This is a genomic window from Pseudomonas sp. Irchel 3H9 (genome assembly GCF_900187495.1).
In the GTDB taxonomy this organism is placed as follows: Bacteria; Pseudomonadota; Gammaproteobacteria; order Pseudomonadales; family Pseudomonadaceae; genus Aquipseudomonas; species Aquipseudomonas sivasensis.
The window spans coordinates 342,542-457,884 of the sequence record NZ_FYDK01000001.1; the positions used below are offsets into that span (position 1 = coordinate 342,542).

The window sequence follows — 115,343 nt, forward strand, 5'->3', positions numbered from 1 at the left end:
CTGAGCTGCTGGCGCTGACCCTGGCGCTTACCGTGTACACGGCAGCGTTTATCGCCGAGATCGTGCGTTCGGGCATCAAGTCCGTCAGCCACGGCCAGACCGAAGCTGCGCGCTCCCTGGGCCTGCGCCCTGGGCCGACGCTGCGCAAGGTCATCATCCCGCAAGCCCTGCGGGTGATCATTCCGCCGCTGACCAGCCAATACCTGAACCTGGCGAAAAACTCGTCGTTGGCCGCCGGTATCGGTTACCCGGAAATGGTTTCGCTGTTTGCCGGCACGGTGCTCAACCAGACCGGCCAGGCCATCGAAGTCATTGCCATCACCATGAGCGTGTACCTGGCGATCAGCATCAGCATTTCCCTGCTGATGAACTGGTACAACAAGCGCATTGCGCTGATCGAGCGGTGAGGAAACGCCCATGAGTACGCATACTTTCAAACCTGATATGCCACCGCCGAGCAAAGTCTTCGGCCCGGTGGCATGGATGCGCGCCAACTTGTTTTCCAGTTGGCTCAACACCCTGCTGACGCTGTTGGCGTTCTACCTGATCTACCTGGTGGTGCCGCCGATCCTGCACTGGGCCATCCTCGACGCCAACTGGGTTGGGACGACCCGCGCCGATTGCACGAAAGAAGGCGCCTGCTGGGTGTTCATCCAACAGCGCTTTGGGCAGTTCATGTACGGCTACTACCCCGGCGACCTGCGCTGGCGTGTAGACCTGACCGTGTGGCTGGCCATCGTTGGCGTGGCACCGTTGTTCATCTCGCGTTTCCAACGCAAGGCGATCTACGGCCTGAGCTTCCTGGTGCTGTACCCGATCATTGCGTTCTTCCTGTTGCACGGCGGGATCTTCGGCCTGACCAACGTGGCGACCAGCCAATGGGGCGGCCTGATGCTGACCCTGGTGATCGCCACCGTCGGTATCGCCGGCGCCTTGCCTCTGGGCATCGTGCTGGCGCTGGGACGGCGTTCGAACATGCCGGCAATTCGTGTGATCTGCGTGACGTTCATCGAGTTCTGGCGCGGCGTGCCGTTGATCACCGTGCTGTTCATGTCCTCGGTGATGCTGCCGCTGTTCCTGCCTGAAGGCATGGGCATCGACAAGCTGCTGCGGGCGTTGATCGGCGTGATCCTGTTCCAGTCGGCCTATGTGGCCGAAGTGGTGCGTGGTGGTTTGCAGGCGATCCCTAAAGGTCAGTACGAAGCGGCTGCCGCGATGGGCCTGGGTTACTGGCGCAGCATGGGCCTGGTGATTCTGCCGCAAGCCTTGAAGCTGGTGATCCCCGGTATCGTCAACACGTTTATCGCGTTGTTCAAGGACACCAGCCTTGTGATCATCATCGGCCTGTTCGACCTGCTCAACAGCGTCAAGCAAGCCGCCGCCGACCCGAAATGGTTAGGCATGGCCACTGAAGGCTACGTGTTCGCCGCCCTGGTGTTCTGGATTTTCTGTTTTGGTATGTCGCGCTATTCCATTCATTTGGAACACAAGCTCGACACAGGCCACAAGCGTTAGGAGTTGTTGTTATGAGCGAAGCAATCAAACAGCCTGTGAGCCCTGAAGGCATTATCCAGATGCAGGGCGTCAACAAGTGGTACGGCCAGTTCCACGTGTTGAAAGACATCAACCTCAACGTCAAGCAAGGCGAGCGTATCGTGCTGTGCGGCCCGTCGGGTTCGGGCAAGTCCACCACCATCCGCTGCCTCAACCGTCTGGAAGAGCACCAGCAAGGCCGCATCGTGGTCGATGGCGTGGAACTGACCAACGACCTCAAGCAGATCGAAGCGATCCGCCGTGAAGTCGGCATGGTGTTCCAGCACTTCAACCTGTTCCCGCACCTGACCATCCTGCAGAACTGCACGCTGGCGCCGATGTGGGTGCGCAAGATGCCTAAGCGCAAGGCCGAAGAAATCGCCATGCACTACTTGGAGCGCGTGCGCATTCCGGAGCAGGCCCACAAGTTTCCGGGGCAACTGTCCGGCGGCCAGCAACAGCGTGTGGCGATTGCCCGTGCGCTGTGCATGAAGCCGAAAATCATGCTGTTCGACGAACCGACCTCGGCCCTCGACCCTGAAATGGTGAAGGAAGTACTCGACACCATGATCGGCCTGGCTGAAGACGGCATGACCATGTTGTGCGTAACCCACGAGATGGGCTTTGCCCGCACCGTGGCCAATCGCGTGATCTTCATGGACAAAGGCGAAATCGTTGAGCAAGCGGCGCCGAATGACTTCTTCGACAACCCGCAGAACGATCGGACCAAGTTGTTCTTGAGCCAGATTCTGCATTGATCGACAGGTGACGCTTAACCATAAACCCGGCCTGGCGCCGGGTTTATTTTTGCCTGTTCAAAAAAACCGTTGCCTTGCCCTCGTAGGAAACTCCGAATAGCCTGTGGGCAAATTCATCCAATGATTGGACGAAGCGCGCAACCCCGCCTTGAGCGAGTTGTACCACTCCTTCTACGCCATCCTCGGCGCCCAGTTGATCCATGAACCTTGAAGCCAAACGCACGACTGAACTTGAAGAACTGTTGATCGACGCCGAAGCAGACGACGACATCGTGCAGCAGGCGCCCGCGCCGCTGAACCGCCCTTGGTTGTTGCTGCTAGGCCTGGTCCTGGTGGCGTTGAACCTGCGTCCGGCGCTGTCGAGCATGGCGCCGGTGCTCGGTGAAGTGTCCAGCAGCCTGGGCTTGTCGGCCGCCAGGGCCGGTCTGCTGACCACCTTGCCAGTGTTGTGCCTGGGGCTCTTCGCGCCCCTGGCGCCGATCCTGGCGCGGCGTTTTGGCGCCGAGCGCGTGGTGCTGGGAATTCTGTTGACCCTGGCGGCGGGCATCCTGCTACGCAGTTCGTTCGGTGAAGTGGGCCTGTTCGCCGGCAGTCTGATTGCCGGCGCAAGCATTGGGATTATCGGCGTGTTGTTGCCAGGCATCGTCAAGCGTGATTTCGCTCGACAGGCCGGCGCCATGACCGGCGTGTACACCATGGCGCTGTGCCTGGGCGCGGCGCTGGCGGCAGGCGCAACGGTGCCGTTGAGTCATTACTTCGGCGACAGTTGGCCGATAGGCCTGGGCTTCTGGATCTTGCCGGCGCTGATGGCGGCCGTGTTCTGGTTGCCCCAGGTCGGGCATAAACAGGGCGCGCATCAGGTGGCTTACCGGGTCAAGGGCTTGCTGCGTGACCCACTGGCCTGGCAGGTGACCTTGTACATGGGCCTGCAATCGTCCCTGGCGTACATCGTGTTTGGCTGGCTGCCGTCGATCCTGATCGGTCGTGGCCTGAGCGCCACCGAGGCCGGGTTGGCGCTGTCCGGCTCGATCATTGTGCAATTGGTCAGTTCGCTGGCCGCGCCGTGGCTGGCCACCCGGGGCAAGGACCAGCGCCTGGCGATTGTGGTGGTGATGCTGCTGACCCTCGGCGGGCTGTTCGGTTGCCTCTATGCACCGCTCGATGGCTTGTGGGGCTGGGCGATTTTGCTTGGGCTGGGGCAGGGCGGCACGTTCAGCCTGGCGTTGACCCTGATCGTGCTGCGTTCCCCTGATGCCCACGTGGCGGCCAACCTGTCGAGCATGGCCCAGGGCTTCGGTTACACCCTGGCCTCGCTCGGCCCATTGGCCGTGGGCCTGGTGCATGACTGGACCGGCGGCTGGTCGGCCATTGGCTGGATCTTCGCGGTGCTCGGGGTCGGTGCGATCGCCGCGGGCCTTGGCGCCGGGCGGGCGCGGTATGTGCAGGTGATCAGCGAGAAAATCTAGAGGTACACCATCTCCAGCGTGGCGAGGCCGTCGAGCGCGATGTCGCGGCTCAGGTCGAGGTTTTGCGTGGCGTTGATCACGGTCTCGACCTGCACCGTGCTGGTCAATTCTTGAATCGCCGAAGGGCCGGCCGTGCTGCCGGCGATGTCCGTGAACCCAAGGTAACTCTTGGCGCCGATGTTGATCGGGTTGAGGTTGGCAGTGCGCCAGGCCAGGCCACCGGTGGTGGACTCGGTGCCATACACCAGCGTGCTGCCGTCGACGATGGTCTGGCGCGGGTCGAAGGCCATCGAGTACAGACCGATGCGGTTACCGCTATGGTCCAAGCCCAGGCCGTAATAAATCTCGCTGTTGACCATCGCCGAACCGTCACGATTGTCCCGCATGCGCAAGGCGAAGCGGTTCGCGCCGTTGCAGGCAATCCTGACTTGCAACGGCTTGATGGGCAGACGCGTGCCCTTGTCCACGTTGAGGTCCTGACGGGAGATCTTGCCGTAGTCGATGACTGCACCGTTGGACAGCAGCGGCGTACAGGCGGTGGGCGTGAGACGGCCTGTGACCGCCAGATCCACCTGCGAGGCCGCCTGAACGGCGGTGCCTGCGGCCAGCAGCAGGGAAAGAAGGGCGATGTTGTGCGTTTTCATGAGGCTGATCCCTTGGGTTACAGGTAAATGATTTCGAGGGTGCCGGCGCCGTTGATGTGCACCATGTTGCGCAAGTCCAGCGACTCCATCGGCGCCAGGTAGGCCTTGATGCGCAGCGTGCCGGAGAGGTTCTGGATCGGCACCGGCCCCAACGTGCTGGCGGTGCGGTCGGTAAAGCCCATTAGGCTGTTGGCGGCGATGGGGATTTGGCGCGGGCTGGAGCTGCTCCACGCCGCCCCGCCACTGGTGGAGTCGGTGCGATACAGCGGGCCGAGGGCATCAGCGCTGAACTCGGCCGGGTCGATGTTCACGTAGTAGCGCCCGATCTTGTTGTGGCTGTAGTCCACGTCCAGGCCGTAGGCAGTTTCATCGGTGCCGCCGGTGGCGGAACCGTTGCGGTTGTCATGCATCTTCAGGGCGAAGGGCGTGGCGGCGTCGCAGCTCACGGAAAACTGCAAGGTACGCGTGGGCAGCGGCGTTTCACTGGTGGCGCTCAAGTCCTTGGCCAGCAGCCTGCCATAATTCACCAGCCCGCCATTGGACAATAGCGGCACGCACGCCACAGGGGCGAAGTGCGCTTGCAGGGTCAGCTCTCGCTCGCTTTGCGGGTGGGAGACGCGGCCGGTCACTTCCCAAGTGGTCGCGTCCCGCACGCGTGTGGCGGCAGCATCGGCCCAGGCGCTCACGCTCAGTTGCAGCGTGAAATGCTTGCCGGTCAGCGGTGTGCCGTTGAGCATCGGGGCGATCCCGTGCCCCGGCCGCCAGCCGAGTGCGGCGCCGGTGGCCACGGGCGGCTGACCGTTGGCGGGCAGCAACCCTAGGTTGACCGCCTGGCCATCCAGCATTCCGTCGCTGACCTGTATGGCGTAGCTGCCGTGCTCGGTGAATTGCAGGCGCTCGGCACTTGCGGCGACAGCGCGATAGAACAGGCTCATGTCGCCAGGTTGCGCGCAGTTGAGTGTCAGGCTCAGACGGCGCTCGCCGAGTAGACGCTGGGGGGCGCTGTCGTGCTGCGCGGCGCGGTTCATTGAGCCGAAATCCAGGCGCGCCTCGCTGAGGTTTAACTGGCATTCATCCGCGGCCAAGGCGCAGTTGGACACTATCAGCAGCAGGCAGGCAACTCTCAGGATGGGCATCGGTCATTCTCCAGGGGGATGGCAGCGGGCGTCGGCGGTTTCGAAATACACCGTGGGGTCGGGCTTGGTCGGCAGGTCGAAGCGCAGTTCACAGCGCCCGATGTCGGCGTTGCTGACCCACAGCGTGGTGTGCTCCAGCACGTTGGGCAGGAACACCTGGCTTCCATCCTGGACCAGGGTGATGAACTCGCCCTCGGCCGTGCTTACCACCGCGCCGCGCGGCAGCGGTTGGCCCTGATCAGTGCGTGCGGTAAGCAGCAAACGACGGGTGAGCGCCACGCCGAACTCGACGCGATCCACCGCACCGCGCCCGGCCGAAATCATCGCCAGGCCGTTGTTGATGTCCGCATTGCGCGGTAGCGAACGGGTCTGCACTTCGACCGGACTGCGGCCATAGGCGTTGACCTGGGACACCACCGCTTGCCCCTGCCAGTCGGTCCAGACCGGGCCGCTGGGGGTGCTGAGTTTGATGCCGCTCATGTCGCCCACTGACACCAGTGCGAACGTGTCGCGCACGGGATACGGCGAGAAGGTCAGACCGCTGCCGTGGGCCACCACGGCGCCGCGCGCGCCGCCCTGGTAGCTCGAACGTTCACTGTCGCTGCGGCTGTAGCTCAGGTCCAACTGGCTGTAGCGGGGCAGGGTGGACACGCCGACGGTGGTCTCGACCTGGCGGTCGCGGGTGTCGTATTCGGCGCTGACGCGGTAGCTGAGTTGATCGTCGATCTGCTCGTTGAGCCCGACTCCCGAGCGATGCTCGCCTCCCGAATTGCGCACCCACGCGCGGCCCCGGCGACGCTCGCCGAGGGGCAGGCTGAGGTTCAGGTACACCGCGTTGTCCTGCTGTTGGCGACCGCCCATCTGCCATTCGGCGCTGGCGGACAGCGATACGCCGCCGACACTGGTGCCCCACGAGGCCAGGGCACGGCTGCTGGTCTCATCGTCAAAATTGCTGGAACGCGACACCCCGGCGCTGAACGCCCCTAGCGATGGGTGCGACCAGCCGAGAGTGACGCTTTGCTGGTCGCGGTAACGTGAGCGGCGATGGTGGTCGGGTTGGGTGTCGTAAGTGGTTTCTTCCAGATCGCGATAGCCCGGCGTGCGCCAGGAATTGGCCGCGCTGAATGACCATTGCTCACCCAGGCGCTGGGACCATGCGAGGTCGGTCTGCATGCCTTGGGCCTTGTCGTGGGACTGCGCATCGGAGAACTGGCTGGCCAGTTGCACTTGGCTGTCGAGCCCTGGCAGCCAGGCCAGGCTTGCGCCCACGCCGCGATATTCGCTGGCCGCGAGCAGGCCGCCGCCCACCGAGACTTGCGGGTGCACGGCGCCGTTCCAGCCGGCGCTGACGACCCAGGGGTCATCGCCTTTGGCGTCACCTATATTGCGTACGCGACCTGCGCCCACCGAATAACCGGCTGCCGGCAGACCCAGGCCAAGCATCGCTGCCGGCACGGTAAAACGGCGCTCCTCGCCGGTGCTTTCCCGAACAGTCACTTCGACGTCCGAGCGGGTGTTCAAGCGCCGCACATCGCGCAAGGCGAACGGGCCGGCGGGGACTACCGTTGAGTGGATTAACGCGCCGTTCTGCCGCACTTCGACCTGCGCCGGGCTGTTGGCGATGCCCTCGATGGTTGCACCTTGCTCCTGGTCCAGCAGTGCCTGCTCGGTGAACACCTGCACGCCATTGATCTGCGCCCCGGACAGCACCGGGTTGTAGAGGCTGATCTGCCCGGCTTGCAGCACCGCCTGATGCTGGGCGAAGGTGCGCTGGGCGTAGGCTTCCAGGTGGGTACTGCGCGACAGGCCGTCCTGCCAGGTCTGCACCTGGCGGCTGCGCACGATCCAGTCGCCGGCGTTGAAGCCAACTTCGGTATTGGCCGAGCCGAAGCGGTTGGTGTCATCGCCCAACTGATTGTAGAAACCGCTCAAGTCATAGTTGAGCAAGGCCGCGACGCCGCCGGCTTGATACCCTGAGACATCCTGTTTCAGCGGTCGCAGGGCCTCGGTCGGCACCACCAGCGACACCGTCAGGGTGGCCGGGTCGGGTTCGATCAGGCTCTGGGGAAATTGGGCGAGAAAGTCGTGGCATTTGCCGCTGTCGTCCGGGATCACCAGGTTGGCGGCGTCCAGTAACGTGCGGTCGAAACACAGGGCACCCTGTTGATCGAAACGGGCTTGCAGACGACCACGGTTTTGGCCGTTGACCCGCAGCGTCACCGCGTGTTTGCCAGCGGTAAAGCGCGGAGCTTCCAGCAGCAGGCTGGCCAGTTGCGGATCAATGCCGCGCTGGCTCAGGGTCTTGGAATCGAAACCGGAATCGGCATCGGCCCAGGTCACTTCAGGGAGCAGGGCGCAGGTTAACAGCCACGCCGGCAGGGCAAGGTGGGTGGGTGCGGCGGGCACGGCTTTGCCGTCACGATAATTCACGACTGTTTTCACCAAAGGCATTAAGTGTTGGACGTCTGTGCGTCGCGGTGACGGTCATTGCGCCGTCACTTCGTATTTACAGGCGCGAGCGTCTGTTTTTTTCGTTAGAGCACGGTGATAGGGGCTTCGTAGGCGGCCACCGCGAAGCCATAGAGGGTGGCCGGTTGCAGCCGGACAGTTTGGGCGCCGGTGCCGGTTACCGGTACACGCAATCGCTCGCCCGGCAACACGTAGGTGCGCGGCAGCATCGCCTTGCCGTTACCCGGAAGCAGGCTCAGTTCCTGGGCCAGTCGCACCACATACGGCGTGTCATTACTGACCTGCAATTGGTTGTTCTCAAGGGCCCAGGTCAAACCGGTCCAGGGCGTGCGATTGGGCGCCAGCCCTTCGGGATGAATGATCACCGGCAGGTTCTGACGCACGGTCACGCCGACGCGGGCATGCCCTGCTTTGGTGGCGGCTCGGCCGGTGGGCATGCCTTCGAAAATCACCCGTTTGAGCCGCTGCGTCATCAGCGGCTGCTGCGCCTGCAAAATGAAACGCACCAGTTGTGATTTGCCGGGGTCGACGCGCGCCAGCGGGGGAGTGACCACCAACAACGGCTCTGTGTCTTCCGGAATGTTTTCGAGGGTGACGTGCAGCAGGGCCAGTTGGCTGTCGGTGTTAGTCACCGAAACGCTGGCCTCGCCCTCGCTTTCATGCACGATCACCACGGAGGTGTCGGGGACCATTCCGTCGGCCCGGGCATTCAGGCTGAACAGGAGTGTCAGGGCCGCGATGTTCAAAAGTAACGTCGTCATGACGGGGTTCCATTGGGCAAAAGAAGAATCAGAAGTAGCGCAGATCCAGGACGATCGACCCGTCCAAGGGCACCTCTTGATCCAGGGTCAGGTAGTTTGAAAAGTTGATGGACGTTTCTACGTGCAATTGGGCGTCCAGTTGGCGGATGAAGTCCGGCTGACGGTCACCCGGTAGCGCAAAACCGGCATAGGCCTTTGGCTCGGCGTCGGGCCGCGCGGCCCAGGTTTCACCGCCATCGGTGGACACCAGCACCTGCATGGGCTGCCCATCGCCCACCGGGTTGCGATAGAAAAGCGCCACACTGCCCATGCGCTCATCGGGGGCATGAATATTTCGACCCAGGCCGAAAACATCCGGCGTCAGTGCTGATTCCGCGCGATTGTCGATGCCCGCCAGCGCAAACAGCATGGGCCGCGCGCATTGCACGGAGAGTTCCAGTAGCTGGCTTGGCAGCACGGTGAATTCATCGCTGTTGAGGGTATGCGTGGGAATCTTGCCGTGGTCGACAATGCCTTCTTCCGACAGCTCGACGTGGCAGGCGTCCGGGGTGAGCCTGCCGGTCACCGTGACGTCGACTATCGATGCTGCGTTTGTCGGTGCGGCGAAGGTCAGTGTGAGCAGGACGGCAAAAAGATTGGGCTGCAGGTTCATGGGGATCACTGGCTGGAGGACGGTGGCCGTACGTAAAGGCGACCATGCCTGAGCATGGTCGCCCTGGCGTTACAGGTACTTCACTTCCAGGGTGGCCGAACCATCCAGAGTGACCTCGTTGGTCAGGTCCAGGCCGTCGGTGCGGGCGATCGAGGTGTTCACCTGCAGGTCAGCCACCAATTCCGTGGCGGGTACTGGCGTCGAGGTGTCACTTGTGGCTGCTACCGACATGTAGAGGCCAGGGTCCCAGAACCTTTCTTCGTACCACGTCTTGCCGCCATCCTCGGAGGCGATGGTTTTCACTGGGGCGCCGTCGGCGATGGCGTTCTCCAAAGTCAGCTTGAACCATCCCAGTTTTTGCGTGCCGTTGATCAGGCCCAGGCCGAACATGGTGTTCATCATTGCCGATTCTGCCCGGTTATCGATTGAGTTCAGGGCAAACGTGGTCGGACCATCACAATTCACTTCAATAATCAGGGTGTGCGTGCCGATGAGCGTGGGGTTATTCGGGCGCAGGTCCTTGGCGGAGATTTTGCCGTGATCGATGATGCCGCCGCCGGATAGGCTGGGCGTGCAGGCACTGGGAACGATCAGGCCCTTGACCGCCAGGTCGACGGTGGAGGCTGCGAAGGCGGTCGCGCCGGTCACCAGCATCACGCTGGCTGCGACGGTACTGAGCAGGGTTTTCATGGCGAACTGATTCCTTTCGATAATGGGTAATTACAGGTACTTGAGTTGGATGGTGGCGTGACCGTCGATGGGGACTTCGTCCAACAGGGTCAAGCGTTCCGAAGGGGCAACGTGGGTATACAGACGGATCTCGGCGTCAAACTCCTGGGCGGCTATGGGCGTCTCTTCACCGCTTTTCGCAATCGTGGTCAGCCACAGGTGATTCAACTCATTGGCGGGTCTCCAGGTGACGCCGCCATCCTCTGAATTAATCATGCGTACCGCGACGCCATCCGCAACGGGGGTGTAAAGGTGAAAGCTTGCCCCACCGATTTTTTCGTCATTGGGCGTCATCCCCAAGCCATGCCACCGATCATGGTTGGCCGACGTGCCGGCGCGGTTATCGATGGTGTTGAGGGTGAAAAAAGTGGGGCCTTCACAGCGCACACTTACATGCATGCTTTGGTTGGGCAGGGAGGTGTGCTGGTCTGCATTGAGCGACTTTGCCGACATTTTTCCGAAGTCGACCATGCCGCCATCGGAAATCAGCGGCGCGCAGGCGCTGGGCGTAATCGTGCCGCTCACGCTGAGGTCGGTATTGCTGGAGGCAAACACGACGGGAGTGAACAGCAATAGCAGCGCAGTGCGAGTGGCACATAGGTTCATAGGGCAATCACCATTGAGCGGGGTGGAAGGACGTTGGGTGGGCGTTACAGGTACTTCACTTCAAAGGTCGCCGAACCATCCAACTGCACCTCGTTGGTGAGTGTTAGAGATTTGGCCGGCGCGATGGCGGTGTTGAGCACCACTTCCACACTCATGTCTTGCAATGGGTGCGGCAGCCAGCCGTTGGTAGCGTCGAAGCTACCCAGTGCGATCAAGGCGTTAGGCACGACCGCATCGTCGTCATACAGCTCTCCCCAGCGACCTTCGCCGCGCGTACTCAGCAAGGTTGAGGCGACGTCGGCCACAGGGTTGCGCATGGTCAGGAAATACCTGCCCAGTTTCTCGGTGTCGTTGATCAGGCCCAGGCCAAAAGCACTGTTTTGGGTAGAGGAACCGGTGCGGTTGTCGAAGGGCGTGATGGCAAACAGTGTCGAACCCTCGCAACTGACCGACAGTTTTATGGTTTGGTCAGGAAGCCGGGTTTGGACGTCGGCATTCAGGTCTTTGGCTGAGATCTTTCCGAAATCGACAGCTCCCGGCAGGCTGGGCGTACAGGCGCTGGGCGTGATTACGCCCGTTACTGTCATGTCCACGCTGCTGGCGGCAAACGTCGGCAGCGCATTGGCGAGCAGCAGGACAGAGCTCAACAGGGTCAGGGATTTGTTCATTTCAATACATTCCACTACAGGGCTGGCTGATAAAGGCGCGCACACGGCATCGTCCGATCTTTCAAGGAGGACGATGATCAGGGCGGCTGGTTGTGTTTGATTGGGCTCGCCGGTGGCAGCAAGTCCATTCCCTCTTTGCGGGGTGACGGCAATTTAGCTGCCGGGCGGGGGCGGGGAAATACAACTTTTACGACAATCCTGGCCGGCGTTATTCCTACCTAAGTGCGTGGGAATTAATGATCAAATTTGTAGGAAAGTTGGTGTTTTTCGTAGTTGTTGTATCGCCAGGTTCATAGGTAAACCGTTATTTGTCGCTGCTTATTAATGGTCATGTGAGTGTCACGCAAGTGTCGCACGTTGTTCTCGGTTGGCTGTTAAAGCCTTTCACCCACTCACGATGTGTGCCGAGAACCCATGGGCTTGAAAATTAATGTAAGCGCATTGAGGTGAGTCTGGTGACAAGGGTATTTTTTAATCCAGTACCTGTCCTGAAGTTGACACCTTTACTCTCGCCACCGTTGATGGAGGGCCCCGCTGATGGTGCGCGCCATACCGCCTGGCCGACACGCAGCAGCCTGATCGAGATTTTCGGCAGTGATGAGGTGGTGAACCGCGTGCTGGTCAGCCTGATCAATGAAGCACGGGAAGATGACGCTTTGCTTGATCAGGCCCGGGCCAGCGCCGATGCGCCATTGGTGGTAGAGCGCCTGCACCGTTTGGTGGGGAGTCTGGCGTTCGTGGGGGGCGCTGACCTGGAATTGAGTGGCGAGCAACTGATCGCGCATGTCAAAGCCCGAGGCGTCTTGGCCAGTACCCCGCATTTGCAAGCGTTTCAGCGCAACTTGCATGTCTACATCCGTTATCTGAGTCGGTTATGAATAGTGCTGCCTGGAAGTTCGCAAGATGCTGTTCGGATGTGTACTAGGTTTTGGATGTAGGTAATTTCTTTTTATCTTGTAGGCATGAAGTTATTGGCTATCAATTGCTGGGCGCGGTCCGAAACGTGTCGCGTTAGGTAGTTGTTGAGCCGCTTGGACAGGGGTATTTTTGCGCGAATTCATTTTGCCATCATTCGTGGGTATTTATGCTTCGTGTAATTGTTGCCGACGATCATCCCATTGTGCGTATCGGCCAACGGGTGGTGATTGAGGCGGGCGGTAAATGCAAAGTGGTTGGCGAGGCCGATGGGCCCGATGAATTGCTCCGGTTATTGGAGACCGTCGCCTGTGATGTGCTGGTGACCGACTTCGCCATGCCGGGCGGTCAGCAGGCGGACGGTTACGGACTGCTGGGCCTGTTGCGCCGCCAGTATCCGGATTTGCCGGTGATCCTGGTCACGATGTTTGCCAATGTCGCGACGCTGCGTGCGTCGTTCGCCCATGGCGCGCGGGCGATCGTCGCCAAGAGCGCGTCGGCCCGGGAGCTGCCGATTGCGATCGGCACCGTGATCAAGGGCCAGACCTTCGCCAGTGAATGCCTGCGCGCGCAGATGGAGGAGGCAGGCACGGGGGATCAGTCGCAACAGCCGCAATTGTCGAGCAAGGAACGCGAAGTGGTGCGCATGCTCGCCAGCGGCATGACCGTCAGCCAGATCGCCGCGCGGGTCAATCGCAGTATTTCCACGATCAGCAAACAGAAAAGCACGGCCATGAGCCGGCTGTGCATTTCCACCGACGTCGATCTGTTCGCCTACGCCCGCAGCTGCGGCATGGTGCCCTAGGGTTTGGGCCGTCATCACCTGTGCAAATGCCGATAGAGTTTTGCCGGTGCGCAGACTATCTTGAGCGGCCTACAACCCCAGGTTTGGAAGCTGCCCATGAGTGATGCCCACAACGCCTTGATTACTGAGTTTTACAGCGCCTTCCAGCGCCTGGACGCCGAGGCCATGGCCGCCTGCTACACCGACGACGTTGTGTTCAGCGACCCGGCCTTCGGCGAATTGCGCGGCCGTGATGCGGGCGACATGTGGCGCATGCTGACCACGCGGGCCAAGGATTTCTCCCTGACGTTCGACCATGTACGCAGCGATGACACCACCGGCAGTGCGCATTGGGTGGCGACTTACCTATTCAGTGCCACCGGCAACACGGTGGTCAACGATATCGGCGCGCGGTTCGTGTTCCGCGACGGCAAGATCTGTGAGCACCACGACCACTTCGACCTGTGGCGCTGGTCGCGCCAGGCGTTGGGCATCAAGGGCCTGTTGCTGGGCTGGTCGCCGGCCTTGAAAAATGCCGTCCGCGCCCAAGCACGCAAAGGCCTCAAGGCATTTCAGGCCGGGCGTTGATAAGATTGGCGCTCCTCTGGCTTGCCGACATGAACTGTGACTGATCTTCCTCCACCCAAGCCCTGGTTCGTCTACCTGGTGCGCGCTGCCAATGGCTCGCTGTATTGCGGCATCAGCAATGATCCGCTGCGCCGCTTCGCCACGCACCAGAGCGGCAAGGGCGCGCGGTTCTTCCTGTCCAGCCCGGCCGTGGCGCTGGTATACACCGAGCAATGCGCAAGCAAGGGCGAGGCGCTGCGCCAGGAACGGTTGATCAAGAAGCTGAAGAAGAGTGCCAAGGAGTGTTTGGCGGCGCAGGGCTCATTGATCTGACTGATGGGTTCCCATCACGCCGCCATAGCCCGTTGCGCGCTAAGCTGCGGGTTCATTTTTCCAAGTGGACCCCGGCATGTCTGAACTCATCCTGCACCACTACCCAACCTCCCCATTCGCGGAAAAAGCTCGGCTGCTGCTGGGTTTCAAAGGTTTGTCCTGGCATTCGGTGCATATCTCGCCGGTGATGCCCAAGCCGGACCTGACGGCCCTCACCGGTGGCTATCGCAAAACCCCAGTGCTGCAAGTGGGCGCCGATATCTATTGCGACACCGCCTTGATTGCCCGTCGCCTTGAGCAGGAAAAAGCTGCGCCGGCGCTGTTCCCGCTGGGCCAGGAAATGATCACCCAAACCTTCGCCACCTGGGCCGACAGCGTGGTGTTTGCCCACGCGGTGAGCCTGGTGTTCCAGCCAGAATCGGTGGCGGTGCGTTTTGGCAAGCTGCCACCGGAAGCGATCAAGGCGTTTCTTGCCGACCGCGCCGCGCTGTTCAGTGGCGGCACCGCGAGCAAGCTGCCGACTGAGCTGGCCAAGCACCAATGGCCGGCGATCATGGCGCGGCTGGAGCAGCAACTGCAGCGTGAGTCGGGGGACTTCCTGTTTGGCGAGCCGTCGATTGCCGACTTTGCTATGGCCCATCCGTTGTGGTTCCTCAAGGCCACGCCGGTAACCGCGCCGTTGGTAGACGCGTATCCGGCCGTATCTGCGTGGCTGGGGCGTGTGCTTGGTTTTGGGCACGGCACGTCCAGCCAGATGACTGCCGAGCAGGCGTTGGAGATTGCGCGCGACGCCACACCGGCGCCGCTGCCGGACGAGGTGTTCGAGGACTTGAATGGCTTCAAGGCCGGCCAGCAGGTGACCATCGGCGCCATCGACTACGGCGTCGACCCGGTCGCCGGCGAATTGCTCTTTGCCGGGCGCGAAGAGCTGATCCTGCGCCGCACCGACCCGCGTGGCGGCACCGTGCACGTGCACTTCCCGCGCTTTGGTTTTCGCATTCACGCGCAATAAGAAAAATATTTGCAAATAAACGTGAGGTAAACCGGTGGCCCATCCGTGTAGTGCTTGAAACTGCGATCTATTCGCATTAACAGCGTTTTCTACACGGGTTCTCACAGCATGAAGTCGACGGCGGGCGGTTTGGTTAAACAGTGGCTGGGAGCCTCGGTATTGGCGGTGTCGGGGTTGGCCTTGCTGCCCCTGTGCGTGGCTCAGGCGCAGGAGCAGCAAAGCGCTCAGTTCACGTTTGCCCTGGCTGCCAAACCGCTGCCCCAGGCTCTGAGTGATTTCAGCCGGGTCACCGGAATCAGCGTGATCTACACCGATGAAGCGCCCTACGGCCTCAGCGCCCCGGCCGTGAGCGGGCAGATGAGCGCGACCCAGGCCCTGCAACGCTTGTTGGGCAACTCCGGCTTCACCTTCCGCCAGATCGACGCCCGCACGTTGGCGCTTGAGCCGGTGCCGACCGATGGCGCAGTCAACCTTGGCGCTACCACCATCAGTGGCGTCGGCCAAACCCAGGACAGCACCAGCTACCAGCCGCCACCCACCAGTTCGGTGATGCGCTCCCGTGCCCTGCTGCTGGAAACCCCGCAAACCGTCAACGTGGTGCCGGCCCAAGTGCTGCGCGACCAGACCCCACGCAACCTGGATGACGCCCTGGGCAATATCAGCGGCATCACCCAGGCCAACACCTTGGCCAGCACCCAGGACGCCGTGATGCTGCGCGGCTTTGGCGACAACCGTAACGGCTCGATCATGCGTGACGGCATGCCGGTGGTGCAGGGCCGCGCCTTGAATGCCACGGCGGAGCGTGTCGAAGTGCTCAAGGGCCCGTCGTCGCTGCTGTATGGCATCCAGGATCCGGGGGGCGTGGTGAACATCGTCAGCAAAAAGCCCGAACTGACCCAATCCACTGCCCTGACCGTGCGCGGCTCGACCTTTGGCAACGGCAAAAACGGCAGCGGTGGCGGCCTCGACACCACCGGTCCCATCGGTGACTCGGGCCTGGCCTATCGGCTGATCGTCGATCATGAAGACGAGGACTACTGGCGCAATTTCGGCACCCACCGCGAGACCTTGGTCGCGCCGTCCCTGGCCTGGTACGGCGACAGCACCCAGCTCTTGTTCGCCTACGAACACCGCGAGTTTCTCTCGCCGTTCGACCGTGGCACCGCCATCGACAAGTCCAATCATCCGCTGGACATTCCATCCACCCGACGCCTGGATGAACCGTTCAACAACATGGAAGGCCGTTCCGACCTTTACCGCTTCGAAGCCGACCACGACCTGAACGACGACTGGAAAGCCCACTTCGGCTACAGCTGGAATCGCGAAACCTACGATGCCAGCCAAGTGCGCGTCAGCGCGGTAAACACGGATGGAACCCTGACCCGCAAGATGGACGGCACTCAGGGCGCGATCACCACCGACCGCTTCACCACCGTCAGCCTGGAAGGCAAGGTCAATGTGTTCGGCCTGCAGAATGATCTGGTATTCGGCATGGACGATGAGTACCGCAAGATCTACCGCGCCGACCTGATTCGCCAGGCCTCGCGCACGACGTTCAACTACAACAACCCGGTGTACGGCAACGAAGTCGCGGGCACCACGGTCAGCGCCGCCGACAGCGCCCAGACCGACCTGTTGCGCAGCGACTCGCTGTTCTTCCAGGACGCGATTCATCTCACCGACCAGTGGATTTTTGTCGCGGGCGCGCGCTACCAGATGTACGACCAATACGCCGGCAAAGGCGTGCCGTTCAAGGCCAACACCAATGGCAACGGCCAGGCCTGGGTGCCGCGTGCGGGGCTGGTGTATCGCTACACCGATGAGTTGTCGTTCTACGGCAGCTACACCGAGTCGTTCAAACCCAACTCCACCATCGCCGCCCTGGCCGATGGCAGCACGCTGACCGGTGACCTTACGCCAGAAGAATCCAAGTTGTGGGAGTTGGGCGCCAAGCTCGATATTCCAGGACGAATCACAGCCAGCGCGGCACTGTTCAATATCGACAAGCGCAACGTACTGGTGTCGGTGGGATCCCTCGCGAACACCATCTACAGCATCGCCGGCCAGGTGCGGTCCCGTGGTCTGGAACTGGATGCCAGCGGCCAGTTGACCGACAAGTGGAGCGTGATCGGCAGCTACGCCTACACCGACGCCGAAGACATCAAGGACAAAGACCCGACCCTGCAAGGCAACCGCCTGCAAAACGTGGCCAAGCACACCGGCTCGCTGTCGGTGGCCTATGACTTCGGCAGCATTTTTGGTGGCGATCAATTGCGCGTGGGCACGGGTGCACGCTACGTCGGCGAACGCGCCGGCGACGCCGCCAACGATTTCGATCTGCCGGGTTACACCGTGGCCGACGCGTTTGCCACCTACGACACCAAGATCGAAGGGCAGAAGGTCAAGTTCCAGCTCAACGTGAAGAACATGTTCGACCGCACCTACTACACCTCCGCGGCCAGCCGGTTGTTTGTGTCCATTGGTGATGCGCGGCAGGTGTCGGTGTCCAGTACCCTGGAGTTCTAAAACCTGACGGGCTCCCTATGGCAAGTGTGCTCCTTGTGGTGGGCAGGCTTCCTGTGGTGAGCGGACTTGCCCCGCGTTGGGCTGCGAAGCAGTCCCAAAACAGACTCTGCGGTGTTCCTGAAAGAACGCGGCGGCATCAGTAAGGGCGGCTTTGCCACCCAGCGCGGGGCAAGCCCGCTCGCCACAAAGGTACGGAGCTGTTAGCGTTGCGGCCATTAATGGCTTTGCGGAACACAGTACTGATGCACTTTGGAAGATGGCTACACCTGCTGTGTCTGAGCGTTTTACTGGGCGGCTGTGCGAGTGTTTCGCCGCCGTCCACGCCTTCAACACTGGATCACCTGCTGGCCGATCCTGTCCTCAACGGCGCCACGGTTTCCGTCATGGTGCGCGACGCCCGCAGTGGCAGCACCCTGTATCAGCACAACCCGCGCACACGCCTGGTTCCCGCGTCCAACCTCAAATTGCTGACCACGACGGCGGCAATGGATGTGCTGGGGCCCCAGTATCGGTTCTCCACGCAACTGTTGAGCGACGGCCCGCAACAAGGTGAGCGCCTGACCGGTAACCTGTACCTGCGTGGCCTTGGCGACCCGACCACACAGTTTTCCGACTACCAGGCATTGGCCGCCCAACTGGCGAGCCAGGGCGTGCGCCAGGTGCAGGGCGACCTGGTGTTCGACGACACCTGGTTCGACGCCGAGCGCCTGGGCGTTGACTGGGCCCAGGATGACGAAAGCACCTACTACGGTGCGCAGATTTCCGCGCTGACGGTATCGCCCAATACGGATTTTGACGCGGGCACCTTGATCGTCACGGCTAAGGCGTCGGTCATTTCCGGCCAGCCGGTGAATGTTTCTATAAGCCCGCCCACCGATTACGTACAACTCAGTAACCGCGCCGTCAGCGGCCCCGGCAACAGCTATGGCATCACTCGTCAGCACGGCACCAACGTGCTGCAACTCACTGGCGCGCTGGCGCCGGGCAAACAAAGCCGGCAGTGGGTCAGTGTGTGGGAGCCGACGCAACTGGTGGCCAATCTGTTCGAGCAGGCATTGGCGCAGCAGGGCATCCAGGTGATGGGGCGCAGGGTGATTGGCGGTGCAAGCCCGGCGACGGCCAGGGTGCTGGCGGAGCATCAGTCGGCACCGTTGCAGGCACTGATCACGCCACTACTCAAACTCTCGAACAACAACATGTCCGAGGCGTTGCTCAAAGCCATGGGGCGCAAGACCGCCAACGCGGGCACAGCGCAGGCGGGTGTGGCAGCGGTAGCGGCGTTTATGAAACGCCAGGGAATGCACCCGTCGACGCTGGTCCAGGTGGACGGCTCGGGCTTGTCGCGGCGTAACCTGGTGTCGTCGCAGAACCTCACGGACCTGCTGATCGGGACCGCGAAACAACCGTGGTTCGATGCCTGGTACAGCGCCTTGCCGATTGCCGGCAACGCCGACCGTATGACCGGCGGCAGCCTGCGCTATCGCTTGCGCGGCACCGCAGCCGAAAACAACCTGCACGCCAAGACCGGCTCCATGGCCGGCGTGTCATCGTTGAGCGGCTATATCACCGATGCCGAGGGGCGGCGCCTGGTGTTCTCGATGATCAGCAATAACTACGTGAGTGACGCCGCGCCCATCCGCGCGTTGGAGAACCGTGTCGTGCAGGCCCTGACCCAATGGCACGACTAGCTCAGGGTTGATAGCCCATCCGCCAACTCACGGCCTGGGTCGCCGCCAGCAGACGCTGCGCCGCCGGGCCATCTTCGTCGGCGTGGAACAGCGAGGTGGGGCCGACCACGGTCATCACCGCCGCCACGTTCCCGACCGCGTTGAACACCGGCGCTGACAGCGCGTCCACCCCCGGCATCAGCAGGCCATGCACAAAGTGCAGGCCACGGCTGCGGATCTGCTCGCAGGTGGTTGCGTAGGTTTGGTCGTCCGCCAGGGCATGGGCGATACCGGCCTGGATCTCACGCTCGCGCAATTCCACGGTTTCCCGCGTTGGCAGGAACGCGCTGAACACCAGCCCGGTGGACGAACTGAGCAGCGGCAATACCGAGCCCAACTGCGTCACCACCGTAACCGCACGCACCGCCGGTTCGATGTGCACCACGGTCGCGCCCTGGTTGCCCCACACCGCTAAAAAGCAGGTTTCATTCAAGTCATCGCGCAACTCGGCCAGGGGCATCGCGCCGACTTTCAGCACGTCCATGCTGCCCAGCGCCGCCAAGCCCACCCTCAGCGCTTCGCGGCCCAGGCCATAGTGGTTAGTGGCGGTGTTCTGTTCGGCAAAACCCGACGCGATCAACGCCTGCAGGTAGCGGTGAACTTTGCTTGCCGGCATTTGCACATGTTCGGCCAGACGCGATAGCGACGTGGCGGGCGACAACTCGGCCAGGGCCTTGAGGATATCGGTGCCCACTTCGGCCGAGCGGACTTTTTGTTTACCGGTGTCGCGAGGCTTTTCCATGGAAGGGCGAGGATCCGAGAGATGAATGGGCGTCTTTATAGCTTGACGGTCGATAGTGATCAAATTACGTTATGCGTAACTCGATTACGATAAAAACAACTTCCGTACAGAGGATGCTCCATGAACCTCGAATACCTTTCGGGCTTCGGCAATGAATTCGCCAGCGAAGCACTTCCCGGCGCATTGCCGGTCGGCCAGAACGCCCCGCAAAAAGCGCCCTACGGGCTGTATACCGAACTGTTCTCCGGCACTGCCTTCACCATGGTGCGCAGCGAAGCCCGCCGCACTTGGCTGTACCGCATCCAGCCGTCGGCCAATCACCCGGCGTTCGTCAAATTGGAACGGCAACTGGCCGGTGGCTCGTTGGGCGCGGTGACGCCCAATCGTCTGCGCTGGAACCCGCTGGATATTCCGAGTGAGTCGACGGACTTCATCGACGGCCTTGTTGGGATGGTGGCTAACTCCGGGTCAGAAAAGCCTTCAGGCATCAGCATCTACACCTACCGTGCCAATCGCTCGATGGAACGCGTGTTCTTCAATGCTGATGGCGAACTGTTGATCGTCCCCGAGCAGGGCCGCTTGCGTGTCGCCACCGAACTCGGTGTGCTGGATGTTGAGCCGCTGGAAATCGTGGTGTTGCCGCGCGGTCTTAAATTCCGCGTTGAACTGCTGGATGCGCACGCACGCGGTTATGTGGCGGAAAACCACGGCGCGCCGCTGCGTCTGCCGGACCTTGGCCCAATTGGCAGCAACGGTCTGGCCAACCCACGCGACTTCCTCACTCCGGTTGCCCACTACGAAGACCTGAAGCAGCCTACAACCCTGGTTCAGAAATTCCTCGGTGAACTGTGGGCCTGTGAACTCGACCATTCACCGCTGAACGTGGTCGCCTGGCACGGTAACAACGTGCCGTACAAATACGACCTGCGCCGCTTTAATACCATCGGCACCGTGAGTTTCGATCACCCGGACCCGTCGATCTTTACCGTGTTGACCTCGCCTACCAGCGTGCACGGCCTGGCCAACCTCGACTTCGTGATCTTCCCGCCACGCTGGATGGTGGCCGAAAACACCTTCCGCCCGCCGTGGTTCCACCGCAACCTGATGAACGAATACATGGGCCTGATCCAGGGCGCCTACGACGCCAAGGCCGAAGGCTTCCTGCCGGGCGGCGCGTCACTGCACAGTTGCATGAGCGCTCACGGTCCGGACGGCGAGACCTGCACCAAGGCCATCAACGTCGAGTTGGCGCCGCACAAGATCGATAACACCATGGCCTTCATGTTCGAGACCAGCCAAGTGCTGCGTCCCACTCAGTTCGCCCTGGACTGCCCGCAACTACAACCTGCTTACGACGCGTGCTGGGCCTCGCTGCCCAACACCTTCAACCCGAACCGGAGATAACCCATGACTCAGCCCACTTCTACCCGCAGCTGGGTGGCCTGCGCCAACGGTCACCGCGACTTTCCACTGCAGAACCTGCCACTGGGCGTGTTCAGCATCAACGGTTCGGCCCCCCGCAGTGGCGTGGCGATTGGCGACTATATCTTCGACCTGCAGGCCGCTTTGGATGCATTTGAAGGTGAAGCACGCCGAGCGGTTGAAGCGACAGCGGGCGGGCAGTTGAACGCGTTTTTCGAACTGGGCCGTGGCCCGCGTGTTGCCCTGCGGGAACGCCTGTTGGAGTTGCTCGGTGAAGGCAGCCCGCTGCAAGCGCGTGAGGCGCAAGTGCTGCACCGTGCCGCCGATTGCCAGATGCATGTGCCGGCCCGGATCAACGACTACACCGACTTTTATGTAGGCATAGAGCACGCGCAGAACGTCGGCAAGCTGTTCCGCCCCGACAACCCTTTGCTGCCCAACTACAAGTACGTGCCGATCGGTTATCACGGCCGCGCTTCGACCATTCGTGCTTCCGGCGCCGATGTGCGCCGTCCCAAGGGCCAGACCCTGCCCGCTGGCCAGACCGAGCCGACCTTCGGCCCCTGTGCACGGTTGGACTACGAGCTGGAGCTGGGCATCTGGATCGGCCAGGGCAACGCCATGGGCGACTCGATTGCCATCGGCGATGCCGCCGAGCACATCGCCGGCTTCTGCCTGCTCAACGACTGGTCCGCGCGAGACATTCAGGCCTGGGAATACCAGCCGCTGGGGCCGTTCCTGTCGAAAAGCTTCATCACCACGATTTCGCCCTGGGTCGTCACGGCCGAAGCGCTGGAGCCGTTCCGCAAGGCGCAACCCGCTCGTCCCGAGGGCGACCCGCAACCACTGCCGTACTTGCTGGATAAACGTGATCAGGCAGCCGGTGCGCTGGATATCGAACTGGAAGTGCTGCTGACCACCGCTGCCATGCGCGAACAGAAATTGCCGGCCCATCGCCTGGCCCTGAGCAACAGCCTGCATATGTACTGGACCGTCGCGCAGTTGGTGGCACACCACAGCGTCAACGGCTGTCAGTTGCAGGCGGGTGATCTGTTCGGTTCCGGCACTTTGTCCGGCCCTGAGGCCGGGCAGTTCGGCAGCCTCCTGGAGATGACCGAAGGCGGCAAGAAGGTCATCGAATTGCCGTCGGGCGAAGTGCGCAGGTTCCTGGAGGATGGTGATGAAGTCATCCTGCGTGCCCGTTGCACCCGCGAAGGGTTCGCCTCCATCGGCTTCGGCGAATGCCGTGGCACTGTGGTCGCCGCACGTTAAGAGGGCAGGGTGATGGAACTCTATACCTACTATCGTTCCACTTCGTCGTACCGGGTGCGTATCGCTTTGGCCCTCAAGGGCCTGGATTTCACGGCGATACCGGTGAACCTGTTGGCCCCGGCAGGCGGTGCCAATCGTCAGCCGGAGTACCTGGCTATCAACCCGCAAGGCCGTGTGCCGGCCTTGCGCACCGATGACGGCGAGCTGTTGATTCAGTCGCCGGCGATCATCGAGTACCTGGACGAACGTTATCCACAGGCGCCGCTGCTCTCCAAAGACCTGGCCACCCGCGCCCACGAGCGCGCGGTGGCGTCGATCATCGGCTGTGATATCCACCCGCTGCACAACTCCAGCACCCAGAACCTGCTGCGCCAATGGGGGCACGATGAGGCCAAGGTGTTGGAGTGGATCGGCCACTGGATCAGCCAGGGGCTGGGCGCGGTGGAACAGTTGATTGGCGATACCGGGTTTTGCTTTGGCGAACAGCCTGGGATGGCGGATGCGTTTCTGATTCCCCAGCTCTATGCGGCGGAGCGCTTCAAGGTGCCGTTGGCGGCTTATCCGCGCATTGGGCGGGTGGCCGGCTTGGCGGCGCAGCATCCGGCGTTTATTCAGGCCCATCCCGCGAATCAACCTGATACCCCGTGATGTTCAGGTTTGCACAGAACCCAATGTGAGAGGGAGCAAGCCCCCTTCCACATTGGATTTGTGTCACTTCAAATAAAAATAAACAGGTACCTTGCGATGCACAATCAGATTGCCAGCTTTCGCGCGGCACTCGACGCCCGTCCGGTGTCGCGCTATCAGTGGTTGATCCTCCTGTTGCTGGCGCTGCTACTGGTCACCGATGGCTACGATGCCCAGGTGCTAGGTTACGTGGTGCCGGCCCTGGCGTCGGATTGGGGATTGGAAAAAGCCGCGTTCGGCCCGGTGTTCAGCGCCAACCTGTTGGGGCTCACATTGGGCTCGCTGCTGGTAACGCCTCTGGCTGACCGATTTGGCGTGCGGCGCATCCTGCTGGGCTGCGTGTTGATCTATGCCTGCCTGACCCTGCTGATGGTGTTCGCCAACTCACTGACCTCCCTCATGGCTGCGCGGTTTATCTGCGGTATCGGCATGGGCGGTGCGATGCCCAGCGCCATGGCGTTGATGTCGGAGTATTCCCCGCCGCGCCTGCGCACCTTGATGGTGACCTTGGCGGCGTGTGGTTTCTCGTTCGGCGGTGCGGCCGGTGGGTTCGTGGCGGCGGGGTTTATCGACAACTTCGGCTGGCAGGCGGTGTTCCTGGCCGGTGGCGTCACACCGTTGCTGCTGTTTCCGTTTCTGGTGTGGCTGTTGCCTGAGTCCTTGCCGCGCTTGCTGCGGGATGCTCCACCGTACGTGCGATTGCGCAAAGTGACCGGGCGTATGCTGCCCGACTGGCAGCCGCCGCTGGCGAGCGCGGCAGAAAACCTGCAAGAACAGGGAAGCAAACTGACGGTGGTGGAGCTGTTTCGCAACGGCTATGCGCGTCCGACCGTGCTGATTTGGTCGACCTTTTTTGTCAGCCTGATCCTGCTGTATTTCATGATCAGTTGGTTACCGTCGCTGCTGTTGGAGAGCGGCCTGGCGTTGAAGGAAGCCAATCTGGTGACGTCGATGTTTCTGTTCGCCGGCACCTTGGGCGCTATCGGCATGGCCTGGTTTGCCGACCGGCTCAAAAGCAAGGTGCGCCTGCTGTCTGGCGTATTGGCGGCAGCGGCGGTGTGCACCATTCTGCTGGGGCTGAACCACGACAACCCGCGCTACCTGGTGGCCTGCGTGTTTGCGGCCGGGTTCTGCATCATCGGTGGGCAACTGACCCTCAATGCCTTCGCCAGCAATTTCTACCCCGCACACGTGCGCGCCACCGGTACGGGCTGGGCGTTGGGCGTGGGGCGTTTCGGCTCGATCCTGGGGCCGCTGTTTGGCAGCATGTTGCTGGCGATGCATATTCCGGTGCAGCAGATTTTCTTCTTTTGCGCGATTCCGGCTGTGATGGCGGCATTGTTGATTATTCAGGTGCGTTCGCCAGGGCGCGATGCGCCTGTAAGCCCCCTGCCTGGCGATATTCTGAAAGCGCCGGCGAATCACTGAGGATTCTCCCGATGGTCACGCTATTCAATGCACCACTGAGTTGGGCGGCAGGTGCCCCAGGCGCTCGGTCAGGCGCAGGCGTTGGATCGGGTCTTCGCTGAGCATCAGGGCGTGTTCCAAGTCAAAGCGCTCGGCGTTGGGGCAGTCCAGGCGTTGATACAGACTGGCCCGCGCGAGATAGTCGGCGGCGTTGGCGCTGCCCAGTTCCAGCACGCGCTCGGCGTCTACCAGGGCGGCCAGCGGGTTGTCGTTGGAGAGATGCAATTGGCGCAGGTTGCGCGAAAGCCTTTGCAGGATCGAACGCGGATCGGCGGTGTGCAGGTGGTCCGCCTGCAACGTGAGGTTGGGGCCATATTGGCGTTGCAGCAGCTCTCGGCAATCGTTGGGGTACAGGCGTCGGCCGCCGCACGGGTCCAGCAGGTGATCGGCACCGGGCACTCGCAGCAGGAAGTGCCCAGGGAAATTGACGCCAACCATCGGAATATCCAGGCGTCGTGCCAACTCCATGGCAATCAACCCCATGGCCAAGGGCTGCCCGCGTTTGCGCTGTAGCACCTTGTCCAGCAGGGCGGCGGCGGGGCGCAGCGGTGTGAAGTCATCCTGGGCGAACCCCAGGTCATTCATGCACCGCAGCAGCGGTTGACCCAGTTCATCCGCTGGCAACATGGGCATGCTCAGGCTGATCTGTTGTTGCAGTGAGGTCAGGTTCTGCAGAATTTCCAGCGGCTTCACCAAAGGATCGTGCTCGGCGGCGATCCATAACGCCGCTTCGAACAGCGCCGGCGGCGAACGTTGCAGGCAGGCGAAAAAGGCTTGGCGGGGCTTCATTGCTTTCTCCGGCGGATGCCCTCGTTTTAGCCTTGCTGGGAATATTCGTCCAGTGCCTTAAGAAATTTCCCGCGCGCTTATGTCGCAAGCCCTGCAAAACCGGGCGGCTTATTCCAGTGCACTTCGGCAGTTTTCTACCGCAAGCCTATACTTGGCGACACCAGAAGTGATTCGGGAGCTTGACGATGTTTGCTCTCATGCACAGCACCCGCCTTGAATCGCTGCACCTGAGCGTCGACCCGGTCACGGGGCTCAAGGCGGTCATCGCCATTCACAACAGCCGCCTGGGGCCTGCCTTGGGCGGCTGTCGTTATATCGCCTACCCCGACGACGAAAGCGCCGTGGCCGATGCTGCGCGGCTGGCCCAGGGCATGAGCTACAAGGCCGCCCTGGCCGGGTTGCCGGTGGGTGGCGGCACCGCGGTCATCCTGCGCCCCGCCCATGTGGAAAACCGTGCGGCGCTGTTTGAAGCCTTTGGGCGTTGTGTGGAACAACTCGACGGCCGCTACATCACCGCTGTCGACAGTGGCACCTCGGTGGCCGACATGGATTGCATCGCCCAGCACACTCGCTTCGTTACCAGCACCACCGCCGCAGGCGATCCATCGCCCCATGCGGCCATGGGCGTGTTCGCCGGTATTCGCACCACTGCCATGGCCCGCCTGGGCAGCGACAACCTTGAAGGGCTGCGCGTGGCAATCCAGGGCCTGGGCAACGTCGGTTATGCACTGGCTGAACAACTTCACGCCGCCGGCGCTGAATTGCTGGTCAGCGACATCGACCACGGCAAAGTGCAACTGGCCATGGAACAACTGGGCGCGCACCCCATCGCCAACGACGCCTTGCTCAGCACGCCCTGTGACATCCTCGCGCCCTGTGGCCTTGGGGCAGTGTTCAACCGCACCAGCGTCGGGCAACTGCGCTGCGCCGCCGTGGCCGGGTCCGCCAGCGCGCAACTGACCAATCTGCAAGTGGCCGACCAACTGGAAGGGCGCGGCATCCTCTACGCCCCGGACTATGTGATCAACTCCGGTGGCTTGATATATGTGGCCCTCAAGCACAGCGGCGCCGAACTGCCGACCATCACCGCGCACCTGTCCAATATCGGCAAACGCCTGACCGAAATCTACGCCCACGCCCAGGCGGAAAAACGCTCCCCAGCACGTGTGGCTGATGAACTCGCCGAGCGCCTGCTCTACGGATGATCAGGCATTAAAAAGGCCCTGAATCATTGATTCAGGGCCTGTTCAATTCGGACTTTATTCCGCCGCTGCGTTGAGCAACTCGGACAACGCGTCCGGCTGGCTCTTGAACGCCTTGGCAAATACATCGCGATTCTTCGCCATGTAGATCCCGGCTTCTTCCACCTGCTGCTCGCTCAGGGACGGCACGGCTTTTTGCAACACTTCTGCCAGCAACTCAGCGAGTTCAAGCATTTTGTCATGACGGTCAGCTTCGGCTTTATCCATGAACAAACGCTCCAGATCTCGGCTGCTGCGGTATACCACTTCGACGGCCATTCACCACCTCACATGCCTTCACGATAGTTGTCTTTTGCGAATACTGTATTTATATACAGCTAAAAGGTTAAGCCAAACCGTGGGGTTTGGGTAGCAGTTTTTTAATGTAGCCCGTAAATACAGGTTTGGCGTGTCTCATGTCACCCCGCCATCATCTTATCCCTGCCTCTGGCCTTTTTTCTGCATGCAGAACAACCGTCACGTCCAACCCGCATTATCCGGTCGAATCGACCTAAGGAAGTACCCTCGTGAAAATCAACTGGGCCGAAAAGCTGCGTCAGCAAGTCCATGGGCTGGCTGAATCGCTGGGCAATCTGTTTGTGGAGTCGTTCCACTACCTGGCGCTGTTCGCCATTGGTGCGGTGACCGCCTGGGCGGCGGTGATGGAATTTCTGGGGATGCTGGAGAACGGACACATCAAGATCGATGACATCTTGCTGCTGTTCATCTATCTGGAATTGGGCGCCATGGTCGGGATTTATTTCAAGACCAACCACATGCCAGTGCGCTTCCTGATCTACGTGGCAATCACTGCGCTGACGCGTCTGCTGATCTCCAACGTGTCCCACCACAATCCGCCAGACGTGGGCATCATCTACCTGTGCGGTGGGATTTTGCTGTTGGCATTCGCGATTCTGGTGGTGCGTTACGCCTCGTCGGCATTCCCGTCGGTGAAGGTCGAAGGCCCGCGACGCAAGGGCGAGGCGAGCCTGGAAACCGAGAAGGGCGAGCTTTAAAGCCCGACGCTGAAGGGCAGGGGGCGGGTGGGCGGTCGCTGCAATAATTTGTGATCGCCATCCGTCATCACCGCCAGGATCTCCATGGCACTGTGGCCTTGCTCGATGGCAATGCCGAACTGGATGCTCTGCACCAGGCGTTTGAGCCGTTGCGGGTCGTTGCGTTGTGCGGCGCTGATCATGCGCTTGGCCACCACGCCATCCTCATTCGAGAGGGTGAGCATGATGCTGCCGTCCAGCCGTTGAATACTCAGGTTGACGCGGTATTTTGGGGTGAAGGTGTCGGTGATGATCTGAAAAGGATTGTCCATGGTGCGTTACCGCCTGATAAGAACATGCAGTCATTGACGACCGGTGTCGTGATTAGTTCGCGTCTCCTGACCACCGGCCACTCCGTCGCTGAGGTTGTACAAATTCCGTTTACCTCATGAGCTGTACAGCAAGGGGCGTGCCGTACAGTGGCCTTCCAGGCGCCGTGATCCCAATGTGGGAGGGGGCTTGCTCCCGATAGCGGTCCTTCAGCCGAGCATTTATTGGCTGAAGGACCGCTATCGGGAGCAAGCCCCCTCTCACAATTGTTTTGGGTTGTTATTGAAATCGGTGACCTGTTTCAGGGCAGTACAGAGAAAACGATCGCAGACAGCGCAATCAAGCCGATCACCACCACAAATACATTCGACACCTGGCCCGAATACTGGCGCAAGGCTGGCACGCGCTGGATCGCGTACATCGGCATCAGGAACAACAGGCACGCGATAATCGGCCCGCCCAGGGTTTCGATCATGCCCAGGATGCTTGGGTTGAAGGTGGCCACGGCCCAGCAGGTCAGCACCATGAACAGGGCGGTGCTGCGTTCCAGCCACTTGGACGACAGGGAGCGGTTACGCCCGCGCAGAGATTTGACGATCAAGCCCTGGAAGCCTTCGCTGGCGCCGATGTAGTGGCCAAGGAAGGATTTGGTAATGGCCACCAGCGCGATCAACGGCGCGGCGTAAGCGATCACAGGGGTTTGGAAGTGGTTGGCCAGGTACGACAGGATCGAAATGTTCTGCGCCTTTGCTGCTGCCAGGTCCGCCGGTGACAGCGCCAGCACGCAACTGAAGCAGAAGAACATCACCGTCAGCACCATCATGCCGTGGGCTGTGGCGAGGATGCCGCTGCTTTTGCGCTCGGCCAGCGGGCCGTACACGCGTTTCTGGTCGACGGCGAACGCGGAGATGATCGGCGAATGGTTGAACGAGAACACCATCACGGGGATCGCCAGCCACAGGGTCTTGAAGAACACGGGCAGCGGCATGCCCTCACTGGCAGAAGCGAAAAACGCGCCGTTCCAGTTGGGAATCAGACTGAGCGCAAGCAATAGCAAGGCGGCGACGAACGGGTACACCAGCACGCTCATGGCCTTGACGATCACGCCCTGGCCGCAGCGCACAATCGCCATCAAACCCAGGATCAGCACCAGCGACAGGATCGCCCGGGGCGGCGGTGTCATGTGCAGTTGGTGTTCCATAAAGCTGCCCAGGGTGTTGGTCAACGCCACGCTGTACACCAGCAAAATCGGAAAGATCGCAAAGAAGTACAGCAAGGTGATCAGCTTGCCTGCGCCGACGCCGAAATGTTCTTCGACCACTTCGGTGATGTCGCCGGATGTGCCTGACAGTACAAAGCGCGTCAGCCCACGGTGGGCGAAGAAGGTCATCGGGAAGGCCAGCAACGCCAGCACGATCAGTGGCCAGAAGCCGCCGACGCCGGCGTTGATCGGCAGGAACAAAGTGCCTGCGCCAATGGCGGTGCCATAGAGGCCGAGCATCCAAGTGGTGTCGTGCTTGGTCCAGCCGGTTGTTACGGTGTTTTCTACTTCAACAGGATTTTCGGCAGCAGGTGTACGTACATCGGTCATCGTTATTGCCTCGTTATTATTTTTTGCGCGGGCTCACGTTGGGGCAGTCAGGGAATGCTCCTCAGCACTCCACCCAGCTCACGGCCAGGCCGCCCCGTGAAGTTTCTTTGTATTTGTCATGCATGTCGGCGCCGGTATCGCGCATGGTGCGGATCACCCGGTCCAGGGAGATGAAGTGTTTGCCGTCGCCGCGCAGGGCCATTTGCGTGGCGTTGATGGCCTTGACCGCCGCGATGGCGTTGCGCTCGATGCACGGCACTTGCACCAGGCCGCCGACCGGGTCGCAGGTCAGGCCGAGGTTATGTTCCAGGCCGATTTCGGCGGCGTTTTCCAGTTGTTCGGGGGTGGCGCCGAGGATGTCGGCAAGGCCGGCGGCGGCCATGGCGCAGGCCGAGCCGACTTCGCCCTGGCAGCCGACTTCGGCACCGGAGATCGACGCATTTTTCTTACACAGGATGCCGACGGCGGCGGCGGCCAGGAAGAAATTGACCACGTCGTCGTCGGACGCGTCGGCGTTGAACTTCATGTAGTAATGCAGCACCGCCGGGATGATCCCCGCCGCGCCGTTGGTGGGTGCGGTGACCATGCGTCCGCCGGCGGCGTTTTCTTCGTTGACGGCAAGGGCGAACAGGTTGACCCATTCCATGGCCGACAAGGTCGAGGTGATGACATTGGGTTTGCCGATTTCCAACAAACTGCGGTGCAATTTCGCCGCGCGCCGTGGCACATCTAGACCGCCGGGCAAGATGCCTTCATCGCGCAGGCCTTGCTCCACGCATTCGCGCATCACCGACCAGATATGCAGCAGGCCGCTGCGGATCTGTTCGTCACTGCGCCACGCGCGCTCGTTGGCCATCATTAACTCTGAAACGCGCAGCCCGTGCTTGTTGCACAAGGCCAGCAGTTCGACGGCGCTGGAAAAGTCGTAGGGCAATTCAACATCGCTGGTCGGCGCAATGCCTGACGCTGCTTCGGCAGCTTCGATGATGAAACCACCGCCCACCGAGTAATACGTCTGCTCGCTAAGCAGTCCGCTGTCGCCATACGCGTGTAGGGACATGGCGTTGGGGTGGTAGGGCAGGCTTTCTTCCAGCAGCAGGAGATCGGTGTGCCAGTTGAAGGCAATGTCCTGGGTGCCTGCCAGCAGTAAGCGGCCGGTCTCGCGCAGTTGCTGGATACGGCTGTTGATCGAGGTGGGGTCAATACGGTCCGGCCATTCACCCATCAGGCCCATTACGCAGGCGCGGTCGGTGGCATGGCCGACGCCGGTGGCGGACAGCGAGCCGTACAAACGCACTTCAACCCGTCGGGTTTCGGTAAGCAATCGCTGGTCGATCAGGGCTTGGGCGAAGGTCGCCGCTGCCCGCATGGGGCCGACGGTGTGGGAGCTGGACGGGCCGATGCCCACCTTGAATAGATCAAAAACACTGATAGCCATGCTAAACCCTTACAAGCAATGGAGTAGGAATCGCTGCCATGTTTTGTAGGACGAGCGCAATTGGCGCGATACTGAGCCTCTGGAACGGCACTGACCAACGAATTATCCTAAGACACCCTTTAGCAGGACTAAACCCTATGGCTCGCCCTCTCCATGGCCAGACTTATGTCTGGTTGCACGTGTTTTCCTGCGCTGCGCGGCATCTGTCGTTCACTCGCTGCGCCGAAGAACTGCACATCACACCGGGAGCGGTGAGCCAACAAATCCGCCAGTTGGAGGAGCGTCTTGGGTTTCGGCTGTTCCATCGACGGGCGCGGGGTGTGGAGTTGAGTGCGGAAGGGCAGCGGTTGGCCGCTACGGTGGGGGAGGCTTACGGCAGCATTGATGCCGAATTGCAGCGGCTCGATGCGGGGATGATCAGCGGCACCTTGCGCCTACGCTCGATCCCGTCGTTTCTCGGCAAGTGGCTCACCCCACGTTTGCCACGCTTGCAGCAACGCTTTCCGGACATCCAACTGCGCATGGTTGCCGAGGACAGCAGCATTGCCCTGCATGAGGGGGACTTCGACCTGGCTATCGACTTGAACGACGGCAGCTACCCTGGGCTGTTATCCACAGCCTTGCTGGATGAGCAGATATTTCCGGTGTGTGCGCCAAGCCTATTGCGCGGTCGTCCGCCCTTGCATGGCCCGGCCGACCTTGTGCATTTCCCGCTGCTGCACGACATCACCGCCTGGCGTGGGAGTTATGAGTATGCCGAGTGGGAGTTTTACCTGAATGCAATTGGCTACCACGACGCCGATGTTCGCCGCGGCCACACCTTCAACCGCAACCACTTGACCATAGAAGCCGCCATCGCCGGTATGGGCGTGGCGATTGCGCGGCGTACCTTGCTCAATGATGAGCTGGAGCGCGGCACCTTGATCGTGCCGTTCGGCCTCGCGGTGCCCAACCACAAGCGCTATGTGCTGCTGTATGCGCCGGGCGCACTGAGCCATCCGGGCGTGCGCGCGGTGCATGACTGGCTGGTAGAGGAAGCGGGGATTTTTCGCGGATTGCACCCGTTGGGAGAGGGGCAATTATGACGTTTACAGAGCGTAAGAAGATGTAACTAACTCCCCACCCTAACAGCGTTTTTGCCCGTAGTCAGGCTTAATTTGTAATGTAGGATTTATCTTTGCAAAGGGGTTGAATTGTTTGTCTGGCTGCTCAATTGTGTAATCAAGAGGTCATGGTTTCACCACCCCGGTGTTGCAGTTTGTGACCTCTCGCGAGCTAGCTGAAATAAGGGAAGAACTATGCAAATCCAAGTCAATAGCGATAACCATATTGAAAGCAGCATCCGACTGGAGGAGTGGGTACGTACTACCATTGAGAGCACGCTCGAACGTTATGAAGAAGACCTGACCCGAGTGGAGGTCTATCTGCGGGATGAGAACGGCGACAAGCCCGGTCCCCACGATTTAAGTTGCCGCCTGGAAGCGCGGCCAAAAGGCCATCAACCACTGTCGGTATCCGCCAAGGGCGATACCCTGGAACAAGCGATCGACAGTGCGGCCACCAAGCTGGACCACGCGTTGGAACATCTGTTTGGCAGACTGCAAGGCAAGCCCCGCGCTGCCGCGAAAAACCAGCCAATCAACAAAGTGAATGAAGACGCGCTGGAACAGGAATTCCTGGAAAACGAAAACGCTGTCATCAACGGCTAACTTTCTTTTGACCCCCTCAAACGGGCCTGCATCTGCAGGCCCGTTTTCGTTTAGCGCCTGCGTCGGAAAAAATACCGGCTCAGCATCGCCAGTCCGCCCGCACCCAACCCGGCAAACAGCATCGCCCAACCGGCGCCGTGGCGCAGTGCTGCCTGAGCGTCGTTGACTGTCAGCCCCATCGACTCGAGTTTTCCTGCGGCAATGTTTTGACTGATAACCGGCCAATCCATTGCCGTGGCAGGGGGCAGCACCTCGGCCAGGTGATGGCTGATCCCCAGCAACAGCACCAACCCCATGAGGGCAATGTTGAGCGCCAGGGTGATCAGCCGCGCACTGAGGTCGATGCCTGAGGCCATGCCTGCGCGATCCGCCGACACCGAGCCGGTGGTGGTGTTGGTGGTGGGCGAGTTGGTCAGCGCCAGGCCTACGCCGGCGATCACGCAACTGAACAGCACCAGCTCGATACCTGGGTGCTCGGCGCCGTTGACGGCGGCCATGGCCAGAAAGCCCGCGCCCATCAGGCCCAGGCCCAGGGGGATGATGCGTTCGGCGCCATAGCGCAGAGCCAGGCGCTCGGCCAGCGGCGGCACCAGCAAGGTCGGCAGGGTGTAGGCGAGCAACGCGGCGCCGGTGGTCAAGGTGTCGTAACCCAGGCCCGCCTGGAAGTACAACGGCAGGTAGATCATGAACGGCCAGAAGCTGAAGTTCATGCCGATAGAGCCCATCAACGCGCCGTTGAAACGCTGGATGCGGAACACCGAGAAGTCGAACATTGGGTGTGCACTGCGAAGCTCGACCGCGATGAACAGCAGCAAGCCGAGCACCGACAACGCCGCCCAACCGAGCATGGCCGGTGCGCCGAAGCCGTGCTCGCTGCCTTGGGTGATGAAGTACACCAGGGCAAACACCGACACGGTCAAGGTGAGCATACCGGCGATGTCCAGGCGACGGGCGGCCGGGTCGCGGGACTCCTGCACGCTGATGTGCAGCAGCACCAGGGTGAACAGGGTGAGGGGCACGTGCACGAGGAACACCCAACGCCAATCCGCCACCGCCAGGATCAATGCGCCGATCATCGGTCCGAAGCCCAGGCCCACGCCAGCAATCACGCCCCATATTGCAAAGGCCCGTGCCCGTGCTACCGGTTCGCTGAACAGGTGCGACAGGATGGCGAACTGGCAAATCATCATCGCTCCGGCACCGATGCCCTGAACAAACCGCGCCGTGATCAGCAGCGAAGCCTCCTCGGCCAGCCCACAGGCCAGCGAGGCCAGGCCAAACACCCACAGGCACAACACCAGCATGCGGCGACGGCCAAAGCGATCCGCCAATGTGCCCGCCGCCATCAGCACGCTGGTACAGGCCAAGGTGTAGGCGTTCATGATCCATTGGGCGTCCTGGAAGCCCGTGCCCAACTTTCGCTCGAGCGTCGGCAGGATCACCGGGACGCTGGAAATCTCCAGGCCGAACATCAGCGCGACGAGGCACACGGCAGTGAGGGCCAGCCCATTCCTGGCGGTGCGCGGGCGGCTGGTGGCGGTTAACGTGGCGACGGGTGGCATGGGATTCTCCTGTGGATGGGTATCGGGATATTTTCAGGGGAATAGGGTTCGTTATTCGTGATAAGTTTTCTGCTAATAGGGGAATCAAGGGCGACAATAGAGCCATGGCCACACCGCGTTTTGATGGCGTTGAGCTGTTTCTGCAAATCGTCGAAAGCGGCAACCTGACCGAGGCCGCCGAACGCCTGAATCTCACACGCTCGGCGGTTGGCAAGGGCCTGGCGCGATTGGAGGCACGCTTGGGCACGCGCCTGCTGCAGCGCTCCACCCGCCGCCAGCGTTTGACCGAGGACGGCCAGGCGTACTACGAACATTGCCTGCGGGCATTGGCGGAGCTCGAGGCTGCCGAATCGGTGCTGGAAAGCGGCCGGCAACAGCCACGCGGCCGCTTGCGGGCCAGCTTGCCGCTGGCCTTCGGGCACCACTACGCGGCCCCGGCATTGTGGGGATTGATGGCGCGTTATCCGGAACTGGAAATCGAGATCAGCTTCGCCGATCGGCTGGTGGACCTGGCACAGGAAGGCTTCGACGTCGCCGTGCGGATCGGCCCGCTCCCCGACACCGACCGCCTCAGTGCGCGTCGGCTGGGCGAGCAGGCCGTGGGACTGGCGGCGTCACCGGCGTACTTGCAGCGCGTTGGGCCGATTGAATGCATCGAAGACCTTGCCGGCCATCGCGGCATCGCCTACCGCAGCAGCACCCCGCACCGCAATCGCGTGGCCTCGCCGTTAATGATGGACGACCTCCAGGCTGTGGCCGATGCCGCCATCGCGGGCGTCGGCCTGGCCTGGTTGCCGAGTTGGTTGATTGCGCACTATGTGCTGCGTGGGCAGTTGGTCGCAGTATTGCCCGACTATCGCGAGCAACCTGCGCCCATCCATGTGATCTGGCCCACGGCCACGCATATGCCGGCCAAGACACGGTGTGCAATCGATGCATTGGTCGAAGCCACCCCCAGTTGCCTGGCGGGCAGTTAGAACCGGCGGGTCAGGGCGAGCATGCTATTAAGGCAAACGGGTTTGTTGTGGCGAGTGGGCTTGCCCCGCGTTAGGTTGCGAAGCGACCCCAGCTCTTTGTTTGAAAAGGCCGGGCCTGCTACGCAGTCCAACGCGGGGCAAGCCCGCTCGCCACAGGTCGTGTGTTGCTTGGGCAGTTAGAACGCGATGGAGGTCTGCACGTACACCGTGCGTGGCTCACCGACGTATTTGCCCTTGTTGTTATCGTCAAACGAGCGCGTGAAGTATTGCTTGTTGAAGATGTTCTTCACGCCGACCGCCACGTTCAAATCCGACAGTTGCGGGCCGAAATCATAGGCCGCGCGGCTGCTGAACAGCATGTAGCCGGGGATGCGTCCGTTGGCACCGTCGGCGGTCTCGGCCTCGGTGTTGGCGTTATCGGCGAACTGGCTGCTCTGGTAGCTGCTGTCCACATTGAGTTTCCAGCGCCCTTCGGTGTAACCCACGCCGAGGGTGCCTTTGTGCTTGGACGAGAAGGGCACGCGGTTGCCTTTGTTCGGGCCGTCTTCGCGGATGGTGGCGTCGACGTAGGCGTAGGTGGCGTACACATCGAAACCGGCCAACGCCGGGCTCAAACCATCGAGGGCGTAGTTGACGCTGGTTTCGATACCCTGGTGGCGTGTCTCACCCCGGGCGATTACCGAGTCGTTGGTCTGGTTGCTTTCATACTGGTTATCGAAGTTGATCAGGAACGCACCGATCTCCGCGCGCAAGGTGCCGTTGTCATAGCGGGTACCCAGTTCCCAGGTGCGGGCTTTTTCCGGTTTGACTTCACCGCTGGTGACGCGGTTGGGCATCTGGCTGTACTGCACGCTGCCGAATGAACCTTCGGTGTTGGCATACAGGTTCCAGTCGTCGGTCAGGTGATAGAGCACGTTCAGCGCCGGCAGCGCGGTGTTGTAGTCGCCTTTGTATTTGACGTTGGTCAGGTTGTTGCTCTGCTGGGACTCGATCATCTCGTAGCGAATGCCCGGGGTGATGGTCCACTTGCCGATATCAATCCGGTCATCGACGAAGAACGCATTGGCTTCTGTGCCGCCACGGGTGTCGCGGTCGTTGCGGCTGTCAGTCGTGGGGATTTGCTGGTTGTTGGCCGAGATCGGCGTGCGGTAGCGCAACTCGTGACCCGCTTCGTTGATGTAGCGGTAGCCGACGCCCACTTCATGGCTGGTCGGGCCGAGGTCAAAGCCCTGGGCGAAGCGGGTTTCCACGCCGCGCACCCAATACTCACGCGGTGACAGCGACAGGAACGTGCCCTGGTCCAGATAACCGCTGCGTAGGGTCTTGGTGAAGAAACTGTTGACGGTGAATTCTCGACGATCCTGTTCGTAGCGGTAGCCGACGTTGAACATCGTGCGGCGGCCCCAGAATTTGTCGTAGGGGCGGGTGGACTGGTACGGATCGGCCTTGTAGTTCGCCACGTTCAAACCGCCGGGCATATCGGCCTGGCCTTCGTAGTACTGCGCCATGGCGTTGAAGCTATTGGCGTCGTCGAGCTGGTATTTGCCCTTGAGGATCAAATCGTCGATGCGCGTGTTGCTGTTTTCGCGCCAGTCGCCACCCCGGGTGCCGGAATACAGAATCGCGCCGCCAAGGCCATTGTCGGCCGTGCCGCCGGCCAGCAGGTTGCCGGTGGTCTTGAAGCCGTCGTGGCTGGATGACGGGCTGGTTTCAGTCTGCAAGCCGCCTTTGACCGTGGGCGCATCCGGGATCGCGCGGGTCACAAAGTTGACCACGCCGCCGACGTTCTGCGGACCGTAACGCACGGCGCCGCCGCCACGTACCACGTCCACCGCGTCCATGTTGCCCATGCTGATCGGTGCGAAGGACAGTTGCGGCTGGCCATACGGCGCGAAGGGCACCGGGATGCCGTCCATCAATACGGTGGAGCGCGACGCCAGGCGCGGGTTGAGTCCGCGAATGCCGAAGTTAAGCGCCATGTCGTGGCTGCCGGTGCCGTTGTTGTCCGGAGCGTTGACGCCGGGGATGCGGTTGAGCACGTCCTTGGCTTGGGTGGCGCCTTGGCGTTCGAACTCTTCGCGGCGGATCACATCGCGGGCGCCGGGGTGTTCGAACACATTGGTTTGTGCCGCATCGCCGAGCCAGTCGCCGACCACGCTGGAAGTCGCCAGCTCTACCGCAGCCGGTGCGTTTACCGGTTGCAGGCTGAAGGCGTTGTCACCTTCAGGGCGGGCCTCCAGGCCTGTGCCTTCCAGCAGTTTTTGCAGGCCTTCGGTGGTGCTGTAGCTGCCGGACAAACCACGGCTCTGCATGCCCGCCGTGATTTCGGAACCGAAGGAAATCAATACGCCGGCTTCGCGACCAAACTGATTGAGGGCCGCTTCCAGCGAGGTCGGGGCAATGTGATAAGGCTTGGCGTCCGCGGCCATCACGGGGGGCAATACTGCGAAACTGAGGCTGGCGCCCAGTAACAGTTGGCGCAAGGTGCGGGCGATTAGGGTCGGCTGCTGGGGCATGAAGAGCGGTCCTGAGAAGGAAGGATCAAGGTGGCTTTCCTTCTCTGTCACGCGAGGTGTGGAAAACGGCTCATAGGTACAGAAAATAATTTCAGGCGCGCGCCTGCACTGTCACCCAATAGCGGGTAAAGCGCCGCACTTTCACCGGCAGGCTGACTTCCAGCAGGTTGAGAATGCGTTCGCTGTCGTCCAGCGGGTAGCTGCCGGAGATCAATAAATTGGCAACCTGCGGATCGCAATTGACCTGGCCGCGACGATAGCGGCCCAGTTCACCGAGGAAATCTTCCAGGCGCATGTGTGCAGCCACCAGCATGCCGTCGGCCCAGGCGCCGCTGTTGGCGTCGGTGGGGCGCGAGGTGTCCCAGCCTTTGCGGGTGAAATTGACTTGGCGCGCCGCTTCGACTGTCAGCGGCAGGCCGCTGTAGGTGTTGGGCATCACCTCGACTTGGCCGTCGAGCACCGCCAGCTGGGTGTGGTCGTTGAACTGACGTACGTTCAGGCGCGCCGCTTGGCTGCTGAGCAGGCCCTGGCCGGTAAGGACGCTCAATGGCGTGTTGCCCGCGATGCCGTTCAGCATGATCTCGCCTTCGAGCAGTCGGATCAGCCGTTGCTGGCCATCAAAATGTACATCTACGGCACTGCCGGTATTGAGCTGCAACTGGCTGCCGTCGGCCAGTTGCACCTTGCGGCGTTGGCCCACCGGGCTGCGGTAGTCGGCGGTCAGGGGCGGCAGAATATGCTGCTGGCGCAGGCTCCAGGCGGCTGCCGAGCCAGCGCCGAGGATCAACAGCAACTTCAGCGCCTGCCGCCGGCTGGTAGACGTCGGCGCATTCAACGCGGCGTGAGCCAGGGGCGAGGGCATGCCGCGCAGGCGCTGGTTAACGCGCTGGATATGGTCCCAGGCGCGCTGGTGCTCGCTGTGGGCATTCAGCCAGTGTTGCCAGGCGGCCTGTTGGCGTGGGTTGAGCGCGCCTTGCTGCATTTCCATCAGCCAGCGCACGGCCTGTTCGGCGACTTGGGTCGAGACGTTCATAGGGCAAAGTAGCAGCGCATGGCGGCTTTATTCAGGTGGCGTTTGACGGTGGCAATGGAAATGCCCAGTTCAGCGCCGATCTGCGCGTAGGTCAGGCCATCGAGTTGGGCCAGCAGGAACGCGCGCTTGACCTGTGTGGGCAAGCCGGCGAGTAGTTGATCCAGCTCGACCAGGGTTTGCAGGATGATTGCGCGTTCTTCTTCCGACGGCGCCACGTGTTCGGGCATTTGTGCGAGGGCGTCAAGATAGGCGCGTTCGAGGTCCTGGCGGCGATAGAAGTTGAACAGCACGCGCTTGGCGACGGTGGTGAGAAACGCGCGCGGCTCGACCAGCGTGGGCGTTTCCCTTGCAGTGAGTACGCGGACGAAGGTGTCCTGCGCCAGGTCGGCAGCACTTTCCGGGCAGCCGAGCTTGCGTCGCAACCAGCCGGTGAGCCAGTGGTGATGGTCGTTGTACAGAACTTCGACGGGGTTGGACGGGCTCAACGCAAACACTCCGCAAATATCGGCATGCTTTAGAGAACAAGAATTGTTCGCATTGTATGGCCCGAGACACGGTTCGGCAATCCGGCAGAGCAGGTGTTTCATCCGTTCCCTTTTGCTTATGAGAATATTTATCATTAATATTGCGCGCTGATGAACCTGGCGCCTCTCGCATGAAAAGCAAAACTTCGCTTCCCGCGCTCTACCGCTTGGCTGTCACCTCCCGCGTGCTGGCGGCCGTGGTCGGTGGCTACCTCATGGCCTCCCTCGCCGCCATCTGCCTGGCATTGTGGATGCCAACATCTCGCGCCGACGCCGTGATCACCGGGATGATGAGTTCATTTGTGTTCTATTTGCTGGCCGTACTCTGGTGCTTCGCCTGCCGTACGGCTTGGCGCGCCTGGTTTGGCGTGATGCTGCCGAGCGCAGTCTTTGCCGCTTTGGCGGGTGTGGGCTTGTGGATGGTGCGCACATGAAGGAGGGATTTCGCCAGGCCATGGCCTGGCTGCATACCTGGGCGGGCTTGATCTTCGGCTGGCTGCTGTTTGCGATTTTCCTGACGGGCACGCTGTCTTACTTCAAGGATGAGATCAGCCACTGGATGCAGCCCGAGGTCCAGGCTCATCCTTTGGACAATGCGCGCAGCCTCAGCGTCGCGCAAACCTACCTGCAACAGGTGGCACCCACAGCGGCACGCTGGTTTATCGCCCTGCCGGATAGCCGCGACCCCGGCCTGTCGGTCATGTGGCAAGACAAGCTCGACCCCGGCCGCCGTGGCAATTTCATGCGCAAAACCCTCGACCCCGTCAGCGGCCAAGCCGTAGAGGCCCGCGAAAGCATGGGCGGGGATTTCTTCTACCGTTTCCACTTCCAATTGCAAATGCCGCACCCCTGGGGCCGCTGGCTGTCCACCCTCGCTGCGATGGTGATGTTCGTGGCGCTGATCACCGGCATCATCACCCACAAGAAAATATTCAAGGACTTCTTCACCTTCCGCCCCCGTAAAGGCCAGCGCTCCTGGCTCGACGGGCATAACGCGGTGGGTGTGCTCGTGCTGCCGTTTCACCTGATGATCACGTACAGCAGCCTGGTGATCTTTATGAGCATGGTGATGCCGGCGCCGATCATGGCCTCCTATGGCAACGACACCCGCGCATTTTTCAACGAGATATTCCCCGCGACCAACAACGCGCCGGCGTCGGGGCAACCGGGCAAATTGGCGCCGCTGCTGCCGATGTACGAGCAAGCGCGGGCGCAATGGGAGGGTGGCCACGTGGGGCGGATCGGGGTGAATAACCCCGGTGATGTCAACGCGTCGGTCAATGTGTTCCGCGCAAGTTCCGACAGCGTGGTGCATGAATTCGACAGCATTGTGTCGTTTAACGGGCACACCGGCGAACTGTTGCGGGCCAGCGACGGGCAATCGTTGACCGCCATGGTCGGCGGCAGTTTCTACGGCCTGCACATGGGCCATTTCGCTGGGCCGGTGCTGCGCTGGTTGTACTTCATCTGCGGCCTGGCAGGCACTGCGATGATCGGCACCGGGCTGGTGATCTGGCTTGGCAAGCGCCAACTCAAACATGCCAAAACCGGTGTGATGCCGTTTGAGTTGCGACTGGTGGAAGTGCTGAATATCGCCAGCATGTCCGGTTTGCTGATCGCCATTGCAGCGTTCTTCTGGGCCAACCGCTTGCTGCCCGTGAGCCTCGCCGAACGCTCCGATTGGGAAGTGCAGACCTTCTTTATCGCCTGGGGCCTGAGCCTGTTGCACGCCATTGTGCGTCGTGGGCGCCAGGGTTGGGTCGAGCAATTGAGCGTCGGTGCGTTGTTGTTTGCCACGGTGCCACTGCTCAACGCAATCACCACCGACCACGCTTTGGGCGTGTCCCTGGCCCGTGGTGACTGGGCGATGGCCGGCTTTGATCTGACCTGTCTGGGTAGCGGCGTGTTTCTCGCCTGGGCGGCGTGGAAGATGCAACACCGCACGGCACCGCAGCCCAAGGCTGAACGGGCGCGTCCGCTCAACCTCAAGCAAGAGGCCAATTGAATGTTCCTCGCGCTGCTGATGTGCTATGCCGGGTTTACCGCTCTGTGCTTGTCCACCGATCGCCATCACGGCGAACTGCTGCACAGTAAGCCATCGCCTCGTCGACGCCTGGGTTTGCGTGTGGCTGGCGGGTTGCTGCTTGCCGTCGCGATCTGGCCCGCCGTGAGCGTGGCTGGCTGGGGCCTGGGATTGGTGGAGTGGTGCGCTGTATTGATGCTCAGCGCGCTGCTGCTGGTGTTGCTGTTGCCGTATCGGCCAAGGCTGGCCTTGATCCTCGCGGGCGCCGGCCTGCTGGCGAGCCCCGTTGCGGCCTTCGCCACCCTCTGAGCCCAAGCCATGATGATCAGCACCCCACCCGAATCCCAGGACAGCTCGCAAGCTGATGCGGCGGGTGGGCGTGCGCATTTTCTGCAGGTGTTTCTGTCCCAGCGTTCGCAGATGGAAGCCTTGGTGAGTCGACGTGTAGGCTGCCGCGCCACGGCGGCTGATCTGGTGCAGGATCTGTTTCTACGCTTCTGGCGCCGGCCGCTGGTGCAGGTCGAAGAGCTCAGCACCTACCTGCTGCGCTGCGCCGGCAATATCGCCATCGACCACCTGCGCAGCGAAGGCGCGCGGGTGCGCAGCAGCGAAGGTTGGTTGCCCGAGCAGCAGGACAACCAGGGCTCTGAACCCCAGGCCGCACTGGAAGCGGGTAACGACCTGCGCCATGTCGAAGCCGCCTTGCGCAGCCTGCCCGAGCGCACTCGGCAGATTTTCCTGCTCAACCGCATCCATGGCCGCAAATATGCGGAAATCGCCAAGGCCATGGGTCTGTCCCAAAGTGCCGTGGAAAAACATATGATGCGTGCCCTCGAAGCTTGCAAGGCCAGCCTTCGCGACCCATCGCCTCCACGCACGCCAGGGAAAGCACCGTGAACGTCACCCCCACGCCCGAGCAGGAACACGCCGCACTGGCCTGGCTGAGTCTGTTGCACGACCAACCCAGCAGCGGCGACCAGGCGACGTTCAGCCACTGGCTGCGCGCCAACCCGGCACACGTCGAGGCCTACGCCCAGGCCCAGGTGCTCTGGGAGCTGAGCGAAGTACCTGCACGCGCCCTGGCGGAAGAAGAAGCCCTGGCATTGCAGGGCTACCTCAATACGATGAACACCGCGAAGCGTTCACGTGTCGTGCGCTGGTCCGGCGCCCTGGCCATGGCTGCGTGCCTGCTGTTGATGGTGTCCATGGGCGCAGGTTGGCAGCCGTCGCGTTGGGTCGATGATTTCGGCGCCGATTACGTGACGGCGCCAGGAGAAATAAAAACCGTCACCCTGGCGGATCAATCTCAAGTCACCCTGGATGCCGACAGCGCGATTGCCGTGGATTTCAGCCATGGCGAGCGGCATATCCAGCTGCGTCGCGGCGCCGGTTTTTTCAGCGTGACCCACACCGGCGAGTCCTTTGTGGTGGGGGCGGGCAGCGGTGAAGCGCGGGTGCTCGGCACACAATTCGAAGTGCGCCTGCAACCAGCGGGCGCTCAAGTGACGGTGTTGTCGGGGCGGGTCGGCGTGACGCCGTCGGAGCAGGGCCAGCAGCAGGTTTTGACGGCAGGTCAGCAAGTGGCTTACGCCGATGGCATTGCCGATCCCCTGCACGCGGTCGACAGCGAATCGCGCCTGGCCTGGCGCGACGGCTGGCTCAACTACTACAAGGCACCGCTCGCCGATGTGGTGAAGGATTTGGGGCGTTACTACCCTGGCCGCATCCTGCTGCTCAACGAAGATATGGGCGCCAAGCGGGTCAGTGGCAGCTTCCCGAGCAAAGACCCGCAGGCCGTGCTGAACGCGTTGCAGGCAGTGCTGGGGTTTGAACAGCACAGCCTGCTGGGACGGGTGATCGTGGTGCGCTGATTATTTCAACGCCGCCATGATCGCCTCAGGGTTGTAATCGCGAATCAGCGTCCCATTCACATCCACAAACGGAATCCCGCCACCGCCCAACGCCTCATACGCCTTGCGCGCAGGGGCGTCCTTCTCGATGTCGAAGGCCTGGTACGGAATACCTTTCTGATCCAGGAAGCGCCGGATCTGCTTGCAGTAGCCACACCACTCGGTGGCATAGAGCACCACCCGCGCCGAAGTGCGGACCTGCTCTGAAACCACCTGCGAGGGGTTGAATAGCCGTTCGATCTTGCCCCAGTTCTGGATAACCACCACCACCAGCAACACCAACAGGACTTTCTTGAGAACCCCGCCGAGCATCAGTTACGGCGCTTGAGCTGGTCAGTCAGTTGGGTCGGCAGGCCCTTGATGATCAGGGTGCCAGCGGCTTCGTCGTACTCAATCTTGTCGCCCAGCAGGTGCGCTTCAAAACTGATCGACAGCCCTTCGGCGCGCCCGGTGAAGCGGCGGAACTGGTTAAGGGTGCGCTTATCGGCGGGGATTTCCGGCGAGAGGCCGTAGTCCTTGTTGCGGATATGGTCGTAGAACGCCTTTGGTCGATCTTCATCGATCAAGCCCGACAGTTCTTCCAGGCCCATGGGCTCGCCGAGCTTGGCCTGGCTGCTGGCGTAGTCCACCAGGGTTTTGGTTTTCTCGCGGGCGGACTCATCCGGCAGGTCTTCGCTTTCCACGAAGTCGCTGAAGGCCTTGAGCAGGGTGCGGGTCTCGCCCGGACCGTCGACGCCTTCCTGGCAGCCGATAAAGTCGCGGAAGTACTCCGAGACTTTCTTGCCATTCTTGCCTTTGATAAACGAGATGTACTGCTTGGACTGCTTGTTGTTCTGCCACTCCGACACGTTGATCCGTGCGGCCAGGTGCAGTTGGCCCAAGTCCAGGTGGCGCGACGGAGTCACGTCCAGCTCGTCGGTTACCGCTACGCCTTCGCTGTGGTGCAGCAGGGCGATGGCCAGGTAATCGGTCATGCCTTGCTGGTAGTGTGCGAACAGTACGTGGCCGCCGGTGGAGAGGTTGGATTCCTCCATCAGCTTCTGCAGATGCTCAACGGCGGTGCGGCTGAAGGTGGTGAAATCCTGGCCACCCTCGAAATATTCCTTCAACCAGCCACTGAACGGGTGCGCGCCGGACTCGGCATGGAAGAAACCCCAGGCCTTGCCTTGTTTGGCGTTGTAGCTCTCGTTGAGGTCGGCAAGCATATTCTCGATGGCGGCGGATTCGGAGAGCTCCGAGTCGCGTGCGTGGAGAACTGCGGGCGTGCCGTCGGGTTTTTTGTCGATCAGGTGGACGATGCAATGACGGATCGGCATAGGCTTCTCGGCTGGTTGAAGGGGAGCGATTGGCCTCCCCGAAAAGTCGCCCAGTGTACCGCACCCATTGGTCAAGACGCGCTTCGAAGGGCGTTTTGGGTGGGGTCCGACCGGGTATATTCCTTTTTTTGACGGTTTAGAGCGATAAAGCTGACCAAATGGGTAGGTAGAGGCGGATATTTCCCCGTCTCTGTGCTAGTTTTGCCCCGTCTTACGCCAAGTCTCGGCGTTAAGCGTGCATTCAGCATCTGTCAGGTCGAACCAATCCCCGTTTCAAGCATCTATAACCCCGTTCTCCGAGGTTATAAGCCTGGGGTGCCAGGCCTAGACGGTCGGGCTCGACGGCTGACACTGCACTCTGCAATCCATATGAATTTGATAGGGAAGGAACACCACAATGGCTATTACTAAAGACCAACTGATCGCTGACCTGGCTGAAGCAGTAGACGCACCGAAAACTACCGTGCGCGCTCTGCTGGACCAACTGAGCCAAGTTGTTGCTGATCAGCTGGAAAACGGCGGCGAAATCACTCTGCCAGGCGTTGGCAAACTGAAAGTGACCGAGCGTCCAGCCCGTACTGGCCGTAACCCTTCGACTGGCGCTGCCATCGAAATCGCTGCCAAGAAAGTTATCAAGCTGGTTGTGGCCAAAGGCCTGACCGACGCTGTTAACAAGTAAGACGCAGCAAAAAAAAACCGTGCTCCGGAGCAATCCGGGCACGGTTTTTTGTTGCCTGCGATTTATTAATCGCGAACCCAGCGTTGGCGCCAGATCTGCTGCTCGTTCTTGGTCTGGAAAGTCCATGCCACGAAACGGCTTTGCTTCTGACCCTGAGACATCTCCACCACCTGGCTTTCCAGCACGCCGGCTTTTTTCAGAGCTGTCTCGATGGCGGGCAAGTTCGACGCTTTTGATACCAGGGTGCTGAACCACAGCACCTTATGGGCAAAATTCGCGCTTTCAGCGATCAACTGCGTCACGAACCGCGCTTCACCGCCTTCACACCACAACTCGGCCGACTGGCCACCGAAGTTCAGCACCGGCAATTTGCGCTTGGGATCAGCCTTGCCCAGCGCGCGCCACTTGCGTTCGCTGCCCTTGGTGGCTTCGTCCATGGACGCATGGAAGGGCGGGTTGCACATGGTCAGGTCAAAGCGCTCGCCAGGTTCCAGCAGGCCCAACAGGATGTGCTTGGGGTTATTTTGCTGGCGCAGTTGGATGACCTTACTCAGGTCGTTGGACTGCACGATGGCCTTGGCAGCGGCTACGGCGATAGGGTCGACTTCCGAGCCAAGGAAGTTCCAGCGGTACTCCATGTAGCCAATCAGCGGATAGACGCAGTTGGCGCCCATGCCGATGTCCAACACCTTGACGATGGAACCACGGGGAATCTTGCCGTCGTTGACGCTGGCCAGCAGGTCGGCGAGGAAGTGCACATAGTCCGCACGCCCCGGCACCGGCGGGCATAGGTAATCCTGCGGGATATCCCAATGCTGGATGCCATAGAACGACTTGAGCAACGCCCGGTTGAATACCCGCACGGCGTCAGGGCTGGCGAAGTCGATGCTTTCCTTACCGTACGGGTTGAGGATCACGAACTTCGCCAGCTCCGGCGTGGTCTTGATCAGCGCCGGGAAGTCGTAACGGCCTGTGTGGCGGTTGCGCGGGTGCAGGGTGGCCTCTTTGCGCGGCGCGACGGGTTTGGCCGTGGCAGCGGTTTTAGGCTTCTTGCGCGGAGGTTTGGGCGTAGTGGGGGCGGTCATGTTGATTCTGGTGTTGGCTCAAAGTGGTGGGCATTGTCACACATCTTGAGCCTGACCCGGGCAACTGTGGGAGGGGGCTTGCCCCCGATGGCGGTGTGACAGTCAAAGATATTCAGGCTGATGCACTGCTATCGGGGGCAAGCCCCCTCCCACATTGACCGGGTTCGCAAATAAAAAAAGAGACCCGAAGGTCTCTTTTTTCACGCTGATTCAACCTTAAAGGCTGGAGATCCGCGCATGTTGCTCCGCCAACTTGCCCAGGGCCTGTTCGGCCTCGGCGAGCTTGGCGCGCTCTTTCTCGATCACTTCAGCTGGCGCCTTGTCGACGAATGCCGCGTTGGACAGCTTGCCGCCCACCCGCTGCACTTCGCCTTGCAGGCGCGCAATTTCTTTGTCGAGACGGGCCAGCTCTGCGCCCTTGTCGATCAAACCGGCCATTGGCACCAGCACTTCCATGTCGCCAACCAGCGCGGTAGCGGACAACGGTGCTTCGGCGCCATCAGCCAATACGGTGATCGACTCCAGCTTCGCCAGTTTCTTGAGCAGTGCATCGTTTTCGGTAAGGCGACGCTGGTCCTCGGCACTGGCGTTCTTCACGAACACCGCCAACGGCTTGCCCGGCCCGATGTTCATTTCGGCGCGGATGTTGCGCGTGCCGAGCATCAGGGTCTTGAGCCATTCGATATCGCTTTCAGCGGCTTCATCGATGCGTGCTTCATTGGCCACCGGCCAAGGCTGCAGCATGATGGTCTTGCCTTCGATACCGGCCAGCGGCGCGAGGCGCTGCCAGATTTCTTCGGTGATGAACGGCATGAACGGATGCGCCAGGCGCAACGCCACTTCCAGCACGCGTACCAGGGTACGACGGGTGCCGCGCTGGCGTTCGACCGGTGCGTTTTCGTCCCACAGCACGGGCTTGGACAGCTCCAGGTACCAGTCGCAATACTGGTTCCAAATGAACTCGTACAAGGCTTGCGCGGCCAGGTCGAAACGGAACTGGTCGAGTTGGCGGGTCACTTCGGCTTCGGTGCGTTGCAGCTGCGAGATGATCCAGCGGTCGGCCAGGCTCAGCTCATAGGCTTCGCCGTTCTGGCCGCAGTCTTCACCTTTATCCAGCACGTAGCGCGCGGCGTTCCAGATCTTGTTGCAGAAGTTGCGATAGCCTTCGACGCGGCCCATGTCGAACTTGATGTCGCGACCGGTAGACGCCAACGAGCAGAAGGTGAAACGCAGGGCGTCGGTGCCGTAGCTGGCGATGCCGTCAGCGAACTCGTCGCGTGTCTGCTTTTCGATCTTCTTTGCCAGTTTCGGCTGCATCAAGCCCGAAGTGCGCTTCTGCACCAGGGTTTCCAGGTCGATGCCGTCGATGATGTCCAGCGGGTCCAGGACGTTGCCCTTGGACTTGGACATTTTCTGGCCCTGGCCATCACGCACGAGGCCGTGCACATACACGGTCTTGAACGGAACCTGCGGCGTGCCGTCCTCGTTCTTCACCAAGTGCATGGTCAGCATGATCATCCGGGCAACCCAGAAGAAAATGATGTCGAAGCCGGTCACCAGCACGTCGGTGGAGTGGAATTTCTTGAGGAATTCGGTCTGCTGCGGCCAGCCCAGGGTGGAGAACGTCCACAGGCCAGAGCTGAACCAGGTATCCAGTACGTCGTTGTCCTGTTGCAGCGCCACGTCCGGGCCGAGGTTGTGCTTGGCACGCACTTCGGCTTCATCGCGGCCGACATAGACCTTGCCCGACTCGTCGTACCAGGCCGGAATGCGGTGGCCCCACCACAGTTGACGGCTGATGCACCAATCCTGGATGTCGCGCATCCACGAGAAGTACATGTTTTCGTACTGTTTAGGCACGAACTGGATACGGCCATCTTCTACGGCAGCAATCGCAGGCTCAGCCAGCGGCTTGGTGGACACGTACCACTGGTCGGTCAGCCACGGCTCGATCACGGTGCCGGAGCGGTCGCCCTTCGGCACTTTCAGGCCGTGGTCGTCAACGCTGACCAGCAGGCCGGCGGCATCGAAAGCGGCCACGATCTGCTTGCGTGCTTCGAAACGGTCGAGGCCGGCGTATTCGGCCGGGATCTTGCCGTCGATGCTTTCGTTCAGAGTGCCGTCCAGGTTGAACACCTGGCAGGCCGGCAGTACGGCGGCATTTTTATCGAAGATGTTCAGCAGCGGCAGGTTGTGGCGCTTGCCGACTTCGTAGTCGTTGAAGTCGTGGGCCGGGGTGATCTTCACGCAGCCGGTGCCGAATTCGGGATCGCAGTAGTCGTCCGCGATGATCGGGATGCGACGGCCAACCAATGGCAGGTCGACGAACTTGCCGATCAGTGCCTGGTAGCGTTCGTCGTTCGGGTTAACCGCGACGGCGGCATCGCCGAGCATGGTTTCCGGACGGGTGGTGGCGACGATCAGGTAGTCGTTGCCTTCAGCGGTTTTGGCGCCGTCGGCCAGCGGGTACTTGAGGTTCCACAGGAAGCCTTTCTCGTCGTGGTTTTCCACTTCGAGGTCGGAAATCGCCGTGTGCAACTTGGTGTCCCAGTTGACCAGGCGCTTGCCGCGGTAGATCAGGCCGTCTTCATGCAGGCGCACGAAGGCTTCTTTCACGGATTCGGACAGGCCGTCGTCCATGGTGAAACGCTCGCGGCTCCAGTCGACGGACGAGCCCAGGCGACGGATCTGACGGCTGATGTTGCCGCCGGATTGGTCTTTCCATTCCCAGATCTTTTCCAGGAATTTCTCACGGCCCAGGTCGTGACGGCTTTGGCCGGTGGCTTCGAGTTGGCGCTCCACCAGCATCTGGGTGGCGATACCGGCGTGGTCGGTGCCCGGTTGCCACAGGGTGTTACGACCCTGCATGCGGCGGAAACGGATCAACGCATCCATGATCGCATTGTTGAAGCCATGGCCCATGTGCAGGCTGCCAGTGACGTTCGGTGGCGGAATCATGATGGTGTAGGACTCGCCCGCACCTTGCGGAGCGAAATAGTTCTCGGACTCCCAGGTGTTGTACCAGGAAGTTTCAATAGCGTGCGGCTGGTAGGTCTTATCCATGCGCGGCGGGACCCTAGTTGGCATATATTCAGGAAAGCCGGCAAGTATAACGGGGGATAGGGCGCAGGGCGAGGCGAAGACGGGCTAAAGGCGTGCGCCGGTCAATGTGGGAGGGGGCTTGCCCCCCGATGGCAATGTGTCAACCATACATGGGCTGACTGATACACCGCTATCGGGGGCGAGCCCCCTCCCACAGGGGATCTATGCACGGTTTAAGACTGGTACTGGCTGAGCAACCGTTCCATTCGCGCATCCATTCGGCGCTTGATCTCGGTTTCGATATGCGGGGCAAAGTCGTCGATCACGTCTTGCATGATCAATTGCGCGGCGGCGCGCAGTTCGTTGTCTAGATGCAGCAGCAGGGCGTCGGGGGTTTTCTCGGCGGCGGCGGCAACGGGGGCTGGTTCTACGACGGGCAGTTCGACCGGTGCCGGCGCAGGTTTGCCGCCCACCATGTCAAACAGCAACGGAATCTGTACCTCGCCGTCGACCGGTTCGGTCAGCAGCGGCGGTTGCAAGCCATCATCACCCAGCAACTGACGGATCGACTCCAGGTCGTCCAGCAGGTGGTCATCTTTTTTTACAGGGTTGGAAGTGTCCATCGTGTGCTCAAAGTCGTTGTAGCCGGTGATCTTGCAAAGGATAGCCCTGTTCGCGGTAGAAACGGAAACTCTCCCGCGCGGCCTGACGAATAGCCGGATCTTCCACCACCACTTCCGCCACACGGGCGAAGGCCTTGGCGAACGGCGGTACTTTCAGGTCCAGGTTGACCAGCAGGTCATGGTGATCGCCGCAGCTGTCACCCAGCCCCAGCACTATCAGACCTTCAGGTTCTGATTCGGCAGGGCCGTGTGGCACGAAGCTTTCACCCTTGAAGCGCCACAGGCGGGCGTCGAGCTCGTCGCGTTGAGCGGCATCGCTGCAGTGCAGGTAGATGCGATGGCCCATGCGCCAGGCTTTTTCGGTGAGTTTGCAGGCAAAGTCCAGGCGCGCGAGCGGGTCGGCGCTGGGCAATATATAGAAGTCGACTTGGGTCATTGCGGTTCCTGAGACCGGAGCGGCGTGATGGCCGCCCCGGCATCTTCAGTTTCAGGCCTTTGCGCGATCCAGCAGGTACTGGGTCAGCAGCGGAACCGGACGGCCAGTGGCGCCCTTGTCCTTGCCGCCGCTGGTCCAGGCCGTGCCGGCGATGTCCAGGTGCGCCCAGTTGAAGTTCTTGGCGAAGCGCGACAGGAAGCAGGCAGCGGTGATGGTGCCGGCTTTCGGGCCGCCGATGTTGGCGATGTCGGCGAACGGGCTGTCCAGCTGTTCTTGGTATTCATCGAACAGCGGCAGTTGCCAGGCGCGATCGTCGGCAGCCTTGCCCGCGCTGAGCAGTTGCTCGATCAGCTCGTCGTTGTTACCCAGCAGGCCCGACGTGTGGGAGCCCAGGGCAACGATGCACGCACCGGTCAGGGTGGCGATGTCGATTACGGCTTGCGGCTTGAAGCGCTCGGCGTAGGTCAGGGCATCGCACAGCACCAGGCGGCCTTCGGCGTCGGTGTTGAGGATTTCGACGGTCTGGCCGCTCATGGTGGTGACGATATCCCCTGGGCGGGCAGCGCCGCCGCTCGGCATATTCTCGGCGCAGGCCAGGATGCACACCAGGTTGATCGGCAGCTTGAGCTCCAGTACGGCACGCAGGGTGCCGAACACGCTGGCGGCGCCGCCCATGTCGTACTTCATCTCATCCATGCCCGCGCCCGGCTTGAGGCTGATGCCGCCGGTGTCGAAGGTGATCCCTTTGCCGACCAGTGCGTAAGGCTTCTCGGACTTCTTGCCGCCGTTGTATTGCATCACGATCAGGCGTGGTGGCTGGTCGCTGCCCTGGCCCACGGCGTAGAACGAGCCCATGCCCAGTTCCTTGATCTTTTTCTCGTCCAGCACTTCAACTTTCAGGCCCTTGAACTCTTTGCCCAGCGCCTTGGCTTGCTCGCCCAGGTAGGTCGGGTGGCAGATGTTCGGCGGCAGGTTACCCAAGTCGCGGGTAAACGACATGCCGTTGGCAATCGCGGTAGCGTGGGTTACGGCGCGCTGAACTTCAGCCTGCGCGGCCTTGATGGTCAGCAGGGTGATTTTCTTCAGGGCTCGGGGTTCGGCTTTCTGGCTCTTGAACTGGTCGAAGATATAGCCGCCGTCCACCAGGGTCTCTGCCAGCAGGCGCGTCTTGCCGTAGCTGTCGCGGCCTTTGACCACGATTTCGTCGAGAGCCAGTGTCGCATCGCCACCGCCCAGGCCCTTCAGGGTGCTGAGGATGCCGCTGATGATCTTGCGGAACGGGCGGTCGCCCAGCTCAGCGTCTTTGCCCACGCCGACCAGCAAAATGCGGTCGGCCTTGAGGTTAGGCAGGCTCTGCAACAGCAGGCTCTGACCGACTTTGCCGGCCAGGTCGCCGCGCTTGAGCACGGCGCTGATGGCGCCGCCGCTGAGTTCGTCGAGTTGCTTGGCGGCCACGCCGAGCTTGCGGCCTTCGCCGATGGCGACCACGAGGGTGGCGGTTTTCAACGTTTCGGGGCTAACGCTTTTTACAACCAATTCCATTTTCGGGTCCCTTATAAAGGTCTGAGAGCCTGGTATTTGTATCCAGGCTTTAAAGCGTGGCAGCTGTGTAAACCGCCAGCGACAAAGGCCGCAGTTTGAACCTCGCCGGCGGAGCCTGACAACCCTTCGTACGCGCTTTGTACCCGCGTATGAGGTTGCGCAGTGACAGGCGCGGTCAATCACAGGATAATGCGCCATCTTTTTAATCGGCCCTGCGTAAAGGGGCTGACTCGGTATGCTTGCTTGTTTGGCCGCCTTAGCCTGACAACCCTGGAGTGTCTGGTTTGATTGTCTTCCGTTATCTATCCCGCGAAGTCCTGTTGACCCTGAGTGCCGTGAGTGCGGTCCTGTTGGTCATCATCATGAGTGGTCGTTTCGTCAAATACCTGGCCCAAGCCGCTTCGGGCGCCCTGGATCCAGGCTCGTTGTTCCTGATCATGGGCTTTCGCCTGCCGGGGTTCCTGCAACTGATCCTGCCGCTGGGCCTGTTCCTCGGGATTCTGTTGGCCTACGGTCGTTTGTACCTCGAAAGCGAAATGACTGTGCTCTCGGCCACCGGCATGAGCCAGCAGCGTCTGCTCGGGATGACCATGATCCCGGCAGCCGGCATCGCGCTTATCGTCGCCTGGCTGAGCCTGAGCCTGGCCCCCCAGGGCGCCATGCAGTTCCAGCTGGTGCTGAACAAGCAGGACGCGATGACCGAGTTCGACACCCTTGAACCGGGCCGCTTCCAGGCACTCAATGACGGCACGCGGGTCACCTATACCGAAACCCTGACCGAAGACCGTGCCAACCTGGGCGGGGTGTTCATCTCCGAGAAGCGCCTGGGCCAGGACAAGAAAGACCGTGGCATCTCCGTGCTGGTGGCCGAGTCCGGTCGCCAGGACGTGCGTCCCGATGGCAGTCGCTACCTGATCCTGGAGAACGGCTATCGCTATGACGGCAGTCCCGGCCAGGCCGACTACCGCGCCATCAAGTACGACACTTACGGCGTGTTGCTCGCCCGTCCGGATGTCAGCGACGAGGTGACTGACCGCGACGCCATCCCCACGAAGGATTTGTTCGGCAGCAAGGAACTGCGCTCCATTGCCGAGCTGCAATGGCGTATTTCTCTGCCACTGCTGGTGTTTATCGTGACCTTGATGGCCGTGCCGTTGTCGCGCGTCAACCCACGTCAGGGCCGCTTCCTCAAGCTGTTGCCAGCGATCCTGCTGTACATGGCTTACCTCACCATTCTGATTTCCGCTCGCGGCTCCCTGGAGAAGGGCAAGCTTTCGCCGACCCTGGGGTTGTGGTGGGTGCACGGGATCTTCTTGGTGATCGGCCTGGGCCTGCTCTACTGGGAACCTATCCGTTTGAAAATGTTGAGCCGTCGCGGCCAGAAGGAGTTGGCTCGTGGCTAAGCTCGATCGCTACATTGGTAGCAGCGTCCTGATCGCCATTCTGGCGGTTCTGGGCATCATCCTGGGCCTTGCCTCGTTGTTCGCCTTCATCGATGAAGTGGGCAACGTGAGCGACACCTACACCGTGTGGGATGTACTGAGCTACGTGGCACTCACCGCGCCGCGTCGGCTCTACGACATGATGCCGATGGCTGCGCTGATCGGCTGCCTGATCGGCCTGGGCAGCCTGGCCAGCAACAGCGAACTGACCATCATGCGTGCCGCCGGGGTGTCCATCGGCCGTATCGTCTGGGCGGTGATGAAGCCCATGTTGCTGCTGATGCTGTGCAGCGTACTGATCGGTGAATACGTCGCACCGCCGGCAGAAACCACCGCCCAAGCCAACCGCGCCCTGGCGCAGGGTTCGGGCGATGCGCAAAGCGCCAAGCATGGCCTGTGGCATCGCCAGGGTGATGAGTTCATCCACATCAACGCCGTGCAACCGGGCGGCCTGTTGATCGGTGTGACGCGTTACACCTTTGATAAAGAACGTCACATGCTGTCGTCCAGCTTCGCCAAACGTGCGCAGTACAGTGGCGAAAAATGGCAACTGACGGACATCACTACCACTCACTTCCGCAATGTCGGCCAAGGCACCAAGGCCAGCACCGAAGTGATCAATGAGCCAAGCGAAGAGTGGGACATCGCTCTCAAGCCGGAATTGCTCAACACCGTAGTGATGATCCCGGAAAGCCTGCCTATCTCCGGGTTGTGGAGTTACATCCACTACCTCAAGGAGCAAGGGCTGAACAACGGTCGTTACTGGCTGGCGTTTTGGGTCAAGGTGTTGCAGCCAGTGGTAACCGCCGCGCTGGTGTTGATGGCGATCTCGTTCATCTTCGGCCCATTGCGTTCCGTGACCCTGGGTCAGCGTGTGTTTACTGGCGTGTTGGTGGGCTTCACATTCCGCATCGCCCAGGACCTGCTAGGCCCGTCGAGCCTGGTATTCGGTTTCTCGCCGCTGTTTGCGGTGCTGGTGCCGACGGCCATCTGCGCCCTGGCCGGGTTCTGGCTGCTGCGCCGAGCTGGCTGATACCGCGCTTATGCACAAAAAATGCCCCGCTCGAATGAGTGGGGCATTTTTGTTCTGGTCAGCAAAGATGACGTCTGGCCGAAGCTTCAGGTACAATTCCCGGCTATTTTTCAGCGGGCAATCTGCCTGCAGCCTTTTTGAGTGTTGATCCGTGAGTGATTTGAGTCATATCCGCAATTTCTCCATCATCGCCCACATTGACCATGGTAAGTCGACGCTGGCCGATCGATTCATCCAGATGTGCGGCGGCCTTGCCGAGCGTGAAATGGAAGCCCAGGTACTGGATTCCATGGACCTCGAACGCGAGCGCGGGATCACCATCAAGGCCCACAGCGTTACTCTGTACTACACCGCCAAAGACGGTATCAAGTACCAGCTGAACTTCATTGACACCCCGGGCCACGTCGACTTCACCTATGAAGTCAGCCGTTCCCTGGCGGCCTGCGAAGGTGCGCTGCTGGTGGTGGACGCGGGTCAGGGCGTTGAAGCCCAGTCCGTGGCCAACTGCTACACCGCCATCGAGCAAGGCCTGGAAGTGATGCCGGTGCTGAACAAGATCGACCTGCCACAGGCCGATCCGGACCGCGTCAAAGAAGAAATCGAAAAAATCATCGGCATTGACGCCACCGACGCCGTCGAGTGCAGCGCCAAGACCGGCCTGGGCGTTGACGAAGTGCTCGAACGCCTGGTCAAGACCATTCCTGCCCCCACCGGCAACTACGAAGATCCGCTGCAAGCGTTGATCATCGATTCCTGGTTCGACAACTACCTGGGGGTTGTTTCCCTGGTACGTGTACGCCACGGCCGTGTGAAGAAGGGCGACAAGATCCTGGTCAAGTCCACCGGCAAGATCCACCTGGTGGACAGCGTCGGTGTATTCAACCCGAAACACACTGCAACCACTGATCTGAAAGCCGGTGAAGTAGGTTTCATCATCGCCGGTATCAAGGACATCCACGGTGCGCCGGTGGGTGACACCCTGACCTTGAGCTCCACCCCTGACGTCGACGTGCTGCCTGGCTTCAAACGCATCCAGCCGCAGGTTTACGCCGGTCTGTTCCCGGTCAGCTCCGATGACTTCGAGGACTTCCGCGAAGCGTTGCAGAAGCTGACCCTCAATGACTCGTCGTTGCAGTACACCCCGGAAAGCTCCGACGCCCTGGGCTTCGGTTTCCGTTGCGGCTTCCTCGGCATGCTGCACATGGAGATCATTCAGGAGCGCCTTGAGCGCGAATACGACCTGGACCTGATCACCACCGCGCCAACGGTTATTTTTGAGCTGGCGCTGAAAACCGGTGAAACGATTTATGTAGATAACCCGTCCAAGCTCCCAGACCTGTCTTCTATCGAAGACATGCGTGAGCCGATCGTGCGCGCCAATATTCTGGTGCCGCAGGAACACCTGGGCAACGTCATTACCCTGTGTATCGAAAAACGTGGCGTGCAGCACGACATGCTGTTCCTCGGTACCCAGGTGCAAGTGACCTACGATTTGCCGATGAACGAAGTGGTCCTGGACTTCTTTGACCGTCTCAAATCCACCAGTCGCGGCTATGCTTCGCTGGATTACCATTTCGATCGTTACCAATCGGCTAATCTGGTGAAACTGGATGTGTTGATCAACGGTGACAAGGTTGATGCCCTTGCACTGATCGTGCACAAGGACAACGCGCACTACAAAGGTCGCCAGTTGACCGAGAAGATGAAAGAACTGATTCCGCGCCAGATGTTCGACGTCGCGATCCAGGCCGCTATTGGCGGGCAGATCATTGCACGGACCTCCGTCAAGGCTCTCAGAAAGAACGTACTGGCCAAATGCTACGGCGGTGACGTAAGCCGTAAGCGCAAGCTGCTTGAGAAGCAAAAGGCCGGTAAAAAACGCATGAAGCAAGTGGGCAACGTGGAAATTCCACAAGAAGCCTTCCTTGCGGTGCTCAGGTTGGATAGTTAGGTCCTATGTCGCTAAATTTCCCGCTGTTGCTGGTCATCGCCGTTGCCGTTTGTGGTCTCCTGGCGTTGCTCGATCTGGTGTTCTTCGCCCCGCGTCGGCGGGCGGCTATCGCGTCCTATCAGGGCAGCGTCAGCCAGCCCGATGTCGTGGTGATCGAGAAGCTGAACAAAGAGCCTTTGCTGGTTGAGTACGGCAAGTCGTTCTTCCCGGTGTTGTTCATCGTGCTGGTGCTGCGTTCGTTTCTGGTGGAGCCGTTTCAGATCCCTTCGGGTTCGATGAAACCTACCCTGGACGTGGGCGACTTCATCCTGGTGAACAAGTTTTCCTACGGGATTCGCCTGCCGGTGATCGACAAGAAGGTCATCGAAGTCGGTGATCCGCAGCGCGGTGATGTGATGGTGTTCCGCTATCCAAGCGACCCGAACGTCAATTACATCAAGCGTGTGGTGGGCCTGCCGGGCGACGTGATTCGCTACACCAGCGACAAGCGCCTGTTGATCAATGGCGAGTCGGTGGCCGAGAAACTGCTCGGTTCCGAACCGAACAGCCTGGGCAGCGCCGAGCTGTACCAGGAAAAACTCGGTGCGGTAGAGCACGAAATCCGCAAGGAAATGAGCCGCTACCGCGCCATGCCTGATGGAGAGTGGAAAGTGCCAGCCGGGCACTATTTCATGATGGGCGACAACCGTGACAACTCCAACGACAGCCGCTACTGGGATGACCCGAGCATTCCCAAGGAGCTGCTTGGCATGGTTCCCGACCAGAATATCGTCGGCAAGGCCTTCGCGGTCTGGATGAGCTGGCCGGAACCCAAGCTCAGCCACCTGCCGAACTTCTCGCGGGTCGGGCTGATCAAGTAATACAAGCGGCGCTGTGAACACAGCGCCGACTGCTTTTCTGGGGCTTGGACAATTCCGGCTCCAGGCTGTAACCATCAGGATTTGAATTTGAACACTGCGTCAATCGTCGATGGCCGCCGGTGCCACCCACTAGATATGCAGCAACTAGGTATGGATAAACCGTGACCGTTTCGCTAAGTCGTTTAGAGCGCCAGCTCGGCTACACCTTCAAGGATCAGGAATTGATGATCCTTGCCCTCACACACCGCAGCTTTGCAGGGCGTAATAACGAGCGCCTGGAATTCCTCGGTGACGCCATTCTCAATTTCGCCGCCGGTGAGGCGCTGTTCGAACGCTTCCCGCAAGCGCGCGAAGGCCAGCTGTCGCGATTGCGTGCACGTCTGGTAAAGGGTGAGACCCTGGCCGTACTGGCCCGTGGTTTCGGCCTGGGTGAGTACCTGCGCCTGGGGTCGGGCGAATTGAAAAGCGGTGGCTTCCGTCGCGAGTCGATCCTGGCCGATGCCCTCGAAGCCTTGATCGGCGCGATTTACCTCGATGCAGGTATGGAAACGGCCAAGGAGCGCGTGGTCGCCTGGCTGGCTTCGGAGATTGAAAGCCTTACGCTGGTCGACACCAACAAAGATCCCAAGACCCGCCTGCAGGAATACCTGCAGTCCCGTGGTTGCGAACTGCCACGCTACGAAGTGGTGGATATCCAGGGTGAGCCCCATTGCCGCGTGTTCTTCGTGGAATGTGAAATCACCTTACTGAATGAAAAAAGCCGAGGTCAGGGTGTGAGCCGTCGTATTGCCGAACAGGTAGCGGCCGCTGCAGCACTGATTGCCCTGGGCGTGGAGAATGGCCATGACTGATTCAACCGCAACACGCTGTGGCTATGTTGCCATCGTTGGCCGCCCGAACGTGGGCAAGTCCACGCTGCTGAACCACATCCTCGGTCAGAAGCTCGCGATCACCTCGCGCAAGCCTCAGACCACTCGCCACAACATGCTGGGCATCAAGACCGAAGGCGCCGTGCAAGCGGTCTACGTCGACACCCCGGGTATGCACAAAGGTGGCGAGAAAGCCCTGAACCGCTACATGAACAAGACCGCTTCGGCGGCGTTGAAAGACGTCGACGTGGTGATCTTCGTGGTCGACCGCACCAAGTGGACTGACGAAGACCAGATGGTCCTTGAGCGTGTGCAGTACGTCACCGGCCCATTGATCGTCGCGCTGAACAAGACCGACCGCATCGAAGACAAAGCCGAACTGATGCCGCACCTGACCTGGTTGCAGGAGCAACTGCCGAACGCCCAGATCATGCCGATCTCGGCCCAGCACGGTCATAACCTCGAAGCCCTGGAGCGCGTGATCGCTGGCTACCTGCCGGAGAACGAGCACTTCTTCCCGGAAGACCAGATCACCGACCGCAGCAGCCGCTTCCTCGCCGCTGAACTGGTCCGCGAGAAAATCATGCGCCAGATGGGTGCTGAGCTGCCGTACCAGATCACCGTCGAAATCGAAGAGTTCAAGCAACAGGGCAAGACCCTGCATATCCATGCGCTGATCCTCGTCGAGCGTGACGGCCAGAAGAAAATCATCATTGGCGACAAGGGCGAGCGCATCAAGCGCATCGGCACCGAGGCGCGCAAGGACATGGAATTGCTCTTCGATTCCAAGATCATGCTCAACCTGTGGGTGAAGGTGAAAGGCGGCTGGTCCGATGACGAGCGCGCTCTGCGTTCCCTCGGTTACGGCGACCTGTAAGAACACCGCAGGGCAAAAAATGTGGGAGGGGGCTTGCTCCCGATGGCGGTGAGTCAGTTAATAAATAAGTGACTGACACACTGCCATCGGGGGCAAGCCCCCTCCCACATTAGGTTTGTGTAGTTTTCAAAAAATGCATTCCAGCAGTGAGCACCCATGTCCCAACCCCCCAGCCAACTCGCCTACGTCCTGCACAGCCGCGCCTACCGCGAGACCAGCGCGCTAGTGGATTTCCTCACGCCCCAAGGCCGCCTGCGCGCGGTGTTGCGTAGCGCGCGGGGCAAGGCGGGGACATTGGCGCGGCCCTTCGTGGCGTTGGACGTGGAGTTTCGCGGCAAGGGCGAGCTGAAAAACGTCGGCCGCCTGGAAAGCGTCGGCACTTCCGCCTGGCTCAATGGCGATGCGTTGTTCAGTGGGCTCTACCTCAATGAGCTGCTGATCCGTCTGTTGCCCGCCGAAGACCCGCACCCGGCTGTCTTTGATCACTATGCCGCCACTTTGCTGGCCCTGGCCGAAGGTCGCCCTCTGGAGCCGCTGCTGCGTGCCTTCGAATGGCGTCTGCTCGATGACCTGGGCTACGGCTTCGAGCTGAGCAACGACCTGCACGGCGACCCCGTCGCCGCCGACGGCATGTACCGCCTGCAAGTCGACGCGGGTCTTGAGCGCGTCTACCTGCTGCAACCCGGCCTGTTCCAGGGCACCGAACTGCTGGCCATGAGCGAGGCCGACTGGAGCGCACCCGGTGCGTTATCCGCCGCCAAGCGCTTGATGCGTCAGGCCTTGGCCGTGCATCTGGGCGGACGGCCGTTGGTCAGCCGCGAGTTGTTTCGAAAGCCCTGATCTCCCCGTGTATGCTGTGCACCGTTTCTTTCCCTTTTCAGGAGCGCTTCCGTGACCACCAGCAATCGCATTCTTCTTGGCGTCAACATCGACCACGTCGCCACCCTGCGCCAGGCCCGGGGCACCCGTTACCCTGACCCGGTCAAGGCCGCGCTGGACGCCGAAGAAGCAGGCGCCGACGGCATCACCGTGCACCTGCGAGAAGACCGCCGCCACATCCAGGAACGCGATGTGTTGCTGCTCAAGGACGTGCTGCAAACCCGCATGAATTTCGAAATGGGCGTCACCGAAGAAATGATGCTCTTCGCCGAGCGCATTCGCCCAGCGCACATCTGCCTGGTACCGGAAACCCGCCAGGAACTGACCACCGAAGGCGGCCTTGACGTGGCGGGCCAGGAAGCGCGGATCAGGGCCGCGGTGGAGCGCCTGTCGAAAATCGGTAGCGAAGTGTCGCTGTTCATCGATGCCGACGAGCGCCAGATCGAAGCGTCGCGTCGTGTCGGCGCGCCGGCCATCGAACTGCACACCGGCCGTTACGCCGATGCCACCACGCCGACCGAAGTGGCGGATGAACTGCAGCGCATCATTGACGGTGTGAACTGCGGCCTCAATGAAGGCCTGATCGTCAACGCCGGCCATGGCCTGCATTACCACAACGTCGAAGCCGTGGCTGCGATCAAAGGCATCAACGAGCTGAACATCGGCCACGCGTTGGTAGCCCACGCGCTGTTCGTCGGTTTCAAAGGCGCTGTGGCCGAGATGAAAGCCCTGATCCTGGCGGCCTCCAAGCCCTAAAAAACAATGAAGAACCAAGGTGGGAGGGTGCTTGCTCCCGATAGCGGTGTATCAGCCATAAATGTGGTGGCTGACACACTGCTATCGGGAGCAAGCACCCTCCCACATGAGAAGCCTTACTGTTTAGCCGATGCAGGTGTATCGTATCTGCCCTTTGCAGGCCTTGGGCCTGCGGCAGATACGTGAGGTTGTTGTGTCCCGATCCTTTTCCCGTCGACAAATCCTGGGTGGTCTTGCAGGCCTGGCCGTAGTGGGCGTCGGTGCCGGTGGCGCCTACCGTTACTGGCTGGGGAAAGTCGCCGAATCCGAAGCGGGTCACGACTACGAGCTGATCGCTGCACCGTTGGACGTGGAGCTGGTGCCGGGGCACAAGACCCAAGCCTGGGCGTTCGGCCCCTCGGCACCCGGCACCGAGTTGCGTGTGCGTCAGGGCGAATGGTTGCGGGTGCGCTTTATCAACCACCTGCCGGTCGCGACCACCATCCACTGGCACGGCATCCGCCTGCCGCTGGAAATGGACGGCGTGCCCTATGTCTCGCAACTGCCGGTGCTGCCGGGCGAATACTTCGACTACAAATTCCGCGTGCCCGACGCCGGCAGCTACTGGTATCACCCGCATGTGAACAGCAGCGAAGAACTCGGCCGAGGCCTGGTCGGCCCGCTGATCATCGAAGAGCGTGAACCCACCGGTTTCAAACACGAACGGACCCTCAGCCTAAAGAGCTGGCATGTGGACGAAGAGGGTGCGTTCGTTGCCTTCAGCGTTCCCCGTGAAGCGGCGCGTGGCGGTACGGCCGGGCGGCTGTCGACGATCAATGGCGTATCCCAGGCGGTGATCGACTTACCCGCAGGGCAGATCACCCGCGTGCGGCTGCTCAACCTCGATAACACCCTGACCTATCGCATCAACATCCCCGACGTCGAAGCGCAGATCTATGCGCTGGACGGCAATCCCATCGAACCGCGTCCATTGGGCAAGGAGTACTGGTTGGGGCCGGGTATGCGCATCTGCCTGGCGATCAAGGCACCGCCGGCGGGCGAAGAGCTCTCTATCCGCAACGGCCCGGTGCGCCTGGGCACTTTTCGCTCAGTCGCCAACACCGATGCACCGACCGAATGGCCCCCGGCGCTGCCCGCCAATCCGATTGCCGAACCGGACCTGGCCAATGCCGAGAAACTCAACTTCAATTTCGAGTGGGTCGGCTCGGTCTCGGTCAACGTCGACAATGGCAAGCCGCCGAGCCTGTGGCAGATCAACGGCCAGGCCTGGGACATCACCGACAAGACCTGCGCCGACCGACCGATTGCCAAGCTGGAAAAGGGCAAGAGCTACATTTTCGAATTGAAGAACATGACCCAGTACCAGCATCCGATCCACCTGCACGGCATGAGCTTCAAGGTGATCGCCTCGAATCGCCACAAAGTGATCCCGTACTTTACCGACACCTATTTGTTGGGCAAGAACGAGCGCGCCCGCGTGGCCTTGGTGGCGGATAACCCTGGAGTGTGGATGTTCCACTGCCACGTCATCGACCACATGGAAACCGGCCTGATGGCCGCCATCGAGGTGGCGTGATGCGCCAGATTCGCCCCGCGGCAATCATCGACCGCAGCCGCGACCAAGACTTCATGCGTGAAGCCCTGGCACTTGCCGCCCAAGGCGCCGCACTGGGCGAAGTGCCCGTGGGTGCGGTGTTGGTGCAGGACGGTGAAATCATCGGTCGCGGTTTCAACCGTCCCATCAGCGGCAACGATCCCAGCGCCCATGCCGAGATGGTCGCCATACGCGACGCCGCCCAGGCCATCAGCAACTACCGGCTGGTGGGCAGCACGCTGTATGTGACGTTGGAGCCGTGCAGCATGTGCGCGGGGTTGATCGTGCATTCGCGAGTCGCGCGGGTGGTTTATGGCGCGTTGGAGCCGAAGGCGGGGATTGTGCAAAGCCAGGGGCAGTTTTTTACCCAGGGCTTTCTGAATCATCGGGTGATGTTTGAAGGCGGTGTGCTGGCCGAGGAGTGCGGCACGGTGTTGAGCGAGTTCTTCAAGGCCCGCCGGGCGAAGCCTCAGATCTAACCAACACCGAGTATCAAATGCGGGAGGGGCGGTGCGACGATTCGACTTGCCCCTCCCACATTTTTGATCTTCATTTTTTCAGGGAGATTAGCGGTTACTTCTTGGCGATGATGACCGCCCGCATCGGTGCCGGCAGCCCTTCAATCGTCTTGCTGTGATCCTCGGGATCGAGGAAGTCACTCAGGGACTGATACTTCATCCATTCCGTCCCGCGCTGTTCCTCCACCGTGGTCACGCTCACATCCACGCAACGCACATCGCTGAAACCTGCGCGGCGCAGCCACAGCATCAGCGCCGGCACCGACGGCAGGAACCACACGTTACGCATCTGCGCATAACGGTCTTCCGGCACCAGCACCTGTTGCTGGTCGCCTTCCACCACCAGGGTCTCCAGGACCAATTCGCCGCCCTTGACCAAGGTGTCCTTCAGCGCCAGCAAATGCTCGATGGGCGAGCGACGGTGGTAGAACACGCCCATGGAAAACACCGTGTCGAAGCCTTCGAGGTTGGCCGGCAAGTCTTCAAACGGAAATGGCAGGTGCCAGGCTTTCGGTTCGGACAGATACCGCTGCACCGCCTGGAACTGACAGAAGAACAGCCAGTTCGGGTCGACACCTATCACGCTGTCGGCGCCGGCGCCGAGCATGCGCCACATGTAGTAACCGTTGCCGCAGCCGACATCGAGGATGCGCTTGCCTTTCAAGTCCAGGTGCGGTGCGACGCGTGACCACTTCCAGTCCGAGCGCCATTCGGTGTCGACGTGCACGCCGAACAGGTGGAACGGCCCCTTGCGCCATGGGCTCAGGCCCATCAATGCGGTGCGCATCTGTGCGCGGGTTTCGTCGTCACAGTCGGTGTCCAGCACCAGGTCATTCAGTAAGTCGACGTCGCTGGGCATGATCTTCGGCAGTGCATCCAATGCACTCTGCCAGCGCTCCAGGTCGCCATGTCCTTTTTCCATTTTGCTGTCGAGCTGCGCTTGCAGGCCTTGGGCCCATACGGCCAGAGGAGTGCCGACCAAATGGCGGGCGAGGGGAGACAGATCAATCATGGCAGGGCAATCAACGAGGCAAAGTTAAGACACTGGAACCACGGCACGACTTTCGAGAACCCGGCTGCCAGCAGGCGTTCGCGGTGTTCTTCGAGGCTGTCGGGCTTCATGACGTTTTCGATGGCGCTGCGCTTCTGGGCAATTTCCAGTTCGCTGTAGCCGTTGGCGCGTTTGAACGCGATATGCAGGTCGGTGAGCAGCGCGTGTTCTTCAAGGTCATTGAAGCGCAGCTTTTCCGAAAGGATCAGCGCACCGCCCGGTAACAGCGCCTGACGAATTCGCGACAGCAAGCTCAGGCGCTCGTCGGGCGCGATGAATTGCAGGGTGAAATTCAACGCCACCACCGAGGCCGGTTGGAATTGCAGCGCGAGGATATCGCCCTCGATCACCTCGACCGGCAGCAACTCCTGGAACATCGAGTCCTGGCCGTTGAGGTATTCGCGGCAGCGCTCGACCATGGCGGCGGAGTTATCCACCGCGATCACTCGGCAGCCGTCGGTACGCACGTGTCGGCGCAGGGCTTGGGTGACAGCGCCAAGGGATGAACCCAGGTCGTAGAGCACGCTGTTGGGTTGGGCAAACTGCGCCGCGAGCACACCGAGGTTTTCGACGATAGTCGGGTAGCCTGGCACCGAGCGCTTGATCATGTCCGGGAATACCCGCACCACGTCCTCGTTAAAGGCGAAGTCCGGCACCTGGGGCAGGGGCTGGGCGAAAAGGCGATCGGGTTCTTTGCTCACGGTTGTTCCGGCGACGAGGGGGGAAAGGCCGGCATTTTAGCCAAGTTGGCCCTCGTGTGCGCGGGTTGTCTGATGGAAAGCAGAGGCGGTGATGCCCCACTGGCCAAGCCAATACGTGGTGATCAGCAAATACGGCGCGGCGTCGAACGCCACCACGAACCGATTGATGCCGATCAGGGCGTCTGAAAACACAAACGACACCGCGCCCGCCGCAGCCAGTAAGGCCGAGCGTTTTGGCACGTCACTGCCCAGCCGCGCGAGCGCGCGCCAGAGCATTGTGCTGATCACCAAGGCGTAAACCACGACGGGAATCAACAAGTCGCCAAGGCCATGGGAAATCAGGATGCTCAGCAGGACGACGCCTACACCAAGCGCCAATACCAACGGTAATACCGCCAAACGACGGCAATCGCTGAAATAGGCCTTGAGGTATGCCAGGTGCGCAAACAGAAACGCGCCAAGGCCGAAGATAAACAAGTCGCCAGGCCAAGCGAGCAACACGTCGCCCACCAGTGAGAAAATCAGCCCGAGGCTGATCCAGCGTCGATAGTCGGTGGGCGGTGCGTCATGCAGCCAGCCCAACAACGCCAGTACCGGCAGCGGTTTGACCAGCAGGCAGAGCAACATCGCGTGGGTGCTCACACCGTAGATAAAAGTGGCGGCGCCCATCAACGCGAGTATCAGCCATGGCATATCAGTTCACCGTAAGGGTGCAGTCGAAGGTCTCCACGGGTTCGGCTTCCGGCTCCCACGGCTGCTGGGACGTCAGGCGTAAACGACCCTGGCCGGCGGCAAACGCCTGGAAGCGCCAGGTGGATTGACCACCGCCCCCGATCACGCCGGACTCAGTGCTGCTGTAGACCTCAGGGCTCAGCGCGCGCAGCACACCGCCGGCGGAATCCTGGATGGCCCAGCGGTAGCCGGTGGTGGGGTTGCTCGGCAGGGTGAGGATCAGGTTTTGCCCGGTTTTAAGCTGGAGCGGGCAGGCGCTCTGGTTTTCCACGGTGACGTTTTGCTTCGGCGCACTGGCGCACGCGGTCAGCAGGCAAAGGCTCAGGGGGAGAAGCAGGCGGGCAGCAGTCATGGAGACTCCGTTTATACACGACGAAGGGCGAGCATAACCGAAGATGAGACAGGGTGTGACAAGAGGGATGCGACAGACGTGGGTGCTTGTTGTAGTGAGCGGGCTTGCCCCGCGCTGGGCTGCGAAGCAGGCCCGATACTGACGACCCCATTCCTTCTGAAGGAATGGGGTCTTTTCAAGAGGGCTGCTTCGCAGCCCAGCGCGGGGCAAGCCCGCTCACCACAGAAGCCCTGTTCAGGGACAAGGCGAATTAGAAAAGCACTTTAGCCACATCCGCGAACCGCTTGGCAAAGTGCACCGTCATGCCCTCTTTAAGATACTCCGGCAACTCTTCAAAACTGCCGCGATTGGGTTCCGGCAATATCAGCTCGTGAATCTTCTGACGTCGCGCTGCGATCACCTTCTCGCGCACGCCGCCGATCGGCAATACATGCCCGGTCAGCGTCAGTTCGCCGGTCATGGCCACGCCTTTTTTCGGCGCTTGGTTACGGGCCAGGGACAACAACGCACTGGCCATGGTCACGCCAGCGCTCGGGCCGTCCTTCGGCGTGGCACCTTCCGGCACGTGCAAGTGCACGAAGGCTTCGTCGAAGAACTTCGGATCGCCGCCAAACGACTTCAGGTTGGAGCTGATGTAGCTGTAGGCAATTTCGGCAGACTCTTTCATCACCTCGCCTAATTGCCCGGTGAGCTTGAAGCCGCGGTTCAGTGTGTGGATGCGCGTCGCCTCGATTGGCAGGGTCGCGCCGCCCATGCTGGTCCAGGCCAGTCCGGTGATCACACCGGTACCGGACAGCACTTGCTCATTGCGGAACACCGGCATGCCCAGGGAGCTTTCCAGGTCCTTGTTGCCGATTTTGATCACCGAGTTCGGCGCATCCAGCAACTTGACCACGGCTTTGCGTACCAGTTTGCCCAGTTGTTTCTCCAACTGGCGCACCCCTGCCTCACGGGCATAACCGTCGATCAATGCGCGCAGGGCGCCGTCGCTGATGGTCAGGGTGTTTTTCGATACGCCGGCTTTTTCCAACTGTTTTGGCCACAGGTGACGCTTGGCGATGGCGACTTTTTCTTCGGTGATATAGCCCGACAGGCGAATCACTTCCATCCGGTCCAACAGCGGGCCGGGAATTGAGTCAAGGGTGTTGGCGGTGCACACGAACAGCACTTTGGACAGGTCCAGGCGCAGGTCGAGATAGTGGTCGAGGAATTCGACGTTCTGTTCCGGGTCGAGGGTTTCGAGCAGGGCCGAGGCCGGGTCGCCCTGGAAGCTTTGGCCCATCTTGTCGATCTCGTCGAGCATGATCACCGGGTTCATCACTTCAACATCTTTGAGCGCCTGCACCAGCTTGCCCGGCATAGCGCCGATGTAGGTACGGCGATGGCCCTTGATCTCGGCCTCGTCGCGCATGCCGCCGACGCTGAATCGGTAGAACGGCCGGCCCAGGGACTCGGCGATGGATTTACCCACGCTGGTCTTGCCCACGCCCGGCGGGCCGACGAGCAGCACGATGGAGCCGGCGACTTCGCCTTTGTAAGCGCCCACCGCCAGGAATTCGAGGATACGGCTCTTGATGTCGTCCAGTCCGGCATGGTGCTTATCCAGCACCTTGCGCGCGTGTTTCAGGTCGAGCTTGTCCTCGCCGTACACGCCCCACGGCACCGAGGTTGCCCAATCCAGATAGTTGCGGGTGACCGCATATTCCGGCGAGCCGGTTTCCAGGATTGACAGTTTGTTCAGTTCTTCATCGATGCGTTTTTTCGCCTGGGCTGGCAGCACTTTGTCTTCCAGGCGTTGCTCGAATTGCTCCACGTCCGCGCTGCGATCGTCCTTGGTCAGGCCCAGCTCCTGCTGGATCACCTTGAGCTGTTCTTTAAGGAAGAACTCGCGCTGGTGTTCGCCGATCTTGCGGTTCACCTCGGCGGAGAGCTCCTTTTGCAGGCGCGCGACTTCGACTTCCTTGCGCAGCATCGGCAGGACTTTTTCCATGCGTTTGAGCATGGGGACGCAGTCCAGCACTTCCTGCAGCTCGTTACCGGTGGCCGAGGTCAGCGCGGCGGCGAAATCGGTGAGGGGCGACGGGTCGTTGGGGCTGAAGCGGTTGAGGTAGTTCTTCAGCTCTTCGCTGTACAGCGGGTTAAGCGGTAGCAGCTCTTTGATCGCATTGATCAGCGCCATGCCGTAGGCCTTGACCTCGTCGGTCGGCTCGGTGGGCTGGTGTGGGTATTCGACTTCCACCAGATACGGTGGGCGATGGTGCTTGAGCCAGGTCTTGATGCGCACGCGGGTCAGGCCCTGGGCCACGAATTGCAGCTTGCCGTTCTCGCGGCTGGCGTGATGCACCTTCACCAGGGTGCCGTACAGCGGCAGGGCGGAGGTGTCGAAGTGGCGTGGATCTTCCGGCGGCGTGTCCATGAAGAACAGAGCGAGTGAGTGGTGGTCGGATTTGCTCACCAGCTCAAGGGTCTCAGCCCACGGTTCTTCGTTGACAATCACCGGCAGCACTTGCGCCGGGAAGAAAGGCCGGTTGTGGATCGGGATGATGTAGACCTTGTCCGGCAGGTTTTGCCCTGGAAGAGCCAGGCCGGTATTGGACGAGGAGGTTTTAGCGTTTTCGGGGTCTGCGTAGTCGTTGAGGTCGTAATCAGGGAATTCTTGCTGGTCGCTCATGGGGCACCTGCATAAGGAAGTATGGAGGTTAGATGGGGCGAGGCAGCAGTGGTTTCAATGGGGGGCGTGAGATAGCAACATATTGCATGAAATTCCTGCGGCGACATTGGTCAATGTGGGAGAGGGCAAGTCAATCGTCGCACCGCCCTGCCAACATTGGCTCCGTGTTGCGTCAGCTGATTTTGTGGAGGTAGGCGGGGAGTGGCTGTTCTGGCAGCACCGATAGCACTTTCAAACGCTGCAACATCCGCTGCCGTGCCCGTTGCAAATGCTCGCGCAGATTCAACGCCGCCGCGTCAAACGCGCCATGCAGCAGCAACTCCAGAATCAAGCGATGTTCGGCGAGCATGGCTGGATCCGCGCCGATCCCCAGCAATCGGTAAAAAATTCGGCTGATGATCATCGGGCTTTGGCCCTGGCGAATCAGCGCGGCAATCTTGCGGTTCTGCATCCCGGCCAGGCAGCGCTGGTGCAAGTCTTCTTCGATCTGCTCGATGGCTTCCAGGCTGCACTCGGCGCTGTTCTGGGCATCCAGTACCCGCTGCAGCATGGCTTCAAGGACCTCGCGGTCCAGGTTCGGTGCGCTCTGGCGCAGCGCCTCGGGCTCCAGGCAGGCACGTAGTTCGTAATCCTCGGTGACTTCCCGCGCGGTCAACGGCCCGGCCAACCATTGGGAGTAGGGCTCTTTTTCCACTAGGCCACGGTCACGCAGGCGCATCAGCGCTTCACGCACCACCGCTCGGCTGACGCCGTAGTGGTCGGCGGCGGCTTGTTCATCCAAGCGGTAATGGCCGAAGGCAATGCAGGTGGACAGTGCCGCGCCGATCTCCTCGACGATCCGCTCGCCCAGCGGCCGGGTGTCCACCAGTTCAGCCTCGCCGTTGAGACCCAGGTGCGCATGGCTCAGGGGCAGGCGCAGCGGCTCCATGACCAGGCCTTCGGGGTTGATCAGATAACCCCGGCCGTTGAAGCGGCAGATCAAGCCTTCGGCATGCAGCAGGTCCAGCGCCTTGCGCACCGGCACGCGGCTGGTGCCGAACAGTTCGGCCAAGGGCGCTTCCAGTAAAACCAAGCCATGACGGGCGGTGCCATTGACGATCGCGTCGCGCAACACCTGGTGAATCATCGCGTAACGGGAGGCCGAGGCGGACACTGCTTTCATCACTTTCTCTGGGGCTTGTAGGACGGTGGCCGGGGATTCTCTCATAAGTTGCGCCTGTCACTCTGTGCTACGTCGGTGGCACTTTTTTGGGGCCTGAAAGGTGTGACTGTTACTTTTCTGCACCAAAATGTACTTATTAATAAAAGATACATTATTTCATTGGAGGTGGATCCCAGGTGTGATGCAAGACATTTTTCCATCGATCAAAACCATCTATCCCGCTGCTATGGGCGAAAAACCGTAACCGCGTAAACAGCGCTACGTAGAGACTGGCACGAAAGCTGCCTTTGTAAAATGTACATTTTATGAATATGTACGTTTTATGAGGTTCTCCTGATGTCAGACGCCACATCAAAGGCCGAGGATTTCGCCAGCGGTCGCAGCGACCCGGTGAAAGCCCTCGAACAGGCACTCGATCAAGCGAGCCGCTCGGCCAGCGTTTTCATTTCCCTGACCGCCGAGCGCGCCCGCCGTGAAGCCGAAGCGTCCGCGGCCCGTTGGCGAGCTGGCCAGCCCTTGAGCAGGTTCGATGGTGTGCCCGTTGCCTGGAAAGACCTGTTCGACGTGGCTGGCAGCGTCACCACAGCCGGCGCTGCTTACCGGCGCAACGCGCCTGCGGCCTTGCTCGACGCACCGAGCGTGGGCCTGCTTTGCCGCGCCGGGATGGTCAGCATCGGCAAAACCAACCTCAGCGAACTCGCTTATTCCGGGTTGGGCCTCAACCCGCATTTCGGCACGCCGCACAACCCCCATGGCACGGACCAACCGCGCATTCCCGGCGGCTCGTCCTCGGGTTCGGCCGTGGCCGTGGCCGCCGGCATTGTGCCGATTGCCATGGGCACCGACACCGCAGGCTCCATTCGCATCCCGGCGGCGCTCAATGGTGTGGTGGGTTACCGCAGCAGCAGCCGACGTTACAGCCGTGACGGCGTATTTCCCCTGGCTCGTTCCTTAGACAGCCTCGGCCCGCTGACCCGCAGCGTGCGTGATGCGCTGGCCATCGATGACCTGCTACATGGCCGCACACAGACCCACAGCGCCCGCAGCCTCAAAGGCCAGCGCTTTGTACTGGCGCAGCAGGACGTCGAGCCCGCTGTGCGCAACAATCTGCTGAGTGCCGTGGTGCAACTCAAGGCCCAAGGCGCGCTGATCGAAGAACGTGAATGCCCGACCTTCCAGGCCACTCTGGACCTGATCAAACACCACGGCTGGCTCGGTGCCTTCGAAGCGTTCGCCCTGCACCAAACCCTGCTTGACAGCGCCGATGCCGAGCAACTCGACCCCCGCGTGCGCCGCCGCCTCGAAGCCGCCCGCGCGCTGCCGGCCAGCCAACTTATCCACCTGACCGATGCGCGCCGTCGTCTGCAACAGCAACTGCTCGACGACCTCGACGGCGCGATCCTGATCACCCCCACCGTCGCCCACGTCGCGCCCGCTTTGGCGCCCCTGGAAAACGACGACGACCTCTTCGTGAACACCAACCTCGCCACCCTGCGCCTGACCATGCCCGGCAGTTTTCTGGACATGCCAGGCGTGACCTTGCCCAGCGGCCGCGATGCCCAGGGCCTGCCCACCGGGTTGCTGCTCAGCGCCCCGACAGGAGAAGACGCACGCCTGCTGCGCGCAGCGTTGTCCGTCGAAACCGTACTTAACGTTTAAGGAGACACACCATGGCTAAAGACATCCTCTGTGCATTTGGCGTCGACGTGGACGCCGTCGCCGGCTGGCTCGGTTCCTACGGCGGCGAAGACTCGCCCGACGATATTTCCCGTGGCCTGTTCGCCGGTGAAATCGGCGCGCCGCGCCTGCTCAAATTGTTTGAACGTTACGGCCTGCGCACCACCTGGTTTATCCCTGGCCACTCGATGGAAACCTTCCCTGAGCAGATGAAGGCCGTGGCCGACGCCGGTCACGAAATCGGCGTGCATGGCTACAGCCACGAAAACCCGATTGCGATGACCGCCGAGCAGGAAGAAATCGTCCTCGATAAATCCATCGAGTTGATCACCAAGGTGACTGGCAAACGTCCCACCGGCTACGTCGCGCCTTGGTGGGAATTCAGCAAGGTCACCAACGAACTGCTGCTGAAAAAGGGCATCAAGTACGACCACAGTCTGATGCACAACGACTTCCATCCGTACTACGTCCGCAAGGGCGACACCTGGACCAAGATCGACTACAGCCAGCACCCCGACACCTGGATGAAACCCTTGGTGCGCGGCGAAGAAACCGACCTGGTGGAGATCCCGGCCAACTGGTACCTGGACGACCTGCCGCCGATGATGTTCATCAAGAAAGCCCCCAACAGCCACGGTTTCGTCAACCCGCGTCACCTCGAAGAAATGTGGCGCGACCAGTTCGACTGGGTCTACCGCGAACACGAACACGCGGTGTTCACCATGACCATCCACCCCGACGTGTCCGGCCGCCCGCAAGTGCTGTTGATGCTTGAGCGCCTGATCGAACACATCCAGAGCCATGCCGGCGTGCGCTTCGTCACCTTCGACGAAATCGCCGATGACTTTATCCGCCGCCAACCCCGTACCTGACCCTTAGAAAAACAGCCCCCCACCTCCGAGGCGCGACTCATGTCCATCTACAACAAGCTTGACCTGACTGGCTGGAAACCCCGGCAACTCACCTCCAAGGAAGTGCGGTTTGCGACCTGGATTGCGTTTTTCGCCTGGGTGTTTGCGGTGTATGACTTCATCCTGTTCGGCACCTTGCTGCCGGAGATCGGCCGGCATTTTGGCTGGGGTGAAGTGGAGCAAGCTGAAATCGCGACGTGGGTGGCGGTGGGCACGGCAGTGGTCGCCTTTGCCATCGGCCCTGTGGTCGATAAGTTGGGCCGTCGCAAGGGCATTATCTTCACCGTGGCCGGTTCCGCGCTGTGCTCGGCGCTGACCGCGATTGGTGGGGCGTGGGGTAAGTCACCGCTGATTCTGATCCGTTCGTTGGGCGGCCTGGGCTATGCCGAGGAAACCGTTAACGCCACGTACCTGAGTGAGCTGTACGGCGCCTCGGAAGACCCGCGACTGACCAAACGTCGCGGTTTCATCTACAGCCTGGTGCAGGGCGGCTGGCCGGTCGGTGCATTGATCGCCGCTGGCTTGACTGCACTGTTGCTGCCGATCATCGGCTGGCAGGGCTGCTTTATCTTCGCCGCGATCCCGGCGGTGGTGATTGCGATCATGGCGCGCAAGCTCAAGGAGAGCCCGCAGTTCCAGATCCATGAACGCATCAGCCAACTGCGCAAAAACGGCGCGGTGACAGAAGCACAGAACGTGGCGGCAACCTACGGCGTGGATTACGACGAACACAGCAAGGCCGGCCTGAAAGCTGCGTTCCGTGGCCCGGCCCGCCGCGCCACCCTGGTGATCGGCGCTGCGTTGTTGCTCAACTGGGCGGCGATCCAGGTATTCAGCGTGTTGGGCACTTCCGTGATCGTCAGCGTGCACCACATCTCGTTCGAGAACTCGCTGATCATCCTGGTGCTGTCGAACCTGGTGGGTTACTGCGGTTACCTCAGCCACGGCTGGATGGGTGACAAGATCGGCCGTCGCAACGTGATCGGCCTGGGCTGGATGCTCGGCGGCCTGTCGTTCGCCGGTATGCTGTTTGGCCCAAGCAACATGGCCATGGTGGTCGGGCTTTACAGCCTGGGCCTGTTCTTCCTGATCGGGCCGTACTCGGCGGCTTTGTTCTTCATCAGCGAAAGTTTCCCCACCAGCATCCGCGCCACCGGTGGCGCGATCATCCACGCCATGGGGCCGATTGGCGCAGTAGTCGCCGGTTTCGGTGCAACCCAGGTGTTGTCCGCCGGCAGCGACTGGCAGACCGCCGCGCTGTGGTTCGGCGCCTTGCCGTGCTTTTTGTCCGGTGTCCTGATGTTTGCCGCGCGCCATGTGCGTCCGGAAACCGTTCAGTAAGGAGTGATTGATGAGTCGTAAAGTTGCCTTGATTACCGGTGCCGCCAGTGGCATCGGCCAAGCCCTCGCCGTGGCGTATGCGCGCAACGGCGTGGCGGTGGTGGGCGGGTACTACCCGGCCGATCCCCATGATCCACAGACCACCGTTTCCCTGGTGGAAGAGGCCGGTGGCGAATGCCTGATGTTGCCGCTGGATGTCGGTGATACCGCCTCGGTCGACGCCCTGGCCGCACAGGCCGTACAGCACTTCGGCCGATTGGATTACGCGGTCGCCAACGCCGGCTTGCTGCGTCGCGCGCCACTGCTGGAAATGACCGATGCACTCTGGGACGAGATGCTCAACGTCGACCTGACGGGGGTGATGCGCACCTTCCGTGCGGCGACGCGGCACATGAAGGAAGGCGGCGCGCTGGTGGCGATTTCCTCGATTGCCGGCGGCGTGTATGGCTGGCAGGAGCACTCGCACTATGCCGCCGCCAAGGCCGGTGTGCCGGGCTTGTGCCGGTCGCTGGCGGTGGAATTGGCCGGTTTGGGAATTCGCTGCAATGCGGTGATCCCAGGCTTGATCGAGACGCCGCAGTCCCTGGATGCGAAGAACTCGCTGGGGCCGGAAGGTTTGGCGAAAGCCGCGCGGGCGATTCCGCTGGGGCGGGTAGGGCGCGCGGATGAAGTGGCGTCGCTGGTGCAGTTCTTGACCAGTGATGCGTCGAGTTATTTAACCGGGCAGAGCATCGTCATCGACGGCGGCCTGACCGTGCGCTGGCCTGACTGACTGATGTACTCAATCCAAATGTGGGAGGGGCGGTGCGACGATTCGACTTGCCCCCGATGGCGGTGGTTCAGTTAGCCCATCTGTGACTGACCCACTGCCATCGGGGGCAAGCCCCCTCCCACATTGGAAGTGGAATTTTTCAGGAGTTTTTGCATGAACCAACTGACCAACCGCCGCGCCGTGATCACCGGTGCCGGCAGCGGCATCGGTGCCGCCATCGCCCGCGCCTACGCCGTTGAAGGCGCGCGTCTGCTATTGGCCGACCGCCACGCCGCCAGCCTCGCTGAAACCGCAATCACCTGCCGCAACCTCGGCGCCGAAGTGGTCGAGTGCGTGGCCGATGTGGGCACCGTCGAAGGCGCCCAAGCCAGTGTCGACCGCTGCGTCGAACATTTCGGCGGCATCGATATTCTGGTCAACAACGCTGGCATGCTTACCCAGGCGCGGTGCGTCGACCTGTCCATCGAGATGTGGAACGACATGCTGCGCGTCGACCTCACCAGCGTGTTCGTCGCCAGCCAGCGCGCTTTGCCCCACATGGTCGCGCAGCGCTGGGGGCGGATCATTAATGTGGCCTCGCAACTGGGCATCAAGGGCGGCGCCGAACTGACTCACTACGCGGCGGCCAAAGCGGGTGTGATTGGGTTTACCAAGTCCCTGGCGCTGGAAGTGGCCAAGGACAACGTGCTGGTCAACGCCATCGCCCCTGGCCCGATCGAAACCCCTTTGGTCGGTGGCATCAGCGACGACTGGAAACGCGCCAAGGCCGCCGAACTGCCCTTGGGCCGCTTTGGCCTGGCGGACGAAGTCGCGCCTACCGCCGTGCTGCTCGCCAGCGAGCCGGGCGGCAATCTGTTCGTCGGCCAGACCCTCGGCCCGAACTCCGGCGATGTCATGCCATGAGTGAGGTGTAGCCATGTGCGGACTCTGCGGATTGCTCGGCGAAGACCTGCACTGGAGTGATCCCCTGGGCGACGAATTGCCCCGGCGCCGCGAGCGCCTGCGCCGTATCGCTGCGATCAACCAGGTGTTGGCGGTGTTCCGGCTCAAGGTCGAAGATTTCCAGGGCGCCTCCTATCTGCTGTTGGGCGCCACCGGTAAACAGGAACTGGCGAGCGGCCTGGATCAACTCTGGCAGGCGGCCGAAACCATGCTCGGCCGCCCGCTGGATCCTCTCGATCCACGGCTGTTGGATCACTTGGAGTCAACCCCATGAGCATCGCGCTGAATGTCATTACCGGCTTCCTCGGCAGCGGCAAGACCACCTTGCTCAAACGCCTGCTGCAAGGCGAAAGCCTCGGCGATACTGCGTTGCTGATCAACGAATTCGGCGACGTCGGCATCGATCATCTGTTGGTGGAAGAAGTCGCGCCAGACACCGTGCTGCTGCCCAGCGGCTGCATCTGCTGCTCGATCCGTGGCGAACTCAAGGACGCGTTGCTCGGCCTGTTGCAGCGCCGCGAGCGTGGCGAAATACCCGCGTTCAAACGCGTGATCCTGGAAACCACCGGCCTGGCCGACCCGGCACCGATCCTCGCCACCCTGAACAACGATGTGCAATTGCGTGGACGTTTTCATATCGGTCTGGTGATCACGCTGGTCGATGCCAGCCACGCCGCCCTGCAAGAGCGCCTGCACCCGGAATGGCTGGCCCAGGTGGCGGCTGCGGACCGTTTGCTGCTGAGCAAGACGGACTTGGCGGGCGAGTGCGAGCCCCTGCGCGCGCATCTGCGGGCACTCAATACCGGCACGCCGATCCTCAATACCCATGACATTCACAGCGGCGATCAATTGCTGCTGGGCGAAGGCTTGCGCAGCGCCGAGCCGGCGATGGAAGTCAGCCGTTGGCAACTGCATCAAACCACCACCGCCACCCACGGTGCGGCGCAAGTGTGTAGCCTGACCTTCGACCAGCCGCTGGACTGGGTCGGCTTCGGGGTGTGGTTGTCGATGCTGTTAAGATGCCACGGCGAACGAATCCTTCGCGTCAAAGGACTGCTCAACGTGAACGCCAGCAACGCCCCCATCGTCATTCATGGCGTGCAGCACTGCCTGCATGCCCCGGTCCATCTGCCTGCGTGGCCGGGCACAGACCGGCAATCGCGCCTGGTGTTTATCCTGCGTGGTCTTGACCCTGCGCTGTTGCGGCGTTCTTTTGATGTGTTCTCGCGGCGGTTCGCCGGATGATCACTTTACGCGTCCTCGGCACCTCCGTGACCTTGCTCGAAACCCTGCGCGTACGTGCCGAACAGGAGCTGGGCATTCGCCTGGTGTACCAGGTGCACGACGTTGAACAGGCCCAGCGCATTGCAGTGATGCAGCCCGACAGCTACGACCTGTACGACCAGTGGTTTCATAACGTCGACTTCGTGTGGCCGGCCCGGGCGATCCAGCCCATCGACACACGGCGCATCGCGCTGTGGCATGAGATCAACGACCTGCCCAAACGCGGGCGATTGTCGCCCAGCGACCGCCTGGGCAGCGGCAGCGTGCCCAGTGAGCGTTTATTTGTGCAGCACGACGGCAGCCTCGGCAGCACCGTCACCGACCGCATCAGCATGCTGCCCCTGACCCACAACGCCGACAGTTTCGCCTACCGCCCCGAGCGCCTGCCCGAAGGTTTTTGCCACGGCAACGAAAGCTGGGGCTGGCTGCTGGACCCGGCCTGGCGCGCGCGCACAGCGCTGCAAAGTGACGCCGCCATCGGCGCCCTGGACGCCGCATTGGCGGTGCAGGGCGCGGGGCTGGCCCGCTTTAACGACATCGGCAACATGAGCATCGAAGAGATCGACGTGCTTGCTGACATTCTGGTGCGCAAACAGAAAGAAGGGCATTTCGCTGCGTTTTGGTCCGACGATGAAGAGGCTGCGCAACTGATGCTCAGCCCCAGCATCGATATCCAGAGCCTGTGGTCGCCGACGCTGATGCGCCTGCACCGCGCCGGAGTGAAATACCGCCTGGCCGTGCCCCGCGAAGGCTATCGCGCCTGGTTTGGCGGTTTGTCACTGTCGCGCCATGCCCAAGGCCCGGTGCTGGATGCGGCCTATGCCTACCTCAATTGGTGGTTGTCCGGCTGGCCCGGCGCGGTCATGGCCCGCCAGGGTTACTACATCGGCAACCCGGCGCGCAGCCGCGATCACCTGAGCAGCGCCGAGTGGGATTACTGGTACGCCGGCAAGCCTGCGCGTGAGGAATTGTTGGGGAGTGACGGGCTACCGCTGATTGATATTGGCGAAGTGCGTGATGGTGGTTCGTATGAGCAGCGGATGGGGCATATTGCGGTGTGGAACTCGGTGATGGATGAGCACAACTACCTGGTGCGCAGGTGGGGGGATTTCATGCGGGCGCGTGGTGTTTGATTGAGTGCGTGGGTTGGGGGGCATATCCGTTGCTGCGGTAACGGCCGCCTATGGATCCGCTCTTACAACGGGTCACTTTTGGAAAGGCCGGAATGTTGGCCCAGCGTGGTTGACGGGGCGATTCCAGATCAAAAGCAACAGCGCGGCGGCCTTAGAGCCGACCGGGTTCTTAAGCCGAACTCCGTCCAATTGTGGGAGGGGGCTTGCTCCCGATGGCAGTGGGTCAGTCACAGCTGCATCAACTGACACACCCTCATCGGGAGCAAGCCCCCTCCCACATTTTGATCTCCACATATCAGATAAGTCCCAGCCTGCTTTAGATCTGCTTCAGATCTGCTTTTGCTTTTGCCTTTGCTCTTACATCCTTTTCGCTGACGAAGTCAGCGGTCTTTTGATCTGCGCTTTTGATCGTGATCTTAGGCGCCCCGTCAAACACGCTGGCCGCACGCAGGCTTGAATCCGTGGGTAACCCGGCAGGACGCCGGGTTAGCCGCACTGGGCCATGGATGGCCCATTGCGGCGGCCCACGGATTCAAGCCGGAGTGCGGGCACACCGAGCCTAAGCGAGGTGCCGAGTGTTGGGGCAAGAGCCCTTTGGTTACTTTGGGGCTTTTCCAAAGTGACCCGCCGTAAGGGCGGAACCAATACCCGCCGTTACCCAAATAACGAATATGCCCCCCAAGCCAACCCTCTGTCGCCAATAAACCGCCACCTAAATCCCCACGTTTATTGAATGCACACCCCCCAACTCCCAGCTAATCTCCTCACACCCAATATCCAACGAAAATGGATATTTTTTTGACGCCAGGTCAGCTGTCGCAAGGAATGCACATGACAAAAGGACGTAGTGGCAGAGAGAGGCGAACACTGCCAGAGGGCACCGCCATGACGTGGCGCCATACGTTCCAAACTCGCATCGCCGGAGTGCTGGCATTGCTGCTGCTGGTGGTCGTCGCCGCCACCTATTTTGCCGTCAAGGCCGCCACCACCCGCGCGGTGGAGAACCAGGCGCAAGTCCAGTTGAAAACCGGAACCCAGGTGTTCGAGCGTCTGCTGGACCTGCGCGGGCGTCGCCTGCAATACGGCCTCGATTGGCTCACCGTCGACGGCCCGTTCAAGCAAGCCGTGGCCGACGGCAACACGGTGTCGATTCTGGCTGCACTGCGTCGGCATGGCTCCGGCGTCCGTTCCAGCGAGGTGTTTGTGCTGGGGCTGGATGGCAAGGTCGTGGTCAGCACGTTGCCGATCCTCACGCGCGGGCAGCTTTTTCCCTATGACACTGCCTTGCGCCATGCGCGGCGTGACGGCCTGCAAATGGTGATTGTCGCCTTGGACGGGCGGCCTTACTTGCTGGTGCAGAATGAAGTCCTCGACCCCCTGCCCATCGCCCGCGTTGTCATGGGCTTTGCCATGGACCAACTGTTCGCCAACGAACTGCGTTCCATGAGCAACCTGGAGGTGTCGTTTCTCAGCGTGCAGGACGGCAGGCCCGGTCCGTTGTTCAGTACCCAGCCTGTCGATTATCAGGCCGGCACCCTCAGCCTGCTCCACGATGCGCCTTTGAACCCAGAGGCGCAGATCCATCCGTTTTACGGTGAGCGTGTGCTCAGCCAAGTGTTGCCGCTGGCCAACACCGGTGACGGCAACGAGGTGCGCGTATTGCTGCAAAGCCCGCTGGACCACGCGCTGGAATCTTTTGCGCCGCTGGACCGGCAGTTCCTCGGGATTGCCCTGGCCGTGCTGGTGGTCTCGTTGGCCGGTGCGTTGTTCCTGGCGCGGCGGGTGTCGCGCCCGCTCAATGCGTTGGTGGAGGCGGCCGGGCGCATTGGCGCGGGGGATTACCGCACGCCGGTGCGGGTGCGCAGCCACGATGAATTCGGCCTGTTGGCCCGTGCGTTCAATGCCATGCAAAGCCGCATCGCCGTGCGCGAGCGGCAACTGGCCCATAACGCCCTGCATGACGCACTCACCGGGTTGCCCAACCGCGCGCTGGCAATGGAGCGCCTGGGCAGCGCGATCAGTGCGCGTCGGCCGGTGGTGTTGCTGTACCTGGGCATCGAAAACTACCGTGTCATCAACGAGGGCTTCGGTCCCGAGGGCGTCGAAGAAATGATGCGCGAGGCCAGCCGGTGTCTGTCCATGAGCCTATTGGCCAGCGATACCGCCGCGCGCATCACCAGCAGCGAATTCCTGTTGTTGCTGGAAAATACCGAGGTCGACCGCGCCGTAGCCCGCGCCGACCGCCTCTACGCGTTGCTTACCGAACCCCAGCGCATCGGCAATGACGAAGTGCGCCACGAGGTGAGTATCGGCATCGCCGCGTACCCCGCCGACGGCCAGTATGTGGAGGAGTTGATCAGCCGTGCGGCCATCGCGCGTCACGATGCAACGACGCTGCCCGGTTATCTACAGATCTACCAGCAGGACCGCGATCTTGCGCACCAGCGCCAGATCAGCCTGATCCGCGACCTGCGCCGTGCGGTCGTCGAAGGTGAGTTGCACCTGTGTTATCAGCCCAAGCTCGACCTCCTGCATGGCCACGTTCGCCAGGCCGAGGCCTTACTGCGCTGGCAGCATCCGACGCTGGGGCTGGTATCGCCCGCCGAGTTTATTCCCCTGGCTGAACGCACTGGCAGCATGGGTGGCCTGACCCAGTGGGTGATCGAAGAGGCTATTCGTCAGATCGGCGAGTGGGCGCAGCGCGGATTGCATATCCAGTTGTCGGTGAATATTTCGGTGGACGACCTGGCCGATGATGACCTGGCGATTCGTGTGACCACCTTGCTGGAACACTACGACGTGCAGGCCCAGCAACTGATTTTCGAGATCACCGAAAGCGCGATCATGCACAACCCGAAGCAGGCCCTCAGCGTGCTGGAACAATTGCGCGGGTGTGGCATCAGCCTGTCGGTGGATGACTTCGGCACGGGCTATTCGTCGCTGGCGCAATTGCAGCGCTTGCCGGTACAGGAATTGAAGATCGACCAGTCGTTTGTGCGCAACCTCGACAGCGCCACGGGCGACGGCGTGATCGTGCGTTCCACCATCGAAATGAGCCACAACCTGGGGCTCAAGGTAGTGGCCGAAGGGGTGGAGTTCGAGCCCAGTCTCAAACTCCTCAAACAGTGGAACTGCGATACGGCCCAGGGCTACCTCATCAGTCGGCCGCTCAATGCCATGGCGTTCGAGATGTGGATGCGCCGCGAGCGCGCGCCGGTCTGAAGCCCGCGTCTATAGTTTTTAGGCCCCAGGCCGATACGCTCTACAAGGCTTGACCGTTTGCACAGTTATTTACCGACCAACGGTCAAGCATCCAGCGCTATTGCATGATGGCATTGTGCCTTGTTTGCGGCATCATGACCGTAACCCACTGTGCCAGGGCTGGCCGCTCATTTTCCATTTTTTGCGGATCGACCATGGCCCGAACTCCTCCCTTGCTCTCCCTGACGCTGATGCTGATGTTGGCCGGCTCTGCGTCGGCGGCCACGCTGGACCTGGTGTTCAAGCGGGCCGATGGCAGCCCGGTGGCGGATGCGGTCGTGACCCTGCAAGGCCCGCCCGGCGCATCGTCGGCCGTGCTCAAGGCGAATATGGACCAACGCGGCCAGCGCTTTGCGCCCCATGTGCTGGCGGTACACACCGGCACTCAGGTGCGCTTCCCCAACAGCGACAACATCCGGCATCAGGTCTATTCGTTCAGCGCCGCCAAACGTTTCGAACTGCGCCTGTACGAAGGCACGCCCGCCGAGCCGCTGCTGTTCGACAAACCCGGCGTGGTGGTGCTGGGCTGCAATATCCATGATTGGATGCTCGGTTACATCTACGTCACCGATGACCCGCTCTTCGCTGTCAGCGATGCCCAGGGCCAAGTGCACCTGGAGCAGCTGGCGCCCGGTGATTACCGCGCCACCCTGTGGCACCCGCAGTTGGCGGATATGCAGCCCTTGGACGGCGGCACCCTGCATGTGGCTGCCGCTGGCCTGAGACACAACGTGGTGCTGGCCCTGGAGCCGGCGTCCGAGGATCTTCCGCCGACGCCAAGTGCCTTTGGCGATGCCTTCAATCGAGCCGCCCGTGAAACTGCGCAGTAGTTTCCAGGCGCGGGTCGCCAGCGTCCTGATCCTGCTGTTGCTGGTGGTGATCGGCGCACTGTATTTCAGCGTCAAGGCTGCCACCAATTCAGCGGTGCGCAGCCAGGCGCTGGCCCAGTTGGATGTGGGCGCGCGGGTTTTTGAGCGCTTGCTGGACGTACGCGGGCGGCGCCTCGCTGACGGTGTGCAACTGTTGGCGGCCGACTTCGGTTTTCGTGATGCGGTGGCCAGTGGCGACTCGGCGACGATGCGCTCGGTGCTGCTCAACCACGGCAAACGCATCAACGCCAGTGACATGATCCTGCTGGGCATGGACGGCAAAGTCCTGGCCAGTACCCTCAGCGAAGTGCCCGAAGGCTCGACCTTCAAGTATGACCAGTCACTGCGCGAGGCCCGGCGCAATCGCCAGGTCATGTTGATTGTGCCGCTGCAAGGCAAGCCGCACCTGTTGGTGGAAGCCTCGGTGCTGGCGCCGCTGCCGATTGCGCGGGTGGTGATGGGCTTCAGCATGGACGGTGCGTTCGCCGATGAGTTGCGCTCGTTGAGCAACCTGGAAGTGTCGTTCCTGGCGATTGAAAAAGACCAGCCTGGCGAGTTGGTCACCACCCAACCTCAAGAGCTGCGCAGGAGCATCCTTGCATTGATGCAGGGCGATTCCACGCGCCGTGGCGTGTCCACCACCGATCACCTGGAGCAGCGTTTCCTCAATCAGTCGTTGGTATTGGCCAGCGATGAAAACGGCAAAGTCCTGGCGTTGCTGCAAAGCCCGCTGGATGCGGCGATGCAAGCCTTTGTGCCGTTGGATGAGAAGATCCTCGCCATCGCACTGGTCGCGTTGCTGGCTTCGTTGATCGGTGCCTTGCTGCTGGCGCGCACCGTGTCGCGCCCAGTGCAGGCGCTGGCCCTGGCGGCCGAGCGCATTGGCCAGGGCGACTATCAAACGCCCGTGACCCTGGCCCGCAGTGACGAACTGGGGTTACTGGCCCATGCGGTCAATTCCATGCAAAGCGGCATCGCCGAGCGCGAACAGCAGCTTGCCCACAATGCTTTGCATGATCGCCTCACCGGCCTGCCGAACCGGGCACTGGCCATGGAGCGTCTGGGCAGCGCCATTGCGTTGAATCGGCCGGTCGCGTTGATCTACCTGGGCATCGACAACTTGCGCGTCGCCAGCGAAACCGCCGGGACGGATGCGGTGGACCAATTGCTGCTTGCCGTCAGCCGTCGCCTGGAAGCCGTGCTGCGCCCCGGCGATACCCTGGCGCATCTGATCGCCGACGAGTTCCTGCTATTGCTCGAAGGCGCAGGCAGCGACGAGGCGGTGGGCATGGCCGACAAACTCCAACAACTGTTGCTGCGGCCCCAGCGCATCAACGGCCATGACCTGGCGCTGGACTGCCGTTTGGGCATCGCCGCATTCCCAGCCGATGGCGAAAGCCCGCACACCTTGCTTGAACGCGCGGCCATCGCCATGAAAGACGCCGCGCAAATGCCCGGTCGCCTGCAGGTCTATGAACATGGCCGTGACCTCGCGCACCGCCGCCAGATCACGCTGATCCGCGACCTGCGCCACGCGCCCAACCAAGGCCAATTGCTGCTGCATTACCAGCCCAAGCTGGACATTCGTGAGGGCCACGTACGTCAGGCCGAAGCCTTGCTGCGCTGGCAGCATCCGCAGTTCGGCATGGTCTCGCCGGCGGAGTTCATTCCCTTGGCCGAGCGCTCCGGCAGTATTCAGTTGCTGACCCACTGGGTGATCGAAGAGGGCATTCGTCAGCTGTGTGAGTGGAACCGCCGTGGCCTGTACCTGCAGTTGTCGTTGAACATCTCGGCGGACGATTTGCTCGGCGATGAACTGGCCCACCGCGTCTCGGCGTTGCTGCGTCGCTACGGTTTGCCGGCTGAGCAACTGGTGTTCGAAATCACCGAAAGCGCAGTAATGCGCGAGCCGGAAAAAGCCCTCAAAGTCCTGCACCTGCTGCGTGATTGCGGCATCAGTCTGTCGGTGGATGACTTCGGCACCGGCTATTCGTCCCTCGCGCACCTCAAGCGTCTACCGGTGCAAGAGTTGAAGATTGACCAATCCTTTGTGCGCAACCTCGATGAAACCAGTGAGGACGCGGTGATCGTGCGTTCCACCATCGAAATGAGCCACAACCTGGGCCTCAAAGTGGTTGCCGAGGGCGTTGAATATGCCCATAGCCTGCGCCTGCTGGAGCGCTGGCAGTGCGATACGGCCCAGGGTTATCTGATCAGTCGGCCTTTGAGCGCCGACGCTTTCGAAGCCTGGGTGGCGTTGCCACTCAGTGCGCAAACTTCCCTGGTTCATTGAGTGGCTGACGTGCGTCTTTCTCTACTGATCGGCTGCCTGGCCGCCCTGACTGTGCAAACCACCCTGGCCGACAACGGCCGCCTGATCGCCACCGGCGGTGCCAGCAGCATCGAGGGCACGGCGGGCGGCGGCATCACGCCGTGGGCGGTGCTGGCCGGCTATGGCGAACAGCACGAGTGGGGCGCCACGGCGTTCGCCACCAGCGTCAACCTGCCGGACTATCGGCTGGACGTGGCGGGGCTGGCGTTGGCCTATGACAACCGCGTCGAAGTCTCTTTCGCCCGCCAGCGCTTTGACCTCGGCAGCCTGGTGCACAAGCTGAATCTGCCGGAAGACAACCTTGGCCAGGATGTGCTCGGTGTGAAGGTCCGCCTGTTCGGTGACGTGATTTACGACCGCTTGCCGCAGGTTTCGCTGGGCCTGGAATACAAACACCAGACCAACTTCGACATCCCCAGCCTGGTTGGCGCCAAGCGTGACAGCGACGTGGAGGGCTACCTCGCCGCCAGCCGTTTGTTCATGGGCGCGGCGTTTGGCTACAACGTGCTGGTCAACGGTAACCTGCGTTACAGCCGCGCCAATGAAACCGGCCTGCTTGGCTTCGGCGGCGACCGCCGCGACCGTCGCAGCCTGCTCAAGGAAGGTTCGGTGGCCCTGCTGTTCAACCCGCGCTGGGCGGTGGGCGTGGAGTACCGCGAGAAGCCCGATAACTTGTCGTTCGCTGGCGAAAGCGACTGGGCGGACGTGTTTGTCGGCTACTTTCCCAACAAGCATGTGTCGTTTGTGCTGGCGTACGCGCGCCTCGGCGAAATCGCTACGTTGGATAACCAGAACGGCACCTACCTGTCCGTGCAGGGGAGTTTCTAATGCGCCTTTTACCGATTGCGCTGGTGCTGCTGCTCAGCGCCTGCGCCCAGCAACCGCCCAAGGACGACAGCCTGTACCGCGACCTTGGCGCCATGCCCGGCATCACGCGGATTGTCGAAGGCATGCTGCTCAACATTGCCCGGGATCAGCGCATCGTCGAACGCTTTCGGCGCGTCGATATCCAGCGCCTGCGCAACAAATTGATCGAACAGTTCTGCGTCGAAGCAGGCGGGCCGTGCACCTATACCGGTGACAGCATGGCCGAGAGTCATAAGGGCCAGAACGTGAGCCGCAGTGACTTCAATGCGTTGGTGGAGGATTTGATCAAGGCGATGGACAGCGAAGGGATCTCGGTGCCGGTGCAGAATCGGTTGATTGCACGGTTGGCGGTGATGCGCGGCGAGGTGATCGAGCACTAGTTTCATGAGTGCCGGCGGCAAGCGTGGGAGGGGGATTGCTCCCGATAGCAGTGCGCTAGTGACATGAGCATTGGCTGACCCACTGCCATCGGGGGCAAGCCCCCTCTCACATTTTGATCTGTGTTGTTTATGAAAAAGGCGGCTACCTGTGAGGGTAGCCGCCTTTGTTTTGCCGCCGGTAACGCTTAATCCGGCAGTTTGAACGCCATTACGTAGTCACCCTGTTTGGTACCCAGGGAACCATGACCACCCGCCACGACCAGCACGTATTGCTTGCCGTCCTTGCCGGTGTAGGTCATCGGTGTGGTTTGCGCACCCGCTGGCAGGCGGCCTTCCCACAATTGCTTGCCGTTTTTCACGTCATACGCACGCAGGTACTGGTCGAGGGTACCGCTGAGGAAGGACACGCCACCGGCGGTGGTGAAGGTGCCGCCCAGGCTAGGTACGCCCATGCTCAGTGGGATCGGAACCGGCGAGCTGTCGCGCACGGTGCCGTTCTTGTGCATCCAGATGGTTTTGTGGGTGGTCAGGTCGACCGCTGCCACATAACCCCACGCCGGTGCCTGGCACGGCAGGCCCATTGGCGACAGCATCGCTTCCAGGATCACACCGTACGGCGCGCCTTTGTTCGGCTGCACGCCTTCGGTTTCGCTGACGCGTGGACCTTGCTTGGCGATGTCGGCAGCTGGGATCAGCTTGGACTTGAACGCCATGTAGCTTGGGTTCACGAAGGCGATCTGGCGCACTGGGTCGACGGAAATGCCACCCCAGTCGAACACGCCGAAGTTACCTGGGTAAACGATCGAGCCTTGCAGCGATGGCGGGGTGAACGGGCCGTCGTAGCGCATGGATTTGAAATCGATGCGGCACAGCAGTTGGTCGAACGGCGTCACGCCCCACATGTCGCGCTCTTTGAGCGGCGGCGGCATGAAGTTCAGTTCGGACTTCGGTTGGGTAGGGGAGGTACGGTCGCCCGCCACTGCGCCCTGCGGAACAGCCACTTCATGGATCGGCACGACCGGCTGACCGGTTGCACGGTCCAGCACGTAGATGCTGCCTTGCTTGGTCGACGCCATTACGGCCTGCTTCACGCCGGCTTCGGTCTTGATGTCGATCAGCGACGGCTGGCCGCCTACGTCCATGTCCCACAGGTCATGGTGAGTGAACTGGAAGGTCCACTTCACATGGCCGCTGTCGATGTCCAGGGCGGTCAGGCCAGCGGCGTATTTTTCGGAATCGTCGGTACGGTCGCCGCCGTATTGGTCGGGCATCTGGTTGCCCATCGGCAGGTAAAGCATGCCGAGTTTTTCATCCACGGCGAACATGGACCACATGTTCGGCGAGTTACGGGTGTAAGTCTTACCCTCGGCCAACGGGGTGGTGTCGTCCGGGTTGCCGCTGTCCCAGTTCCACACCAGCTTGCCGGTGTGCACGTCGAACGCGCGGATTACGCCGCTTGGCTCGTCGACCGAAACGTTGTCGGTGACGTGACCGCCGATCACGACCAGGTTCTTGGTCACGGCCGGTGGCGAAGTGGAGTAGTAACCACCTGGGGCGAAGCTGCCGATGTTGGCACGCAGGTCGACCTGGCCTTTGTCGCCGAAGTCTTCGCACATCTTGCCGGTGTCGGCGTTCAGGGCGATCAGGCGGGTGTCGGCGGTCGGCACGAAGATGCGTTTCGGGCAGGCATTCGGCGCAGCGGCCGGGCTGGCGCTGCCGGTTGGGCTCTGCTCGGAAGCGTAGACGGCGTCATCGTGATACGACACGCCACGGCAGGTCATGTGCGCCCAACCTTTGAAGTTCTCAGCGCCTTGGCTGCTGATCTTCGGATCGAAGCGCCAGATTTCCTTACCGGTGTCCGGGTCCAGGGCAATCACTTGGCTGTGCGGCGTGCACACGTAGAGCATGCCGTTGACTTTCAGCGGGGTGTTTTCCGCGGTGGTCTCGCCTGGATCGTTCGGGCCAGGGATGTCGCCGGTGCGGTACGTCCACGCCGGAACCAGCTTGTGGGCGTTTTCCGGGGTGATCTGCGCCAGTGGCGAGTAACGATCACCAAAGGCCGAACGACCGTAGGAATTCCAATCGCCATCAGCCTGGGACGGCGCAGCATTGGCCATGCCCGGCACCGCGTCGCGGTCCAGTTGGCCTTTGATCTCACCGGGGTTGGTGAATTGGCTGGCAAGGGCGGCAGCACCGGCCAACACCACGGCCACGCTCAGCGCGCCAGTGCCCAGCGGGGCAGGTTGGCCACGCAGCAACGGACGGCGAAACCACGGGAGCAGCATGACGATGCCGAGGGCGAACAGCAGTGCCAGACGTGGCACCAACTGCCACCAGTCCAGGCCGACTTCCCACAATGCCCACACGGTACTGGCGAACAGCACCAGCGCGTACAGGCCCAGCGCTGCGCGGCGGGTAGCCAGCAGCAGGACGCCGGTGAGGGCGATGCCGATACCGGCCAGCAGGTAATACAGCGACCCGCCGAGCATCGTCAGCTTAATACCGCCGGCCAGCAGGGCCAGGCCCATGATCAGCAGCAAGACGCCTAGCAACCTGGGCAGCAGGCGGCTTGGGCTTGAAGCACCATCAGTGCTCATAGTGTGTTTCTCCGTGACGTTGGAATAATTGTGTAACCCCGTGCTTCACTCACTGTAGATGACGATTCGGCACAGGCTTGGTTCAGCGTTAATTCGGTTTTTCTGAGGATTGCGAGGGTTATCCACAGGCGCGCGATTTATACCCAGGCGCAGGTCGGTGTAAGACAGCGCTGTCTTGGTGTGTGGGAATATTCAGCAAGATGGGGTCGACCGGGGAGTGAAACGTTTCAGGTTATTGCCGACAAGGATAAAGCGCGGACGCGTCGAGAGAAAGCGCAAATCGCAAGATGCATCATTTCCGATTTGGTAACAGTGACAGAACGTCGCTGCACAATAAGTGTGGGAGAAGGCTTGCTCCCGATGGCGGTGGATCAGACACCGTTGGGTTATCTGACCGATTGCCATCGGGAGCAAGCCCCCTCCCACAAGGGGTTAGCGGTGTGCGTCAGAAGGTGGTGCGGATGCCGAACTGCACGCTGCGACCGGGTGCCGGTGCGATGTCCCGCAGGATCGAGCTGGCATAACGCACAGTCTGGTTGGTCAGGTTTTCACCGTTCACAAACGCTAACCACTGGCTGCCACCGACATTGAAGTGATACCCCGCGCTCGCGCCCAATGTGGTGTAACCGTCGGTGCCGCTTTCGTTATCCGGCACACGGCCCTGGCCTGCCGCGTGTTCCACGTCGATGCGTGCCTGCCAGCGGTCGAGTTCCCACAGTAAGCCGCTGTTCAAACGCAGCGGCGCAATGCGCGGCAAGGCGTCGCCGGTGTCGAGGTTGGTGGCGCGGGTATAGTCGCCCGACAGCTCCAAGGCGAATTTGCCGTAGGCGCCTTCGCCGAGCTTGATGTGATCTTGAGCCTCAAAGCCGGCGAAACGTGCACGCACGCCGGAATATTCGTACTCAGGAATGCCATTCGCGTCTTCTTCACCTTCGTCGTTCAGGGTACGACCCGTGCCCAGCAAGCCGATGTAGTTGGAGAAGCGGCTGTAGAACACACCGAAGCTGCCCTTATGAGTGCCATTGTCAAAGCGCAGGGCCAGGTCGCTGGACACGGCTTTTTCTTTCTTCAGGTTGGCATCGCCCAGTTCGTAGGTGCCGGTGGCGACGTGGGCGCCATTGGCGTACAGCTCGTAGAAGGTCGGCGCACGTTCGGTGTAGTCCAGAGTCGCCGCCAGGGACCAGATCGGCGTCAGCGTATACACCGCACCCGAGGACAGGCTGCCGGCGGTGAAATCGTTGGTTTTGTCGGCGCCTGCAAAGCGCGCGTTGCCCTTGGCATCCGGCTCGACGCTGGTGTGTTCCAGGCGTCCGCCAAGGCTGAGTGCGAGGCGCTCGGTGGCCTGCATTTCTTCGAGGATAAACAGCGCGCCGGCGTTGGTGTCGGTCTGCGGTACGAAGGCTTCTTCGCCCAGGGCCGAGAACTCGTTGCGGGTCACTTGGGCGCCGACCACGCCATCGAACGGGCCGATGGGCTGGTGACGCGCTTCGACGCGGGCTTCATAGCCTTTGTTCTTGAAGATCGTACCGGTTTCGCCGCCTTCGATTTCGCGGTGCTCGTAGTCGGTGTAGCCCGCGTCGAGTTTCACCGAGGTAAATGGGCCTTGCAGGTTGCGGATCTCGGACGCAAAGGCGTAGTGATCCTGCTTCATGCGGATGCGCACGTCCTGTTCGGCCGGCGAGCCGTAGTTGGCGTCGTAGCTGCTGTAGGACAGCCCGGCGTAACCGTCGTCCCACGTGTAGGAACCGCCCACCGCGCCACCGTCCTGACGTCCATCGCTGTTGCCCAGGCGACCGTTTTTGCCGGGGCCGTCTTCGCTTTCCGGTGCATGGCGGCTACGGGCCTGGCCGGGGATTTTCAGGTCGTTGAATTCCCGTGCGTTGGCGTCCAGGTGCAGGGCGAACGTGCCGTTGCCGGCTTCGAGTTTGCCCGCGCTGCTGCGTGTAGTGTCGGCGCCGCCATAACGCAGTTCACCGGCGCCGTGGATGCCTTCAATGGCTTCGGTGGGGATGCGGTTGTCGAAGGTGTTGACCACGCCACCGATGGCGCTGCCGCCGTACAGCAATGCAGCGGGGCCGCGCACGATCTCGATGCGTTCGACGTTGACCGGGTCCAGCGGCACCGCATGGTCATAAGACAGCGACGACGCGTCCAGCGCGCCCACGCCGTTGCGCAAGATACGAATACGATCGCCGTCCTGGCCACGGATGATTGGCCGGCTGGCGCCTGGACCAAAGTACGAAGACGACACACCCGGCTGCTTGTTCAGTGTTTCGCCAAGGCTGCCTTTTTGTTGCAGGGTCAGGTCATCGCCTTCCAGCACGGTGGTCGGTGAAGCGAGTTGCTCACTGCCCAGCGGGTTGCCGGTGATGACTTGGGGTTGCAACTCTAGGGCGTGTGCTTCGGAGCTGATCAGCAGGGCGGCGGCAAGCGGGGTCAAGCGCCACAGAGAAGAGAGGGACATCGGACATTCCTTGGCAAAGCGACGAAAAGATTTGAAAGTTATAGTTACAATATAACATCTCTTTTTTCGCGAGCCACGGGAACTTTTTATCCCTGAGCGGAGGGGGTGATAAGGTGTGCGCCTTCGTGATTACTTTTTTCATAGGCCTGGCATGACCGCGACAAGCAACGACCCCCTTCACGGTGTAACCCTGCAGCACGTCCTCACCACCTTGGTGGAGCACTACGAATGGGAAGGCCTGGCCGAGCGCATTGATGTGCGGTGTTTCAAGAGCGACCCGAGTATCAAGTCGAGCCTGACGTTCCTGCGCAAGACTCCATGGGCGCGGGAGAAAGTCGAAGGGTTGTACGTAAAGCTGATGCGCACCAAACGTCCGCTGGATTGAATCCATGAAGCGGTTTATAGCGGCGACAGCACTGGCCGGTTGGGTGGGGTTGGCGATTCAGCAATACCTGATTTTCTATTCGCGCTGGTCCAGCGGCGCAAGCTTGCTGGGCGGGCTGATCAACTTTTTCAGTTTCTTCACTGTGCTCACCAACACCCTGGCGGTGGTGGTGCTGAGCTATGCCTTGGTCCAACGGGACTCGGCGGCGAAGCGGTTTTTTCTCAGGCCGGCGATCAGCAGCGGTATCACGGTGAGCATTCTGGTAGTGGGCTTGGCCTACAGCCTGTTGCTGCGGCATTTATGGCAGCCCGAAGGCTTTCAGTTGATCGCCGATGAACTGCTGCATGACGTGATGCCGGTGCTGTGTTTGATTTACTGGTGGCGGTGCGTGCCCAAGGGCAGCCTTCGCCTCAAGCACATCGGCGCGTGGATGATTTACCCGCTGGTGTACTTCGCTTATGCGCTGCTGCGCGGGGATTTGCTCGGGCAGTATCAGTACCCGTTCATCGACGTGGCCACCCTTGGTTATCCACAAGTGTTCGTGAATGCCGGGGGGATTTTGGCGGGGTTTGTGCTGATCGCGTTGGCATTGGTGGGGCTGGATAAAGTTATCAAGCCCCGACCTTGATTCACGCTTCTTCACTGCCCTCGGCGCGCCAGTAGCCGACGGCCTTGAGGAACGTTTCATCGACCTTGTGCGTATCCAGCAGCACCCGGCGTACCTGGCGCGACACTTTGGTTTCGGTCGCGACGAAGCTGTACAGCGAGCCGCTCGGCAGCGTCAGGTTCTGCACGGTTTCCAGCAGATCATCCTGGCCGCGAATGACCCAGATCACCTCGACATCGGCCCGGCTGTGCAGGACCTGTTTTTCTGCGGTATTCGCGATCTCGATCACCGCCAGCACCTTTCGCCCGGCCGGCAGTTCTTCCAGGCGACGACCGATGGCCGGCAGCGCGGTTTCGTCGCCGATCAGCAGGTAGCTGTCGAACATATCCGGCACGATCATCGAGCCCCGTGGCCCGCCGATGTACAGGTGCTGACCCACCTTGGCCTGCTCGGCCCAGGTGGAGGCGGGGCCGTCTCCGTGCAGCACGAAGTCGATGTCCAATTCGCCAATGTCCAGGTCAAAACGCCGTGGCGTGTAGTCGCGCATGGCCGGCTGCGGGCCGTCTCCCTTGATGCTGAACGTCGGGCTTTCCAGCGCCGCTTGCTCGGCGGCATTCTGCGGGAACAGCAGCTTGATGTGATCGTCGCTGCCCAGGCTGACAAAGCCCGCCAATTCCGGCCCGCCCAGGGTGATGCGGCGCATGCGCGGGGTGATGTCGACCACGCGCAGTACGTCGAGGCGGCGGCGTTTGATTTCGTGGGTCACGCGGTGGATGGCTTGTGTATTCATTAGGCTTTCCCGTCGGCAATGGCTTGGGCGGTGCCGTTGAGCAGCGCCGCGACACGAACGATTTCTTCCGGGCTCCAATGCCCGTGGTGCGAATGCAAGGCGTGACGCAGGTTGTGCACCGCCTCGTGGATTTCCGGCGGGCGATCCTGGCCGCGCAGCGAGCGCTTGCTCACCTCCATGCGCTGGCGAATGCCGTCGAGGGCCACCGCTTGTTCGCTTAAGAAGAGACGACCGGCGTCGGTGATTGTGTAGCGTTTTTTTCCAGCGTCGGCGTCACCGCTGATCAATTCGCTTTCTTCGAGGAAGGTCAATGTGGGGTAGATCACCCCGGGGCTGGGGCTGTAGGCGCCGTCGAACAGGGCTTCGATCTTGCGGATCAGGTCGTAGCCGTGGCAGGGCTGTTCGGCAATCAGTGCCGGCAGCAGCAGCTTCAAATCACCCGGGGCGAATACCCGTGGGCCGCGGCCGGCACGTTCGCGGCCTGGACGTTTCTCGAAGCCGTCACCGGGTTCACGGTGGGAATGATGGTCTCTCATTGTCATGCTCTCCTTGTGTGGATAAGACATAACGTAAGATATATCTTAATGGATGCATAGCCACAGACGACCAACGGTCAGTGTGGCCTATCGCACATTGCAAGCATTTGGATTGACTTATTAGTGGTGCGCCGATCCAACTAAGATTAGAGTTGGAACTCGTACTTTCAAAGAGGCTTTTATAACTTCTGTTTGTTATGCGTGGTGTTTTTCCTACGGAATATTCACAACAAACGTTGTTGAATAATTCATGTAGTCCATGTCTTACGGAGAAAATTAAAGTTTTGGCAAAGTGCCATATTTTTCTGTATTTGCCCGTATACATTGGCTACGAAGGCATGGGAAGCAGCCTGCATACCTGTTTTTAAAGTTAGTGGATCATTCCTCTCGCGTTGCACTCACTTACGTCTCGCTGCAGCGGACCTCATTGTGTGTTGAATTCAATGTTCAACTTTCAATGGGGCACTAACTTGTCCTCAAAACAGGAACTCATCATGTTCAAGAAGTTTGCAATTGCTGCTCCATTGGCCTTTCTGGCATTGAACGCCTCGACGGCCTTCGCTGCCGGCGAAGCCAACCACACCGTCAACATCAAGGCGAATATCCCTACCACGGTGTTCCACGCGCAGCCACGTGATCCGAACTTCGGCCGCGACGAAACCCTGACCTACAACATCGTCAGCGGTGAGCTGGCGCCGTTGAGCGCTATCTACGACCTGAAGAACACCAGTGGTTCGGTCCACGCCTACATCGAAGGCGGCCCGGCTGTTCTGTTCAACGGCAACGTCGCGCAGAACATCCCGCTGACCACCACCCTGCACGGCGTTGAACTGACCGGCACGCCAAAAGAAGTGGTGAACGAAGCCGACTCCACCCCGGGCGTGGGGGCTGAACTGCGCATCGTGGCAGCTAAGCCTACGGCCACCCAGCGTGGTGCCTACACCTCCGCTGTGGCGCTGGTGTTCGATGCGGTGCCGCCAACGCCAGCACCTTGATGGTGTAGGTGCCCGCCGGGCTTTCTTGCCCGCGGGCATTTGCGTTCGGGCCGGCCGATTTTCCCCCATTGGTCGGCCTGTTTTTTATCAAGTCTCCTGGCCCTCAGAGAGTTCCTTTCATGTTCCCGATGACGCCCATCGCGGTTGCGCTTGCGCTAGTGATTTGTACGAGTGCCTTGGCCGCGCCCACGTCAGGCACCGTCACGCCTGGCAGTTTGTTGACCCAGGCTCAGGGTTTGCCTGCCGGGTTCGGCGACCATTTTTTCGACGTACCGCTGGCGGTACAGGTCGAACTGGATCAGCAACCCCTGGGGGAAGCCTTGATTGTGCTGTCCCAGGACGAACGGGTGACGCTGCTGGAGTTCACCGATACCGGCGACAGCAAAGTCCCCGCCACCACCCGCGACACCTGGCAAGCCTTGCTGGAGAGCGGCGTCGGCCTGGGCGCATGCACCCAGGCGTGCCCGCAGCAACTGGTGTCAGTGCACTACAACCTGGAAAGCTCGCTGCTGTCGATCATCACCCAGAACGTCGAACACACCAGCGACGCACCGCGTTTTCACGCGCAGCCCGAAGGCGGTAGCCGTGGCTTGATCATCAACAACCAGCTCAACCTCAACGGCGGCCAGGAAGAAAACCTGGGCGGACGTTATGGTTTGCAAGCCAGTGCCAGCCTGGGCAATTGGACCCAGGTGTTCAACTTGCAGCTGGCGCGCCAGAGTGGCGACGAAGAACAACTGCGCCATGCAATCCATGAGCTGTATACCCAGCGAGAACTGGAAGGCCAGTTTTTGCGCCTGGGCCATTTCACCCCCAATTCCGACGGCCTGACCCGGCAGTTGCGCAGCTTTGGCGCCAGCCCGGATACCGCGTTAGGCGTCATGTACGGCAGCTCCGACAGCCTGGCGATCAACAATGCCAAGGCCAGCGTTTACCCGATCTACGTCACCGCCAATCGCCAGGCCGCCGTGGAGATTTACCGCAACGGTCTGCTGATCAACACCCAGGCGGTCGCGGCCGGTTTGCAGACCCTGGATACGCGGCCGTTGCCCGGCGGCATCTACGAAGTCGAAGTGCGCCTGGTGGAAGACGGCCTCACCGTCAGCACCTCCCAAGAGCTGGTGTACAAACCCAGCAACTGGCGCAACGTCGATGACCGCTGGCGCTACAACGTGTTTGCCGGGCGCGAAACCAAGCTGTTCAGCAACTGGGATGAACAGTCTTCCGGCTCGATCACCGCGGGTGCCTCGGTCAATTACCTGGTGCATCCCCGGGTGATTCTCGGCCTGTCGGCGCGGGAAGTGCGTGAGCAACTGCAATACGGCGGTTCGGTGGACTGGACGGTGGCCAACAACACCAGCCTCTACACCAACCTCTACCAGACCCGCGAACACGGCACCGGCCTGGACGTTCAGGGCCTCTACACGTTTGGCGCCACCAACCTGGTGCTCAGCCATAACCGCAGTTGGCTCGACACCCGCGACACCTTCGAGACCCTGCCCGACGGCACCCGCCTGCGGCGCAACACCTTTGTTGGCCAGACCAGTAACTCGGCACTCTCAGTGAACCACCGGGTCGACGCGCGCAATTCCTGGAACCTGCGCCTGTCCCACAGCGAGGGCAATGCCGAAGGCGCCGGGCTCGACCTGGGCTGGAGCCGCCGCGACACCTTGTGGGGCAGCGACGCCAACTGGCGTTTCTCGGTGTTCGACCGACCGGGCACGTCCGGCACCAACGACAAGCGCAACCGCGGCGTGGACCTCTCTGTGAGCCTGGCCCTGGGCGGAGATGGCCGGCAGATTTCCGGCAGCATCGGCACCCGCACCGCGCGGGACGGCGGTCGCGACAACAATGCGTCGGTCACCGTTCGCCAGGACCTCACCGACCACCTGCTGCAAAGCGTCTCGGCCACCGCCATCACCGACACCTATGGCGTCGGGTTCTCGGGCATGGCCAGTTTCGACAGTGATGTGGTCAGCGGCGACGGTTTTATCCAGCGCAGCTCGTTCAACGGCGACCTCAGCGGCGGCCTGAACCTGCACAGCACCTTCGTTGCCGGTGGCGACCAGATGCTGATGACCAGCCAGTACCAGAGCAATGGCGCGGGCATGATCGTCGACGTCGAAACCGATCTGGATGAGATCACCCTGCGTGCCGACGACTTCAGCGGCGGCGGCGCGATCCTGCGTCCTGGGCGCAACTTCGTACCGGTGGCGGCCTACAAGAGCAGCACGGTGAACTTCGACTTCGACGGCAACCATCCACCGGCGGCCAATATCCAGCCGGCGCGGACCACCTACCACCTGAACAAGGGCGGGGTGGACTACCGGAAAATCACCGTCATGAAAACCGTGTCGGTACTCGGGCGCCTGCTCGATGCCCAGGGCCAGCCGCTCAGGGGGCATCACGTGATCAACCACGCCAGCCGTGGGGTCAGCGAGGCCGACGGGTTCTTCTCCATGGAAATGAGCGCCAGCTCGCCAACCCTCGAAGTGCGCTACCGCAACCAATTGCTGTGCCAGTTCCGCCTGGACCCGGCCACCTCCGCCAATGAACAGGACGTGTTGATGATCGGTGACCTGCGCTGCACGCCGGACACCCTCGCCGAACACATATCCAGCACCCAGACCGCAGGTTGAGTGCCATGACGAGAACACTCACGATGAAACCCTTCAACACCTTGATCATGGCCATGGGCGCGTCGCTGTTGTTCAGCGCCAGCGCCTCACTGGCGGACGAGAACATCACCGCGCGGTTCCGGCCTGACCCGGCCAACCCGATGAAGAATGACTTTGAAAACACCACGCCGATCAGTTCGATCTGCGCGGCGCATATTCCGACCCAATGCAAGGCGTTGGGGATTTTCAGCCTCAGGGACAACGAGCTCAGGGCGCAATCCAATCAGCCGATCCTGGCCGAACACGAGGATGAGCGCCAAGGTTTCATGGTCAAGGTGCCGTCGGACTGGCGTGACCTGTCAGTGACCCATGCCGCAACAGGGGAAACTGAAATTGTCCAGTTGCGTATCGCCGGCATCGGTGCAAATTGGCGTATACCCAGACCGCCAGGCGTATCGACTTGGGCCAAACCCGGATTCAGTTGGCAAAGTCAGTGGCTGAATCCACCAAGTCCCTGTCGGCGTACCGGCCACCTTGCCGCGGGTGTCAGGGACGCCTCCTATTTTTGGCTGACGCCTGAAGGGGCTGGCCCTTGCGGTCTTAAGCCTTCCCACGATCTGAGCTATATGAACGTGGCCACGATGGAATACGCCTACGAACTCAGGACCCCCAACCCCCTGACCATGTCCGGTGGCCAATACTACGGCAGCATCACCTACACCATGGGACCGGGTGGCGATTACGATTTTGGTGACGTCCTGGTCCTGAATAAAAACGCCATCACGTTCAACTTCACCCTGAGCGTGGAGCACGACCTCAAAGTCGACCTCCCACCCGGCGGCAACCGCATCGAACTGATCCCCGACGGCGGCTGGCAAGCCTGGCTCAACCGTGGACGCTCGCCCACGCGGCTGTACCGCGACCAGACCTTCCGCATCGCCGCCAGTTCGCGTTTCAAGATGCAGTTGGAATGCTCGATCGTCATGGGCAACACCTGCGGCCTGCGCAATGCCAATGGCGATGAGGTGCCGTTGCAGGTCGCCGTGACGCTGCCCAGCGGCATCGATGGGCGCGGTAACCAGGCCGTGCTCAAGCGTCCGTTGCGCCTGGACGGTGAAGGCACCGAACTGTTCCAGCCGCTGTTCTACGTGAACGACCGCCCGGGCACCTTGCACTTCGAGGTGTTGCGCGACGACATGGCCGACATGCTCAACCAGCCGGGCAGTACCTATTCGGGCGTGGCGACCGTGATCTGGGACTCGGAAATTTAGTTCGGCCCCATTCCAACAGCGGGCCAGGCCCGTCGCAGTCAATCAACGAGGCGAAGTAAACGATGAAACAAGCAGTGTTATGGATCGGGTTGTGCCTGATGTCGCTCACCGTCCAGGCCGGGCCGCTGATCAACGTCGGGGTGGTGTACGACTACCTCGAAAGTGATCGCAGTTCCTACCTCAAGCGTGTGTTCAATGGCGGCACCAGCACCGCGTTCATCAAGGTCAACGTGTTGGAAATTGTCTACAACGCAGATGGCACCACCCGCGAAATTCCGGTGCCCTCGATCATCGATGACAAGGGCGTCACGACCAGTCGCGACGGCCTGATGGCCAGCCCGTCGCGACTGATCGTGCCGGTAAACGGCCGACAGGGCACGCGCCTGTTGTACATGGGCCCGCGCGACAAGGAACGCTATTTCCGCCTGCGCTTTATCCCCGTGGTCCCGGAAAAGGACGACAACTTCGGTATCAGCGACGAGGAGCGCGCCGACTACAAGGATCACCTGGCGGCCGGAATCAACGTGATGGCCGGCTACGGCACGGTGTTTTTCGTACGGCCCAAGGATGCGCGGTTCGACACCCGCATCAACGAGAGGCCTGACCAATACCAACTGCGTAACGCGGGCAACAGCACCGTGGTGCTCGACGAGTTCCACGACTGTTCGGTGACCAACCCCACTGACTGCGTGCCCACCACCAAGCACCACATCCTGCCCGAGCGACAACTGACGTTCGAGAAAAAACCGGGCCGGCGCTATAGCTTCGTGCTGGTGGAAGGGCTGGATAAAAAACCGCTGAAGGTCGAGAAGACTAACGGGTGATCATGATGTTCAAGCAGCTGACAAGATTCGGTGTACTGGCGGCCTGCATGCTGGCGGGCGCACCCACCTCGGCGATCCAGGAACGTCACTCGTTCGATGTCTCGGTGACCATCCCGGTAAACGAGGCCTATGTGCTGCCGTCCGAACCTGACTGGATGGGCCAGGACCAACTGCTGGCGTGGAACCTGGTGACCTCGCAACTGAGCCGCCTGCGCAAGAACTTCGACGTCAAGCACCTCAACGGCGGCGTCGCGGCCCGCCTTGGGGCCGAGCCGTACTTGTTTAACGGGCGAAACCGTATCGACCTGCAGGTGCAGTTCAACCAGGTAGCGCTGACCCTCGACCCGGTGGAAGTGGTCGGCGCCGCTGAAGCACGAGTGGGACGCCGGGCCGAGCTGGACATCGCCGCCGTAGAGCCCGAAGGCGGCTATCGCGGCGGCGAGTACTACGGCACGGTGCACCTGGTGTTCGATTTCCTGGCGCCGTGATTGCCTACTCAGTGCTGGCCTTGAGCAAGGCTTCACGGGTCAAACGCCGCGCCAGCTCGTTATAGTCATGCTGGATATGGTCGTAGAAACCCAGCACCGTGCTGTCTGAAAACGCCTCTTCAGTAAGCACCACGCTGTACGGGATCACCAGATCGTCGGCCAGGCGGGTCAACTGCTCGCGCACACTGTCCGTCGGCGTAGCGACCCATTGCTCGTGCAATTCGAGCAGGTCCTGCAGGTGGCTGCCGGCCTCCGTGCGCAGCCTGCGCTGGGCGTTGAAGGCGCCCAGATAGGCCTCGTGCAGATAATCGCTCCAGAACGGCTGCTCCAGCAGGCCATTGATCAGACCATCGCCTTGTTGCAGCTGGCGAATGGCGTGCGCCGCTCGGTCGAGATGGGCCTGAGTGACCTGGGCCGTGTTGCGATACACCATGTGTTCAGACAGCCATGGCAGGTCCAGGCGCGCCTTCAGCCCAGTTTGATAGGCGAGGTACACCTGCACGTCATCCACCTGGCCTTGACCGATGCCCAGTGTTTGTCCCAGGCCGCCTTCGTTGATCGGCAGGGTACGGCGCCGCACTTCTTCGCGGGCCAGACGGTTGACTTGGTCCAGGCGCCAGGCTTGCCGCGCCAGTTTTACCAGGCGGCTTTCGCGCTGGAGCAAAGCCTGTGGGGCGTCGTCCTTGAGGATCTGCTCAAGCAGGGTTTCGACGCCCATGCGATTGAAGATATGCGCGCCGGCATCTGCGCAATTGGGCGGCGTCGCGGCCAGGCTGAAGATGCGTTCACGAAAGCTCGGGTTCTGGTCCACCGTGAACAGCAACTGCCACACCCGGATGGCCAAATCTTCCCGCCCCTGCTGGAACAGTTGCGCGTCGATCTCGGTCTGGAACTCCACGGGTGGACGCAGCAGTTTGAACAGGTCAAACAAGCCCTGGGAGCCATGCTCCTGTTCCACGTCCTCCCAGACTTTGATGGCCTCGTCGCGCGCGTCGCCGCTCAAGCCAATCAGCCAGTATTCACGGTCGGACGGCTTGCTGCGCGGCGTGGTGCGGTAGGGATCGAAACCGAAGGCACGCCGATACGCGACCACGCGATCTTCGTCTGCCGGTTCCAGGCGGCTGCGGTCGAGCCAACTGCTGGCGACGATGCGCGCGCCCACCGAATCTTCGACGAACGGTGGAACGCTGGTGATTCGGGTGTGGGTCAGGTCCAACTCAGGGATGGCCAGCCTTGGACTGTCGAGGCCCGCCGGCCATTGGCTGATGCCGGTCCTGCGCAAGGTCAGTCGCCGCAGTTCGGGCAGCGGGCCGATGTCCGGCGGCACGCTCATCAATGCGTTGCCCTCCAGGTTCAGCGAGCGGAGCAAGGGCAGGTGCTTGAGTGCCTCGTAGTCGTAGCGGCCCCAGCGGATAGGGTTGTCGCGCAGGTTCAGCGCGGTCAGTGCTTTCATGTCGGTCAGTTGGGACGGCACACCGGTCAGTTCATTCTCGGACAGGTCGACGATGCGCGTGGCGGGGAAATTGTCGAGAAAGCCCATTTCCTCGTCCTTCAGACGCGTGCCGCTCAGGTTCAGGCGGGTGACATGGCTGAAGTCCGCCCGCAGCGGCTCCATGTGTTGCACGTAGCGCCCCAGCACCAGATTGCTCAAGTCCAGGAGCGTGCCGCGCGGCTGTGGTTGTGGCGGCAACATGCGCAGGTAGGCGCCGTCTTCCCAGCAGCTTTGCAGCTCTTTGATGATCAGCCCGCGCATGAGCAGCTCGTTTTGCGCGAGCACGCTGCCGACCGCGCCGAGAGGACGCTGTTTGCGGAGGCTGCGCAAGTCTTCGCCCAGCAACCGGTGGTCGGCCTCCAGCGTGCCCAGCAGCGCCTTACCTTGCGCAGTGTCGAGGAACGGCGAGACGCTGGCGATCTCTTCTGCGTTCAGTCGTGGGCACAGCTTGGTCAGGGTCTCTGCGGGCGTCGGTGCCGGGGTGGGTTGCCTGCGAAACAGGCGGCGGAAGGCCTCGAAGCCAGGTTTTTGCAGCCGGCGTTGGGTGCTGCGGTCGTCGGCCAGGCGCCCGGTCGGCGGTTCCAGCAGGGTGCGGCGCACGGCCAATGGTTCAAGTTGCGCCCTGAGCCAGGCCTTGAGGTTTTCACCCTGGCCAGGGCGCAAATCAACAGCCCCGTCAGGAAGCACACGCAATAGCGCTTCGAAAAAACGGTAGTGCGCGGGCGGCGTCGACGCCGGTACCCCGTGGATCCGGTAGCGGCCCTGACCCTGGTAGATCAGGACTTTCTGTGTGGCGGCCGCCGCCGGGCCTACCCGACACCGCAAGGCGCCCTCCGGCGATTGCTCATGGATGGCAATACTCAGGTCCCCCAGAGCATCGGTGTTCAGACGCAGGAGATTGAGGACCATGCGCTCGGTGTCCGGCGTCAGCAGGGCATCGTCATGCAAGCCTTCACTGGCGTGGCTGGCGCGGACTTCGTTGGCCAGTTCCCGGGCGAGGTTTTTCAGGCGCAGAGGGATGCGCTGTTCGCGGCTCATCACGTCCAGTTCCTGGGGCGATGTGCGCAGTAGCAGCGTCGTCACCAGCTCTGCGGGCAACTGCGGGAACTGTTGTTGAATCAGTTGACCGTGAGGGGTGTCGAGCACTTCGCGTGCGCTGTAGAGGTGATTGAACATCGCAACGGTGTGTGGCGTGAGCCGATCGGCCAGTTGGTTGCGCAGCGCCGCGACCCGCGCGGTTTGGGTCTCGGGCAGGGGCGAGGGCAGCAGGGCGTCGAGTTCCTTTTCGTTGAGAAACGCGAGGATTCGCTCCGGCAACGAGCCGGCCTGCACCTGCGCATGGCTGATGTTCAGGGTGTCGGCGGGCAATGCATCGGCGGCGCCATAACGCATGGCGTAGCCGCTCAGGTCCGGTTCGATGAACACGTCGATGGCTTTGTGCGACGGCCAGCCAGGTAACTCAGTGGTGGTTTGCACCGACCAGTTGGTCGGCAGCTCGGCCGGGGCGCCGGTGCGGATGCGCTGGGGTGTCTGTTCGACGTGCCGACGCAGTTGCAGGCGCTTGAGGCTGTCGGCCAGCAGTGGCGGAGGAGGGGAGCGGTCGGCATACATCATGCGCAGGGCGCCGTCGTGAGTTCCGCTGGTGGCGCAGGCTTGTGCCCGTTGCGCGGGAGTGAGGCCTTCCACCAGAAGAGGACCAAGGCGCTCCTGCAGCGCCGCGCTGTCCCAGGTGCGCGGGTCTTCACCTTCATGCAGCCAGGCGCCGTTGTCATTGTGTTCGAGTCGCGGGGAATAGGCCTCTGGGCGGGTCGGGTGCTGGATGCGGTAGGTGTCACTGGCGGCCTCGTGCGCGACCACGTAATGGCGGTCCTTCAGGCGCAGGATGCGTTGGTTCTGATGCTCGTGAAGACCCAGCGCGTCGGGCTGTGCATCGGCCGGCAATTGCAGATCATGCCGGGCATAGGGCGCCAGATCCGGGTTCCACAGGCGTGGTTGCCCGCTGACCTCGACCACCCGCAGATCATCGACGAACAGTGAGCGCCGCAACGCACCGCCCACGGCGGCGCCGGCGGCAAACGTGCCCAGTTGCACCACCTCGCTGGTCACACTAACCACATGTTCGGCGGCTTCGCGATATTGGCCCTCGGCCAGGTCGACGACCCCTTCAATGATCTCGCTGCTCAATTGATAAACGGTGTAGGCCAGCATCAACTCACCGAGAAACGGCACGAACGGCGTGATCACCATCAGGGCGGCGTTGAAGATATCCGTGATCATTTTCGTGGCGTTGTCCCACCAGGCCCAACGCTCGGCGCTGTCGGCATCGGAGGTGGACACCGCCATGCTGCGCCCGTCATTGAGGATTTTATTCAGCGCCTGCTGGTAGCGGTGTTCCCATAGGTCTGCGTCGATCCTGATGGCTGAAAACGGCAGCCGTTGGCCCAGCCCGGCAAAGAAGTGCCCGCGTCGGTTATGCCCGACAAACTCGCTGAAGAACTGCTGGTAGGTTTGCTGGCCGCGTGACGGGATCGCTGCGTTGGCGTGCAGCTTGCGTGTCAGATCCGTCATGAACGCCACGCTGGAGTCGTATTCCTTGACGGGACTTTCGGGGTCATGAGGGATGTAGGCGATCAGTTTCGACACGCTGGACACGCGGTCCAAATCCGCCGCAATCAGCAGTATGCCGGCCAGTGGCGCATCCAGGATGTTCAAACGATAGAACTGCAGCACCCCGCGCTCGCCGCGCAGCGCTTGCAGCAGCACTGCGCACGCCGCGGGCCCCAGGTCCTTTTTCAGCACGGCCAATTGCGCGGCAGCCTTGAGCGCGGCCTTTTGGCTGGCAATGATGCGGGTCTTGAGCGTGGCACGCAGGGCCAGGTCGGTCGGCAACAGATGCTGGTTCAGATGCTGTTGATAGCGGGCGCCGAGGTTCAGTTCGCGGCACAGCGTCTTGAACTGCAGAAGGGGCATTCGCTCGGCCAGTGGCAGGATGTCGAAGTGGCCTCGGGCGTCCGGTTGGGTGATGTAGCAGGAGTCTTTTTCAAAGCTTTCACCGGCGGCGAAGTTATGCAACGCGGCATCCAGCAACGACACCCTGCGGGTGGTCACCCCCTTGGAAATATCCAACGCATACCAGGGCAGTTGCGTGGGGATATACAGGTTGAGATAGGTGGTTTTGACGTTCAGATCCAGGCCGTGTTTTTCGCGGATGGCCTCCTGCAGCAGCGGCTCGGAAAAACCATACAGGTCCTGCACGTCGCGAAGGTGTTGGTCCACGGCGTTTTGTGCGCGCCAGCCCTCGGCATTCGCCAACTGCAGCGTGGTGTGTTGATCGGGTGAGGCGCTGGCGTACCAGTCCGGTCGGGGCAGTCTGGTGCTGTTAAACACGCTGATTCGGGCGGGGACGGCGGTGGTGAGCCAGTCGGGAATTCTCTGCTGGATCAGCGCGTAATGAGGCCCCTTGTAGGGCGTTGCCAGAGGACTGGCAGGAGGGGGGGATTCGGGCATGCGATGGCGCTCGCTAAGGGATTCGAAGCCATTAGCGTATCCACTGAAGACTAGAACAAAAGCTCAAAATCCTGGGCGGTTCGGTGCGTTGAGCACCCGTTATTCGAATGAAAGATGCGCATAACTACCACCCTGTTTCGGCGGTTGGCACAGGGTCTGCGCGTCGGGTTGCAGGTAAGGCGTGAGGATCGGTGCCATACCCTTGAGCACCTGCACCGGCAGCGCCGACGTGAACGTGAATTGCTGCGCCGAACTGCCCGGAACGAATGCGGTGAGGGTGCCGAAGTGGTGCTCGCCGATATAGAACACGAACGTCGCGGTGCGGTTGATGGACTTGGAACTGAGCACACGCCCACCGGCGCCGATGGCTTCGATGCGGTTGTCGCCGGTACCGGTCTTGCCGCCCATGATCAAGGGTGTGCCGTCAGTCAGCTTGAAACTGCCGGCCACGCGTTTGGCGGTGCCGGCGTCCACCACTTGCGACAACGCGCCACGCAGGGCGGTGGCGACTTCGCTGGGCATGACGCGTTTGCCGCGATCGGGGTTGTTGACCAGGCGGGTTTCATAGGGGGTGTCGGCGGCAAAATGCAGGCTGTCGATGCGCAGGGTCGGTTCGCGTACGCCGTCATTGAGGATGATCCCCACCAATTCCGCCAGCGCAGCGGGGCGGTCGCCGGAGCTGCCGATGGCCGTGGCCAGCGATGGCACCAGATGGTCGAAGGGGTAGCCGACTGCCTGCCAGCGCTGGTGAATATCCAGAAACGCTTCGATTTCCAGCATGGTGCGGATGCGACTGTCACGGGCGCTCTTGTGGCGGCTCTTGAACAGCCAGCCATAGACTTCCTGGCGCTCATGCTCACTGGCGGCGACGGCCTGGGTGAAGGTGGCGTCGGGGTGTTCCAGCAAGTAGCCGAGCAGCCACAATTCCAGCGGATGGACCTTGGCGATGTAGCCTTGGTCCGGCAGGTCGTAGGCGCCCGGGCCGTAGGCCTGATAGAGCTTGGTCAGGCGCTCGTCGCTGAGTTTTTCCGGTTCCTTGCTCTTGAGGTGAGCGCGCACGAACCCGTTGAAACTCTGCTGGCTGGCCTGGGGCAGCAGGTAGCGGTGCACGGCGGCCAGGCGTATGGCGGTGGGGTGCATGCTGTCGAGGAAGGTGTCGAGCCGCGCCTGGGTGTCCTTGTTGCGGTAGCGTTTCCAGAAACGCAGCAGAAAGGTGGTGCCCTCACGGTCGGCGAACTGGGCCAGGTATTCCTGGCGGCGCGGGTCGCTGTCGTCCTTGAGCAACTCGGCGCTGTTGTTGGGGCCGTGGTAGGTGCTGTAACGCACTAGGTCGCGCATCAGGCGAATGAACGGCAGGTTGATCGACTCGCGCAGGGCATCGCGCAGGCTCGGGCTGCGACCATTGTCTTCGTTGCGAAAATTGTGGAAGCGGTGCAGACCTCCACCGGTGAAAAAGCTCTCGCCAGGGCTGGCGGAATACTGCCGGTCGAGGGCTGCGTCGAGCATCTTCGGCAGGCTGCGGTCGGTGCTTTGCGCCAGGTAGTCCACGGCCCAGCGCGACAGGCGATCCTGCTCGTCGACGCTGACTTTTTTCAGTGCGGCGGCGGGCTGTGCGCCATAGCGATCATGCAGTTCGCTGATGATCTGCAAGTAGGTGGTCAGTACCCGTAGCTTGGCGGTGGAGCCCAATTCCAGCTTGCTGCTCTCGTTGATGTCGAAGGGTTGGTCGGTGTTGTCGGTCTGCACACGCACCCGTGCGCCGTCGGCGGTCATCTCGTAGAGGGTGAAGCTGTAGCGCACTTGCGCGGTGCTGGCCGGCGTCAGCAGCCGTGGCCCGAGCAGGCCCAGTTGCGCGGCGAAGGCAGGGTCAGCGAGCTGCTTGAGGTAGGCGGTGGCCTGGGTTTGCAGGTCGTTCTGCAAGGTGCTGGTGGCGGCCAGATCGAGGCGGTCGAGGTCGTACAGCGATCGGTTGAGCAGCGCGGCCAGGCGACTGCGCGCCACACTGATGCCCTTGTTGGTCTCGATCGGTTGCAAGGTCGGTTGCTGCTGCCAGTCGCGGTACGTCACCTGACTCGCCAGCGCGGCATCGGCCAGGGCCGGTTCGATGACGCCGTTCTGTTTGAGCAGACGCAGGTGGCTGTCGGTCAGGTCCGCAAGTTCCGGGCGGCCTTTGGACAAGTAATGGGACGGCCGGCGCTGGGCAATCATCAGCGACAATACTTCGCGCAGGGCCACACCTTTTTGCTCGAGGCTGCCAGTGCCGGCGTCGGCCAGCAGCGCATTGGTGCGCTTGAAGTCGGCGCCGTACCACACCCGCAGACCTTCGGCCATGCCGTGCACTTCACCATGGCCAGGCACGGCGGACAGCGGCACGCTGTTGAGGTAATCGCGCACGATGTTCTGGCGCGCGAGCAAGGTCTGCGGGCCGTCCTGGTAGGCGCGCACGCTGGCAGAAAACATCTGGCGCAGCTTCTCGCTACCGGACAGGGTCAGGCCGTCGGGGGAGTGGCGGTATTTTTCCAGTTGGGTGGCGAGGGTGCTGCCGCCGGCGCTTTGCCCGGGCAGGTGCAGCACGCGGGCGACTTGCGACCACGCGGCCTTGGCGAAGCGCGGCCAATCCACCGCCGGGTTGGCCTGGGGCTGTGCGGGGTCCAGCAGGTCACGGTTTTCGATGAACAGCAGGCTGCTGACCACCACCGGCGGGATCGCGGTGAAATCCGGGTAAAACTGCTGGGGGTAGCTGAACTGGTACAGCGGCGTGGCGCGGCAGTCGTTGATCGACAGGCCGGCCTGGATTTTTTCGGCGTAGGGCACAAACAGCCCGTGGGCGGTGTAGTCCATCAAGGCGTCGGAAAACTGCGCCTGGCTCTGGATCAGGAAATTGCGCTTGAGCAGGCGTGGCAGGAATTCATCGATGGCGCTGTAGCCCAGGCGTTTGTCGAAGGGCCCTTCACCGGGGTAAACGATGCGGTCGCTGGCGCCGGGCTCCACTGTGTAGCTGAGGGTCGTGGCCAGACGGCTCAGTTCGCGGGACTGCCAGTCGGCGCTGCGCATTTCGCGCTGGGCGACATACGCTGCGGCGATCAGCGCGATCACCAGTAGCAGCCACACCATTCGCCACCTGTACAACCGCTTGCGGGGGCGTCGTGGCAATGGCTGTTCATCCTCGCTGTCGGCAGGCGCCGCAGCTTTGGTTGAATCGGTTTGCCATAAAGCGCCCATAGTCGATTGATCCCATCCCGGCAGATTGATCGGACTTGTCTCAAGCGTAGACGCTGATTGGCTTGCGTGAGGAATTTGTCGACCGGGCCGGGCATGGGCAAAGCCCGATGACAGCGTAGGTGGCTTGAAGGGTCGCACCATTGGTGTGCGATACTCCCACCGCTAAATCGTATTAAGGCGGCAATTCCCGCTGAATATTGCCTTTTATAGAGTGAAAATCACTGGGTTGAGCTTTTTATACTGCATCCCCCCGATCTGGCCCCGCCGGACCGGTTTGCCCACAAGGTGAACCGGCGATGGCATGTCACGGCAGACCCGCCGCGACGTGCTGGACTCGGAGGCTCATATCCAATAACAAGACGAGGTTGTATCCCTATGCCAGTCGGCAACCACCTGCCCCATGGCGAGACCGCTTCGGGCGGCCCGCTCAAACGCGAACTGGGTGAGCGGCATATCCGCCTGATGGCGCTCGGCGCCTGTATCGGTGTCGGCCTGTTCCTCGGCTCGGCCAAGGCCATCGAAATGGCCGGCCCGGCCATCATGCTCTCCTACATCATCGGCGGCCTGGCCATCCTGGTGATCATGCGCGCCCTCGGCGAAATGGCCGTGCATAACCCGGTGGCCGGCTCGTTCAGTCGTTATGCCCAGGATTATCTCGGCCCGTTGGCGGGCTTTCTGACCGGCTGGAATTATTGGTTCCTGTGGCTGGTGACCTGTGTGGCCGAGATCACCGCCGTGGCGGTGTACATGGGCGTGTGGTTCCCCGACACCCCGCGCTGGATCTGGGCCCTGGCGGCGCTGATCAGCATGGGCACCATCAACCTGATCGCGGTAAAAGCCTTTGGTGAGTTCGAGTTCTGGTTCGCGCTGATCAAGATCGTCACCATCATTGCCATGGTGATCGGCGGCGTCGGCATCATCGCCTTCGGCTTTGGCAACGACGGCGTGGCGCTGGGGATTTCGAACCTGTGGGCCCACGGCGGCTTCATGCCCAATGGCGTGCAGGGTGTGCTGATGTCGTTGCAGATGGTGATGTTCGCCTACCTCGGCGTGGAGATGATCGGCCTCACCGCCGGTGAAGCGCGCAACCCGCAGAAGACTATTCCGAGCGCAATCGGGTCGGTGTTCTGGCGCATCCTGTTGTTCTACGTGGGCGCGTTGTTCGTGATCCTGTCGATCTACCCGTGGAATGAAATCGGCACCCAGGGCAGCCCGTTCGTGATGACCTTCGAGCGTCTGGGCATCAAGACCGCAGCGGGCATCATCAACTTCGTGGTGATCACGGCGGCGCTGTCGTCGTGCAACGGCGGCATCTTCAGCACCGGGCGCATGCTCTACAGCCTGGCGCAGAACGGCCAGGCGCCGGCCGCGTTCGCCACCACGTCGAGCAACGGCGTGCCGCGCAAAGCCTTGCTGCTGTCGATCTTCGCCTTGCTACTCGGCGTGCTGCTCAACTACCTGGTGCCGGAGAAAGTTTTCGTCTGGGTCACGTCCATCGCCACCTTCGGCGCAATCTGGACTTGGGTGATGATCCTGTTGGCCCAGCTCAAGTTTCGCAAGAGCCTGAGCCCGGCCGAGCAGAAAGCCCTGAAGTACCGCATGTGGCTGTACCCGGTCAGTTCGTACCTGGCGCTGGCATTTCTGGTGCTGGTGGTGGGCCTGATGGCGTACTTCCCGGACACCCGCATCGCGCTGTACGTCGGTCCAGTCTTCCTGGTGCTGCTGACCGTGTTGTTCTACGTGTTCAAGCTGCAACCGAACACCGCCAACGCGGCGCCAGTGCACTCCGCCTGACGCCTGGCAAGGCCCGCTGCGTGCGGCGGGCCTTACCCTTCAGCTGACCTGTGTGACCAGCTTGTGCGACTGATCCAGGCGCTTGTTGAATTCCAGCCACAACCCCAGCATCACCATCAATGAAGCGCCGACCAGCGCTGTCAGCAGTTGCATCAGCAGCGCATCGCCAGCCATCGCATTGACCATGTCGGCCAACGGCGCCAGCACGACGCCCAGGCAAAACACTTCCAGTGAATAACGGCCCATGCGGCAGGTGTGCTGCGCCAGCCAGTTGTCGGTCCAGCCGCGTCCGGGCAACAGCTTGGCGGTGACATACGCCAGTGCGAGGAAGTGCAGCAGGCGCAGCGGCGACAGGTCGGTCTTGCTGATTGGGTAGATCAGATCGCTGACCGCCGATGGCATCCACGTATCGTGCACTTCGGGCCAGCGCCACGACAGTGTCAGCACCGCTGCAGCCAGGGTGTAGATCGCCGCCGCCATGAACAACGGCTGTCGGCGCAGTGGCCGCAGTTCGGCCGGGCGCTCGCGGCTGGCATGAATCGCCGCCGCGCCACCGAGGATGAACAGAAACTGCCAGGTCACCGGGTTGAAGTACCACACGCCGTCGGCAATCGCCCGCAGGTTCCAGCCCATCCACGGCGCCAGCAGGTACACCGTCATCGACGCGCCCACCACCAGCCAGGTCTTGCGCAGCAACAGCGGCAACACCAGCGGCAAACCACCGAGCAGCACGATATACAGCGGCAGCGGGTCCATCAGGTTGGGCTTGAAGCGCAGCAGAAGTTCATCGGTCAGCGCCTGCTGCGGGTGGGTGACGAAGTGCGTCAGGCCCATCTCCTCGACGAGGTCGCGGGTTTCCACATGGCTGTTGGCGAAGAACACGATGCCCATCAGCATCGCCAGCAAGAAGATGTGCACCACGTACAACACCCAGGTACGGCGCAGGATCTTCAGCGTGGCGAACCAATAGCCATCACGCTGCAGGATCTTGCCGTAGGCCAGCACAGCGGCGTAGCCGGCGAGGAACACGAAGACTTCGGCCGCATCGCTGAAACCGAAATTGCGTAGGGTGATCTGGCCGAGGGGATTGTGGGGAACGTGATCCCAAAAAATGAAGATCAACGCCAGGCCCCGAAAAAAATCGATGCGCGGGTCGCGTCCGTTCAGCATGGCAGCGGGCTCTTTGACGAAAGGTTTAGTAATGACAGGCGCAGGCGCGAATTGTCGTACGCCGCAGGTCGGGCGGGCGCAGGTTGGCGGTATTTCCAAGCAATTGCAAAGGCTGGATATTACTGAATGTCTCTAGACGTCAATGATCTCTGACGTGCCCTGGGTATCGGGGAGTACGGCATGAGAGGAGGCTGCTTTAACAAGGTACAACTGAACCGTCTCTCCGGGGATTTCGTTAACAACGATGCCCTCGGTGGTCCGGTTCAGTCTGGAAAGGCTGGGTCAGAACGCATCCATCAACAGCACTTTGCATGGCTTGGCCTGGTGCTCGTTTATCTGCGGCACCAGCCGGGTAAAGTGTTCGGTCTGGCAATGCGTGTCGAGCGCGGCCTGGTCGGGCCATTGCTCAATGAAAATGAAGTGCCCGGGGTCGTCCTGATCGACAAACAGGTCGTAGGCGATGCACAGCGGTTCCTGGCGGGTTTTTTCCACCAGTTCGGCGTGCCAGGGACGTACCGTGTCGAGGTGTTCGGGCTTGATGAAATCTTCAGCGATGACCTTCAGCATGGTTAGCGTCCTTAAGCCGCGGCTACGTCGTGGGGCTCAAAACTGTCCGCACGCGCCATCTGCCACATCCGCGAATAGAATTCGCCGTTCACCTCGCCGGTGAGCAACTCGCCGGGCTTGAGGAACACATGCAACTGCGAGAACAACTTGATCTCGGTCGCCGACATGCGCCGCACCAGGTGCTTGGCCGACAGTTGCGACGGATGATCCAGGCCTGCCGCCGCGAGCATCTCGGCCAGGGCCTTGAGGGTGTTGCGGTGGAAGTTGAATACGCGCTGGGCCTTGTCCGGCACCACCAGGGCGCGCTGGCGCAGCGGGTCTTGGGTGGCGACGCCGGTGGGGCATTTGTTGGTGTGACAGCTTTGCGATTGGATGCAGCCGATGGCGAACATGAAGCCGCGCGCCGAGTTGGCCCAGTCGGCGCCGATGGCCAGGACGCTGGCGATGTCGAAGGCGCTGACGATCTTGCCGCTGGCGCCGAGCTTGATCTTGTCGCGCAGGTTCAGGCCCACCAGGGTGTTGTGCACAAACAACAGGCCTTCACGCAGCGGCACGCCGATATGGTCGGTGAACTCCACGGGCGCCGCGCCGGTGCCGCCTTCCTTGCCGTCTACCACGATAAAGTCCGGGAGGATGCCGGTTTCGAGCATGGCCTTGGCGATGCCCATGAATTCCCACGGGTGGCCCAGGCAGAACTTGAAACCTACCGGCTTGCCGCCGGACAGCTCGCGCAGTTGGGCGATGAATTGCATCAGTTCGATGGGCGTGGAGAACGCACTGTGGCGCGACGGCGAGATGCAGTCTTCGCCCATCAGGATGCCACGGGTCTCGGCGATTTCTTTAGTCACCTTGTGCTTGGGCAGGATCCCGCCATGGCCGGGTTTTGCGCCCTGGCTCATCTTGATTTCGATCATGCGCACCTGTGGGTTCTGCGCCTGCACGGCAAAGCGCTCCGGGTCGAAGCGGCCGTCGCTGGTGCGGCAGCCGAAGTAACCGCTGCCCAGTTCCCAGGTCAGGTCACCGCCGTTTTCGCGGTGATAGGGGCTGATGCTGCCTTCGCCAGTGTCATGGGCGAAGTTGCCCAGCTTGGCGCCCTGGTTGAGCGCGCGGATGGCGTTGGCACTCAATGAACCAAAGCTCATCGCCGATATGTTGAACACTGACGCCGAGTACGGCTGTGTGCACTGCGGACCGCCGACCATTACGCGAAAGGCGCTGGGGTCACTCAACGGCGCGGGGCGCATGGAGTGGCCGATAAATTCGAAGCCCGCCTGATACACGTCAATCAGGGTGCCGAAGGGCTTGTCGGCGGTTTCGTTCTTGGCCCGCGAGTAAACCAGTGAGCGTTGCGAACGCGAGAAGGGCAGGGCGTCGCTGTCGGACTCCAGCAGGTACTGGCGGATTTCCGGGCGGATGGCTTCTACCAGGTAACGGATATTGCCCAGGATCGGATAGTTGCGGCGCACCGCGTGGGGACTTTGCAACAGGTCGAAGATACCGATCAGGCTCAACACGCCGGTGACCAGGGTGATGGGCCACAGCCATTCGTGTTGGATAAAGGGAAGGCTGGCGAGGGTGAAGATGACGCACACGGCAAAGAAGGCGTAACGGCTTAGCAAGGACAGGCTCATACGGTTTCCTTGGGTTCGGACTCTCAGGTCGATCCGGCATTCTGCGCCAGTAAGGAAAGCCCGGACAACCCACAGTGGTATTCAGCGAGCGCGTGTGGGGGGCTCGGATGGGCCTGAGGCAGAGAGTTCACGGCTGTCCGTGACCTCGAACCGAGCCTGATGGGTGGTGGTCGAATCGCCGCCGACGAAGACGGTAAAAGTGCCGGCCTCTATTACCGGCGAAAAATGTTGATTGAGCAGTGCGAAGTCCTGTGGGCCAAGATTGAAGTTCACGCTGCGCTTCTCACCGGGCGCCAGGTGGATTTTGCGAAAGCCGCGCAGTTGGCGGACCGGGCGAGTGACGCTGGCGACGTCGTCGCGCAGGTACAGCTGGACGATTTCATCACCGGCGCGCTGGCCGGTATTGGTGACGTTCACGTGCACCGTCAGGGACTCGGTGGACGCTAGCCGCTCGGCGCTGATCCGAGGCGTGTCATAGCTGAACGAGGTATAGCTGAGGCCGAAACCGAAGGGATACAGCGGCGTCCAGAGTTCATCGATGTAGCCGGACTCATAACCGCCGGCACCGGTGGGCGGGCGGCCGGTGTTTTTGTGCGCGTAGTAGAGGGGGATCTGCCCCACGTTACGGGGGACGGTGATCGGCAGTTTGCCGCTGGGGTTGATGTCACCGAACAGAACATCGGCCACCGCGTTGCCCATTTCACTGCCCAGGAACCAGGTTTCCAGAAGCGCCGGCGCCTCGCGCACGGTCTTCGAGAACACGAGCGGGCGGCCATTCATCAGCACGATGACCACGGGCTTGCCGGTGTCCAACAGGGCACGCAACAACGTGTCCTGGGCACCCGGCAGGCCCAAGTCCGTGCGACTGCGAGCTTCACCGCTCTGATCGGCGCGCTCACCGAGCACCGCGATCACCACCTCGGCATCGCGGGCGGCCTGCAGGACTTCTGCCAGGTCATCAACCGCGTTGCTGATGGGCGATGCACCGCCCAGGTAAACCACCTCGGTGTCGGGGGCGACGGCATGGCGTATGCCCTGCAAGATCGTGATCGAATCTTCAGGATGAGCCGCCAAGGCCCAGGGGCCGATCGTGGCTTCGGCATCCGTGGCCAGGCTGCCGACCACCAGTACGTTGCGCAGGTGCTTGGACAGGGGCAGCAGTGCGTCGTTGTTTTTCAGCAGCACAATGGATTTCTGCGCAGCCTCCCGGGCCAGGGCACGGTGCTGCGGTGTCAGGGTATTGGCTCGCTGCCGCGCCTCATTGCTGTAGCGGTAAGGGTCATCGAACAGGCCCAGGCGTTGTTTAGTCTGGAGGACGCGGCGCACCGCAGCATCCACTGCGGCCATGGGGATCTGGCCAGTGCGCACCAGTGTCGGCAGGTATCGGCGGTACATCTGGCTGGCCATGTCGACGTCCACGCCAGCGGTGAGTGCCAGCCGCGCCGTGTCGGCCGGAATATCCGCTACGCCATGCTGACTCAACTCCCAGATCGCGTTGAAGTCACTGACAATCAGGCCGGTGAATCGCCATTGATTGCGCAGCACCCCGGTCAATAACGCGGTGTTGCTGTGCAGGGGTGTCCCGGCTATTTCGTTGAACGAGGGCATGATTGCATCGACGCCCGCCGCGACGGCCGCCCGGAAAGGCGGTAAGTGCACTTCCTGCAAGGTGCGTTCCGACACGTCGGCGACGTTATAGTCCCGCCCACCCTCGGCCGCGCCGTAGGTGACGAAGTGTTTCGCGGTCGTCAGCATGAACGAGCTGTCGTGCGGCCCCGCACCGTGGAACCCCTTTACCTTGGCACTGGCCAGCGCTGCGCCCAAAAACGGATCTTCGCCGGTACTTTCCACCACACGGCCCCAGCGCGGGTCGCGGGCGATGTCGACCATGGGCGCGAACGTCCAGTGCACGCCGCTGGCCGTCGCTTCAATGGCAGCCGCGCGAGCGGTGCGCTGCGCCAGGTCGGGGTCCCAGGCCGAGGCTTCCGCCAACGGCACGGGAAATACGGTTCGAAAGCCGTGAATCACATCGAATGCAAACAGCAGCGGTATGTGCAGGCGCGAGTGGGTGACGACGTGTTTCTGCAGCGCGAGAGTCTGCTCGAAACCGTACGCGCCAAGGATCGAGCCGACCATGCTCTCGGGCAGATGCGACTGTGTGCCTTGGTCGATGACAGGGCCGGTCGGTGTGTCCTGAATGCCGAGCTGGCTGAGTTGGCCGATTTTTTCTTCGAGCGTCATCTGTTGCAGCAAGCCTTCCACCCATTCCTGCTCATTGGCCGGCAGGGCTGCGGTGCTGACACTGAGCGTCAGGTAGAGCAGCGTCAATTGACGAAAGCGTTTCATTGCCGGTTGCCGGTGTCAGCCGTTGAAGCGACACCGATTGCCGTCGAATCCGAGTTGAAGGGGTGGTACTGATACAGCCAGGTCTCTGACAGCGGCTGACCGTCCAGGCGCAGGAACAGGCGCAGCTCCACCGGTTCCTTGCCGTCGACGGCTAAATCGAACTGTGCTCGCCAATGACCGACGACGCCGTCCGGCACGGCTTCGGTGAAGACAAGTCCAAGCTCGCCTCGGGAGCAACTGATCACGGCCTCGGGCTTGACGCCCGGTGCAAGTTTTTCCAACGGTGCGCCTTGAAATTCGACGACAAATTTACGCACTCCCGCGGGACGTGGCTGCCCCGGTTGGCCGCCTTTGCCCAGACGCGTGGCCAAGCACACCGCCAATGGCGAAGCGTAAGGCTCCTGGGCCATCCAGTGCAGGCGGTAACGTAGCGTATAGCGATTGCCCGCTTCGGCGGGGGCCGAGGGCACCCACATGGCGACGATGTTGTCGTGGATCTCATCGTCAGTGCCATTTTCCATCAGTTGTACGCTGCCTTCGCCCCAGTCGCCCAACGGCTCGACCCATAGGCTGGGGCGGCGCTGA

General features: G+C 61.5%; 99 protein-coding genes (2 of these 99 running past the window's edge). 57 read left to right on the forward strand and 42 right to left on the reverse strand.

Translation table 11 applies throughout. From position 1 onward, the window contains the following. The 4 genes from CKW32_RS01675 to CKW32_RS01690 form a co-directional block, all read left to right on the forward strand. On the forward strand, positions 1-407 hold the 3' portion of the coding sequence (locus tag CKW32_RS01675; RefSeq protein ID WP_032886379.1) for an amino acid ABC transporter permease. 775 nt of this gene lie to the left of the window's left edge; only the last 407 of its 1,182 coding nucleotides appear in the window; its start codon lies beyond the left edge, outside the window; the stop codon is at positions 405-407. Between the two features lie 10 nt (positions 408-417). Next, complete coding sequence (locus tag CKW32_RS01680) at positions 418-1,515, forward strand: amino acid ABC transporter permease (protein ID WP_032886381.1); 1,098 nt, start codon at positions 418-420, stop codon at positions 1,513-1,515. A gap of 11 nt (positions 1,516-1,526) precedes the next feature. Further along, positions 1,527-2,291, forward strand: coding sequence for an amino acid ABC transporter ATP-binding protein (locus CKW32_RS01685; protein ID WP_003171943.1), 765 nt, complete (start codon positions 1,527-1,529; stop codon positions 2,289-2,291). Positions 2,292-2,491: 200 nt separating this feature from the next. Next, positions 2,492-3,757 (forward strand): CynX/NimT family MFS transporter, encoded by a 1,266-nt coding sequence (locus tag CKW32_RS01690; protein WP_095183890.1) that lies wholly within the window; start codon positions 2,492-2,494, stop codon positions 3,755-3,757. Here CKW32_RS01690 and CKW32_RS01695 read toward each other — a convergent pair. From CKW32_RS01695 to CKW32_RS01730, 8 genes are all read right to left on the reverse strand, one after another. Then, positions 3,754-4,401: a DUF1120 domain-containing protein gene (locus CKW32_RS01695; protein WP_095183891.1), complete on the reverse strand. Its 648-nt coding sequence runs from the start codon at positions 4,399-4,401 to the stop codon at positions 3,754-3,756. The two genes, CKW32_RS01690 and CKW32_RS01695, sit on opposite strands and share 4 nt — an antisense overlap. Before the next feature lie 17 nt (positions 4,402-4,418). Next, entirely contained in the window at positions 4,419-5,537 is a 1,119-nt protein-coding gene (locus tag CKW32_RS01700; protein WP_032886385.1) for a DUF1120 domain-containing protein, read from the reverse strand. A 3-nt stretch (positions 5,538-5,540) separates the two neighbouring features. Further along, entirely contained in the window at positions 5,541-7,967 is a 2,427-nt protein-coding gene (locus CKW32_RS01705) for a fimbria/pilus outer membrane usher protein (RefSeq protein WP_095184313.1), read from the reverse strand. A 104-nt stretch (positions 7,968-8,071) separates the two neighbouring features. Continuing rightward, positions 8,072-8,767, reverse strand: a complete 696-nt coding sequence (locus tag CKW32_RS01710) for a fimbria/pilus chaperone family protein (protein ID WP_032886386.1) — start codon at positions 8,765-8,767, stop codon at positions 8,072-8,074. Positions 8,768-8,795: 28 nt separating this feature from the next. Continuing rightward, entirely contained in the window at positions 8,796-9,419 is a 624-nt protein-coding gene (locus CKW32_RS01715) for a DUF1120 domain-containing protein (protein ID WP_095183892.1), read from the reverse strand. Positions 9,420-9,488: 69 nt separating this feature from the next. After that, complete coding sequence (locus CKW32_RS01720) at positions 9,489-10,109, reverse strand: DUF1120 domain-containing protein (protein ID WP_095183893.1); 621 nt, start codon at positions 10,107-10,109, stop codon at positions 9,489-9,491. Positions 10,110-10,139: 30 nt separating this feature from the next. Further along, the gene (locus tag CKW32_RS01725) at positions 10,140-10,754 is read right to left on the reverse strand and encodes a DUF1120 domain-containing protein (RefSeq protein WP_095183894.1); all 615 of its coding nucleotides are present in this window, start codon (positions 10,752-10,754) and stop codon (positions 10,140-10,142) included. 44 nt (positions 10,755-10,798) lie between these two features. Next, positions 10,799-11,422, reverse strand: a complete 624-nt coding sequence (locus tag CKW32_RS01730; protein WP_095183895.1) for a DUF1120 domain-containing protein — start codon at positions 11,420-11,422, stop codon at positions 10,799-10,801. A gap of 521 nt (positions 11,423-11,943) precedes the next feature. Here CKW32_RS01730 and CKW32_RS01735 point away from each other — a divergent pair. From CKW32_RS01735 to dacB, 7 genes are all read left to right on the forward strand, one after another. Then, complete coding sequence (locus CKW32_RS01735) at positions 11,944-12,300, forward strand: hypothetical protein (RefSeq protein ID WP_050442825.1); 357 nt, start codon at positions 11,944-11,946, stop codon at positions 12,298-12,300. A gap of 206 nt (positions 12,301-12,506) precedes the next feature. Further along, on the forward strand, positions 12,507-13,142 hold the full coding sequence (locus CKW32_RS01740; RefSeq protein WP_095183896.1) for a response regulator transcription factor: 636 nt from the start codon (positions 12,507-12,509) through the stop codon (positions 13,140-13,142). Between the two features lie 96 nt (positions 13,143-13,238). Further along, a complete protein-coding gene (locus CKW32_RS01745; RefSeq protein ID WP_032886392.1) occupies positions 13,239-13,709 on the forward strand; it encodes a nuclear transport factor 2 family protein in 471 nt (156 codons plus the stop codon). Between the two features lie 36 nt (positions 13,710-13,745). Further along, positions 13,746-14,021 (forward strand): GIY-YIG nuclease family protein, encoded by a 276-nt coding sequence (locus CKW32_RS01750; protein ID WP_032886393.1) that lies wholly within the window; start codon positions 13,746-13,748, stop codon positions 14,019-14,021. A 76-nt stretch (positions 14,022-14,097) separates the two neighbouring features. Further along, positions 14,098-15,033 (forward strand): glutathione S-transferase family protein, encoded by a 936-nt coding sequence (locus CKW32_RS01755; RefSeq protein WP_095183897.1) that lies wholly within the window; start codon positions 14,098-14,100, stop codon positions 15,031-15,033. A 108-nt stretch (positions 15,034-15,141) separates the two neighbouring features. Next, the gene (locus CKW32_RS01760; RefSeq protein ID WP_095183898.1) at positions 15,142-17,559 is read left to right on the forward strand and encodes a TonB-dependent receptor; all 2,418 of its coding nucleotides are present in this window, start codon (positions 15,142-15,144) and stop codon (positions 17,557-17,559) included. Positions 17,560-17,801: 242 nt separating this feature from the next. Next, the gene (gene dacB, locus CKW32_RS01765; RefSeq protein WP_095183899.1) at positions 17,802-19,247 is read left to right on the forward strand and encodes a D-alanyl-D-alanine carboxypeptidase/D-alanyl-D-alanine-endopeptidase; all 1,446 of its coding nucleotides are present in this window, start codon (positions 17,802-17,804) and stop codon (positions 19,245-19,247) included. A 1-nt stretch (position 19,248) separates the two neighbouring features. On the opposite strand, the gene CKW32_RS01770 is transcribed toward dacB, so the two are convergent. Next, a complete protein-coding gene (locus CKW32_RS01770) occupies positions 19,249-20,028 on the reverse strand; it encodes an IclR family transcriptional regulator (RefSeq protein WP_032886396.1) in 780 nt (259 codons plus the stop codon). 120 nt (positions 20,029-20,148) lie between these two features. Here CKW32_RS01770 and hmgA point away from each other — a divergent pair, with 120 nt between their 5' ends. The 4 genes from hmgA (at position 20,149) to CKW32_RS01790 (ending at position 24,837) form a co-directional block, all read left to right on the forward strand. Further along, positions 20,149-21,432, forward strand: a complete 1,284-nt coding sequence (gene hmgA / locus CKW32_RS01775) for a homogentisate 1,2-dioxygenase (RefSeq protein WP_095183900.1) — start codon at positions 20,149-20,151, stop codon at positions 21,430-21,432. A 3-nt stretch (positions 21,433-21,435) separates the two neighbouring features. Continuing rightward, positions 21,436-22,722, forward strand: a complete 1,287-nt coding sequence (gene fahA, locus CKW32_RS01780; protein WP_032886399.1) for a fumarylacetoacetase — start codon at positions 21,436-21,438, stop codon at positions 22,720-22,722. 12 nt (positions 22,723-22,734) lie between these two features. Beyond that, positions 22,735-23,370, forward strand: coding sequence for a maleylacetoacetate isomerase (gene maiA, locus CKW32_RS01785; protein WP_095183901.1), 636 nt, complete (start codon positions 22,735-22,737; stop codon positions 23,368-23,370). Between the two features lie 96 nt (positions 23,371-23,466). Next, positions 23,467-24,837, forward strand: a complete 1,371-nt coding sequence (locus CKW32_RS01790; RefSeq protein WP_032886402.1) for an aromatic acid/H+ symport family MFS transporter — start codon at positions 23,467-23,469, stop codon at positions 24,835-24,837. Positions 24,838-24,861: 24 nt separating this feature from the next. Here the strand turns inward: CKW32_RS01790 and CKW32_RS01795 are convergent, their stop codons facing one another. Continuing rightward, complete coding sequence (locus CKW32_RS01795) at positions 24,862-25,665, reverse strand: SirB1 family protein (protein WP_032886404.1); 804 nt, start codon at positions 25,663-25,665, stop codon at positions 24,862-24,864. A 185-nt stretch (positions 25,666-25,850) separates the two neighbouring features. Here CKW32_RS01795 and CKW32_RS01800 point away from each other — a divergent pair, with 185 nt between their 5' ends. Further along, a complete protein-coding gene (locus CKW32_RS01800; protein ID WP_032886406.1) occupies positions 25,851-26,870 on the forward strand; it encodes a Glu/Leu/Phe/Val dehydrogenase dimerization domain-containing protein in 1,020 nt (339 codons plus the stop codon). A 54-nt stretch (positions 26,871-26,924) separates the two neighbouring features. Here the strand turns inward: CKW32_RS01800 and CKW32_RS01805 are convergent, their stop codons facing one another. Further along, on the reverse strand, positions 26,925-27,185 hold the full coding sequence (locus tag CKW32_RS01805; RefSeq protein ID WP_003171979.1) for a YebG family protein: 261 nt from the start codon (positions 27,183-27,185) through the stop codon (positions 26,925-26,927). A 248-nt stretch (positions 27,186-27,433) separates the two neighbouring features. On the opposite strand from CKW32_RS01805, the gene CKW32_RS01810 reads away from it, so the two are divergent. Then, positions 27,434-27,922, forward strand: coding sequence for a phosphate-starvation-inducible protein PsiE (locus CKW32_RS01810; protein WP_057724703.1), 489 nt, complete (start codon positions 27,434-27,436; stop codon positions 27,920-27,922). On the opposite strand, the gene CKW32_RS01815 is transcribed toward CKW32_RS01810, so the two are convergent. From CKW32_RS01815 to CKW32_RS01825, 3 genes are all read right to left on the reverse strand, one after another. Beyond that, complete coding sequence (locus CKW32_RS01815; RefSeq protein WP_032886408.1) at positions 27,919-28,233, reverse strand: DUF3509 domain-containing protein; 315 nt, start codon at positions 28,231-28,233, stop codon at positions 27,919-27,921. The two genes, CKW32_RS01810 and CKW32_RS01815, sit on opposite strands and share 4 nt — an antisense overlap. 299 nt (positions 28,234-28,532) lie before the next feature. Further along, entirely contained in the window at positions 28,533-29,822 is a 1,290-nt protein-coding gene (locus CKW32_RS01820) for a serine/threonine transporter (RefSeq protein WP_095183902.1), read from the reverse strand. Between the two features lie 61 nt (positions 29,823-29,883). Next, positions 29,884-31,260, reverse strand: a complete 1,377-nt coding sequence (locus CKW32_RS01825; RefSeq protein ID WP_095183903.1) for an L-serine ammonia-lyase — start codon at positions 31,258-31,260, stop codon at positions 29,884-29,886. A 137-nt stretch (positions 31,261-31,397) separates the two neighbouring features. Here CKW32_RS01825 and CKW32_RS01830 point away from each other — a divergent pair, with 137 nt between their 5' ends. Next, positions 31,398-32,345, forward strand: a complete 948-nt coding sequence (locus CKW32_RS01830) for a LysR substrate-binding domain-containing protein (RefSeq protein ID WP_095183904.1) — start codon at positions 31,398-31,400, stop codon at positions 32,343-32,345. 213 nt (positions 32,346-32,558) lie between these two features. Further along, positions 32,559-32,969 (forward strand): HPF/RaiA family ribosome-associated protein, encoded by a 411-nt coding sequence (locus CKW32_RS01835; RefSeq protein ID WP_027604683.1) that lies wholly within the window; start codon positions 32,559-32,561, stop codon positions 32,967-32,969. 50 nt (positions 32,970-33,019) lie between these two features. On the opposite strand, the gene CKW32_RS01840 is transcribed toward CKW32_RS01835, so the two are convergent. After that, positions 33,020-34,531: an MFS transporter gene (locus tag CKW32_RS01840; protein WP_095183905.1), complete on the reverse strand. Its 1,512-nt coding sequence runs from the start codon at positions 34,529-34,531 to the stop codon at positions 33,020-33,022. Between the two features lie 104 nt (positions 34,532-34,635). Between CKW32_RS01840 and CKW32_RS01845 the strand changes: the two genes are divergently transcribed. Further along, positions 34,636-35,508 carry a LysR family transcriptional regulator gene (locus tag CKW32_RS01845; RefSeq protein ID WP_095183906.1) on the forward strand — a complete coding sequence of 291 codons (873 nt, stop codon included), beginning with the start codon at positions 34,636-34,638 and terminating at the stop codon, positions 35,506-35,508. 176 nt (positions 35,509-35,684) lie between these two features. Here CKW32_RS01845 and fecA read toward each other — a convergent pair whose 3' ends face one another. From fecA to CKW32_RS01860, 3 genes are all read right to left on the reverse strand, one after another. Next, positions 35,685-38,024, reverse strand: coding sequence for a TonB-dependent Fe(3+) dicitrate receptor FecA (gene fecA / locus CKW32_RS01850; protein ID WP_032886416.1), 2,340 nt, complete (start codon positions 38,022-38,024; stop codon positions 35,685-35,687). Positions 38,025-38,115: 91 nt separating this feature from the next. Continuing rightward, complete coding sequence (locus CKW32_RS01855; protein WP_095183907.1) at positions 38,116-39,057, reverse strand: FecR domain-containing protein; 942 nt, start codon at positions 39,055-39,057, stop codon at positions 38,116-38,118. Beyond that, positions 39,054-39,542, reverse strand: coding sequence for a sigma-70 family RNA polymerase sigma factor (locus CKW32_RS01860; protein WP_095183908.1), 489 nt, complete (start codon positions 39,540-39,542; stop codon positions 39,054-39,056). The genes CKW32_RS01855 and CKW32_RS01860 overlap by 4 nt, the downstream gene beginning before the upstream one ends. Positions 39,543-39,712: 170 nt before the next feature. On the opposite strand from CKW32_RS01860, the gene CKW32_RS01865 reads away from it, so the two are divergent. The 5 genes from CKW32_RS01865 to CKW32_RS01885 are packed head-to-tail and all read left to right on the forward strand — an operon-like array spanning position 39,713 to position 43,475. Further along, positions 39,713-40,015 (forward strand): DUF3649 domain-containing protein, encoded by a 303-nt coding sequence (locus CKW32_RS01865; protein WP_032886421.1) that lies wholly within the window; start codon positions 39,713-39,715, stop codon positions 40,013-40,015. Then, entirely contained in the window at positions 40,012-41,586 is a 1,575-nt protein-coding gene (locus CKW32_RS01870; RefSeq protein WP_095183909.1) for a PepSY domain-containing protein, read from the forward strand. The genes CKW32_RS01865 and CKW32_RS01870 overlap by 4 nt, the downstream gene beginning before the upstream one ends. Then, a complete protein-coding gene (locus tag CKW32_RS01875; RefSeq protein ID WP_095183910.1) occupies positions 41,587-41,913 on the forward strand; it encodes a DUF3325 domain-containing protein in 327 nt (108 codons plus the stop codon). A gap of 9 nt (positions 41,914-41,922) precedes the next feature. Continuing rightward, positions 41,923-42,501: an RNA polymerase sigma factor gene (locus tag CKW32_RS01880; protein ID WP_032886425.1), complete on the forward strand. Its 579-nt coding sequence runs from the start codon at positions 41,923-41,925 to the stop codon at positions 42,499-42,501. Then, positions 42,498-43,475, forward strand: coding sequence for a FecR family protein (locus CKW32_RS01885; RefSeq protein WP_095183911.1), 978 nt, complete (start codon positions 42,498-42,500; stop codon positions 43,473-43,475). Before CKW32_RS01880 ends, CKW32_RS01885 begins: the two co-directional genes overlap by 4 nt. Here CKW32_RS01885 and CKW32_RS01890 read toward each other — a convergent pair whose 3' ends face one another. Further along, the gene (locus tag CKW32_RS01890; protein WP_032886428.1) at positions 43,476-43,826 is read right to left on the reverse strand and encodes a glutaredoxin family protein; all 351 of its coding nucleotides are present in this window, start codon (positions 43,824-43,826) and stop codon (positions 43,476-43,478) included. It lies immediately after the preceding gene. Next, entirely contained in the window at positions 43,826-44,830 is a 1,005-nt protein-coding gene (gene yejK / locus CKW32_RS01895; RefSeq protein ID WP_032886429.1) for a nucleoid-associated protein YejK, read from the reverse strand. Before yejK ends, CKW32_RS01890 begins: the two co-directional genes overlap by 1 nt. A gap of 397 nt (positions 44,831-45,227) precedes the next feature. Between yejK and CKW32_RS01900 the strand changes: the two genes are divergently transcribed. Then, a complete protein-coding gene (locus CKW32_RS01900) occupies positions 45,228-45,509 on the forward strand; it encodes an HU family DNA-binding protein (protein WP_003188840.1) in 282 nt (93 codons plus the stop codon). A gap of 65 nt (positions 45,510-45,574) precedes the next feature. Here CKW32_RS01900 and rlmF read toward each other — a convergent pair whose 3' ends face one another. The 5 genes from rlmF to CKW32_RS01925 all read right to left on the reverse strand — a co-directional run bounded on the left by rlmF (position 45,575) and on the right by CKW32_RS01925 (position 52,237). Then, positions 45,575-46,594, reverse strand: a complete 1,020-nt coding sequence (gene rlmF / locus CKW32_RS01905; protein ID WP_095183912.1) for a 23S rRNA (adenine(1618)-N(6))-methyltransferase RlmF — start codon at positions 46,592-46,594, stop codon at positions 45,575-45,577. Positions 46,595-46,810: 216 nt separating this feature from the next. Further along, positions 46,811-49,657, reverse strand: a complete 2,847-nt coding sequence (locus CKW32_RS01910; RefSeq protein ID WP_032886432.1) for a valine--tRNA ligase — start codon at positions 49,655-49,657, stop codon at positions 46,811-46,813. A 212-nt stretch (positions 49,658-49,869) separates the two neighbouring features. Then, on the reverse strand, positions 49,870-50,259 hold the full coding sequence (locus tag CKW32_RS01915; protein WP_032886434.1) for a hypothetical protein: 390 nt from the start codon (positions 50,257-50,259) through the stop codon (positions 49,870-49,872). Positions 50,260-50,266: 7 nt separating this feature from the next. Continuing rightward, on the reverse strand, positions 50,267-50,695 hold the full coding sequence (locus tag CKW32_RS01920) for a DNA polymerase III subunit chi (RefSeq protein WP_095183913.1): 429 nt from the start codon (positions 50,693-50,695) through the stop codon (positions 50,267-50,269). A 51-nt stretch (positions 50,696-50,746) separates the two neighbouring features. Further along, a complete protein-coding gene (locus CKW32_RS01925) occupies positions 50,747-52,237 on the reverse strand; it encodes a leucyl aminopeptidase (RefSeq protein ID WP_032886438.1) in 1,491 nt (496 codons plus the stop codon). A gap of 284 nt (positions 52,238-52,521) precedes the next feature. Between CKW32_RS01925 and lptF the strand changes: the two genes are divergently transcribed. The 10 genes from lptF (at position 52,522) to tadA (ending at position 62,977) form a co-directional block, all read left to right on the forward strand. Further along, positions 52,522-53,640 carry an LPS export ABC transporter permease LptF gene (lptF, locus tag CKW32_RS01930; RefSeq protein WP_032886439.1) on the forward strand — a complete coding sequence of 373 codons (1,119 nt, stop codon included), beginning with the start codon at positions 52,522-52,524 and terminating at the stop codon, positions 53,638-53,640. After that, on the forward strand, positions 53,633-54,712 hold the full coding sequence (lptG, locus tag CKW32_RS01935) for an LPS export ABC transporter permease LptG (protein WP_032886442.1): 1,080 nt from the start codon (positions 53,633-53,635) through the stop codon (positions 54,710-54,712). The genes lptF and lptG overlap by 8 nt, the downstream gene beginning before the upstream one ends. 151 nt (positions 54,713-54,863) lie before the next feature. After that, positions 54,864-56,663: a translation elongation factor 4 gene (gene lepA, locus CKW32_RS01940; protein ID WP_003210439.1), complete on the forward strand. Its 1,800-nt coding sequence runs from the start codon at positions 54,864-54,866 to the stop codon at positions 56,661-56,663. Between the two features lie 5 nt (positions 56,664-56,668). Next, complete coding sequence (gene lepB, locus CKW32_RS01945) at positions 56,669-57,523, forward strand: signal peptidase I (protein WP_032886444.1); 855 nt, start codon at positions 56,669-56,671, stop codon at positions 57,521-57,523. 161 nt (positions 57,524-57,684) lie between these two features. Then, positions 57,685-58,374 carry a ribonuclease III gene (gene rnc / locus CKW32_RS01950; protein WP_032886446.1) on the forward strand — a complete coding sequence of 230 codons (690 nt, stop codon included), beginning with the start codon at positions 57,685-57,687 and terminating at the stop codon, positions 58,372-58,374. Next, a complete protein-coding gene (gene era, locus CKW32_RS01955; protein ID WP_032886448.1) occupies positions 58,367-59,269 on the forward strand; it encodes a GTPase Era in 903 nt (300 codons plus the stop codon). The genes rnc and era overlap by 8 nt, the downstream gene beginning before the upstream one ends. A 156-nt stretch (positions 59,270-59,425) precedes the next feature. Further along, entirely contained in the window at positions 59,426-60,109 is a 684-nt protein-coding gene (gene recO, locus CKW32_RS01960; protein WP_095183914.1) for a DNA repair protein RecO, read from the forward strand. A gap of 51 nt (positions 60,110-60,160) precedes the next feature. Further along, positions 60,161-60,904 (forward strand): pyridoxine 5'-phosphate synthase, encoded by a 744-nt coding sequence (gene pdxJ / locus CKW32_RS01965; protein WP_095183915.1) that lies wholly within the window; start codon positions 60,161-60,163, stop codon positions 60,902-60,904. Between the two features lie 193 nt (positions 60,905-61,097). Further along, a complete protein-coding gene (locus tag CKW32_RS01970; protein ID WP_095184314.1) occupies positions 61,098-62,480 on the forward strand; it encodes a multicopper oxidase family protein in 1,383 nt (460 codons plus the stop codon). Further along, positions 62,480-62,977 (forward strand): tRNA adenosine(34) deaminase TadA, encoded by a 498-nt coding sequence (tadA, locus tag CKW32_RS01975; RefSeq protein ID WP_095183916.1) that lies wholly within the window; start codon positions 62,480-62,482, stop codon positions 62,975-62,977. Before CKW32_RS01970 ends, tadA begins: the two co-directional genes overlap by 1 nt. Positions 62,978-63,071: 94 nt before the next feature. Here tadA and cmoB read toward each other — a convergent pair whose 3' ends face one another. From cmoB to CKW32_RS02005, 6 genes are all read right to left on the reverse strand, one after another. Then, positions 63,072-64,028 (reverse strand): tRNA 5-methoxyuridine(34)/uridine 5-oxyacetic acid(34) synthase CmoB, encoded by a 957-nt coding sequence (gene cmoB, locus CKW32_RS01980; RefSeq protein ID WP_032886458.1) that lies wholly within the window; start codon positions 64,026-64,028, stop codon positions 63,072-63,074. Further along, positions 64,025-64,768, reverse strand: coding sequence for a carboxy-S-adenosyl-L-methionine synthase CmoA (gene cmoA, locus CKW32_RS01985; RefSeq protein WP_032886460.1), 744 nt, complete (start codon positions 64,766-64,768; stop codon positions 64,025-64,027). The genes cmoB and cmoA overlap by 4 nt, the downstream gene beginning before the upstream one ends. 36 nt (positions 64,769-64,804) lie before the next feature. After that, on the reverse strand, positions 64,805-65,461 hold the full coding sequence (locus CKW32_RS01990) for a lysoplasmalogenase (RefSeq protein ID WP_095183917.1): 657 nt from the start codon (positions 65,459-65,461) through the stop codon (positions 64,805-64,807). Between the two features lies 1 nt (position 65,462). Next, the gene (locus tag CKW32_RS01995; RefSeq protein ID WP_032886463.1) at positions 65,463-65,852 is read right to left on the reverse strand and encodes a protease inhibitor I42 family protein; all 390 of its coding nucleotides are present in this window, start codon (positions 65,850-65,852) and stop codon (positions 65,463-65,465) included. 250 nt (positions 65,853-66,102) lie between these two features. Continuing rightward, entirely contained in the window at positions 66,103-68,523 is a 2,421-nt protein-coding gene (lon, locus tag CKW32_RS02000) for an endopeptidase La (protein WP_032886465.1), read from the reverse strand. A gap of 172 nt (positions 68,524-68,695) precedes the next feature. Beyond that, positions 68,696-69,685 (reverse strand): GntR family transcriptional regulator, encoded by a 990-nt coding sequence (locus tag CKW32_RS02005; protein WP_095183918.1) that lies wholly within the window; start codon positions 69,683-69,685, stop codon positions 68,696-68,698. A gap of 336 nt (positions 69,686-70,021) precedes the next feature. Here CKW32_RS02005 and CKW32_RS02010 point away from each other — a divergent pair, with 336 nt between their 5' ends. From CKW32_RS02010 to CKW32_RS02075, 13 genes are all read left to right on the forward strand, one after another. After that, a complete protein-coding gene (locus CKW32_RS02010; protein WP_095183919.1) occupies positions 70,022-71,344 on the forward strand; it encodes an amidase in 1,323 nt (440 codons plus the stop codon). A gap of 11 nt (positions 71,345-71,355) precedes the next feature. After that, positions 71,356-72,234, forward strand: a complete 879-nt coding sequence (locus CKW32_RS02015; RefSeq protein WP_095183920.1) for a polysaccharide deacetylase — start codon at positions 71,356-71,358, stop codon at positions 72,232-72,234. Between the two features lie 39 nt (positions 72,235-72,273). Next, positions 72,274-73,614, forward strand: a complete 1,341-nt coding sequence (locus CKW32_RS02020; protein ID WP_032886468.1) for an MFS transporter — start codon at positions 72,274-72,276, stop codon at positions 73,612-73,614. Positions 73,615-73,624: 10 nt separating this feature from the next. After that, positions 73,625-74,386, forward strand: coding sequence for an SDR family NAD(P)-dependent oxidoreductase (locus CKW32_RS02025; RefSeq protein ID WP_095183921.1), 762 nt, complete (start codon positions 73,625-73,627; stop codon positions 74,384-74,386). Between the two features lie 153 nt (positions 74,387-74,539). Next, positions 74,540-75,289 (forward strand): SDR family NAD(P)-dependent oxidoreductase, encoded by a 750-nt coding sequence (locus CKW32_RS02030; RefSeq protein ID WP_032886471.1) that lies wholly within the window; start codon positions 74,540-74,542, stop codon positions 75,287-75,289. A 13-nt stretch (positions 75,290-75,302) separates the two neighbouring features. Further along, positions 75,303-75,602 (forward strand): hypothetical protein, encoded by a 300-nt coding sequence (locus tag CKW32_RS02035; RefSeq protein ID WP_032886473.1) that lies wholly within the window; start codon positions 75,303-75,305, stop codon positions 75,600-75,602. Further along, the gene (locus tag CKW32_RS02040) at positions 75,599-76,573 is read left to right on the forward strand and encodes a GTP-binding protein (protein WP_032886474.1); all 975 of its coding nucleotides are present in this window, start codon (positions 75,599-75,601) and stop codon (positions 76,571-76,573) included. The genes CKW32_RS02035 and CKW32_RS02040 overlap by 4 nt, the downstream gene beginning before the upstream one ends. After that, positions 76,570-77,745 (forward strand): PotD/PotF family extracellular solute-binding protein, encoded by a 1,176-nt coding sequence (locus CKW32_RS02045; protein WP_032886475.1) that lies wholly within the window; start codon positions 76,570-76,572, stop codon positions 77,743-77,745. Before CKW32_RS02040 ends, CKW32_RS02045 begins: the two co-directional genes overlap by 4 nt. A gap of 885 nt (positions 77,746-78,630) precedes the next feature. Then, positions 78,631-80,967, forward strand: coding sequence for a bifunctional diguanylate cyclase/phosphodiesterase (locus tag CKW32_RS02055; protein ID WP_095183922.1), 2,337 nt, complete (start codon positions 78,631-78,633; stop codon positions 80,965-80,967). Positions 80,968-81,161: 194 nt separating this feature from the next. Continuing rightward, positions 81,162-81,836: a methylamine utilization protein gene (locus CKW32_RS02060; RefSeq protein WP_095183923.1), complete on the forward strand. Its 675-nt coding sequence runs from the start codon at positions 81,162-81,164 to the stop codon at positions 81,834-81,836. Beyond that, positions 81,820-84,168 carry an EAL domain-containing protein gene (locus CKW32_RS02065; RefSeq protein ID WP_032891872.1) on the forward strand — a complete coding sequence of 783 codons (2,349 nt, stop codon included), beginning with the start codon at positions 81,820-81,822 and terminating at the stop codon, positions 84,166-84,168. Before CKW32_RS02060 ends, CKW32_RS02065 begins: the two co-directional genes overlap by 17 nt. 9 nt (positions 84,169-84,177) lie before the next feature. Beyond that, on the forward strand, positions 84,178-85,035 hold the full coding sequence (locus tag CKW32_RS02070) for a DUF3034 family protein (protein ID WP_095184315.1): 858 nt from the start codon (positions 84,178-84,180) through the stop codon (positions 85,033-85,035). Further along, the gene (locus CKW32_RS02075) at positions 85,035-85,454 is read left to right on the forward strand and encodes a group 1 truncated hemoglobin (RefSeq protein ID WP_032891871.1); all 420 of its coding nucleotides are present in this window, start codon (positions 85,035-85,037) and stop codon (positions 85,452-85,454) included. The genes CKW32_RS02070 and CKW32_RS02075 overlap by 1 nt, the downstream gene beginning before the upstream one ends. A 185-nt stretch (positions 85,455-85,639) precedes the next feature. On the opposite strand, the gene CKW32_RS02080 is transcribed toward CKW32_RS02075, so the two are convergent. Both CKW32_RS02080 and CKW32_RS02085 read right to left on the reverse strand, forming a co-directional pair. After that, positions 85,640-88,051: a glucose/quinate/shikimate family membrane-bound PQQ-dependent dehydrogenase gene (locus CKW32_RS02080; protein ID WP_032891870.1), complete on the reverse strand. Its 2,412-nt coding sequence runs from the start codon at positions 88,049-88,051 to the stop codon at positions 85,640-85,642. 445 nt (positions 88,052-88,496) lie between these two features. Further along, complete coding sequence (locus CKW32_RS02085; protein WP_095183924.1) at positions 88,497-90,515, reverse strand: TonB-dependent receptor; 2,019 nt, start codon at positions 90,513-90,515, stop codon at positions 88,497-88,499. A gap of 151 nt (positions 90,516-90,666) precedes the next feature. On the opposite strand from CKW32_RS02085, the gene CKW32_RS02090 reads away from it, so the two are divergent. Further along, positions 90,667-90,900 carry a VF530 family DNA-binding protein gene (locus CKW32_RS02090; protein WP_016977534.1) on the forward strand — a complete coding sequence of 78 codons (234 nt, stop codon included), beginning with the start codon at positions 90,667-90,669 and terminating at the stop codon, positions 90,898-90,900. Positions 90,901-90,904: 4 nt separating this feature from the next. Next, the gene (locus tag CKW32_RS02095; protein ID WP_095183925.1) at positions 90,905-91,528 is read left to right on the forward strand and encodes a Pr6Pr family membrane protein; all 624 of its coding nucleotides are present in this window, start codon (positions 90,905-90,907) and stop codon (positions 91,526-91,528) included. Position 91,529: 1 nt separating this feature from the next. Here CKW32_RS02095 and CKW32_RS02100 read toward each other — a convergent pair whose 3' ends face one another. Together CKW32_RS02100 and CKW32_RS02105 are read right to left on the reverse strand one after the other, a co-directional pair. Continuing rightward, the gene (locus CKW32_RS02100; protein ID WP_095183926.1) at positions 91,530-92,297 is read right to left on the reverse strand and encodes a siderophore-interacting protein; all 768 of its coding nucleotides are present in this window, start codon (positions 92,295-92,297) and stop codon (positions 91,530-91,532) included. After that, on the reverse strand, positions 92,297-92,833 hold the full coding sequence (locus CKW32_RS02105) for a PadR family transcriptional regulator (protein WP_095183927.1): 537 nt from the start codon (positions 92,831-92,833) through the stop codon (positions 92,297-92,299). The genes CKW32_RS02100 and CKW32_RS02105 overlap by 1 nt, the downstream gene beginning before the upstream one ends. Positions 92,834-93,327: 494 nt before the next feature. On the opposite strand from CKW32_RS02105, the gene CKW32_RS02110 reads away from it, so the two are divergent. The 5 genes from CKW32_RS02110 to CKW32_RS02130 all read left to right on the forward strand — a co-directional run bounded on the left by CKW32_RS02110 (position 93,328) and on the right by CKW32_RS02130 (position 99,029). Next, on the forward strand, positions 93,328-93,828 hold the full coding sequence (locus CKW32_RS02110) for a CS1 type fimbrial major subunit (protein WP_032891862.1): 501 nt from the start codon (positions 93,328-93,330) through the stop codon (positions 93,826-93,828). Positions 93,829-93,947: 119 nt separating this feature from the next. Next, positions 93,948-96,467, forward strand: coding sequence for a CS1-pili formation C-terminal domain-containing protein (locus CKW32_RS02115; RefSeq protein ID WP_095183928.1), 2,520 nt, complete (start codon positions 93,948-93,950; stop codon positions 96,465-96,467). Between the two features lie 5 nt (positions 96,468-96,472). After that, entirely contained in the window at positions 96,473-97,717 is a 1,245-nt protein-coding gene (locus CKW32_RS02120) for a hypothetical protein (protein WP_256585207.1), read from the forward strand. Positions 97,718-97,779: 62 nt separating this feature from the next. Further along, positions 97,780-98,541, forward strand: coding sequence for a pilus assembly protein (locus CKW32_RS02125; RefSeq protein WP_032891860.1), 762 nt, complete (start codon positions 97,780-97,782; stop codon positions 98,539-98,541). 5 nt (positions 98,542-98,546) lie between these two features. Continuing rightward, the gene (locus CKW32_RS02130) at positions 98,547-99,029 is read left to right on the forward strand and encodes a CS1 type fimbrial major subunit (protein ID WP_032891885.1); all 483 of its coding nucleotides are present in this window, start codon (positions 98,547-98,549) and stop codon (positions 99,027-99,029) included. Between the two features lie 4 nt (positions 99,030-99,033). On the opposite strand, the gene CKW32_RS02135 is transcribed toward CKW32_RS02130, so the two are convergent. Both CKW32_RS02135 and CKW32_RS02140 read right to left on the reverse strand, forming a co-directional pair. Then, complete coding sequence (locus CKW32_RS02135; protein WP_095183930.1) at positions 99,034-104,028, reverse strand: NEL-type E3 ubiquitin ligase domain-containing protein; 4,995 nt, start codon at positions 104,026-104,028, stop codon at positions 99,034-99,036. 99 nt (positions 104,029-104,127) lie between these two features. After that, positions 104,128-107,250 carry a transglycosylase domain-containing protein gene (locus CKW32_RS02140; RefSeq protein WP_095183931.1) on the reverse strand — a complete coding sequence of 1,041 codons (3,123 nt, stop codon included), beginning with the start codon at positions 107,248-107,250 and terminating at the stop codon, positions 104,128-104,130. A 375-nt stretch (positions 107,251-107,625) separates the two neighbouring features. Between CKW32_RS02140 and CKW32_RS02145 the strand changes: the two genes are divergently transcribed. Then, on the forward strand, positions 107,626-109,044 hold the full coding sequence (locus CKW32_RS02145; RefSeq protein ID WP_032891858.1) for an amino acid permease: 1,419 nt from the start codon (positions 107,626-107,628) through the stop codon (positions 109,042-109,044). A 39-nt stretch (positions 109,045-109,083) separates the two neighbouring features. On the opposite strand, the gene CKW32_RS02150 is transcribed toward CKW32_RS02145, so the two are convergent. The 5 genes from CKW32_RS02150 to CKW32_RS02170 all read right to left on the reverse strand — a co-directional run. Continuing rightward, positions 109,084-110,214: an OpgC family protein gene (locus tag CKW32_RS02150; RefSeq protein WP_095183932.1), complete on the reverse strand. Its 1,131-nt coding sequence runs from the start codon at positions 110,212-110,214 to the stop codon at positions 109,084-109,086. Positions 110,215-110,496: 282 nt separating this feature from the next. Next, positions 110,497-110,781 (reverse strand): putative quinol monooxygenase, encoded by a 285-nt coding sequence (locus CKW32_RS02155; protein ID WP_095183933.1) that lies wholly within the window; start codon positions 110,779-110,781, stop codon positions 110,497-110,499. Between the two features lie 11 nt (positions 110,782-110,792). Further along, complete coding sequence (locus CKW32_RS02160) at positions 110,793-112,412, reverse strand: FMN-binding glutamate synthase family protein (RefSeq protein ID WP_095183934.1); 1,620 nt, start codon at positions 112,410-112,412, stop codon at positions 110,793-110,795. 81 nt (positions 112,413-112,493) lie between these two features. Then, on the reverse strand, positions 112,494-114,758 hold the full coding sequence (gene bglX, locus CKW32_RS02165) for a beta-glucosidase BglX (protein WP_095183935.1): 2,265 nt from the start codon (positions 114,756-114,758) through the stop codon (positions 112,494-112,496). Further along, positions 114,755-115,343, reverse strand: partial view of a glucan biosynthesis protein gene (locus CKW32_RS02170; protein WP_095183936.1) — the 3' end only. The gene runs 1,043 nt beyond the window's last position; the window shows 589 of its 1,632 coding nt (coding positions 1,044-1,632); its start codon lies off the right edge, out of view; its stop codon occupies positions 114,755-114,757. Before CKW32_RS02170 ends, bglX begins: the two co-directional genes overlap by 4 nt.

Coding starts and splice junctions, on each gene's coding strand:
- maiA (WP_095183901.1), top strand. CDS start 22,735: ATGGAACTCTATACCTACTATCGTTCCACTTCGTCGTACCGGGTGCGT.
- CKW32_RS01730 (WP_095183895.1), bottom strand. CDS start 11,422: ATGAACAAATCCCTGACCCTGTTGAGCTCTGTCCTGCTGCTCGCCAAT.
- CKW32_RS01880 (WP_032886425.1), top strand. CDS start 41,923: ATGATGATCAGCACCCCACCCGAATCCCAGGACAGCTCGCAAGCTGAT.
- CKW32_RS02025 (WP_095183921.1), top strand. CDS start 73,625: ATGAGTCGTAAAGTTGCCTTGATTACCGGTGCCGCCAGTGGCATCGGC.
- CKW32_RS02120 (WP_256585207.1), top strand. CDS start 96,473: ATGACGAGAACACTCACGATGAAACCCTTCAACACCTTGATCATGGCC.
- recO (WP_095183914.1), top strand. CDS start 59,426: ATGTCCCAACCCCCCAGCCAACTCGCCTACGTCCTGCACAGCCGCGCC.
- CKW32_RS02075 (WP_032891871.1), top strand. CDS start 85,035: ATGCGCCTTTTACCGATTGCGCTGGTGCTGCTGCTCAGCGCCTGCGCC.
- CKW32_RS01870 (WP_095183909.1), top strand. CDS start 40,012: ATGAAGGAGGGATTTCGCCAGGCCATGGCCTGGCTGCATACCTGGGCG.
- CKW32_RS01995 (WP_032886463.1), bottom strand. CDS start 65,852: ATGACTGCTGCCCGCCTGCTTCTCCCCCTGAGCCTTTGCCTGCTGACC.
- fecA (WP_032886416.1), bottom strand. CDS start 38,024: ATGCCCCAGCAGCCGACCCTAATCGCCCGCACCTTGCGCCAACTGTTA.
- CKW32_RS01685 (WP_003171943.1), top strand. CDS start 1,527: ATGAGCGAAGCAATCAAACAGCCTGTGAGCCCTGAAGGCATTATCCAG.
- bglX (WP_095183935.1), bottom strand. CDS start 114,758: ATGAAACGCTTTCGTCAATTGACGCTGCTCTACCTGACGCTCAGTGTC.
- CKW32_RS02150 (WP_095183932.1), bottom strand. CDS start 110,214: ATGCTGAACGGACGCGACCCGCGCATCGATTTTTTTCGGGGCCTGGCG.
- CKW32_RS02155 (WP_095183933.1), bottom strand. CDS start 110,781: ATGCTGAAGGTCATCGCTGAAGATTTCATCAAGCCCGAACACCTCGAC.
- CKW32_RS02060 (WP_095183923.1), top strand. CDS start 81,162: ATGGCCCGAACTCCTCCCTTGCTCTCCCTGACGCTGATGCTGATGTTG.
- CKW32_RS01700 (WP_032886385.1), bottom strand. CDS start 5,537: ATGCCCATCCTGAGAGTTGCCTGCCTGCTGCTGATAGTGTCCAACTGC.
- CKW32_RS01715 (WP_095183892.1), bottom strand. CDS start 9,419: ATGAACCTGCAGCCCAATCTTTTTGCCGTCCTGCTCACACTGACCTTC.
- CKW32_RS02145 (WP_032891858.1), top strand. CDS start 107,626: ATGCCAGTCGGCAACCACCTGCCCCATGGCGAGACCGCTTCGGGCGGC.
- CKW32_RS01740 (WP_095183896.1), top strand. CDS start 12,507: ATGCTTCGTGTAATTGTTGCCGACGATCATCCCATTGTGCGTATCGGC.
- CKW32_RS02055 (WP_095183922.1), top strand. CDS start 78,631: ATGACGTGGCGCCATACGTTCCAAACTCGCATCGCCGGAGTGCTGGCA.
- CKW32_RS02125 (WP_032891860.1), top strand. CDS start 97,780: ATGAAACAAGCAGTGTTATGGATCGGGTTGTGCCTGATGTCGCTCACC.
- CKW32_RS01840 (WP_095183905.1), bottom strand. CDS start 34,531: ATGCCACCCGTCGCCACGTTAACCGCCACCAGCCGCCCGCGCACCGCC.
- cmoB (WP_032886458.1), bottom strand. CDS start 64,028: ATGATTGATCTGTCTCCCCTCGCCCGCCATTTGGTCGGCACTCCTCTG.
- lepB (WP_032886444.1), top strand. CDS start 56,669: ATGTCGCTAAATTTCCCGCTGTTGCTGGTCATCGCCGTTGCCGTTTGT.
- CKW32_RS01845 (WP_095183906.1), top strand. CDS start 34,636: ATGGCCACACCGCGTTTTGATGGCGTTGAGCTGTTTCTGCAAATCGTC.
- CKW32_RS01745 (WP_032886392.1), top strand. CDS start 13,239: ATGAGTGATGCCCACAACGCCTTGATTACTGAGTTTTACAGCGCCTTC.
- CKW32_RS01925 (WP_032886438.1), bottom strand. CDS start 52,237: ATGGAATTGGTTGTAAAAAGCGTTAGCCCCGAAACGTTGAAAACCGCC.
- CKW32_RS01805 (WP_003171979.1), bottom strand. CDS start 27,185: ATGGCCGTCGAAGTGGTATACCGCAGCAGCCGAGATCTGGAGCGTTTG.
- CKW32_RS01835 (WP_027604683.1), top strand. CDS start 32,559: ATGCAAATCCAAGTCAATAGCGATAACCATATTGAAAGCAGCATCCGA.
- CKW32_RS01890 (WP_032886428.1), bottom strand. CDS start 43,826: ATGCTCGGCGGGGTTCTCAAGAAAGTCCTGTTGGTGTTGCTGGTGGTG.
- CKW32_RS02135 (WP_095183930.1), bottom strand. CDS start 104,028: ATGCCCGAATCCCCCCCTCCTGCCAGTCCTCTGGCAACGCCCTACAAG.
- CKW32_RS01755 (WP_095183897.1), top strand. CDS start 14,098: ATGTCTGAACTCATCCTGCACCACTACCCAACCTCCCCATTCGCGGAA.
- CKW32_RS01710 (WP_032886386.1), bottom strand. CDS start 8,767: ATGACGACGTTACTTTTGAACATCGCGGCCCTGACACTCCTGTTCAGC.
- CKW32_RS01770 (WP_032886396.1), bottom strand. CDS start 20,028: ATGGAAAAGCCTCGCGACACCGGTAAACAAAAAGTCCGCTCGGCCGAA.
- CKW32_RS01815 (WP_032886408.1), bottom strand. CDS start 28,233: ATGGACAATCCTTTTCAGATCATCACCGACACCTTCACCCCAAAATAC.
- CKW32_RS02100 (WP_095183926.1), bottom strand. CDS start 92,297: ATGAATACACAAGCCATCCACCGCGTGACCCACGAAATCAAACGCCGC.
- CKW32_RS02160 (WP_095183934.1), bottom strand. CDS start 112,412: ATGAGCCTGTCCTTGCTAAGCCGTTACGCCTTCTTTGCCGTGTGCGTC.
- CKW32_RS01680 (WP_032886381.1), top strand. CDS start 418: ATGAGTACGCATACTTTCAAACCTGATATGCCACCGCCGAGCAAAGTC.
- CKW32_RS02015 (WP_095183920.1), top strand. CDS start 71,356: ATGGCTAAAGACATCCTCTGTGCATTTGGCGTCGACGTGGACGCCGTC.
- CKW32_RS02105 (WP_095183927.1), bottom strand. CDS start 92,833: ATGAGAGACCATCATTCCCACCGTGAACCCGGTGACGGCTTCGAGAAA.
- CKW32_RS01865 (WP_032886421.1), top strand. CDS start 39,713: ATGAAAAGCAAAACTTCGCTTCCCGCGCTCTACCGCTTGGCTGTCACC.
- CKW32_RS02110 (WP_032891862.1), top strand. CDS start 93,328: ATGTTCAAGAAGTTTGCAATTGCTGCTCCATTGGCCTTTCTGGCATTG.
- dacB (WP_095183899.1), top strand. CDS start 17,802: ATGCACTTTGGAAGATGGCTACACCTGCTGTGTCTGAGCGTTTTACTG.
- era (WP_032886448.1), top strand. CDS start 58,367: ATGACTGATTCAACCGCAACACGCTGTGGCTATGTTGCCATCGTTGGC.
- CKW32_RS02095 (WP_095183925.1), top strand. CDS start 90,905: ATGAAGCGGTTTATAGCGGCGACAGCACTGGCCGGTTGGGTGGGGTTG.
- CKW32_RS01830 (WP_095183904.1), top strand. CDS start 31,398: ATGGCTCGCCCTCTCCATGGCCAGACTTATGTCTGGTTGCACGTGTTT.
- CKW32_RS02130 (WP_032891885.1), top strand. CDS start 98,547: ATGTTCAAGCAGCTGACAAGATTCGGTGTACTGGCGGCCTGCATGCTG.
- CKW32_RS01910 (WP_032886432.1), bottom strand. CDS start 49,657: ATGGATAAGACCTACCAGCCGCACGCTATTGAAACTTCCTGGTACAAC.
- rlmF (WP_095183912.1), bottom strand. CDS start 46,594: ATGACCGCCCCCACTACGCCCAAACCTCCGCGCAAGAAGCCTAAAACC.
- CKW32_RS02080 (WP_032891870.1), bottom strand. CDS start 88,051: ATGAGCACTGATGGTGCTTCAAGCCCAAGCCGCCTGCTGCCCAGGTTG.
- CKW32_RS01820 (WP_095183902.1), bottom strand. CDS start 29,822: ATGACCGATGTACGTACACCTGCTGCCGAAAATCCTGTTGAAGTAGAA.
- CKW32_RS01690 (WP_095183890.1), top strand. CDS start 2,492: ATGAACCTTGAAGCCAAACGCACGACTGAACTTGAAGAACTGTTGATC.
- lon (WP_032886465.1), bottom strand. CDS start 68,523: ATGAGCGACCAGCAAGAATTCCCTGATTACGACCTCAACGACTACGCA.
- CKW32_RS01920 (WP_095183913.1), bottom strand. CDS start 50,695: ATGACCCAAGTCGACTTCTATATATTGCCCAGCGCCGACCCGCTCGCG.
- CKW32_RS02005 (WP_095183918.1), bottom strand. CDS start 69,685: ATGAAAGCAGTGTCCGCCTCGGCCTCCCGTTACGCGATGATTCACCAG.
- CKW32_RS01990 (WP_095183917.1), bottom strand. CDS start 65,461: ATGCCATGGCTGATACTCGCGTTGATGGGCGCCGCCACTTTTATCTAC.
- CKW32_RS01915 (WP_032886434.1), bottom strand. CDS start 50,259: ATGGACACTTCCAACCCTGTAAAAAAAGATGACCACCTGCTGGACGAC.
- CKW32_RS01795 (WP_032886404.1), bottom strand. CDS start 25,665: ATGAAGCCCCGCCAAGCCTTTTTCGCCTGCCTGCAACGTTCGCCGCCG.
- CKW32_RS01725 (WP_095183894.1), bottom strand. CDS start 10,754: ATGAACCTATGTGCCACTCGCACTGCGCTGCTATTGCTGTTCACTCCC.
- yejK (WP_032886429.1), bottom strand. CDS start 44,830: ATGCCGATCCGTCATTGCATCGTCCACCTGATCGACAAAAAACCCGAC.
- CKW32_RS02020 (WP_032886468.1), top strand. CDS start 72,274: ATGTCCATCTACAACAAGCTTGACCTGACTGGCTGGAAACCCCGGCAA.
- CKW32_RS01900 (WP_003188840.1), top strand. CDS start 45,228: ATGGCTATTACTAAAGACCAACTGATCGCTGACCTGGCTGAAGCAGTA.
- CKW32_RS01790 (WP_032886402.1), top strand. CDS start 23,467: ATGCACAATCAGATTGCCAGCTTTCGCGCGGCACTCGACGCCCGTCCG.
- CKW32_RS02045 (WP_032886475.1), top strand. CDS start 76,570: ATGATCACTTTACGCGTCCTCGGCACCTCCGTGACCTTGCTCGAAACC.
- CKW32_RS02010 (WP_095183919.1), top strand. CDS start 70,022: ATGTCAGACGCCACATCAAAGGCCGAGGATTTCGCCAGCGGTCGCAGC.
- fahA (WP_032886399.1), top strand. CDS start 21,436: ATGACTCAGCCCACTTCTACCCGCAGCTGGGTGGCCTGCGCCAACGGT.
- CKW32_RS01875 (WP_095183910.1), top strand. CDS start 41,587: ATGTTCCTCGCGCTGCTGATGTGCTATGCCGGGTTTACCGCTCTGTGC.
- CKW32_RS01720 (WP_095183893.1), bottom strand. CDS start 10,109: ATGAAAACCCTGCTCAGTACCGTCGCAGCCAGCGTGATGCTGGTGACC.
- CKW32_RS02030 (WP_032886471.1), top strand. CDS start 74,540: ATGAACCAACTGACCAACCGCCGCGCCGTGATCACCGGTGCCGGCAGC.
- CKW32_RS01695 (WP_095183891.1), bottom strand. CDS start 4,401: ATGAAAACGCACAACATCGCCCTTCTTTCCCTGCTGCTGGCCGCAGGC.
- CKW32_RS02085 (WP_095183924.1), bottom strand. CDS start 90,515: ATGTCCCTCTCTTCTCTGTGGCGCTTGACCCCGCTTGCCGCCGCCCTG.
- CKW32_RS01735 (WP_050442825.1), top strand. CDS start 11,944: ATGGAGGGCCCCGCTGATGGTGCGCGCCATACCGCCTGGCCGACACGC.
- CKW32_RS01800 (WP_032886406.1), top strand. CDS start 25,851: ATGTTTGCTCTCATGCACAGCACCCGCCTTGAATCGCTGCACCTGAGC.
- CKW32_RS02140 (WP_095183931.1), bottom strand. CDS start 107,250: ATGGGCGCTTTATGGCAAACCGATTCAACCAAAGCTGCGGCGCCTGCC.
- hmgA (WP_095183900.1), top strand. CDS start 20,149: ATGAACCTCGAATACCTTTCGGGCTTCGGCAATGAATTCGCCAGCGAA.
- CKW32_RS01825 (WP_095183903.1), bottom strand. CDS start 31,260: ATGGCTATCAGTGTTTTTGATCTATTCAAGGTGGGCATCGGCCCGTCC.
- CKW32_RS02035 (WP_032886473.1), top strand. CDS start 75,303: ATGTGCGGACTCTGCGGATTGCTCGGCGAAGACCTGCACTGGAGTGAT.
- CKW32_RS02090 (WP_016977534.1), top strand. CDS start 90,667: ATGACCGCGACAAGCAACGACCCCCTTCACGGTGTAACCCTGCAGCAC.
- CKW32_RS01855 (WP_095183907.1), bottom strand. CDS start 39,057: ATGAACGTCTCGACCCAAGTCGCCGAACAGGCCGTGCGCTGGCTGATG.
- tadA (WP_095183916.1), top strand. CDS start 62,480: ATGCGCCAGATTCGCCCCGCGGCAATCATCGACCGCAGCCGCGACCAA.
- CKW32_RS01760 (WP_095183898.1), top strand. CDS start 15,142: ATGAAGTCGACGGCGGGCGGTTTGGTTAAACAGTGGCTGGGAGCCTCG.
- CKW32_RS02115 (WP_095183928.1), top strand. CDS start 93,948: ATGTTCCCGATGACGCCCATCGCGGTTGCGCTTGCGCTAGTGATTTGT.
- CKW32_RS02040 (WP_032886474.1), top strand. CDS start 75,599: ATGAGCATCGCGCTGAATGTCATTACCGGCTTCCTCGGCAGCGGCAAG.